The organism is Sorangium sp. So ce281 (genome assembly GCF_051527395.1).
Taxonomy (GTDB): Bacteria; Myxococcota_A; Polyangia; order Polyangiales; family Polyangiaceae; genus Sorangium; species Sorangium cellulosum_B.
In genome coordinates this window covers 4453255-4567605 of the sequence record NZ_CP150322.1, presented here as the reverse complement: position 1 = coordinate 4567605, position 114351 = coordinate 4453255, and the positions used below count along the sequence as shown (strand labels likewise).

Genomic DNA, 114351 nt, shown 5'->3' with positions numbered 1-114351 from the left:
GGCCGGCGCAAACCATGCAGCGCTCCACCGCGTGTTCTCCGACGCAGCGGAGCAGGGGAGGCTCGACGTTGTCATCGAGATCGTGCGCGAAGCGCTCGACGGCGTCGTCGATCTCCGTGTGCTGACGGTCGAGGACGCGCCCGTGGACCAGCCGATTCTTCATCTCGACTACGCCACGCACAGCGTCCCCGTCGCCGGCGCAGGCTCCGGCATCTATGCGTTGGTGCGCCTCGCCCTCGAGCTCGCTGCGCTGCCCGGCGGGCTCGTGCTCGTCGAGGAGCCGGAAATCCATCAGCACCCCGCGGGCATCCATCGAACGGCGAGGGTCTTGCACGCAGCGACGCGCCGGGACATCCAGGTCGTCGTCTCCACGCACAGCCTCGAGCTCATCGACTCGCTCGTCGCCACGGCGACCCAGGAAGATCTGGATCGTCTCTGTGTTATGCGCGTCGTGCTCGACCGAGGCATGCTGCGCAGCTCGCGCTTCCCGGGACCGATGATCGCCACGGCGCGGCGAGAGCTCGACGAGGACCTGCGATGAGCCTCCCCGCAGAGTCCGTCCTTATCTGTGAAGGATACCATGATCGCGCCTTCTTGCGTGGTTGGCTCACATGGCTCGGATGTGAAGGACTGCTCAACAAGCCCTATCGAGGCGAGAAGCCCTTGCGGGGAGCTGGCCAATATGGCTTCAAGACACCGAGCGGGGGGTGGCTACGGATCCTTCCCGTGGACGGCGATACGAAGGTGACCCTAGCGGCCGAGGAGTTGATCATCCAGAGCGCGACGAAGCCTATTGCGCGCATCGTGCTCGTCTACGATGCCGACGATCCGCATCCGACCCCGAGAGGAGGTGCACGGCAGAGCGACTTCGACGCGTGGGCGATCAAGCAGCAGGCGAGCCGGGTGCCCGACACCGAGGAGTTCGAGCTGACGGGAGGCATGGTCCCGACCCGTCTCTCGATCGTCGTATGGGGCGCGCCCGATGCCGCCTCCGCGCTCCTGCCCCCGCAGCAGACGCTCGAGCGGCTCGTCTGCGCCGCGCTCGCAGAGGCGTACCCGACGCGCGGCAAGGCTGTCTCTGTCTGGCTTGCGTCGCGACCCGAGCCCCCGGCGCAAGAGAAGCTCAACAAGACCCACGCTGCGTCGCACATGGCGGGGTGGTTCTCTGACCGCGGCTACGAAGGTCTCTTCGATGCCGTCTGGGAGGATGCTGCGGTTCGCGAAGCGCTGCTCGCGCGCCTCGGTGCGACCGGTTCCGCCCGCGTCATCAACGAGCTGGTCGGCGCCCCGGGATGAACGCTCGAGCGCTCGGCCCGCGTCGACGCAGTCAGCGCAGCGGTCGGAGGAGTCTTCCGGCGCCTGCGCTCCCGCTCTGCTCCGCGCTGCTCCTCGCGCTGCTCGCCGCCGGCTGCGGCGGCGCGGCCTCCCCGGGCGCCACCCCCCCGCAGGCCGCCCAGTGCGATCCTGCGCACCTCGACGCGTGTGAGCGCGCCCTCGCCGCGGCGCTCGCGGAGGGCCGGCCGCCGCGCGAGCTCGCCCTCGGCTACGTCGCGGCCCGCGCCGCCCGCGACGCTGACGACCCGTGGGTGCTCTTGCTCCGCGACCTCGAGCGCCGCGGCGGGCGCGGGCCGCGGGCCGCGGTCATCGTCGAGGCGGGCGCGGAGGCCACGGCCGCGGCGCGGGCGCCTGTGGCCGCGGCGGAGGCGAAATGGATCCGCGCCGCGCCGCTGCCGCCCCCCGGGGCCCTCGCCGCCGACGCGCTGCTCCTCGCGCTTGGCGAGGCCCTCGGGTACGAGCACCTCGTCCACGCGCGCGCCCGCCACGGCGCCGTCCAGCTCTTTCCGGCCGATCCGCTCGCGCCGTTCATGGCCGGCCTCGCGCCGATCGCGCGCGGCGGCGCGTCGCTCTCGCGGGTCGCGGACGACATCGCGCTCGCCGCGCTCGTCCGCCGCGCCTTCGGCGCCGCCGGCCGCTTCCGCTACGTCGAGGCCGCGGCCGCGGCCGACGCCCTCGCGGCCGCGGTGAAGGGGCGCGACCCGGACGACGAGCCGGTCCTGCGCGGCCGCTACGCGCTGCAGCTGCTCGCGACCGCCGGGGTCGCGCTCGAGGAGGCCGAGGACGACGCTCCCTTCGCGCCCTCGGCCCCCCGGCCAGGCCCGCCGCCCGCGCGGGGCGACACGCCTTACGGCGACCTCCTCCGCGTGCGCACGGCCCGGGACGGCCGCGCCGCGTGGCGCGCCCGCGGCGCGGCCGTGCTGCGGGCCGTCCCCGCGGACCGGCGCGGCGCGCTCGACGACCTGCTCGGCAAGGCCCCCGGCTGCGGCCAGGACGTCGCGCCCCTCATGGAAGGCCCGCGCGACCTCGTGTTCGCCGCGGCGCTCGCCGGCGCCCTCGCCCCGGGCGACCCTGCCGCCGCGCCCGCGAGCACCGCGGCGGCGACGGGACGGCGCCTCCCGCTCGACGCGTGGCTGCCGCGCTACGAGGCGCTCGTCCGCGCCGTCGAGCAAACGAGCACCGCGTGGGCCCACGCGCCCGCCCTGCTCCACGAGCGCGGCCCCACGCCCGCCGCGCGCCAGGCAGGCAGCGCGGGCAGCGCCGTCCACCGCCGCGCCACCGAGCTCGGCCTCGCGCACCTCGCCGCGCTGCGCGCCCTCGCGGAGGCCGAGCCGCGCCGCTACCGCGCGCTCGCGCTGATCCCCCTCGCCTACAGCCCCGGGGTGCTCGCCGACGAGCCCCTCCGCGACGCCATCGTCGACCTCACGCAGATCGCCGTGCAGCGCCGCATGGCCGAGGCGCACGACCCGGAGGCCGTCCTCGGCGCGGCGCTCGCCGGCGTCTTCGCGGGCATGGCGTACCCGCCCGAGGTGCAGCCCCCGCACTTCCTCGCCCTCCAGGGCGCGCTCACCGCCAAGCTCCGCGGCGAGCTCACCGAGCAGGCTGGATGGGGCGTCGCCGGCCTCTACGCCGCCGACGCGCTGTACCGGCTCGCCTCCGGTCAGGCGCCGGATCTCGCGTTCTCGTCCGCGCAGATCGAGCGCGCGCTCGCGCCCGCCCCGGCGCTGCCCTACCCCGGCCTCGCGGCGCTCGCCGCGAGCCTCTCCCGCTACGCCGCGCTCGGCGCCGCCGGCGCGCTGGATCCGCAGGCGACCGGCGCGGCCGGGCTCCCCCCGGAGCGCCGGCAGGCGCGCGACGCGCTCCGGCGCGCCGTCGCGGGGCTCGCGGCGCGCGATGCCGGCGCTGGCGCGGCCGACGCCGCGGAGGCGCCGCCGCCCGAGCTCGTCGAGGACGTCGCCGCGCTGGCCGACGGCGTCCTCGCCGTGCTCCTCACCGAGCGCTCGCGCAAGCCGCCGCCGGCCGGGGCCGCCTGCGCCGCCGGGCGCGGGCCGAGCCCCGAGGGACGCCGCGCCCTCGCGCGGCTCGGCGACGTCCGCCGGCGGATCCTGCTCGCGCCGCGGTACAGGCAGGGCGACGGCCCGTGGGCGCGCCGGGCGCGGCTCCTCGTGACGCTCCTCTCCGACGCCATCGATCTCCTCTCGGCGCCGCCGCGCGCCGCCGGCGCGCCGACGCGCGCCGCTCCGCCGCGCTTCACCCTCCCGGCCGCGGACGCCGAGGCCGCCGTCGCCGCGGGCCTCTCCGGCTGGGTCGACCATGACCTCGCCGACGCGCTCACCGGCGGCTACGCGCTCGCCCGCGCGCTCCTCGAGTCGTCCACCGCGGAGCGCTTCGCCGAGCGGAGCGGCGCCCCGCTCGGCCGGGTGCTCCGCGGGCTCTCCGCGGCGTTCCGCGACGATCCGGCGCGGAGCGGCGGCGTCGGACGAGGCCCCGCCGGCGGCGCGCTGCTCGACGCGCTCGCGTCGCTCCCCGCCGCGCGCGACGGCGGCGGCGATCTGCGGGGCCTGTTCGTCGGCTACGCCCGCGCGTTCTCCGCCCTCGGGCTGCGCGACCAGGCCGACCTCGCGCTGCTCGCCTCGCTCCTCGGCGCCGCCGTGCTGGGCGGGCCCCCGTCGCCGGACGCCATCGCGCTCGCGAACGACAGCGGCAGCCGGGTCGCCTGGGCGCTCTCGTACCTCGGCGAGATCGGGAAGGCCCGGGCCGGCATCGCCCCGGATCCGTCGGCGTACGCTGCCGCCATGAGCAAGGCGTCGGACGACGCCTGCCAGGCGGCCGACACCGGCGACGTGCTCGCCCTCGTCGGCGCCGTGCGCGACTTCGCCGGCGGCCGGCGCGCCGAGGCGCGCGACGCCCTCGACCGCGTCCTTGCCGCCGCCGACGCCCGCGGGCTGCGCGTGCCGCGCATGACCTACCGCTACGAGGAGAAGACCGCGACCCGCGTCTTCTCGCTCAGCTTCGACGTCTCGTACGGCGCCGGGCTCCTCGAAGGGGCGAACAGCTTCCAGCTCGGCCTCGGCCTCCGCACCCGCGGCGAGCCCGAGGGCTCCCTCGCCGCGGCGCTCGCGCCCGAGGGCTCGCCCCGGAGCGACGAGGACGCGGCGCGCGCCTACGTCAGCGCCGCGGCGCTCGCGGCCGCCTACCACTTCCTCGACGGCGACGCCGAGCGCGGCACCGCCGCGGCGCGCCGGGCGATCGCCGCGCTCTCGTTCGGCCTCCGGCTCGGGCGGCGGGCGCTGCGCCCGGACCAGCCGCTCGCCTGGGGCCGGGACGCCCGCGCGCTGCTGGCGATCGACGCCCAGCTCGCGGCCGAGGCGGGTCACCCCTTCCTCGCCGGCGACCTCTGGACGCTCGTCCGCGGCCTCCTGCCGCCGGACGCGGACGACGCCGCGGTCGCGGCGCTCCTCGCTCCGCTCCCGGCCGGCCTCGCCGCGGTCCAGGGGCTCGACCCGCTCGTCGCGAGGACCGCGCGCTCGCTCGCCGCGGTCGCCAGGCCGCTCGCGTGCACCGAGGCCAGGGTCGAGCTCGGCGGCTACGAGGAGCCCGCCTGCGACGCCTACCCGCTCGCGCTCTCGCTGCGCATCGCCGACGTCCTCGGCAAGCTGCCGCACCTCCAGCGACGGGCGCGCGCGGGCAGCGCGGCCGCGTGCCCTGCCCTGCGCAGCCTCGACGGCTTCCTCACGGCGGCGGAGCGGGGGACGTACGACCCCGACGCGTTCACGGCCGCCGTGGAGGCGCTGCGGCAGAGCGGCCGGCTCTACGACGCCGGCGTGATGCTGGCGCGGCAGCGGCGCGAGGGGCACTGCGGCCCCGTCGTGCTCGCGGCCGCGCGCGCGCTCGGCCGCGCTCCCTCGCTCGGCCCGGCCCTGCGCGCGGATCTGCTCAGCGTCGCGGTGCGCTGCGCGGCCGCGGCGCTCGACGCGAACGTCGTCGACGACCTGATGGCGCTCGACGGCGAGACGCGCGCCCTCCCCGACCTCGGCCGCAACCTGAAGGTCGTGCTCTTCGCGACGGAGCTCGCCGTGCGCGAGCAGCGCTGGGACGTCCTCTCACGGCTCTCGAAGCAGCCCGACTTCGTGGGTCGCTTCCGGGGCGAGGACGCCGGCGCGGCGGCGACCGCGCGCCTCATCGAGGCCGCGGCGGCCGTGCTCGCCGGCGAGCCTGCGCCGCGCGACGCCCCCGGAGACGGCGCGCGCGACGCGCCGTGCGGCGCGCCTCTCGCCGGCGATCGCGCCGCGCTGTGCGCCGAGATCCAGCGCCTGCGCCCGGGCGCGCTGCCCGAGCCGCAGCGCCGGCAGGCCGCGCGCGAGGCGCTCACGAGCCTCCTCGAGGCCGCGCGCGGGCAGGCTCGCTAGCCTGCCCGCGCGCGCGGCGCCGAGCGCCTACTTCACGCTGGCGGGCTTCGTCTCGGCCGGCTTCGTGTCCGCGGGCTTCGCCGCGGCCGGCTTCGTATCCCCGGGCTTCGCCGCGGCGGGGGCAGGCGCGGCGGCGGCGGGCTGCGCTGCAGCCGGCGGCGCGGCGGCGGGCGCCGGTGCGGCAGGCGCGGCGGCGGGCTTCGCATCCGCGGGCTTGGCGGCGGCCTTCGGGTCCACCGGCTTCGCGTCGGAGGCCTTCACGGCGCCCTTCGGCGCGGTCGCGGGCACGCCGGCCGGCTTGAGGCCCTTGGTGGCGACCGCGGCGCAGGCGAGCGCGACGCCGGTGTCCTTGCCGTCGAGCCGCATGATCTTGATCTCGACGCGGCGGTTCTTCTCCTTCGCCTCCTCGGTCTCGCCCGGATCGGTCGCGCAGTGCGCCCCGTAGCCGGCGGCCCGCACGCGGTTCTTCTCGACCCCGAGCGCGGTGAGCGCCTTCACCACCGCCTCGGCGCGCTTCTTCGTGAGCGTCACGGTGGCGGCGTCGTTGCCGACCTTCTCGGAGTAGGCCGCGACCTCGACGAACTGGATCTGCGGATGGTCCTTGAGGATCTGCGCGATGTTCGCGAGGAGCCCCTGCGAGGCGGGCTCGATATCGGGCTTGCCGGCGACAAAGGCGATCTTCTCGTTGAGCTTCACCTCGTTGCCTTCCAGGGCGACCGGCGGGACGTCGGGACAACCGTCGTCGTCCTTGTAGCCGTTCTTGACCTCGGCCTCGGTCGGGCACTTGTCGGCGTCGGCCACGAGGCCGTCGCCGTCCGGGTCGGTCGACTTGCAGCCGTCCTTGGCGTCGGGCGGCAGGCCGTCCTCTTTCTCGGCCACGCACTTGTCGGTGCCGTCGTCGAACACCCCGTCCGCGTCCGCGTCAGGGGGCGGCGCAGGCGGCGCAGGCGGCGGCGGCGCGGGCGGTGGTGCCGGCGCCTTCGCGGTCTGCTGCTGGGGCTCGACCGCGCAGCCGGCGCTCGCCGCGAGCAGCGATACTGCGAATGCCATTCCAAGCCATCTCGTCGTTCGCATCTCCTGGGCTCCTCTCCTTGGCGTCGTTGACGGCGCCGAGCGCCAGCGTGTTTAGACGACTACGCCGCAAACTGCGAGATGGATTCGTACGGCGGCGCGCGCCGCTCCCCCTCGGCAGCGCGTCGGCCCCCCCGCTCCGGAGGCGACGGCGAGCCGTCGAGTCCGGCTCGATCTCGGCGCGTCGTTCGCCTCTTGGCGCGAGCGACTAGAGTTTCTCCGACGGGAAATCCATCTCGTCGATCTTCGATTTCGGCGCTGCTTTCCTCGACTTGAGCATCTGTTCCTTGAGCATCTGCTCCGCGGGCACCGACGAGGTGGGCTTCTGTGCGGGCGGCGGCGCCACCTTCGGGCGAGGCTTCGGCGCGGGGCGAGCGTTGCTCTCGTCCTTCCTGTCGAGCTTCTCGTCGACGGGCCCCGGCGCCGGGGTCTTCTCCGTCGGCGCGCGGAGCGCCTCGAGCGCGCGCTCGCGGGCCGCGGCCACCTCCGGCGCGTCGCGGCCCGCCGGGTCGAGCCGATCCGCCTCGTCGAGCTGGTCCAGGCACCGGCGGAAGGCCGCCTCGTCGCACGCGCGCAGCGCCTCGGCCCGCAGCGACCGCGCGCGCTCCAGCGCGTCGAGCGGCGACGGCGGCGCGACGGGCGGCGAGGGCCCGTCCGGCGGCGCGCTCGGCTGCGGCTCGGGCAGGGGCGCGATCACGGGCGCGTCGCTCGTCGACCGCAGGAGCCGGGCGACGACGAACGCGAGGAGGGCCAGCGCCGCGACCGCGGCGAGCTCGGCCATCCAGCGCTCCCGCATCCATCGCCGCATCCGCGACACGCGCTGCCGCACCCGGGCGGCGGGCACCTGCTCCTCGGCGGCGATGCTCTCGAGCTTCTCGCCCTCCCCTTCGCGGGCCATCCACGACAGCGTCTGCCGGGCGTCGCGGCTCGCGGAGGCCTGCTCTTCGGCCCAGCGCGCCAGCTCGCGCGCCTCGACGGGCGGCGGTCCGACCGGCAGGTCGGGCAGCTCCGTCGCGGCCTCCCGCGCCGAGCGCCGGTGGTGGTCGGCCACCTTGTGGCGCGCGATCCCGAGGAGCCAGCGCCGGAGCTCCGTCGGGTCGGCCGGGCGCCCCGGCGACGCGAGCGCGTCGCAGAGGACGGTCTGCACCACGTCGTCGACCTCGCCGCTCGGGACGCGCCGCCGCACGAAATCCTCGAGGGCTCGGCGGAGCCCTGGCTCTGCCAGGGGGTTCGTCGCGGGGGTGCGGTCCTCGGTGGTCATCGGCGTGCTCATCGACCCTGCATCGCGCCGCGGCCGCGGAGCGTGACGCGCCCGATCGAGAATACTGCAGGCCCCGGCCGGGCGTCACACTCTCCGGCGCGGCGCCGACGGTCGGGCATGCTCCTCAGGCCCCCTCTCGTCCTCGCCGCGGCGTTGCTCGCCGCTTCTCTCACCCACACGTTCCCCTCCCTGACCGCCGCCCAGGGCGGTGGCTCGCCGGTCACCGAGATCCGGATCGACAAGAGCGAGCGCACGCTCGATCTCGTCGCGGGCGGCAAGATCGTCCGGTCCTACCGGGTCGCCCTCGGGCCGGGCGGGCCGGGGCCGAAGCGCTACGAGGGCGACAGGCGCACCCCCGTCGGCACGTACCGCGTCGCGGGCCGCATCAACGGCCTGTTCCATCGGTTCCTGATCGTCAGCTACCCGAACGAGGAAGACCGCGCGCGCTTCGCCGAGCTCAAGCGGCGCGGCGAGGTCCCGCCGGGCCGCGGCGTCGGGCACAGCATCGGCATCCACGGCGTAGGAAGCGCGCAGCTCGCGGGCGTGCACAAGGAGAGCGACTGGACGCTCGGCTGCATCGCCCTCGACGACGACGAGATTGACGAGATCGCGCGGCGAACGCCGGACGGCGCCAAGATCGTGATCACCGACTGAGCGGGCGGTGCTAGGGTAGCCGGTCAAATCGACGGGCTGTCCGTCGAGGATGAGAGCGCGACGGCGAGGCCGGCGCCGCCCTCGCGCCTGCCCTGGAGATCGTGCATGTCTCGCCGTTACTGGCTGATGAAGAGCGAGCCACAGAAATATTCGTTCGCGCAGCTCGTGCGCGACGGCCAGACGATCTGGGACGGCGTCCGGAACTTCGAGGCCCGCAACAACATGCGGTCCATGAAGCAGGGGGATCTCGTGCTCTTCTATCACTCGAGCGAGGGCAAGGCGGTCGCGGGCGTGGCGCGCGTCAAGCGCGAAGCGTACCCGGATCCGACGGCCGACGCCGACGAGGACTGGAGCGTGGTGGACATCGAGCCGGTCGCGCCGCTCAAGGCGCAGGTGAGCCTCGACACGATCCGCGGCGACGAGTCGCTGGCCGAGATCTCGCTCTTGAAGCGGTCGCGGCTCAGCGTGGTGCCCGTCTCGAAGGAGCACTTCGATCGGGTGCTGAAGCTGGGCAAGACCAAGATCGCTTGACGCGCGGACCCGGGGAAACGACTAATCCCGTCGTGAACCTCCGCCCCGGAGCCCGACCCCTCGCCGTCTTCTTCCTCGGCAGCATCCTCGCCAGCGCCGCGTGCGGCGGCCCGCCCGCGCCGTCCCCGATCGAGGGGGAGCCGATCTGCCCCGATTTCGAGATCGGCGCGACGCGCGCGCACATGCGCGGGAGCTTTCGCTTCCCGGTCACGCTGACGGTGCGCGAGGGCAAGGAGCCGATCACCCGGACGACGCTCACCGGGCGCCGGTCCAAGGACGACCCGCCGAGCCGGATCCTCCTCTCCGACGAGGACGCCGAGTACGAGATCGAGTGGGCCCAGTGCGAGAACCAGCGCGCGCCCCGGACGCGCGTGGTGGCGCGCGAGTCGAAGGACGCCGCGGAGTACGCGTGCGGCAACGCGACCGTGTACAAGACCGACAAGCTCGTCACCCGGAAGGGCGACGCCGCCTCGCGCACGGTCCACTTCGCGGCGCCCCCGAAGCCGGAGTGCTGGGAGAGCGAGGTCCCCCCGGCGCCCCCGCCGCCCGCGCCTCCTGCGGCGCCCGACCAGCCGCCGCCGGACGCGGGCGCCGAGGCCGACGCGGGCGCCGCGTCGGTGGACGCGGGCGCCAGGCCGGTGGACGCGGGCGCCAGGCCGGTGGACGCCGGCGCGCCTCGCGATGGGGGCGCAAGCGGCGTCGCGAAGCCTCGCGGCACGGGGGCCGCGGACGCCGGCACGACGCCGCCCGGCCCCTAGTTCCGCCCGCCGGAGGTCCGGCCCGGGATCCGGAGAGAGATTCAACGCAAAGGCGCAAAGACGCAAAGACGCAAAAAAAGAACAGATTTTTGTAGTTTGCGTCGTTGCGTCAGATCTCCCTTCGGTTGCGAGACAGATCTCTGGCGGGATTCGTGGCACGCGGAACCAGGGCCTGTTCGTATACCTCATGAGGCGATCGGTCGGCGCGCTTGGCCGCCGGCGACACCCTAGCTGCCCTGGCCCGTGCGCGACGCGAGCAAGGCTTCACAGGCTGCGCGAGGCCCCCCGGGAGAGGCGTCGTAGGGGAGCGGACTCGACACGGGAGGCACGCCGGCGCCCATCACGTCGAGAGCCGGCCACGAGCTCCCTGGAGTGCCGCTTTTTCGCGCCCGCGATGCGGGCGATCTCGTGACCGATCAGGCGGCGCACGAGATCGTCGTTGCGCATCCCGAACACCGCATCATGGTCAGCGGGGCCGTGGGAGCGCCCGCCGTCCCGGCGCGCCTCCGCGGCCGTCTGGACCTCGGCGGTGCGCCGTCGCCGCGCCGCACACGACCGCTGTTCACCGGGGATCCCGTTCCCTAGAACGTGGTCCACCGGCGCTTTCACCCCGGCGCTTCCAACGTCCTTCCAACGTCCCTTTCCGCCCCGGATCTACACACCGTCTCATGTCCGCTCCCCCCATGCCACCGCCTCCGGCGCCCCGCCCGTTTCCTTCCCCTGATTCCCCTGATTCCCCTGATTCCCCTGATTCCCCTGATTCACACGAAAGCTCCGGTGAAGCTCCCCGCGAGCCCTCTCCCCGCCGCGCGCCGCCCTCGTCGCGCGGCGGCGGGCTCGCGTCGCGCCTCGCCGAGCTCCAGGTGAAGCGGCCGGCGCTGCCGCTGCTCGTGACCGGGATCCTCACCGTCATCGCCCTCTTCCTGGCGACGCGGCTCCATGTGCTGACCGGGTTCGAGTCGCTGCTGCCGGCGTCGCGGCCCAGCGTGCAGGAGCTCGACCGGGTCGCGGCCAAGACGGCCGGCGTCTCCACGCTCTTCGTCGTGCTCCAGGGCGGCGAGGGCACGCCCACGGCCGCGCTCCAGCGGGCCGCGGACGCGCTCGTCCCGGAGATCGAGAAGATCGGCCCCCCGTGGGTCGGCAGCGTCGAGGACGGGGTGCACGAGGCCTACCGCTTCCTCGCGCCGCGCGCCGGGCTCTACGTCGACCGCGACAGGCTCACCAAGCTCAGGGACGACATCGAGGCGCGCCACGCCTACGAGGTCAACAAGGCGACGGGCGCGCTGCTCGACGACGACGAGCCGCCCCCCGAGGTGAGCGCCGGCTCGATCGAGCAGAGCCTCGGCCTCCAGGGGGTCGACACGGGGCGCTACCCCGACGGCTACTACCAGTCGAAGGACGGCAAGACCGTCGTCGTCGCCATCCGCTCGAAGGTGATGGCCAGCGATTTCGCCGCCGGCTCCGAGGCGATCCGGCGCGTGAGCGAGGTCGTCGAGCGCGTGCGCCCCGCCTCGTTCGATCCGGGGATCACCCACGGCCTCGCCGGCGATCTTCAGACCGGCATCGCCGAGTACGCGGCGATCAACGAGGACCTGACCGACGTCGGCGTCTCGGGCGCGGTCCTCATCGCCGCGGTCGTGTTCCTCTACTACCTGCGCCTGCGCACGCTCGTCGCCATGCTGATCACGATCGGCATCGGCGTCGCCTGGACGTTCGGCGCCACCCAGCTCGCGCTCGGCCACCTCAACATGGCGACCGGGTTCCTCTTCTCGATCGTCGCCGGCAACGGGATCAACTTCGGGATCATCTACATGGCGCGCTACCTCGAGGCGCGCCGCGGCGGCGCGAGCCTGCTCGAGGGCGTGCGCGTCGCCCACCGCGAGACCTGGCTGCCCACGCTCACGGCCGGCTGCGCGGCCGCGGCCGCCTACGGCTCGCTGCTCGTCACCGAGTTCCGCGGGTTCCACGACTTCGGCCTCATCGGCAGCGCCGGCATGGTGCTCTGCTGGGTCGCCACGTTCGTCGCGCTGCCGAGCATCCTCGCGGTGATGGACCGGATCGTCCCCCTCGAGCAGGAGTCGCCGGGCCTGCTCGGCAGGCTGCGGCGGCGCGCCCAGGGCGGCATCGCGTTCGGCGCGCCGTTCGCGCGGCTCGCGTCGCGGAGCCCGGTCACGCTCACGCTCGCGGGCCTCGCCCTGGCCGCGGCCGGCCTCGTCGCCACGGTGAGCTACGTGCGCGCCGATCCGATGGAGTACAACCTCCAGAACCTCCGCAACGACGAGGGGGCCCGCGCGGCGCAGATCCGCCTGAGCTCGCTCGCGGAGGAGATCACCGGCTACGTCGGCACCGACGGCATGGCGATCCTCGTGGACCGGCCCGAGCAGGTCGAGCCGCTCCGCGCCGCGCTCTACGCGAGGCGCGACGCGGCGCTCGAGGGCGAGAAGCCGTTCAAGGAGATCTACGCGCTCCAGGATCTGGTCCCGCGGGATCAGGCGGAGAAGCTCCCGCTGCTCCAGGAGATCAAGGATCGCGTCCTCAGGGCGCGGAAGCGCGGCCTCGTGGGCGACGAGGACTGGCGCCGCATCCAGGCGGTCATCCCGCCGGACGATCTCGCGCCGTTCGGGATCGACGATCTGCCGGCGGGCGTGGCGCGCGCCTTCACCGAGACCGACGGGACGCGCGGGCGCATCGTGTACATCAGCCCGACCACGCCCGAGAGCGTGCACGACGCGCACTACCTCTTCCGGTGGGCGGACGCGTACCGCGAGACGCGGCTCCCCGACGGCAGCGTCGTGCGCGGCTCGGGGCGCGCGGTCATCTACGCGGACATGTGGGCGGCGGTCATCGACGACGTGCCGCCGGCGGTGCTCTTCTCGCTGGCCGCGACGGTCCTCGTCGTGCTCGTCGCCTTCCGCGGCGGCCGCCCGGCGTTCGCGGTGCTCGGCGCGCTGCTCGTCGGCGCCTCGTGGATGGCGGGGTTGCTCGTGCTGATGGACGTGAAGCTCAACTTCCTGAACTTCATCGCCTTGCCGCTGACGTTCGGCATCGGCGTCGACTACGCCGTGAACATCGTGCAGCGGTACGCGCGGGAGGGCGCCGGCGGCGCGCTGACCGCGGTGCGCGAGACGGGCGGCGCCGTGATCCTGTGCAGCCTCACGACGACGCTGGGCTACCTCGCCCTGGTCCGCTCGCAGAACTACGCGGTGCGGAGCCTGGGCGTCGCCGCGGTCATCGGCGAGCTCGCGTGCCTCTTCGCGGCCGTGCTGGTGTTGCCCGCGGCGCTCGTCTGGCGCGACCGGCGGCGCCCGAAGGGCGAGGAGGCCTTCCTCGCGGTCGGCCGCCCCACGACCTGAGGGCGTCCCGACGGACTCGATCCGTTACGGACCCCCCGGCGGCGGGCCCCTCGCGCTCACTCGATCCGTTGGAGACCCCCGGCGGTAGGCCTCTCGCGCTCACTCGATCCGTTACGGACCCCCGGCGGCGGGCCCCTCGCGCTCACTCGATCCGTCGAAGACCCCCGGCGGCGGGCCCCTCGCGCTCACTCGATCCGTCGAAGACCCCCGGCGGCGGGCCCCTCGCGCTCACTCGATCCGTCGAAGACCCCCGGCGGCGGGCCCCTCGCGCTCACTCGATCCGTCGAAGACCCCCGGCGGCGGGCCCCTCGCGCTCACTCGATCCGTCGAAGACCCCCGGCGGCAGGCCCCTCGCGCTCACTCGATCCGTTGAGGCCCCCCGGCGGCAGGCCCCTCCCGACGGTTGCGATCCGTCGAGGCCCCCCGTCGCCAGCCCACCTCGACGGATGCGATCCGTTACGGCCCCCGTCGCCAGCCCCTCCTCAACGGTTTCGATCCGTTCCAGACCCCCGTCACCACGCTCGTTCGAGGACATGGGGCGCTCGCGCCTCGGCTCAACCTCTTCGCAGGCGACAACGGACTCGGAAAGACCTTCGTGCTGGATGTCAGCTGGTTCGCGCTGACAAGCACGTGGCCCGGCTATCCCGCGGCACCGCGACGCGGCCCGGCGGTCCGGCCAGAGATCGTCCGGGAGACGCGTGACGGGGAGTCCGTGCATCGGATCTCGTCATCGTTCGACTTCGAGCAGCAAAATTGGCACACCGTCTACCCACGCGGGGCCTCCAGGCGCTCCGGCCTCATCTTCTACGCCCGCGTCGACGGCAGCTTCTCCGTGTGGGATCCGCTTCGACCTGCGGCGCACCTGCAGTTCCCACTCGGCGCGAGATCATCGGGACCCGTGCCTGGGTTTCACTTCGCGCCCAGCCAGATCTGGAACGGGCTCACCGCCGATGACCACGACGGCTCGGTGCTCTGCAACGGCCTGATCCGCGACTGGACGACATGGCAGCTCCGGCGAGACAGCACGTTCGATCTGCTGACGCGCGTGCTGGAGGTCCTGTCGCCGAGGCCTGGAGAGACCCTCCGACCCGGAGCGATCACGACCCGTGTATCGCTGCACGACGTGCGCGACATCCCCACCCTCGACATGCCGTACGGCAACGTCCCGGTGGTGCTCGCGTCCGCCGGGATGAAGCGGATCCTCTCCTTCGCCTACGCGGTGGCTCGTCAGGGCTCGGCAAGCCGGGCTTACGCCGTGATCCACGTGCACCTCCAGCCCGAGCCGGCGCGCTTCGACGCGCTGGTCCGGCAGCCCGGCCTGCGCGCCCTCACCGCGAACCTGGAGCCCCTGCCCCCAACCTGGCGGGAGTGCCTGGACGATCTCCGGGACAGCTACCGCAGCATCTGCGCCTACCTGTGCGTGCTCGTTCCGCGGGGCACGGGGGCACGATCCGTCGATCACGTCGCGCCGAAGTCGAAGCGTCGCGAGCTCGCCTACGAGTGGAGCAACTACCGCTTCGTGTGCTCGCTCATGAACGCGCGCAAACGCGATTTCGACGACGTCCTCGACCCCATGGAGATCCCTGACGGGTGGTTCGTCCTGGAGATGTCCTTCCTCCAGGTGCTCGCCACTTCAGCTGCCCTCACGGCGCGCGCAGATCCGCGCAGCAGCGGACGCCGGTCGAGTAATCGAAGTAGGTGAAATCGTGCGACGCGACGCGCGCCATGCACCCCTCCCGGGTCGCGCGCGCGTAGAACCCGCCGACGAACGTCCCCTCCGGATCGTCGATCCACTCGTCCAGGTTGCCGACCATGTCGGCGATCGCGTCGTCCTCCCACGCGCTCGCGCACGTCGCGGTCTCGCCCGTCCGCCGCAAGAGCGGCGCCCCTGCGACGCGCACGAGGTTGAGCCGAGGGTCGCTGTGCCCGAGCGTCACGTCGCGGTGGAGCACGCCGGCCGGGTGGTGCTCGCGGAACACGTTGCACCGCCCGTCCGCGTAGGTCGGCCCGTACGGGAACCGCTCGTCCCGCTCGCCGCGGCACGCCGTCCGCCACTCGTCGAGCGAGCAGAGCCGCTTGCCCGCGTTCCGGCACGCGAGCTCCGCCTGCGCGCCGGTCGTGTAGCCCTGCGGGAGCACGCCTTTGCGCGACACCGCGCGCGGCTCGAACTCGCGCTGCTTCTGCCAGCCGGGCAGGAGCGGCAGCTCCATGCGGCGCGCCTCGTCGTCCCCGAGCTGCAGCCGCATCTTCGACCACACGCGCTCGACGGACGCGGCCGCCTGGCGCGACGGAGGATAGAACGCCGAGATCTCGAGCCCCGTCTCCCTGTCGAGCAGCACCGCCTCGTAGCGATCGACGCAGAACCGGCGCGCGACCCGCACCATCTCCGGCGGACAGCGCGGCTCCGCCGGCGGCGCGAGCGCCCTCGGCCCCGGAGGCGCCCCCACGAGCGGCGGCGCCACGTCCGGCGCCCCGGCCCCGGCGTCCGCCGCGCTGGTTCCCGCGTCCGCCGCGCTCGGCCCCGCGTCCGCCGCGCCGCGCTCTCGCTCCGAGCGGCAGCCCGCGAGCCCCGTCCACGCGAGCGCCGCGGCGCTGACGTAGGCGAGCGCCGCGGTCGCGAGGCGGCGACCGGCGCGGGGCCGCGCGGGGCGCTCGGCGGATCGCGCCGCCATCGGGTCAGCGGATCGCGCCGGCATACGGGTCGATGGACGCGGGCTCGCGACAGAAGAAGCGGCGGAGCACGAGGTAGTGATGGACCGGCAGCAGCCGCGTCTCCTCCTTCATCGACAGCCCCATCCGGCTGATCTCGGCGCCCGGGAACGGCGTCTTCGGATAGCAGCGGACGATCCCGGAGAGCGCCTCGTACTCGTCGAGCAGCCCGAGCACGTGCCCCACCTCGTGGGCGAGCACGGGCAGCGACCAGCCGGCCCGCATCGCGCTGAAGTACGGCGTCCTGCCGCACGTCGGCGAGAGCGGCACCGCGAGATCGACCCGGAGCGCCCGCGCGCGCGCCTCGTCCGCCAGCACGAAGTCGAAGTCGTAGCGCACCGGCAGCCCGAAGGCGCGCGCGTCGCGGTTCCAGTACCCCTCGGCCTCGTCCGACCAGCGCGCGAGCAGCGCGCGGATCGCGGCCGGCGTCGCCCTCGCCGTGAACACGCCGGACCCCGGGCAGGCGTCCGTCGATCCCGAGCGCGCGTACGGCGTCCCGCGGCACGCGATCGCGCCCCCGAGCCGGGCGGAGAGCCCGCAGTCGGGCAGCTCGAGCCAGCCCGCGCCCTCCGGCGGCTCGACCGCGATGCGCACGTCGACCTCCCAGGCGCCGCCGCGCCGCCGCACGAGGTAGCTCATCGGACCGAAGAAGAGGCCGTAGTGCGGCATCATCCCGGCGATCCGCCGCTCCCCCTCCGGCACGTCGCCGCGCGCCCCGGAGAAGACGCGGCGCGGCGCCGGCTGGCACAGGTACGCGTCCTTCGCGAGCGCGTCGGCCAGGATGTCCCGGAACGTCGCTCCCCGCCCTTCGAGCACCGCGCCGCTCATCTCCTCGAGCTCGGCGGCGATCGCCTCGACCGGGAGCTCGCGCCCGGAGGCCGCATCACCCGCCGCGCCGGCCCCCGCGCAGCCGGCCGCCCCCAGCGAGAGCGCCGCGAGCACGGGGAGCGCCCCGCGGCGCGGGTGGACAAGGACGCGCCACGGCGCCGGCGCGCCGCGCTGGACGCTTTGTCTTGCGCCTGCCGCCCGAAGCGAGTTACGTCGTGCATGGAACGCTGCACGCTGGCCGCGCGCCCCAGCCGCAGAGGCTACGCCGCCGGACGCCGTGCACGCAGGGGGGGCTCGCGTGGGCGTGGAGGTCAACCCCGCTCACTTACGGGGAGTTGAATGAAGAATCAACGCGTCCGAAGTGAAACCGTGGAACCGGCCGGGCGTAGTGACGCGTAGCCGATGGGCTCGGCGCGGTCGAGAGGCCGGCGAGCCCCGACGGGCTCCAGCGCGCGGGCGCGCCATGCTGGCGAGGCGCGCGGTGGGCTCGGTGATCGCGACGAAGACGAGCGTGGAGGATCAGATGACGATCGACATGGGCAAGACGTTGGCGTTGACGGCGGTGTCGGGCATGGTGGCGGGCCTCGCGGGCTGCGCCTCGTCGCCTCCGCCCGCGCCCGAGGCGGGCGCCGCCCCCGCGGCCGATGCGCCTCCGGCCGCGGCGCCGGAGAACGCCGCGAAGGCGTGCTGTGCCGGCAAGAACGAGTGCAAGGGCAAGGGCGGCTGCAAGAGCGACAGCCACGCGTGCGCCGGCCAGAACGAGTGCAAGGGCAAGGGCGGCTGCAAGCCGGCCGACTGCTCGTCGTAGGCCCGGCGCGCCCGGCCCGGCGGATCCACGCAGATCCGCTGGGCCGTCGGGCCATGCCACGCGGGTCCGCCGGCTCCGCTGGGCCGTGAGGCGCCGCGGCGCATCCCTCCACCCCTGAGCAAGGCTCGCGGTGAACCATGGTGAATCCCGAACGGATGCGGCTGGGACTCCCCGACCTCGGCGTCGGCGTCGGGCTGCGCATCCCGCACTACCGGCACATCTTCGAGCACCGGCCCCGGGTCGACTGGTTCGAGATCATCAGCGAGAACTTCATGGTGGACGGCGGCATGCCGATCGCCAACCTCGAGCGCTTCCTCTCGAGCTACCGCCTCGTCCAGCACGGCGTCTCGCTGTCGATCGGCAGCACGGATCCGCTCGATTTCGACTACCTGCGCCGGCTGAAGGCGCTGCTCGCCAGGGTGGGCTCGCCCTGGGTGAGCGATCACCTGTGCTGGACGGGCGCGCACGGGATCAACCTGCACGACCTGCTCCCCTTGCCGTACACCGACGAGGCCGTGCGGCACGTCGCGGCGCGCGCGCGGGTGGTGCAGGACGTCCTCGAGGTCCGGCTCGCGCTCGAGAACGTGTCGAGCTACCTGACCTTCACGGCCAGCCGGATGAGCGAGTGGGAGTTCCTCTCGGCGGTCGCTGAGGAGGCCGACTGCGGCATCCTGCTCGACGTCAACAACGTCTACGTCTCCTCGTACAACCACGGCTTCGATCCGGAGGCCTACATCGACGGCGTGCCGCACCACCGGATCGTGCAGTTTCACCTCGCCGGCCACACGCACCAGGGCGCCTACATCCTCGACACCCACAGCGATCACGTGGTCGACGCCGTGTGGGCGCTCTACCGGCGCGCGGTCGCCCGCGCCGGCGACGTCTCGACGCTGATCGAGTGGGACGACGACATCCCCTCGTTCGAGGTCCTCGCCGCCGAGGCGGAGAAGGCGCGGGCGATCCGGCAGGAGGTGGCGCGTGCGCGCGCCGCTTGACCCCGCGCCCCCGGCCGGCCTCGCCGCCCTGATGCGCCAGCTCACCCGCGTGTTCACGGCGGGCGCGCCGCTCCCGGACGACGCCGAGCTCGCCGGCCTGTGCCGCGAGCACGTCGCCGCGAGCGAGCGGCTCGCGCCCGCCGAGCAGGCCGACATCTACCGGCGGCAGTTCTGGCTGCGGCACAGGGACGCGCTCCGCGAGGACTACCCCGCGCTGGCGCACGTCCTCGGCGACGACGGCTTCGACGCGTTCGCGAGGGCCTACCTCGCGGCGCACCCGCCCGCGAGCTTCACGCTGCGCGACCTCGGGCGAGACGTCGCCGATTTCGCGGGCGCCCACGAGGGGTTCCCCCCTGCCCTGCGGGATCTCGCGCGCGACGTGGCGCGGTACGAGCACGCCCTCGTCGATCTGTTCGACGGCGCCTCGCCCCCTCCGCTCGATCCGGCGAAGGTGACGGGCATGCCGGCGGACGGCTGGTCCACCGCCAGGATCGTCCTTCACCCGCTGCTCGCGCTGGTGCGGCTCGGCCATCCGGCGCACGTCCTCCGGAGCGAGCTCAAGCAGGGCCGGTCGCCCGCGCTGCCCGCGCCCCGCCCCGTCCACCTCGCCGTGTTCCGCGGCGCGGATCTCACGATCCGCTTCGAGGAGCTCGAGCCGCCGGCGTTCGCCCTCCTCGAGGCGCTCGGGCGGGGCGTACCGCTCGTCCCGGCGTGCGAGGAGGTGGCGGCCGGAGCCCCCGGAGCCGGAGCGGAGGCCTCCGGCGAGGCGACGGGCGCCGGAGAGGGGGCGGGCGCGGCGCTGGCCGAGCGGGTCGGCGTGTGGTTCCAGCGATGGACGAGCTGGGGGCTCATCGTCGACGTCGTGCCGGGCGCCCGCGCCGAAGGCGGCTAAGATGGCGCGGTGACCACCATCGTCCAGCGCACGCTCGAGATCCGCACGAGCGGCCGGGGTTTCGTCGATATCACGCGCGAGGTCGCGCGCGTCGTCGCCGGCGCGGGCGTCGACGTCGGCCTCTGCGCCGTGTTCCTGCAGCACACGTCCGCGAGCCTCATCGTCCAGGAGAACGCCGATCCGGCCGTCCTCCGCGACCTGGAGCGCTGGATGTCGCGCCTCGCCCCGGAGGGCCGCGAGTACGAGCACGACGACGAGGGCCCCGACGACATGCCGGGCCACCTCAGGAGCGCCGTCACCCGCTCGAGCGAGGTGATCCCGATCTCCGGCGGCCGCCTCGCGCTCGGGACCTGGCAGGCCCTGTATGTCTGGGAGCACCGTAGTTCTCCTCACGCGCGCCGCGTGGTAGTGACCGTGACCGGCACCACAGCCGGGGGTTGAGTGGTATACTTTGCGGCGTTCGCGTACGGACGAGCCTTGGACGAGTGCTGCATGAGCACTGGATGAGCTCGGCGCCCCTCGGGGCTGCTTGCCCGCCGCGCGCGGCAGGGCCTGCTCGGTCGCCGGCGCGCCACCCGATCCCCCCACCTTATCAGCGGAACCAGCGGGAAGAGAGCGATGAGCCTTCAGACGACGTTCATGGGAATCTTCGACACTGCCCGGATCTGCTTTCCGACCGTGGTGGACGCGATGAGGGGGCGTGTGACCCTCGAGCGCTGCGATGAGCGGCTGGACTGGTGGGCGCGCAAGGTGCTCGAGGACGCGGACGTGGATCTGGTGGTGCGCGGGCGCGAGAACGCCTCGGGCACACGGCCGTTCGTCGTGATGTCGAACCACCAGAGCCTCTTCGACATCCCGGTGGTGTTCCGCGCGATCCCCGGGCGGCTCCGGATGATCGCCAAGAAGGAGCTGTTCAACGTGCCGATCTTCGGCCAGGCGATGAAGGCGGCGGGGTTCATCCGGATCAACCGGAGCAACCACGTCCAGGCCAGCGCGAGCCTGCAGGTGGGCGCGTCCATGCTGCAGGACGGGACCCGGGTCTGGATCGCGCCGGAGGGGACGAGGAGCAAGACCGGCGCGCTCCTCCCGTTCAAGAGCGGCGGCTTCCGGATGGCGATCGAGACCAACACGCCCATCCTCCCGGTGGCGATCGACGGCACGCGGCACGTGCTCCGGGCCAAGGATTTCGTGGTGCAGGAGCACCACCGGGTGGTGGTCACGATCATGCCGCCGATCGATCCTGCGCCCTACGGCGCCGGGGGCCGCAACCGGCTCATGCGGGACGTGAGGGCGGCGATCGCAGGGGCGCTCGGCCACGATCCTGGGCTGGTCCACCGCGGCGCGGGCGTGGCGACGTCGCCGGCGTAGGGCGCCGGCCGGTCAGCTCGGGATCACTCCGCCCGCCGCTCGGACGCCTGCTCGCCTCGCTGAACCGCGCGCTCCGGGGCCTCCGCCCGGGAGCGGTGCTCCTCCGGCGGAGACGGCCGGAGCGCCCAGGGGCTGCGCGCCGGCGCCGCCCCGCCGCCCTCCTCGCCGGCCGGAAGGTGCTCCGCCGTGAGCCAGCTCCAGAAGGCCTCGGCCCAGCGCGCGCCCCCCACCTCGTTCGGGTGGATCTTGTCCTTCTGGCGCGGAAGGGGGCCCGGCACCAGCGCGTCGGAGTCGAAGAAGCGGCACGGCGCCGAGTTCGTCCGGATCACGTCGATGATGCCGGTGTCCTTGCGCCAGAGCGGCGGCGACACCCACACGCACGGGCGACCGCCGATCGCCTTGACGATGCGGCGGATCGCGCCGGCGTGGGCCGGCGGGTTGACGTTCTCCACCTCGTTGGCGCCCAGGCTGATGATCACGAGGTCCGGCTGGTAGTTCGCGACGAGGAGCTCCATCCTGGAAGCCCACGTCACCGTGTACGAGCTGGTCTCGGCCTTCACCGCGTAGCGCACGCGGTGCTCCTGCATCCTGGGGCGGAGCGCCTGCGCGAAGCCCGCCACCGCGAACGAGTCGCCGACGTGGAGGACCGCCGTGTTGGGCGGAACCTCGAACGCGGGCGGCACGGCGGCCGTCGGCGCGGCGGCGGCCTCGGCCGGCGCGGAGGCCCCGGGCGGGCGGGCAGCGGCCGGCGCGGAGGCCTCGGCCGGCGCCGCGGGCGCCGGCGCGGCCTCGGGGGACGGCGGGGGCGCCGGTGCGGCGCCGCACGCCATGCCCGCCGCGGCAACCCCGGCGAGCGCCCATCTCCTGACCCGGATCTCCCTGCCCATGCTCGCTCCCGACGCCGCGCGCGGCCTGGAAGAAGGGGCGCGGCGCGCCCTCTGGCGCTCCGCGCTCCTGCCTGGCCGCGCGCAACGCCGCGCACTCTACGACCGGCCGCGTCCGCACAGCAATCATTGAGCGAAGGGCCCGCACGGCTTATTACATGCGCATGAGCTTCCGTCTGTTTGGAGTCTCGGTCGACGTCCAGCTCGGGTTCTGGCTCTCCGCCGCGCTGCTAGGGTACGGGATCCTGGCCAGTCAGCAGTACCAGCTGTTCCTGGTCTGGATCTTCGTGGTCTTCCTGTCGGTCCTGATGCACGAGTTCGGCCACGCGCTCGCCATCCAGCGGTACCGGATCGAGCCGGAGATCACGCTGCACTTCATGGGCGGGACCACGACCTGGCGCTCGCTCCTGCCCCTCGGGCGGCTCCAGCACGTGCTGATCAGCCTGGCAGGCCCCTTCGCCGGCTTCCTCGTCGCCGGGGTCCTTCACCTCGTGCTCAACTATGTCCCGGCGCTCTACGCCCTCCCGGCCCTGGTGCTGAGCGGGATGGAGATGCTCGTCACGGTCAACGTGTGGTGGGGCGTCCTCAACCTGATCCCCGTGCTCCCGTTCGACGGCGGCCATGTCCTCGAGCACGCGCTCGGCCCGAAGCGGGCCCGGCTGACGGCGGCCATCTCGGGCATCGCCGCCGTGCTCCTCGCCATCTTCTTCCTGAGGGCGGGGTTCTTCTTCTTCTCGTTCATCCTCGCCATGTCCGCGTTCCAGAGCCTGCAGCGGTTCCGCAGCGAGCCGGCGGCGCCGTCGCCCTCCATGAACCGCCGGCGAGCGGAGTTCCAGGAGGAGCCGATGCCGCCCGAGACGGCCGTCCTGCTCCAGCGGGCGCGCCGGGCCGTGGAGGACGAGCGGACGGGCGAGGCGATGGCGCTCTCGGCGGAGGTGCTCGCGCAGTCGCCGGCGCCGCCGAAGCGCGCGCTGCGGGAGGCGCACGAGCTCATCGGCTGGTCGCACCTGCTCCTCGGCGACGAGAAGCGTGCTGGGGAAGCGCTCGCGCAGGCGCGCAAGCAGGGCGAGCCGGACCCGGCGCTTGTCGGGGCGGTGCACCTCGCGCTCGGGGAGCTGAAGCAGGCGCGGAAGGCGCTCGAGGCGGCCCGGGAGGCCGGCGACGACCGGAAGGAGGTCGCGGGCCCGCTGATCCGGGTGCTCGTGGAGCAGGGCGAGGTGGCGCGGGCCGCGGCCGTGGCGCTGGACATCGTGGAGCAGCTCTCGGAGGACGACGCGCGGCGGATGGCGGAGATCGCGTTCGAGCGCGGCGCGTTCGACTGGTCGGCGCGGCTCTACGAGGCGATCTTCCGCCGCGTGGGCCTCGGCCAGGACGCGTACGACGCGGCGCGCGCGAGCGCCAAGGACGGGAACCTCGACGGGGCGCTCGATCTGCTCCGGCGCGCGGTGGAGGCCGGGTTCTCGGATCGGGCGCGGGTGTGGTCGGACTCGGCGCTCGAGGCGCTCCGGGGCTCGGCGCTCGAGGCGCTGCTGCCGCGCCCGTGACCGGCTAGGCTCCGCCGCGTGCGCATCCAGGTGCCTTTCCTCCGCGTGGGGCCGATCGAGGTCCCTCCCCCCGCCTACCAGTCCGAGGGAGCCGTCGGGCTCGATCTCTGCGCGGCCATCGAGGCGCCGGTGACGCTCGCGCCCGGGGAGCGGAAGCTCGTGCCCACGGGCTACGCGGTCGCCCTCCCCGACGGCCACGAGGGGCAGGTGCGGCCGCGCTCGGGGCTCGCGCTTCACCACGGCGTCACCGTGCTGAACAGCCCCGGGACGATCGATCCGGACTACCGCGGGGAGATCAAGGTCGTGCTGATCAACCTCGGCGCCGCGCCGTTCACGGTGCACCGCGGCGATCGGATCGCCCAGCTCGTGATCTGCCCGGTCGCCCTCGCGGACGTGGTCCTGGTCCCGGCGCTCGCGCCGACGGCGCGCGGCGCGGGCGGCTACGGATCGACGGGCGTGCGGCGCGAGGAGCCGTAGAGAGGCGTCCCACCGCGTGTCGCCCAGGTCCCGCGGCCTCGCGGGCATGGGCTGCGCTAGCGGTCCGACGAGAACAGCCGGAACACCGCGATCCCGATGCCCAGGACCACGAGGCCCACCGCGACGTGGAAGAGCCCGATGGGGCCCACGCCGCCGATGGGGCCCACGCCGACGCGCTGGCCGCCGAAGAGCAGCGAGGCGGCCGCGAGATCGAGGACGGTGATGACGACGCCCGCGCCGGCGAGCCGCACCGGCAAGGCGAACATCGCCATGAGCTCCCCGGTGCTCAGGCTGGGGCGCGCGGGCGCGCGCTCCGTCATCGGGGGCGGCATCCTCGACGGCGCGTAGGACGGCCGCGCGAAGGGCGCGGGCGCGGGAGGAGACCAGTCGAGCGCGAGCGGCACCACCGGCTCGGTGGGGAGGCTGTGCGGCGGCAAGCGGCCGCCGCCGCGCTCCGGCAGGTGGAGCTCCCGGGCCGTCGCCTCCGCGAACGCCGCCGGCGCCGCGAGGCTGGTGCCCTGGAGGAGATCCTGCGACCGCGTCGATCCCGGCGACGAGGGCGATGCGGGCAACACCGAGGAGCGGACGCGGGCGGCGGCCGGCGCGTGGCTCCGGCTGGGCACCGCGATCGGCGGAGCGCTCCGCGGCAGCCCGAGCGCCTGCTCGACGTCGTCCCAGAACGCCCCGATGTCCCGGAAGCGCTCGCGCGGATCGACGGCCAGCGCCCGCCGGAAGACGGCCTCCAGCGCGTCGGGCACGAAGATGCCCTCGCTCCTCGGCGTGGGGCGGCGCTTCTCGTCGAGCACCGTGCCCATCATCGCCACGTGATCCCCGCCGATGATCTCGCGGCCGGCGAGCGCCTCGACGACGGTCACGGCGAGCCCCCAGACGTCGGTCCAGGGGCCCGTCTTGCCGAAGCGCTTCGGCGCCCACTGCTCGGGCGCGCCGTAGGCGGGCGTGAACGCCGTCGAGAGGCCGCCCGACGTGGTGGCGGTCTGGCCGGCCATGACCGTCGCGGCGTCGCGGGCGCGGGCGATCCCGAAGTCGAGGATCTTGACGACCTCCGCGCCGTGGATCTGCGCGAGGAAGATGTTCGCCGGCTTGAGATCGCGGTGCACCACGCACGTGGGGCCGCTCGGCCCGGGGAAATGGTGCGCCGCCTCGAGCGCGCGCGCGACCGGCGCGAGCAGCCGGATCACCTCCCCCGGCGAGAGCTGCGGCGCGCCCACCGCCGCGCGGGTGGCGATGTGGCTCGCGAGCGTGCGGCCCTCGAGCCACTCCAGCGCGATGAACGGCACGAAGGCGCCGGTCGCGGCCGAGATCACGTCGTGGTGCAGCGGCCTGACGACGGCAGGGATCGCGGCCGACAGGCGGAACAGCAGCTCCGCTTCCTCGCGAAATTTTTCAAGAAACTGCACGCGCAGCGACTCGGGCAGCGTCGCCGGGACCTTGAGGCACTTCAGCGCGACCGGCGCTCGAAAAGCCTCGTGGTACGCCCGATAGACGACGCCGAACCCACCCTCGGCGACGACCCGCTCTACCTTGAACGCCCCCTGGGTCGTGCCGACGATCCCGAACACATCATCGGCCATCCGCCGGAGGGTACACGAGCCCGACGAGGCTTCGAAAGGGCGCGGATGACCGGGCGATGCACAGGCCGTGCTCGCACCGCCGCCCACCTCCCCCAGGCCCCGAGGCGCCGCCCCCCGCCCCGGCGCTGCCACACCCCGGCGCCACCGACCGTCCGCCCAGGCCACACTCGGTGGTCCGTTTTACGCCGCGTCGCGCTAGGCTGGCGCCCATGCCGCCGCGTCGCCGCGAGGTCGATCGACCTCTTCGCAAAGAAGTTCGCCTGCTTGGACGCCTGCTCGGGGAAGTGTTGATCGAGCAGGAGGGAGAAGAGCTCTTCGCCATCGAAGAGCACATCCGCACGCTCGCCATCCGCCGGCGGCGCGGCCCCAGCGACGGGCGCGCGCACGCGGCCGCGGAGCTCAGCAAGCTGCTCGCGGAGCTGCCCCACGATCGCCTCGAGCCCGTCATCCGCGCGTTCACCGTCTACTTCCGGCTCGTCAACCTCGCGGAGCAGCACCACCGCATCCGCCGCGCGCGCGCGTACGCGACGGATCCGGGCGCGCGGCCGCAGCGCGGCTCGATCGAGGCCGCGATGCACACGCTCAAGAAGGCCGGCGTGCCCGCGGAGCGCGTGCGCGCCGCGCTCAGGACGCTCGACGTGACGCTCACCCTCACCGCGCACCCGACCGAGGCCGCGCGGCGCACGGTGCTCGAGAAGCTCTACCGCATCGCGAAGAACCTCGAGGAGCGCGATCGCTGCCAGCTGACGCCCGACGAGTCGGCGCGCAAGCTGGCCGAGATCCGCGAGGAGATCACCGCGCTCTGGCAGACCGACGAGGTGCGCCGCGATCGCCCCACCGTCGGCGACGAGGTGAAGAACGTCGCCTGGTACATCGAGGAGATCCTCTGGGAGCTGCTCCCCGATCTGCCCACCGTGATCGGGCGCGCGTTCGAGGCCGCCTACGGCGAGCCGCTCGACGCGGAGATCGCGCCGCTCCGGATCCACTCGTGGGTCGGCGCCGACATGGACGGCAACCCGCTCGTCGTGCCCGCCGTGCTCGAGGACGCGCTGTTCGCCTACCGCATCCGCGGGCTGCGCCGGCTCGTCCGGGCGGTGCGCGACCTCGGCGGCGCGCTGTCGCAGTCGGTCCGGCACGTCACGCCGCCGCCCTGGCTGCTCGCCTCGATCGAGGAGGACGCCGCCGCGATGCCCGAGGTGGCCGCGCACTTCGGCCCGCGCACCGAGGGCGAGCCGTGGCGCCGCAAGCTGCACTTCATCGAGGCGCGCCTCACCGCCACGCTCGAGCACGCGGAGCACGGCCGCGCGGAGGCGCGCGCGCGCTCCGGGCAGGGCCCCGCGCGCGAGGGGCGCGCCTTCGTGCGGCCGGAGGAGCCGATGCTCGCGGTCCCCTACCGCGAGCCCGCGGAGCTCGAGCGCGACCTCGCGGTCGTCGCCGATAGCCTGCGCGCCGCGCGCTGCGCGAGCTCGGGCGAGCGGCGCGCCCGGGCGCTGCTCTCGCAGGTGCGCGCGCTCGGGTTCGCGCTCGCGGAGCTCGAGATGCGCGCGCCGGCCGAGGACGCGCGCGCCGCGGCGGCCAGCGTCGCGGCGGGCCGCGTCGAGCCGGCGCAGATGACGCCCGAGGCGCGCCGCGTGTTCGAGGCGCTCCAGCGCATCGCCGCGGCGCAGCGCGACGGCGGCGAGTCGTCCTGCCGCACCCTCGTGCTGTCGATGACCCACAGCGAGGACGACGTCCTCGCCGCGCTCGCGAGCGCGAAGGCCGCCGGGCTGTGGGACGAGGCGCGCTCGTGCGCGCGGATCGACGTCGTGCCGCTGTTCGAGTCGCTCGCCGCGCTGAACGACAGCGCGAGGATCCTGCGCGCGCTGCTCGCGCACCCCGAGTACCGGCCGCACGTCCTCGCCCGCGGCGTGCAGGAGGTGATGATCGGCTACAGCGACTCCGGCAAGGAGGTCGGCCTGCTCGCGGCGAGCGCGGCGCTCCGGCGCGTGCAGGAGACGCTGCCGAAGATCGCCGCGGAGGCGGAGCTGCCGCTCCGCGTCTTCCACGGCCGCGGCGAGTCGGTGGCGCGCGGCGGCGGACCGGCGCACCAGGCGCTGCTCGCCCTGCCGGCCGGCAGCGTCGGCGGCCGCTACAAGGCGACCGAGCAGGGAGAGGCGCTCGACCACAAGTACGCGCGCCCCGAGCTCGCGATGCGCACGCTGGAGATCATGCTGAGCGGCGTGCTCCTGCACACGCTGGGCGCGCAGCCGCGGCCGCCCACCGCGTCGGAGCTGCGCTACGCCGCGGCGTTCGACGAGCTCGCCGAGACCGGCCGGCGCGCCTACCGCGCGCTCGTCTGGGAGGAGCCCAAGTTCGTGGAGTTCTTCACGGCCGTGACCCCGATCGACGAGATCGCGCGCCTGCCGCTCGGCTCGCGCCCGAGCAAGCGGCGCGCGGGCGGCCTGGAGTCGCTGCGCGCGATCCCGTGGGTCTTCGCGTGGACGCAGAACCGGGCCATCCTCCCGGGGTGGTACGGCGTCGGCAGCGGCCTGGAGGCGATGGGCCAGCGCCCCGAGGGCGCGGAGCTGCTGAAGGAGATGATGGCGTCGTGGCCGTTCTTCCGGGCGGTCATCGACAACGTCGAGATGGTGCTCGCGAAGGCCGACATGACGATCTTCGCGGGCTACGCGGAGCTCGCGCCGGCCGCCGCGCGCAAGGCGGTCGCGCCGCGGATCATCGCGGAATACAGGCGGACGCGGTCGTGGCTCAAGCGGCTCACGGGCAACCGGCGGCTGCTCGAGGGCAACCCGACGCTCCAGCGGTCCATCTCGCTGCGCAATCCTTACGTCGACCCCCTTTCATTCCTGCAAGTCGAGCTCCTGCGGGCGAGCCGCGGCGGGGACTCGGGGCGCGATCGCTCGCTCCTGCTCACGCTGAACGGCATCGCCGCCGGCATGCGCAACACGGGGTGAAACACGGCGGAAACAGCGCGCCTTCGACGCCACGCGCTCGACGCCGCGCGGCGCTGTCGTCCAACGCCGGGCGTCGTCAAACAACGATCACGAACGTGTGACAATCGCTCAGCCAACCTCGTCGTCGCGTGGTAGAAGGCCGGCGCCATGACCAGCATCGTCGAGTTCGGACGTCCCGACACCCTCCCGGCATCGGACAAGCGCCTGCTGCTCGTCTTCGACGGCGGCAACGCCCCTGGCTACTCGTCGGTCGCCGTCGCGCTGACCGAGGAGGCGGCGCGGCGAGGCTACGAGGTGTGGGCCGCGACCGAGGGCTTCCGCTCCCTGACCGCGGACGCGCGCGCCCAGCCCCAGTTCGAGCGCCTCATCATGAGCCGCCGCCAGCGCTACGATCTGCTCGCGCAGGGCATCCCGGCGCGCTCGATGGGGCGGCGCGTGCTCGACGCGGGCAGCGACTTCCGCAGCGAGCGCTACTCCGGCTTCCTCGATCGCGAGAAGCGCAAGCAGGCCGCCGCGACCTTCAAGGCGCAGGGGTTCACGCACCTCATCTGCGTCGGCGGCAACGGCACGTTCGAGGGCATCAAGGCGTGGCTCGACGAGTTCGAGGTGCGCCCGCAGGCCGGCTTCGTGAACGTCTCCATCGACAACGATCTGGAGGGCGATCGCGCGATCGGCTTCCTGTCCGGCGTGGAGACGGGCGCGACCATCGCGCGCGGGCTCTACGAGGACGCCTATACGCACAAGCGCATCTACATCCTCGAGATGATGGGCAACCGCAGCGGGCGGCACGCGCTGCACTGCGCGGTGGCCGCCCGGGCGCACCTCATCGTGCTCCCCTTCTTCCGCTTCCCGCAGGACGTGCTGGGCGAGCTCGCCGACGGCCTCAAGGGCGCCGACTACGCGCTCGTGATCGTCGCCGAGGGCTACGAGGCCGAGCGCCGCCGCAAGGAGCACCCCGGCATGTCGGCGAGCGACTACCTGAAGATGCAGCTCGAGGGCGCGGGGCTCCGTGACTCGTCGGACAAGCGCGTGATCGCGGAGCCGTTCAGCCGGTACATCCGCGGGATCCGCCCCGCCTTCCTCGACGTCTCGGCCGCCTTCCTCAAGGGGTCGCTGCTGCTCGCGGCCTTCGACGAGGGGCGCACCGAGGTGATGCCGTACGTGCTCGCCGCGAACGACGTCGGCGTGCTCGACTTCGCCTCCATACGCCGCGAGGACGGCGTGGAGCGGGCGTTCCTGCCGCTGCTCGACCGGCTCGACCTGAAGCGCTTCAAGACCTGGATCCTCGACCACTTCATCAGCCTCGGGGCGGCCCGACCGAGCCGCGCTCCGTCGCAAATCGGATGAGCGCCGCGCCCGCGCGGGCCGGGTGAGCCCCGCGCGCCGGATCAGCGCGGCGCCCTCGCCGGCTCACGCGACCGCTCGGGTCAGCGCGCCCGCGAGGTGCTCGCGCGCCCAGTCCTCGAAGCGGTGCCACCCGACCTCCGGGTAGGCGGCGTGGAGCGCCCCGAGGTCCACGCCGTGACCTCCGCGCGCGAGCCAGCGGAACATGGCCGCGAGGTCCTCGCCGCGCGCGCGCACCTCGGCGAGCGGCACCTCGGCGTAGCGGATCTCCCGGCCGGCCACGCGGGAAAGCGCCGAGACGGCCTCGGCGCCGGTGAGCTCGTCGGACGCGAGCTCGATCCGGTGCCCGAGGAAGTCGCGCCGGCGCTCGAGCACGAGCGCCGCGAACCGCCCCACGTCGTCGGCCGCGATCTGCTGCAGCGGGCAGCCCGCCGGGAGCGGGGCGGCGTACACGCCGCGCCGGAGGCCGAGGAGCACCGCGGGCGTGAGCAGGTTCTCCATCAGGCACACCGGGGCGAGGATCGTGCAAGGTACGCCGAGCGCGGTGATGTGCCGCTCGACGGTCGCCTTGCTCTCGAAATGGGGGACGCCCGTGCCCCGGTCGGCGCTCGCGACCGAGGTGTAGACGAGGTGTGCGCCGCCCGCGGCCCTCGCGCCCTCGGCGGCGGCGAGGCCGAGCCGCAGCTCCGCCTCGACGGCGAGCCCGCCCTCGATCGGCGAGCCCATGGCGAAGACCGCGTCGACGCCGGCCGCCGCGCGCGCGATCGAGCGGGGCTCGTCGGCGCTGCCCTGGACGACCTCGACGCCGAGCTCGATGAGCCGCGCCGCGGCCGGATCGCCAGGCGTGGCGGAGAACGCCCGCACGCGGTGCCCGCGGGCGAGCAAGGCCCGCGCGACCGCCCCTCCCGGCGCCACCGCCGCCCCCGTCACGAGCGCCCGCATGGTCCGCGCTATGGAGATCGGCGGCGCGCTTCGTAAGTCCCAGGGTGGGCCGCGCGAGCGCCGCCGCCCGGCGCGCGAGCGAGCGAGGCGCCTGCTCGCCTGCGTGGCGTCACGCCGCGCGGCGCGCCGCCGCGCTCGCCTGCGCGGTCAGGGCTGGCCGCTGATGACGTTCGCGATGGTGTAGGCGATCGCGGCGAGGGCGGCCGAGGCGGGGATCGTGAAGATCCAGGCCCAGACGATGCGCCCGGCGACGCCCCAGCGGACCGCGGAGATGCGCCCGCTCGTGGCGCCGACCCCGACAATCGCGCCCGTGATCGTGTGGGTCGTGCTCACGGGGATGCCGAGCGCCGTGGCGCTGAACAGCGTCGCCGCGCCGGCCGTCTCGGCCGCGAAGCCGCCCACCGGCTTCAGCTTCGTGATCTTCATGCCCATGGTCTTCACGATGCGCCAGCCGCCGGAGAGCGTGCCGAGGCCCATCGCCGCGTGGCAGAGGAGCACGACCCAGAGCATCGGCTTCGGGTCCTTGCCGCCCTCCTGGAGGCCCGCGGAGATGAGGAGCGCCGTGATGATGCCCATCGTCTTCTGGGCGTCGTTGCCGCCGTGCCCGAGCGAGTAGGCGGCGGCGGAGAGCAGCTGCAGCCGCCGGAACCGGGAGCTCACCTTCCCGGTCGTCCAGCCCCGCGCGAGCCGCCGGATGGCGTGCATGAGCGAGAACCCGATGATCGCGCCGAGCAAGGGCGACACCAGGATGAACGCCGCCGTCTTGCCGAAGACCGTCGCGTCGAGCACCGACAGCCGCCCCGCGCTCTTCACCGCGGCCCCGGCGAACGCGCCCATGAGCGCGTGCGACGACGACGACGGCAGCCCCCACCACCACGTGAGCAGGTTCCAGATGATCGCGCCGAGCAGGCCGCCCAGGATGACGTTCGGCGTGATGAACCCCGGCTCGACGCCCTTCGCGATGTTCCGCGCCACCGTGGGCTCGAACAGCGCGAACGCGATGAAGTTGAAGGCGGCGGCCCAGAGCACCGCGGTGCGCGGCGACAGGACGCGCGTCGAGACGACCGTGGCGATCGAGTTCGCGGCGTCGTGAAAGCCGTTGATGTAATCAAACGCCAGCGCGATGACGAGGATGGCGAGGATGTAGGTCGTCATGCGTGCTCGAGCACGATGCCCTCGATGATGTTCGCGACGTCCTCGCAGCGGTCGGTCGCGTGCTCCAAGAGGTCATAGATGTCGCGCCACTTCATCACGAGGAGCGGGTCGTTCCCCTTCTTGAAGAGCGCCGCCAACCCGTTGCGGTAGTGCGCGTCCGCCGCGTTCTCGATCTTGTTGATCTCGACGCAGAGCTCGAGGAGGTGCGGCTGCTTCTTGAGGTCCCTGAGCGACTGGATGGCCGAGCTCATGACCGTGCACGCGTCGACGACGTCCTGCGCGAGCAGGCGCGCGTCCGGCAGGATGCTGCTGATCTCGAAGAGCACGATCCTCACGCTCGCCGCCTCGATGCAGTCGAGCACGTCGTCGAGGCGGGTGATGAGCGCGTGGATCTCCTCGCGATCGAGCGGGGTGATCCACGTCTGGTGGAGGGCGGCCAGGCACTCGTGGGTGATCCTGTCGGCCTCGTCCTCGAGGTCGGAGATCCGCTGCACCAGGGCCGGGGCTTCGTCGAGCCGGTCGAGCATCTCCAGGAGGAGCTCGCTCGCTGCGACGCTCTGCCGCGCATGGTTGGCCAGCGCGTCGAAGAAGACTGCGTCACGGGTCAATCCCATGGGGCCGGGCGTTTACCTGTCTCACCGCATCACGTCAACGAGTCGTCATGGAACGGACAAAACCAGGTAATATAAGGTCCTTCGCCCGCGTCGCGCGCGGCGTGGGCTCGGCACGCTGGTGACATGGGTATACGAAGCAAGCTCATCGCGTTCGCGGTGGGGATCGCGATCCTCGCGGCGTTGGTGTTCGACGGCTATGTCCTGAAGACGCTCGGGGCAGAGCTCTCGGCGTACACGGAGGACGACCTGGCGACGCGGACGGCGCTCGTCACCGAGGTCGCCACGAGATCAGGAGACCTCGCGGCCGAGGCGCCCGCCCTCGCGACGGCGCTGTCGAAGACCGCGGGAGCGCGCGTCACGCTCATCGATCCGCAGGGCGCGGTGCGGGGCGACTCGTCGGTCGCGCCGGAGGGGCTCGGCCAGCTCGACACGCACGCGACGCGCGACGAGGTCGCCGACGCGCGGCACCAGGGCACGGGGCGCAGCGAGCGCGTGAGCAAGACGACGCGGATGCGGATGCTCTACGCTGCGCAGCGGCTCGATCGCCCGGACGGGCCGTGGGTGGTCCGGGTCGCGTTCGAGCCGGTCGCGATCGACCGCAGCCTGTCCGCCGCCCGCACGCGCGTGGTGGAGGGCACCCTCCTGGCCCTCGCGCTCGCCGTCGCCGCGGCGCTCGCCGGGGCGCGCGCCCTCTCCGGGCGGCTCGTCTACCTGACGGGCGTCGCGCGGGAGATGCGGGCCGACCTGGGCCGGCGCGCGCGCATGCAGGGGCACGACGAGATCGCCACGCTGGGCGGCGCGCTGGACGACCTCGCCGAGAGCCTGGAGGTGTCGCGGCGCGAGCTCGGGGGCGAGGGAGAGCGCTTCGGCGCGGTGCTCGAGTCGATGCGCGAGGGCGTGCTCGTCACGGACGAGAAGGGCGACATCACGCTGGTCAACCCGGCGCTCTCGCAGCTGCTCGGCATCCGCAGGGACCCGGTCGGCCGCCCGCCGCTCGAGGTGCTGCGTTCGTCGAGCCTGCACGAGCTGATCGAGGAGGTCGCGCTCGCGCGCGCGGCGGCGACGCGCGAGATCGAGATCGCGCCCGCGTCGCCAGGCGTGGCCGGGCCTCCGGGGCGCCGGATCCTGCTCGTGAACGCCGCGCCGCTCGCGCTGCCGGCGCAGAGCCGCGGGGCGACGGGGGTCGTCGCCGTCTTCTTCGACGTGACGGAGCTCCGGCGCATCGAGGGCCTGCAGCGCAACTTCATCGCCAACGCGTCGCACGAGCTGCGCACGCCGGTCGCGTCGATCCGCGCGAGCAGCGAGACGCTGCTCGGCGGGGCGCTCGACGACCCGGAGGCGGCGCGCGATTTCGTCGAGGTGATCGACCGGAACGCGACCCGGCTGCACCGGCTCGTGGACGATCTGCTCGATCTGTCGCGCATCGAGGGCGGCGAGCGGCCGCTCTCGCCGGGCACGCTCGACCTCTCGGCGCAGGCCGAGGCGGCGGTGGCGCTCCTGCGCGGGCGCGCCATGGAGCGGGACACCGACGTGAAGATCGACGTGGCGCCGGGCACGCTCGTCGCGGCGGATCCGCGCGCGCTGGACCAGATCTTGACCAACCTCGTCGACAACGCGATCCATCACACGCCGAACGGCTCGCACGTGGTGGTGCGCGCGCGGGCCGCGAACGCGCGCGTCGTCCTGGAGGTCGAGGACGACGGTCCGGGCATCCCTGCGGTGCACCAGGCCCGCGTCTTCGATCGGTTCTACCGGGTGGATCCGGGCCGCTCTCGCGCGTCGGGCGGCACCGGGCTCGGCCTGTCCATCGCGAAGCACCTCGTCGAGGCGATGAGCGGCGACATCACGGTGACGACCGGCGCGGCCGGCGGCGCGCTCTTCCGGATCACGCTGCCGACCGGCGCCCAGAAGAAGTAGCAAGCAGGCTCGGCGGCGCTGGCCGGCCTCGCCGAGGGGGAGCGGGCGCTACGGCGCGCAGGCGGTGCGGCAGGAGTCGAACGAGCTCTGGCACGCCGCCGGATCGGCGAGCGCGGGCAGGCCGCCGTCCGCGGGGAACTTCGGCGTCAGGCAGGTCTGGAGGATCGACTGGCACTTCGCGGCGCACTCCGCGAGCTTGGTCGAGAGCGCCCCCGCGTCGGCCGTGGTGGTGGCGCCCCCGTCCTTCGGCGCGCCCGCGTCCACCGGCGCGCCCGCGTTCGGCTTCGGGGTCGCCGGGACGGCCGGGGTCGGGGCGGCCGTCGTGGTCGCTGGCGCGGCCGGGGTCGGCGTCGCCGCCGGCACCGTCCCGGTCGCTGCGGGCGGCGGCGCCGTCGCGGTCGGCGCTGTGGCTGTGACGGCGCCCGGCGCCGGGGCGACCTCCTCCGGCTCGTCGCTGGATTTGCATGCCGCGATCAGCAGCGCTGGCGAGGCGATCATCACGGCGAAGGCGGCGAGGAGCTTGTGAGCGCGCATCGGTGCTTCATGCTGCGCCTCCGCCGGGAACGCAACCCTTGCGCGCGCGGCCCGCGAGGCGCCGTGACGATGCGTGGCCCGCGAGGAGAGGCCGCGCGCGGGCAGGCGGAGAGGTCTCCGGCGGGAGGCTCGCTCTCCGCAGGAGGGCTATTCCGTCCTGAAGATCACGTGGAAGCCATAGCGGGTCTCCACGACGTCGCTGAGCTGCTGGATATCGAGCTCGAACGCCGCATCGGCGAAGGGCGGCAGGACGTCGGCGCGCTCCACGGTGCCGAGCGAGCCGCCGCGCGACGCCGCGCCGGCCTCCTCGCTGTACTGCGCCACCACCTCGCCGAAGTCGGCGCCGCCGCGGATCTCGTCGCGCGCCGCCATCGCGCGCAGGCACGCCGCCTCCCGTGTGCGCGTCGTGCCCTCGGCGCGATCGGCGCCGGCATAGCGGACGAGGATGTGCTTCACGCCGATCCGCGGCGGCTCGTCGGGGCGAGCCTGCCGCGGTGCGCTGGCGGCCGCGAGGCACGCCGCGGCGCTCGAGGCGCTCTCCTCGGCAGGGGCGGCGCTGTGCGGAGGGGCGTGCGCCGCCGCCTGAGGCGCGCTGCACGCGGCGGCGAGCGCCGCGCCGAAGACGGTGAGGAAGCCGAGAGGAGCGGATCGCTCGATCGGGCGCATCGACCGCGGAGCATATCCAGGCGTTCACGAGATCGGAACACTGGGTTTGCATCGCGCGTCGCATCGCTGGTAAGAAGGCAGCATGCAGCGCCTCCTCCTCTCGGCGGCCCTGGGTGCCGCGATGATCGCCGGTTGCAGCACTCAGTTCCGAGACAAACGCACGCCTTCCGGCGAGTTCTGCAGCGACATGCACGTCATTCCGGCGGGCCAGCTGCCCGATCGCGAGTACCATCGCCTTCAGCCGATCGCGAGCGATCCGACGGCCCGCACGGAGGCGGAGCGCCTCGAGTCGCTCCGCAAGGCCGCGTGCGGCGTCGGCGGCGACGCGGTCATCGAGGCGGTCAACGAGGAGATCCGCACCGAGGACGGCCGCTATGCCAGCGTCGCGAGCGGGACGGCGGTGATCTGGGTCCGCCGCACCGAGGGAGAGGCGAAGCCGTTGACGTTGCACCCGGCGGCGCCGCCCGCCGACTCGGCGGCGCCCGTCGAGCCGGAGGCGCCGCCGGCGGACCAGTCTGCTGCTCCTCCGGCTGCATCCGACGAGCCGTACGAGGACTCGCCCGCTCCTGCGACCTCGGCCAAGCCAGGCAAGCCGGGGGCGAAGCCCGCGTCGCCCACCCCGCTGGCGTCGGCCAAGCCGGCCTCCTCTGCCCCGCCGTCGTCGCTCCCCCCGTCGTCGTCGGCCAAGCCCGCCACGTCGTCGGCGCCCGTGAAGCCCGCGCCGAAGAAGTAAGCGCAACAGAAGACGTCGGCGTCGCGCGGTTCCTACCGCTGTGACGCTGACGTCCGGCTGTTCTCTCCTCCCCTGAAACGCCCGGAGCTCGGCCGCCTCGAGTTACGCCTGCGCTTCTCGGATGCGGGCTCGATCGCCATCGAGCCCCCTTCCGTCCATCTCCGCAGGCCCGAGGATCGACGCCCTCCTAGCGAGTCCCCCCGCCTCCGGGAGCAGGCGGCTGGCTCGACGAGGACGGCGCCGGTGCCGGCGGCGCGGGCGCGGGCGCAGGGGTACCGGATCGCGGCAGCACACCCGTGTTGCTCGGGAGGCCGCCCGCGTTGCCGCGGTTCGGCAGGGGTGCCGCGCCGCCGGGCGCCCCGCCCGCCGGCGGAAGCGAAGATCCGCCGCTCGGCAGCACGTTCGACTTGAGGACCCCCTGCCCCGGCAGCGTCCCCTGACTGGGCAGCGTGCCCTGGGTCTTCTGCGGCAGCACCCCGCCGGACGGCAGGAGCTGCTCGCCCCCCTCGGGCGCGCCGGTGAGCGGCTTCGCCCCCGCGGCGCCGTAGCGGAGGATGCGGAAGACGACGCGCCGGTTCTTCGACGTCATGAACTGGCAGTCGGGCGACAGCTGATCGTCGGGCCCCTGGCAGCCGGTGTCGTCGTAGATCGGCTGCGTGTGCCCGTAGCCGACCGCCTGCAGCCGCGCGGATTCGACGCCCTTCGCGATGAGGTACGCCATGACGCTCGCCACGCGGCGCTGGGACAGCGCCATGTTGTACAGGTCGGTCGCGCGCACGTCGGTGTGGCCCTCGATCCGCACCTCGCGGATGTCGGGGTTGTCGATCAGCACCTGCGCGACCGCTTCGAGCGTCGAGTTCGAGTCCTCGAGGATGATGTCCTTGTCGGTCGCGAAGTGGACCTGCTCGGTGATCACGATCTCGTCGCCACGGATGAAGGCGAGCGGACAGCCGTCCTTCCCGTGCGGGCCGGCGGGCTTGTCGGGGCACCTGTCGTCGCGATCGAAGATGCCGTCACCGTCGGTGTCCAGGTCCGGACAGCCGAAGTTCTCGGGGCTCCCGGGCACGTCGGGGCAGCGGTCCGCGGCGCCGATGAGGCCGTCGCGATCCGGATCGTCTTTGTCGCGCTGCTGCAGGCGGTTGATCTCCTCCTGCTCCTGCGAGGTCTTCGGCTGCCACGTGATGACGTTGAAGAAGCGGATCGAGGGCGCGCCGAAGCCGCACGCCGCGCCGAAGCTCCCGCCGAAGGTGATCGTGATGCCGTGCTTGGTCTGCCAGCGCAGCCCGAGGAGCGCCTCCGCGGGGATCTGCCCCGGGTCGTCGGGGTAGCTCGTGAGCGAGGGGTACCCGTACACCTCGCCGATGACCGACAGGCCCCAGCTCTGGACGACGTACTGCTCGGCCGCCACGCCGAACTGCGCCATATCGCCGACGCGCACGCCCGCGAACTGGTTGTCGGGCCGCAGCCAGATGCCAGCGTTCGCGGCGAGGAGCAGCCCGAAGTTGAACCGGTAGTCGCCGATGAGCGTCGCGCCGCCGCTCAGCGCGCCGTCGCTGGTGAACGCGTTCTGGTCGCCCGTGGGGAAGTTGAGGTTGCCCGCGATGGCCATCCCGAACCCCTCCTTGACCTGCTCCTTCCGGTTCAGGTACGGGAGCGAGATCTTCGTGGACAGGCGGAGATCGCCCACGGACGAGCTCTTGACCGACCCCTCGGTGCCGAAGCGGCGGAGGTTGCCGCCCTCCTGGAAGAGGACGAGCGGCATGGCCATCGTGACGTCGAACACGTCGAAGAAGCCGATGCCCGCGAGCAAGGCGAGCTCGAGCCGCCCGGAGATGGCGTCGACGGCCTGCCTCGTGTCGTCGCCCGCGACGAGCAGCACGAGCGGGTCGGCCGCGATGTCGCTGTAAAGGCCGACGGTCGGCGAGAGGTTCCCGATGACCTCGGACTTCTGGACCATCACGAGATCGCGCGGGGCCGCTGCCGGGCGGAAGACCTGGGCATCGAAGCGCCCCTCCTCGGCGAGCGCGGGGCGCCCGGCGAGGAGCGCGGACAGCGCGAGGAGCGGGGCGAGGAGTGGACGCGTTCTCACGAGGCACCTCCGCTGCGCCGGCGGCGCTTTCGCTCGAGCAGGGCCAGCGCCGCGAGGGCGACGAGCCCGGCGGCCCGCGGATCGGCGCCCTTCTGGCCGACGACCGAGACGCTGCAGATCTCGGCGAGGGTGCCGCCGCACGCGACGTTGTCGGGCATCGGGCCGAGCGCGCACTCCTTGGCGTCCGCCTCGTCGGTCCAGCGGCAGTGCTCGTTGCCGAGGCAGTCGAGGTTCGTCTTGCAGGAGATGTCGCAGGTGTTCGTCGCGAGGTCGCACGTGTTGCCGCACGGGCACTGCGTGTCGGCGTAGCACTCGACGCACCTCTCGCCGTCGCAGTACGGGGTGTCCTCGCCGCAGGTCGCCATGCACCCCGGCGGGTCGCACTCGTGGGTCTCGCGGTTGCAGGTCGTGCCGGCGCACTGCTCGTCCGACGTGCAGCGCACGCACGCCGCGAGCTGGGAGAACTGGCCGAAGCAGAACGGCGTGTCGCCGCCGCAGCTGTCGCAGCGCGGCCCGCAGCGCCGGTCCTTGACGCACTCCTTGCACTCACCGCTCAGGCAGTACTGCCCCGCGGCGCAATCCATGTCGTTGCGGCACGCGGCGCACGCCGTCCCGACGGGCCCGGGGAGGCAGAACGGCACAGGGGGCGACTGCGGGTCGCTCGGGTCCTCGGGGTGCATGCAGTCGACGCAGCCCTCGCCGCAGCAGTTGGGCAGCGCGTTCGTCGGGAGCGGCCTGTCCACGCAGTGGCCCGTGGGCACGTGGCACACCTTGCCGTCGGGGCACTGCTCGTCGGTGAGGCACTCGACGCACATCGGGCTGCCGCCCGGCTCGACGGCGGCGCAGTCCATCTGCGTGCCGTTGATGCCGTTCGGACAGCAGTTGCACGAGTTGCCGGCGCACCGGTCGGAGGTGTCACACAGGACGCACGTGTGATCGACGCAGATCTTGTCGCGCGGGCAGTCCGGGTCCTCCTCGCACTCGTACTCCTCCTTGCACTCGTGCGTCTCGGGGTCGCAGACGAAGCCGCCCTGGCAGTCGGCGCTGGTGCGGCACTCGGCGCACTGAGCCCTGCCCTCCAGGTTGATGCAGAACAGCGTGTCGCCCGTGCAGGCCGAGCACGATTCGCCGCAGAATCGTGCCGTGTCACACGGGGCGCACAGTGCCGCCTCGTTGCAGTAGTAGCTTCCAGGACAGCCGTTGGTCCCGGCCTGGCCGGCGAACTGGCGATTGCACTGCTGGCACTGGTCGAGATCGGGGAACGACGGCGACCCGCTCATCGTCTGGAAGAACTGCGCGGGTTGGAAGATGGAATAGCCAGCCGCCTTGAGGCTCTCGCTGCCCCCTACCCGCGCGCCGAGCTCGAAGTCCTCGAACTCGCCGACGAAGTAGGACATCTCGAGCGCCGCGTGCTCGGCGATTTCGACGTAGAGGATCTCGAGCGGGTACAGGCCTGCCTTCACGAAGATGACGGTGTTCGTGAGGCGCCATGTCGGAAGGCCGAGCCGCGCCGGACGGACCATGACGGGCTTCACGCCGTTGGACTTGTCCCAGAAGGTGAGGCTCACCGCATCGTCGGCGTAGAAACCGATATGAACGGGTCGACCCGCCATCTCCTCGGGGACGAGCAAGAACCCGCGGAGCCTGGAGCCGAACGGCTGGCTGGTGCCGTGGCTGTTCCAGGGGAAGTCGCACCCGCCCTCCTGGCACGTCGGCGACATCAGTCCGGTGAAGTCGCCGTAGCTCAGCGGGCCTTCTTCGATCGGGTCCTGGTCATCATCAAGGTCGCTGTTGTTGTTGCTGAGATCCAGGACGGTCCGAACGACGTATTCGCGATACTCTGCCTCGACATCGCCGATCTTGCTGGTGATGAACGCATTGACCTTGTCATTGTAGGCCAGGCGCTCGCCAGGGTCGTTAGGGTCGATGAGGGGCACGTAGAAATCCCTATCCACGTTGTCGGACAGGGCCGATGCGGCGCAGAGGCCGGTCCCCTCGACCTCCGGTAACGTGCCGATGGTGGGCTCATAGAGGGTGACCGGGCCGAATGGCTGCGATTGTGCGCGCGCCGGCGCCGGCAGCAGCCCGAGCAGGGCCGTGGCGACTAGAGCAGCTCGTCGAATGCGCATGGCTCGCTCGCGGGTCCTTTGCATCGCTCGCGGGTCCTCAGCACCCGAGCTCCGGAAGTACGAGCTCCAGGCTAGCCGCTCCGCGCCGTGATCTGCAAGAGGAAGGCTGCGAAAGCCCGCTCTGCATGTAGGCGACGGTCCTCTACTACCACCCCTACCGTCCCATGGTCCGATGCTGTCATGCGCACGGGACGGCTGGCAAACCGCGCGGGCGATCGGCCGCACACGCCTGGAGCGGATGGTCGGGTGACGGGAACGGCACGAGGTCGACACCTGCGCGCGACCTTCGGCTCCCCAGAGCCGATGACGCGCCCGAGGCCCTCGCGCGATCTTGCTGCGTTGCGGCAAGATCGCGCGGAAAGATTGCTGACCGGGGCCCCCGCAGATCAGGGCACGGCCCGCTCGCGATCCTGGACGAAGCAGCATAAAAGGCTCGCTCCATGACCACGACCTCGGGCCTCGGTATCGTCACAGGCGCCTCGTCCGGCATCGGCGCGGAGATCGCCCGGCAGCTCTCGGCGCGCGGGCAGCCGGTGCTCGCCATCGGCAGGCGGGCGCACCGTCTGGAGGAGCTCTCCGCAAGGGCGAGCGCCGCCGGGCACGCGCCCATCCACCCTCTGGAGCTCGATATCACCGGCGAGGGCGCTGCCCTCCGCGTGCGGGATCGGGCGCGCGAGCTGGGCGGCGCGGCCTGGCTCGTCAACAACGCGGGAACGACGCGGTTCGGGCCATTTCTGGACGGCGATCCCGCGGCGCTGGCGATGCTGGTGCGGCTCAACTGCGAGAGCGTCGTGGCGCTCTGCGCGGCGGTCGTCCCCGACCTGGTGGCCCGCGGCGGAGGGCGCGTGCTCAACGTCGCGTCGCTCGCCGCGTTCCAGCCGACCCCGGGACATGCGGTGTATGGAGCGACCAAGGCGTTCGTGCTCTCGCTGTCCGAGAGCCTGGCCGTCGAGCTCGACGGGACCGGCGTCACGGTGACGGCCCTGTGCCCGGGGCCGGTGACCACCGAGATCTTCGACGCGGGCGCGCCCGGCGTGCCGCGCAGGAAGATGCCGTTCGAGCTCACCGCCGAGGACTGCGCGGCCTACGGCATCGCGGCGGCGGATCGGGGCGACGTGGTCGCCGTCCCGACCGCGCTGAGCAAGGCGACGGCCCAGCTCTCCCGCTTCCTCCCTCGCGCGGCGATTCGCCGGCTCTCATCGCGGATCGGGCTCTCGGTCCTCGGCTACGGCGCCCCGACGCGAGGCGTCCGAGGCTAGCGAGCGAGCGAGCGCGCGCCCCGCCCCGTGGCGCTCGATCCGGTGACGGGGCGCCGGCGGCTCTGTCGCTGTGATAGCCTCTGTTCCGGCGCCCGCGTGGCCGCTTCCGCAGGAGCGCTCGAGCGAGAAGAACGTCTCATGCAAGCACAAGCTTATGTCCTTGGTTCCGTCGTCGGCCTGACCGTGTGCGCCAGCGGGTGCGCGGCGCTGCTCGGCCTCGATACGTTCGTCGATCAGTCGGCGGACAGCGCGGGCGCTGGAGGCGCTGGAGGCGCGGGAGGCGCCGGCAGTGCTGGGGGCGCTGGGGACGAGGGTGAGCCCACGGCCTGCACACCGGACACGTCGGAAGCGTGCTACATGGGGCCGCCGATCACCCGGAACAAGGGGGTATGCCGGGGAGGGATGCGCACATGTGACACCGACGGGACCTGGGGCGTATGCGAGGGAGAGATCGTGCCCGCGGTGGAGCGCTGCGACGCGGCGGACGACGAGAACTGTGACGGCCTGGAGTGCGTCGTCTGGACGACCGCGTACAAGCAGACGGGCGACATCTACTTGATGGACACCGCAGGTGATGCCGAAGGGAACGTGTTCGCCAGCGGCGCGTTCATGAACACCATCACGATCGGCGACGATACACTCTCTTCCTCCAGCACCACCGATGTGCTGCTCCTCAAGCTGAACCCGGCAGGAGAGCCCCTGTGGGCCAAGAATTTCGGCGACTACTTGACGGACGAGCCGAGCGTGCTCGTCGTCGACTCCAAGGGCAACCCGATCCTGGTCGGCACCAGCAGCGGCGGCATCGATTTCGGCAATGGCCAGCTTCCGGCGGGAACATTTATCGCGAAGCTCGATGCATCGGGCAAACCAGTCTGGAGCAAGGGCCTTCCAGGCGGTGGAATCCACGCCATCGCGATCGACGCAAACGATCGCATCATCGTCGCGGGAACGTTCAGTCGGCCGATCGAGCTGGGCGGCGGGCCGATCCAGCCCGGCGACGACTCGGACGTCTTCGTGGCCAAGCTCGACGGTGCCACAGGGCTCGTGACCGCGCCGGGCTGCTGGGCGCGCACGTTCGTTGGCGATAACGCGACCATGCGCATCATCGACATTGCGGTCGACCGCTCGAACAACATCTTCATCGCCGGCTCGACGCTCGAAACCGCTGAGCTCGATCGGTTCACGATTGACAAAGGCAGCTTCGTCATGAAGACGACGCCGTCCGGAGCACCGGCCTGGATCAGGACGATGTACGCGCTCGATCCGCTCCCGGCAAGCGTAGATGTCATGGGCATCACCGTGGATCCCTTGGGAAGGCCCGTGTTGGGCGGGTATCACAGCGGCGATGTGAAGATAGGTTCATTCACGATAACGTCGGTCGGCCAAGACGTCTTCGTGGTGCAGTTCGAGGCCAACGGTGCGGCGGGATGGGTACGTACCTTCGGCGGTGCAAAGGACCAGTGGGCCAGCGACATAGCGATGGATCCCTTCGGCAACGCCGTCATCGTCGGGAACGCCACGGGCCAGATCGACTTCGGCAACGGCCCGATCGCGCTGGAGGATCGCTCCGGCTTTGTCGCCAAGATCGGCCCCGACGCGGAGCTCGTATGGAAACGCCTCTTGGGCAAGGACACCGTCGGTTACGCCGTCGCCGTCACGCCGGACGGCGAGACGCTCGTTGCGGGCTGGACGAGAGCAAACGCCGCGGATTGGGGCGCGGGTCCTATCCCCGGCCTTGGAGACAACGACCGCCAACACCTCATCGTCGGCAAGCTCGGCCGATAGGGCCGCCGTCGCCCCGGCTGCCTGGCCTCAGCGCAGCGCCGGCGGCCCCGAGCCTCCAGCGTAGCGAAATGCCCCACTGTGACGCGAGCGTTGCCGTTCCCCGACGCCGAGCGAGCGAGGTCCTCGCCCTCCAGCCCGAGAATCCGCCCCCTCGAGGTGGCACCCACGTTGCTTTGCTCACCGAGCACCCCGACACGGGGCCGGAGGTCATTCGATGAGCAAGATTCTGCGTGGGATCGCGGCGGGCTACGGCGCGAAGAAGCTCGGCGGCGGGTGCTTCAGCACCCTCCTCATCTTCGTCCTGCTCTGGTGGGCGCTCGGCCACTTCGGCATCTTCCGCTGAGCGCCGCCCTCGCGCCGCTCAGCGCGATCGGCCCTTCTTCCGCTGCGCCTTGCGGGCGAAGAACGCCCTCCGCGCATCCGAGGACGTCGCGCTCTGCCGCTTCTTCACCTTCGGCGGGAGCTTCGCGAGCGGCACATCGCCCACGACGTCGCTCGCGCCGCGCGGCCCGCCGAGGAGGCCGCGTGACGTGAGCGAGGCGCGCTGGTACGTGATGAGCTCGCCCGCCTTCTCGAACGAGTCCTCGCGGACGCAGACGAGGCCCGCCCGCACGAGCCCGCCGAGGAGGTGCTCGAAGTCGCGCCGCTCCAGCGATCCGTCGGCGAACGCCTCGCGGTAGAGCCGGCCCGTCGGCTGCTCGCTCTCGCGAAGCGCCGCCAGGATCTTCGCGATCGCCTGCGCCTCGTCGCGGCTCGGCGCCCGGAACTCCCGCGCGGCGCAGGCGGCCGGCGCGCAGACGTCGCAGAGGCCGCAGGGCTCGCCCGTGTCCTCCTGGTCGCCGAAATGGCGGACCAGGTGGAGCATGCGGCAGCCGTGGCCCTCGGTGAACCGCGCCATCTGCACGAGCTCGGCGAGCTTGTGGCGCCGCTGCGCCTCGTAGGGCCCGCGCCACCCCGGCTCGCCCAGGGCGACACCCCCGTCCGGATCCACGCGCGCGCCGCCGTGGATCCAGAGCTTCTCGAGGGCCTTGTCCGCCACATCGGGATCGATGCCGAGATCGCCCAGGATCGCCTCCTTCGGGCGGGGCTCTTCCGACAGGACCTCTTCGATCCGCTGGAGCATCGCCGGATCAGGGTAGTCGCGCTCGTGGAAGAACTCGTGCATTCGCCGGTCGACATACGAGTGCATCAGCACGGCCCGCGACGGGAGCCCGTCGCGGCCGGCGCGGCCGATCTCCTGGTAATACCCCTCGACGCTCCCGGGCAGCCCGGCGTGGACGACCGTGCGGACATCGGGCTTGTCGATGCCCATGCCGAAGGCGATCGTGGCGACGATGATCTCGGTGCTGCCGTCCAGAAAGGCCGCCTGGATCCGGTCGCGCACCGGGGCGGCGAGGCCCGCGTGGTACGCCTCGGCCGGGAGGTCCTCCGAGAGGCCCGCGGCGAGCGCCTCGGCGTCCTTCCGCGTCCCGGCGTAGACGATGGCCGGCGTCCGGCCCTCCTTCCCGAGCAGCGCGCGCACCCGGGCGAGGCGCTCTCCCGGGCTGACCTCGAGGATCTCGATACCCAGGTTGCTCCGCCTGAAGCCGTGAATGAACCGCGCCGCGGACGCGAGGCCGAGCTGCTCGACGATATCGTCCTGCACGACCGGCGTGGCGGTGGCGGTCAGCGCGATGACCGGCGCGGGCCGGAGCGCCGGGAGCCGCTGCCCGAGCATCCGGTAATCAGGGCGGAAGTCGTGGCCCCATTTCGAGATGCAATGGGCCTCGTCGACGGCGACGAGCACGGGCTTCCGGCGGGCGAGCATCTCGGGGAACCCGGGCACGCGGAGCCGCTCGGGGGCGATGAAGAGGAAGTCGAGCGCGCCTTCGAGATAATCGATGCAGGCCTTCCGCGACTCGGCCCGGCTCCGGCCGGAGTGGATCCGCTCGGCGGCGAAGCCGCGCGCCCGGAGCTTCGAGGCCTGATCCTCCATGAGCGCGATGAGCGGGCTCACGACGAGCGTCGTGCCGCCTCGGGCGATGCCGGGGAGCTGGTAACAGAGCGATTTGCCGGCGCCGGTGGGCATGACGAGCAGCACGTCGCTCCCCGCGGCCGCCGTCCGGCAGACGGCCTCCTGGTAGCGACGGAAGGCGCTGAAGCCGAAGCCTTGGTGGAGCAGCTCGACGAGATCCTCTGGCCGGCGCGCTGGAGACGGGGCCACTGCCGGCGAGGACGCCGTGCCCGCGCCACGCGCCGCGGAGGGCCCGATGGCCGCCGCACGCGCGGGCGACGGCGCTGCCGCCGCGGGTCGCGCCGGCGCCGCCGCCGCCGCCGCCGTACGCGACCTCGCCTGCGCCCGAGCCGGCGGCGATGCCGCAGCCGCCGCCGCGACCGCCTGCAGCGTCCCAGCCGATGCAACCGGCCCGGCGCCTGCGCTGCTGCCCGGAGCGCGGCGAGGCGTCGCCTCGCGGCCTCGACCGGTCCCCGGCGCAGCGGCCGCGGCGCGGCCCCCCTTCGCGCGCGACCGCGCCTCGCCGCGCTCCTGAAACGGCGACGCCCCGGCCTCCGGGGAAGGCGCGCCGTCCCCGGCCGCGCGCCGCCCCGCGCTCACCTCCGCCACCACCTGGCGCACGTACGACTCGATGCCCGCCATGAACGACGGCAGATCGCCCCCGCCCCGGGCCATGCGGGCGAGCTTCGCCTCCCAGGCGCCCGTCATCGCGGGGCTCTTCACGTCCGCGTGGACGACCTCGATCAGCCCGACGCCCTTGTCGGTCGCGTGCAGCAGCTTGCCCTTGCGCACGATGTACTCGCGCCGGAGGAGCGTCTCGATGATCGCGGCCCGCGTGGCCGGCGTGCCGAGGCCCGAGTCCTTCATCGCCTCGGAGAGCTCCTTCTCTTCGAGGCTGCGGCCCGCGGTCTCCATGGCGGTGAGCAGCGTGGCCTCGGTGAAGCGCGGCGGCGGACGCGTCTTCTTGGCCTGCGCCTCCGCGTCGAGCACGAGCTGCACCTGCCCCCTCGCGAGGCCCGGCGGGAGCCGCTGATCCGCGGTCTCGCGCTCGCCCTCCCCGCCCTCCCCGTCGCGCGCATCGCGCGCATCGGGCCCGTCGCCGTCCGATTCGCCCTTCCTGCGCGGCCTCGCAGGCGCCTTGCCGAAGCCGATGTCGAGCACCTTCCACCCGACCTTCTCCACGACGCTGCCCGCGCTGTGGTAGCGGTCCACGATCGGCTCGCCGCCCCGCGCGCCCGCGCCGCCGCGCGTGGTGATCGCGGTGATGACGGTGGTGATCGAGGTGACGTGATCCTCGTGCCACGCCGAGAGGAGGCGCCGGCAGATGAGGTCGAAGATCTTCTGCTCGTCGGTCGAGAGCTCCGCGCGCGAGGACCGAGCCCCCGTGGGGATGATGGCGTGGTGATCCCCGACCTTGCCGTCGTCGACGAAGCGCTTGCCGAGCGGCCGAGCCCCCGTCCCCGGGGCGAGCATCCCCCGATACGAGCCCTCGATCGCCTGCACCGCGGCGCCGAGCGTGGCCGCGACCTCCGTCGAGAGGTGCCGGCTGTCGGTGCGCGGATAGCTGATGAGCTTCCTGCGCTCGTACAGCGCCTGGGCCACCTCCAGGGTCTTCTGCGCAGAGAAGCCGTAAAGGCGGTTGGCGTGCCGCTGGAGCTCGGTCAGGTCGTAGAGCAGCGGCGGCGGGAGGCGGCGAGACTCCGACCGGACCGCCTCGATGCGCGCCTCGCCGCGCCGGGCCCGCTCGACGATGCGCCGCGCCTCCTCGCCGTCCGGCGGCAGGCGCCTCCGCGACGGCGCGGTCTCGGGCCGCTCGCCGGCGTTCGGCGGCCCGCCGGCGGCCGGCGGCTCGCCAGGGAGCGGTTTGTCGTTGAAATACGTGCCCTTGTAGGATTCGTCGGCCGCGCCCGAGCCGTCCTCCCGGAGCGGGCAGAAGGTCGCGACGACCTCGAGGTACGGCTCGGGGACGAACCGCCGGATCGCGAGCTCGCGCTCGACGACCATGGACAGCGTCGGCGTCTGCACGCGGCCGACCGAGAGATCCTGGTCGAAGACCAGGCTGTAGGCGCGCGAGAGGTTCATGCCGACGAGCCAGTCCGCCCGGCTGCGCCCGCGCGCCGCGTCGGCGAGGCCGTCGTAGCCGCGCGCGTCCCGCAGCCGCCGGAGCCCGTCGCGGATGGCGTCGGGCGTGAGGGACGAGATCCAGAGCCGCTCGACCGGCTTCTTGCACGCGGCCGCCTCGTAGATGTACCGGAAGATGAGCTCGCCCTCGCGGCCGGCATCGGTGGCGCAGACGACGCGCTCGACGTCGCGCCGGCCCAGGACCTTCCGGACGATCTCGAACTGGGCCCGCGTCCCGGGGAGGACGACGAGCGGAAACTGCCCGGGCAGCATCGGGAGGAGGTCGAGGCGCCAGCGCTTCCAGGCGGGGTCGATCTGGTGCGGCTCGGCGATGGCGACGAGGTGCCCGATCGCCCACGTGACGACGTAGCCGCCGCCCTCGAGGGAGCCCTCGGCGCGCTTCGAGGCCCCGAGCACCGCGGCGATGTCACGGGCGACGGCGGGCTTCTCTGCGACCACGGCGATCATGCGGCGACCATGCAAAACATGCGAAAGGCGCGAAACGAGCGAGAGGCGCGAACACCGACGGCGGCGGGCGTCGCCCGCGCCTCACGCAGGTGCGTTGATAGCGCGAGCCGCGGGCGGGCGGTATGGGGAAGCGAGCGGGCAGAGAAGCCCGCGCCCGACCGGCGCCTCGACACGCCGGCGCCGAGCGGGTTCACGTCGTGCCTGGACGCTCGCCGCCGCGCGAGGGCGCGCGACGGCTCCGGGAGAGGGGCATCGAGATGCGGGAGCGGAAGAGGATCGTCGAGGCGGAGCTGCCGGGATCGCCGCCCCTCAAAGCACGCTCTCCCCCCGGAGCTCCGCGGCGCGGAGCAGCTGCGCGTCAACCCGCTCGTCAACCGGTGTCGACCCCGCGTTGACACGCCGGCCCCAGCACGCCTCCGCGCGATGCTCGACGTCCCGGCGCGCATCCTGGATCGCCGCTTGCATTCACCTCGACGAGCTCGGCGCAGGAGCCACCTGAACGGCGCGAAGCGCGAGTTCGTGGTTGCCCTCTCCACGGGTTGCGTCGAGGAGTCGACAGCGCCGTACGAGCGCTTCCGGGCCGCGGGTCGTCCATCATGATGCCGGAACGAGAGGTAATGAGATGAGATCTGGAATGAAGTCAGCTTTCACTTTGCTGTTCGTGATCGGCGCCGTCGGAGCCATGCAGATCGGCTGTTCGGACGACGCGGCGACGCCGGACGACGGCCAGGGAGGCAGCAGCTCGAGCAGCAGCGCCGCGGCGACCGGCGGGAGCACCAGCACCACGGGCGGCGCCGGCGGCGGCAACGCCGCGAGCACGACGAGCGGCGCGACCACGAGCAGCGCCAGCACCACGGCCGCGAGCACCACGAGCAGCGCCAGCACCACGGCCGCGAGCACCACGAGCAGCGCCAGCACCACGGCCGCGAGCACCACGAGCAGCGGCACGGGCGGAGAGGAGCCGCTCGGCGACGAGCTCCCGATGGTGATCCCGACGCCCACGAACGGCAACGGCGAGATCAGGACCCAGACGACGGTGCTCAAGAACGCCGCCCACGGCGGGCAGGACGTCTACGACTTCAACAACCAGAAGATCGGCGTGAACAACACGGCGGACTGCGACGACGGCGAGGGCCAGAAGACCGTGTTCGAGGTCGAGGACGGCGTCACCGTGAAGAACCTCATCATCGCCGGCGGCCTCCCCGGCGGCAACGGCATCGTCTGCAAGGGCGACTGCACGCTCGATCACGTCTACTGGGAGGACGTCTGCGAGGACGCGGCGACCAACAGCGCCGACGGGGCGACGATGCGCATCAACAGCTCCATCGCCCTGCACTCGGCCGACAAGATCTTCCAGCACAACGCCAAGGGCGGCTCCACCACCATCGTCACGAACTCGTACATCGCCGACTTCGGGAAGCTCTGGCGCTCGTGCGGCGACTGCACCGCGAACGGCGGGCCGCGGCACCTGATCATCGACAACGTCAGGGTGGACCGCGTGAAGACGACGGTCGCCGGCGCGAACCAGAACTACGGGGACACGGTCACGATCACGAACCTCTACGTCAAGGGGGGCTACGACGCGGGCGGCGACAAGCCGAAGATCTGCCAGGAGTACAGGGCCGTCACCGATCACATGGGCGAGTCCGAGAAGCTCCACGGGGGCGCGAGCCAGTGGGACACCGCCACGTGCCGCGTGAGCAAGAGCGACGTGAAGAGCTGGTGAGCGCGCGAGGGGCCGCGCGCGCCGGCGTCGCTGCCCCCTGCACCCCGCGCAGCGCCGCTACGCGCCCGCGTCGAGCTTCCGGCGCAGGTTGTCGCGCGCGCTCGCCTCGAGGCGGGCGTGGAAGTACGGCGAGAGGAAGATCTGCTCCGCCGCGAGCAGCTTCTCGAAGAAGCGCCGCCGGCCTATAGCGTAGAGCTCGGGCGGCACGGCGCTGTACTCCGCGGCGATCGCCCGGTCGTACGCGTCGAACGCCGCCGCGTCGCTGCCCAGGATGGCCATGTCGCAATCGAGGAAGAGGGCCTCCTCCTCGCCGACGTCCGCCGGCCCGAGGGCCCCGTGCCGCGCCGTGAGCAGGATGAGCCGCTCGATGAGGCCCTCGTCGAGCCCCTCGCCGGGCAGCCAGCGCGCCACCGCCTCGCGCGCGAGCGCCGCGCTGCGCGCCTCGTTGTCGTGGCGGCCGGGCACGTACACGGCGTCGTGGAAGAGCGCGGCCAGGAACACCTCCCGCGGCCTCCGCCAGCCGACGTCGCGGGCGACCTCGCCCACCCAGCGGAGCACCTCGCGCACGTGCGCCAGATCGTGGTACGCGCGCCCGGGCTCGCCGTAGGCCGCGCGCAGCGCGCCCCACAGCGGCTCGGGCAGGGCCAGGCCGTCCGGGGCCTCCGGCGGCGCGTCGCCGTCGGCGCGCGCGTCGCCCGCCGCGATCCCGCCGTCCGGCCTCACGCGAGCACCAGATCCTCGGGGCGGAACAGCTCCCCGTCGTACGTGGCGACGCTGCCCTTCTCCGTGGCCTTCGCGTGGTTCTTCGCGAGGTTGGCGCGCCCCTGGATCTCGCGATCCGTCAGGAAGCAGTCGACGTCGGCGACGCACAGCCCGGCCGAGATCGTCGGCGACCGCTCGACGCGGCGGTAGCGTCGGCGGGCGAGCCGCTCCTGGAGCGCGCGCAGGAAGTCCACCGCCCACGCGCGCGTCGCGTTGGGCAGCGTGATCATGTACTCGTCGCCGCCGAACCGGTACGCGTGCCCGTGCGCGAAGACGTGCGCCTCGATGCTCTCCATGAGCGGCGGGAGCACGTGGAGATCGACAGCGGTCTCGGTGTGCTGGACGTTGAACGCCTTGAAGTCGTCGATGTCGACGAACGCCACGGCGATCGAGGCGCCGCGCAGCGCGCAGCGCGCCCGGTAGTGCGCCAGATCGGGCAGGAAGAGCCCGGGCGCCTCGAGGATGTGGAACTTCTCGTCGTACTCGCGCGGGCGGAGCGGCGGCGCCTCCGGCATCACGGCCTCGGCGTGCCGGATCGACATGTAGTCGGTGAGCTGCGGGACCTTGAGCGCGCGCGTGGCCGCGAACCAGGGCGCGGCCATCAGCTGCTCCAGCCCGTGGACCTCGCGCCGGAGGTGCCGGATCGTCTCGGCGTTCACGGCCTTCTGCAGCGGCTCCTCGATCGCCGTGGCGCTGTCGCGCCGGAGGTCGATCAGGATGCGCTTGAGCAGCGGGCCCTGCGTGTCGTGGATCTGCGCGTGCGGCGGGCGCAGCTCGAGCTGCCGCCCGAGGAGGCTCAGCTGTCCGATGAGCTCCGTCACCTCCGGCGGCTCGTAGCCGCGGAACTCCTGCCGGATCACGTCCGCCACGTCGCGGCGGAACGCATCCGTGAAGCGGGAGACGCACTGGGACAGGACCTTGGCCTCGGACTGCGAGAACTCGAGCACCTCACGAGGATAACCTGGCGGCGGTGCGCCCAGCGCCCGGGACGCACCGCGCGCTGGAAATCCGCCGGAAATTCGGAGATGCTGCCCCGTCCCCCTCCCGCGCGATCCATGCACGACCCCACCCGGACGATCACGACCCTCCGAAGCGACGCGGTCGAGCTCCCGGACCTGCGCATCCTCGTCACCCCGCAGAAGAGCCCGCCGATCGAGGCCGCCCTCGGCGTCGCGCCGCTCGTGCTCGGAACGAGCGGCGAGTGCGACGTCATCATCCCCGACTCGCGCGTCTCGCGCCGCCACTGCCAGCTCCGGTTCTCGCCGCGCGGGGTCGTCCTCACCGACCTCGGCAGCAAGAACGGCACGTTCATCAACGACGTCCTGATCGTCGAGGGCTTCCTCACCCCGGGCGCCATCGCCTCCCTGGGCGGCGTGCCCCTCACCGTGCGCGTCGGCGGCGCCCCGGTCGTCGTCCCGCTCTCCACCTCGGCCAGCTTCGGCGAGGCCCTCGGCAGCAGCGTCCCCATGCGCGCGCTCTTCGCGCGCCTCGAGCGCGCCGCGGCCACCTCGGAGACGATCCTCCTGCTCGGCGAGTCCGGCACCGGCAAGGAGGTCCTCGCCCGCGCCATCCACGCGGCGAGCCCGCGCAGCGGCGGCCCCTTCGTCGTGTTCGACTGCAGCGCCGTCGCCCCGAGCCTCATCGAGGCCGAGCTCTTCGGCTACACGAAGGGCGCGTTCACGGGCGCCCAGGGCGCGCGCGCCGGCCTGCTCGAGGAGGCGAGCGGCGGCACGCTCTTCCTCGACGAGATCGGCGAGCTCCCGCTCGATCTCCAGCCGAAGCTCCTGCGCGCGCTCGAGGCCCGCCAGGCGCGGCGCATCGGCGCCGCCGCGTACACGTCCTTCGACGCCCGCGTCATCGCCGCCACGCACCGCGATCTCCAGGGCCGCGTCGCGTCGGGGGCGTTCCGCGAGGATCTTTACTACCGGCTCGCCGTCGTCGAGACCGTCGTGCCGCCGCTGCGCGAGCGCAAGGAGGACATCCCGCTGCTCGTCGAGCGCTTCCTCGCGGCGCAGGTGCCGCCGCGCTCGCTCGCCGACCTGCCGCCGAACGCGCTGGAGCTGCTCCGCGGGCACCACTGGCCGGGCAACGTGCGCGAGCTCCGCAACACCGTCGCGCGGCTCATGCTGTTCCCGCACCTCGCCGAGGAGGCGATCGTCAAGGTTGTGCCGCGGCCCGCCGATCTGGGCGTCGGCCAGTTCGCCGCGCTGCCGCTCCGCGAGGCGCGCGACATGGTCGTCGAGCAGTTCGAGCGCACGTACATCGCGATGAAGCTCCGGGAGAGCGGCGGCAACGTGGCGCGGGCCGCCGCGTCGATGGGGGTCTCCCGGCAGCTCGTCCACCGGCTGATGGAGCGCTACGGCATCCGCAGCAAGGGCTGACAGGGCGCGCGGCGCTCAGGGTGCGCGGCGCGGCGCTCGCGGCATCGGGAACCGAGAGCGACAAACGCGTTGAAACCCCAGAAAAGAGCAGGAATTTGAACCGCCAAGGACGCCAAGTACGCCAAGATTGTGGTTTGTTCTTGGCGTACTTGGCGCCTTGGCGGCTCATTTCTCGCTCGAACAACGTGATTGGTGTCCTAGAGCGGAGTCTACGACTTGGTTGATGTTCTTGGGCTCACCACCAGGGCGAGCCCTTTCCTGTCGAGCAGCAAGCCGTCGCTCGTCGGGAAAGGCTTGCGCTTCCGCTCCCGCCAGGCGCGGAGCGCCGCAGAGCGCTGGTGCTGCGCCCAGGTCACGGAGACGGACGCCATGCAGCGCAGAAATCGGTCGCGCCCGTCGTCGCCCATGGCGTCACGCAACATGTAACGCCGGATGGGCTGCGACACGAGCAGGTAAGGCCCAAGGTGATACAGCGCCAGGAGGAGCAGGCAGGCCTCGGCGAGGCGCCGGAGGGCGGCGTCGAGGTCCCGGGCACGCTCCGCGTCGAGGTCGATCGAACGGATGTCCCGGTAGAGGCTCCGGTAACGCGCGGTGGAGCCGTGCACGAAACGGCTCGACTGCTGGTAGGCGTGCACGATCTCGGAGAACAGAGAGGACGTTCCGGCGGCGTCGCCGAGCGCGGGCTGGAAGTGTGGAAGGCGCTGGATCTCCTTGAGCAGGTCGGCCCAGACGTCTCTCACGTCCTCCTCGGGGAGGAGGCAACGCGCCACGAACAGGGAGGGTCGCGAGTCGAAGTAGCAGTGCCGGACGAGGTTCTCCAGGAGGCTCCGGGCGTGGACATGGGCGGTGCGCTCCACCCCGAGCGCGCCTGCATGCAAGATGGCGAGGATGTCGGCTCGTGCAGCGTTCAGGAACGCCGGGACCGTCGCAAAGCCGCTGCAGTGCCACGCGAGCCAGTTCAGGTAGGCGAGGGTCTGCTGGGAGGCGGCGAGCTCCGATCCGGAGCCTCCGCGCCGGCGCTTGGCCTGCCGGCCGACCTCCGCGAGCAGCCTCTCGCGCGGTGACTCGCGGCGCTGTCGCTTACTCGCCATGGGCCTTCTTTGTGTTGATACGACGTGTCTCCGCGATCGCTCGGTCGGCAGGGCTGCGCAGCCCCTCGGCCAGCAAGTGCGTCGTGATGCCCCCGCTCTTCGCGGGCGCGAGGCGCTCCGCGTCCTTGAAGAGCCTCTCTGCGAGGTGCCGGCGCGATTCCTGGGCCTTGTAGGGCAGTGGAACCGGCGCCCACGTGGTCCGGAGCTGCGCGATGGAGTGCAACGTCGGCAGCACGATCACGTTCTCTTCAATTGCTGCGATCGCGAGGTTGCGGAGAATCGATTCAATCCTTTTTTCCTGCTCTGCCCCCGCAGCCTCTGACGTGTTCCTTAGCAGCTCCGCGATTGTGAACGCTCGCGCGGAAGGCGCGAGGCGTAGGTTATCTATGTTGCGGAGCGCTTGCTCGATGACGTCGTTGATCGGGGAATCCGGCCGCACGTTCGCAGATTTGCCGAGGAGTCCACGGAGCTTCTTTTCGACATCGGCACTGTCGTGGGCCAACTTGAGCAGCTCGTCTTTGACAATTTCGAGCAACCGCTCGATCGAGACCGGCCCGTGGTCCTCGTCCGTGGGGCTCTGCTGCCGCTTGAAGTCGCGGAGCAGCTGGAGGACCTGCGCCAGCTCCTTCTGCCCGCCGAGGATCGCCTCGGCGGCCTGGAAGTCGTCCGCGGAGTGCTCCTCGACCAGGCTCAGCAGCGCTCGCGCTGCCCGTATCCCATCAGTGCCTGCACGCTCAGGGCTCGTCACGGCGCACCTCCGAGAAGGCCCACATCGAGCGCGACCGCCTCAAGCTCGTCGACGAGCCCCGCGTGGTCTGGATCGCCGGAGAACGGCAGCGGCTCGTTCCGCTCGAACGAGTCACGGTAAGCTTCATTCCTGGAGATCACCTTCGAGAGGCAGCGAACCGCAGGCTTCTGCGCCGCGCACAGATCGCTGATCGCCTTCACGTACCGCTCTGCCTTGGCGCGCTGATCGGCGTCGCTCGCCGGCGGGAACATGCTCAGCACGACCCCGGCGATGGTGCCTCTCGGCGAGAAGCGCGGCCAGGTTGACGGCGATCGTCGTCTTGCCGACCCCTCCCTTGATGTTCTGCACCGCGAGGACGCTCTGTTTCGGCCGATCCGGCATGCCGGTGGGAGCATACGCCACAGCCGTACCGCTCGGAAGTTCCGGCGGAAATCAGGAGTATGTCCGAGAGCAGGGCGGCCGAGACCGCACGCCTCTCACGCAGAGCTCACCCGTGCGGGCCCACGTTGAGCAACACCACGGCATCCGCAGCAGGGGCTGACGGCGGCGCGGCGAGCGGCCTTCGGCTGCTCAGGTCGCGACCGGTCATGCTCGAAGCGAGCCCGATGCCGTCGTGCTTCCCGCGTGAGAGCCGTCGCTTGATGCACAGATGGGCGCGCAGGAGGGTGGTGCGGTCATTTGCCCCGAGAGGGTCCACATGAAGGCGGGAAGGCGGGAAGATCATTCAGGTTTTCTTCCCGCCTTCCCGCCTTCATGTTCAAATGACTGCACTACCCGCAGGAGGGCGCCGAGGCGGCTCAGGAGGGCCGCTGGCGCTGCACGGGAGGGCGCCGAGGCGGCTCAGGAGGACCGCTGGCGCTGCGCAGGAGGGTCGCCGGCGCTGCGCAGGAGGGTCGCCGGCGCTGCGCAGGAGGAGGCCGTGGTTGCGCAGGAGGGTCGCCGGCGCTGCGCAGGAGGGTCGCCGGCGCCGCGCAGGAGGAGGCCGAGGCTGCGCAGGAGGGTCGCCGGCGCTGCGCAGGAGAAGGCCGAGGCCGCGCACGAGGGTCGCCGGCGCCGCGCAGGAGGAGGCCGCAAGCAGCAGGTGACAGGCCTCGTGCGTGCGCTCAGAACACGCTGCGGAGCGAGAGCCCGGGGCCGCCCGGCGAGAACGAGAAGCTCGCGACCGGCGCGGCGGGCGCGACGGGATCGAGCTGGAAATAGAGCACCGCGCCCAGGCCGGCCGCGAGGAACCCCACGCCCGCGGAGATCGCGCCTGCCTTCCACGTGAGATCGATCGCCTCGACGTCCTCCGCCGGGCAGCCGGGCGCGCACCGCCTGCGGAGCTCGCTCCGGTCGAGGTGCCCCTTGACGCCGAGGAACGCGCCCACGCCCAGCCCCGCCGCGCCGGCGCCGACGAGCACGAGCGGCCAGCGCTGCCGCACGGGCGGCGCGTCGGTGCCGGCCGCGGGGCGCGACGGCGCCGGCGCAGGGAAGCGCACCGCGATCGGCAGCGCCTTGTCGCCCGGCGGCACCGTGACCACCGTGACGACCCGCGTCCCCGCCGCGTCCTCGAACGTCAGCGTATGGCGCCCGGGATCGAGCTCGATCGGGTCCTTCGGGAGCGCGTCGACCAGCGGCGCGCCGTCGAGGAGCACCCGGACCCGGCCCGGAGCGTGGCCGTCCGCGGACGTGGCCGACAGCGCGACGCTGGGCATGTCGCGCTCGACCTGCTCGCTCCAGCTCTGGCAATCGCGGGCGAGCGTCGCCGGGCACGAGCTCACGCAGACGCGGAGCTCGGCGCGGGCGCGCAGCAGCGCCTTGTCGCGGAGGAGCTGCTGCGCCTGCTCGTACGAGGCCGCGCACGTCTCTCCCACGCCCTGCGCGCGGGCGCGTGAGCCCGAAAGGAGCGTGACGGCCGCGGCGAAGGCGGCGAGGAGGCGCCCGTTCATCGCAGCGCAGGCTACACGCTTCCGTCGTTCACAGGCACTCTCGCTTGATCCGCCGGATGCCGTTGGCGTCCAGATAGTAGGGAGGCACGCAGCGCGACCGCGGCCGCGCGCTGCGCGCGGGGGAAGCGGCGCGCACGCCCGCGGCGCGATCCGGCGCGGCAGCGCGCGCGGCCGGCTCCGGCGCCGCGGCGGCGCTCGCGGACGCCATCGGCGCGGCCGACTCCGGCGAGGCCGGCTCCGGCGAGGCCGCCGATGCCTCAGGCGAGGCCGACAAGGCCGCTGGCGGCTCCGGCGCCCCCACGCTCGCGGCGGGCGCCGCCACGGCCTGTGGCGAGGCGACCGACCGCGAGGACTCGCCGGCGCCGGCGCGCTCGTCCTGCGACGCATCGGGCTCCGGACGCACGCTGCAGCTCCTGCCGAGGGCCACGACGAGCACCAGCGCGCTGGCCCCGAGCGCGAGCGTGGAGGTGCGGACGAGCTGCGCGCTCGCCAGCCGCGGCGGCGCCGCCGCGGCGACGGGCGTCGCCAGCGCCGACGCCACGGGCCGCGCCATGTCCTCGACCGTCCTCGTCATCGTCGGGACCGTCACCGAGGTCCGCAGCGCGCGCCCGCGGCTGCCAGACGGCTGCGCGAGGCGCGCCTCGACGTCCCGCGGCGGCGCGTCGTCCACGGCGGCGGGCCTCGGCGGCGGCGGCGCCGGGGCCGCGCTCCGCTGCGACGTCTCGATCGCGGCGAGGCTCTTCGCCCGCGCCTCGAGGAGCGCCCCCGCCGTCGCCTCGACCCACGCCCCGACAGCGCGCGGGCCCGCCGGCGGCAGCGCCTCCTCCAGCGCGGCCGCCATCTCCAGCGCGGTCGCGTAACGCCGGGAGGGATCCCTGTCGAGACCGCGGAGCACCACCTCGTCGAGCGCCTTCGGCACGTCGCCGTACACGCTCGGCGGCTGGACGACGCCCTCGAGGATCCGCCCGAAGATCTCCGCGTCGCACTCCCCCGTGAACAGCCGCCGTCCGGTGAGCACCTCCCAGAGGACCACGGCCGCGGCGTAGATGTCGGCGCGGCGGTTCAGCGGGGCTCCGCGCAGCTGCTCCGGCGCCATGTAGCTGAGCTTGCCCTTGAGCTGCCCGACGCGGCTCACCTGGCTCCTCACCGCCGCCCGCGCGATCCCGAAATCGAGAACGCGCGCGATGCCGTCCTCGCCGACGAGGAGGTTCTGCGGCGACACGTCGCGGTGGACGATCTGGAGCGCGGCGCCCTCCTCGTCGGTCGCCTCGTGCGCCGCGTGCAGGCCCGCGAGGGCGCCGGCGATGATGGCCGAGCCGATCGGCTGCGGCACCCGGGCCCCTCGCCGGCCGGCCTCGCGCAGCAGGCTCGAGAGCGATTCCCCCGCGATGTACTCCATGACCACGAAGAGCTCGTCGTCGGCCTGCACGCTGTCGAGCGTTGTGACGACGTTCGGGTGGCGGATGCGCACCGCGAGCCGCGCCTCGTCGAGGAGCATCGACGAGAACTCGGGATCCCTGGCGAACTGCGGGTGCAGGCGCTTGATCGCGACCGTGCGCGCAAAGCCATGGGCGCCCACGAGCCGCCCGAAATGGACGGAGGCCATCCCCCCGGCGGCGATCACGCCATGGAGCGTGTACCGATCGAGGGTCCGCCGCTCGCGCTCCTGAGCAGGTGCCATGCTGGCCCTGTTCTACAACATCTCGGCAGCGTTGCCGGACGGTACCTGCGCGCCGCGCTCGCGTCGGTCGGCCAATGGCGCCGGGCAGCGCGAGGGCGCTCGACCCGGCGGGTGGGTGACTGACCGCCCTTGCCGAGGTGGACCGGTGGAGAAGCAACTGCGTGTGTCCACAGTGTCAACTCACCGTTGACATGGGTCGGGCTGGCGGCGCGCGCCGTCGGATCGAGCGCCCCGTAGGCGCGGCGCGGCAGAGGCGCGGCGGCCTGTGGCTACAGGGGAACCTCGATCACGCTCTCGCAGGTGAAATCGACGCTCAGCTTCGCCACCATGTCCGCCTGGACCGTGGTGCACGCGTCGACACACAGCACGATCTGCGTCGGACTCGCGGGCTCGTCGTAGCGCCAGGCGCCCTCGGTCGCGCAGCTCGGGTCGTACACGAGCTCCGTGGTCGCGCTCGATCCGCTCGTGTAGAGCACGCGGACCTTCTCCTTGTCGAAGGTGCTCCCGTCCGGCGGGAGCGGGATCGCCATCGTGCACGAGACCGAGGCGCCGCGGATCCGGTCGACCGCCGCCCTGAAAGCGGCCGTGGTCTGCGAGGGATCGCCGGTGTCGATGAGCACGGCGCCCTCGGTGCCGCCGGCCGCGGCGATCTCGTGCAGGTCGTCGAGGGTGTCCGGCGCGCCCTCGATCGGCGGGTTCTCGACCCCGATGACGTAGGTCGGGACGCCCTCCGCCAGCGCCGCCTGGGCGTCGGCCACGACGGCATCGATCGTGTCGGAGGCCTCGTCGCAGCCCTGCGGGTAGCCGTCCGTCACGAGCACGATCGCGTATTTCCCGGGGTTCTGCCGCCGCTGCGCCTCGATGAACCCGCTCGTGCCCCGCATCACCCACGCGGTCGGCGTGCCGCCGCGCCAGTCGTCCGAGCTCGCCGGCTCGATCGCGTCGATCGCCTCGGTGAAGGCCGCCGAGGGGAGCGGCGTCAGCGGCACGTCCGGCGTCGCGTAGATCTCGGCCGAACACCTGTCGTCGTCGGCGGGAAAGAACGCGAGCGAGGCCGTCAGCCCTTCGGACCCGGGATCCGAGAAGAACTGCTTGGTCGCGGCGACCACGGGATCCCACTTGAGGGCCTTGTCGTGCCAGTCCTTGTCGCCCTTGCCCATGCTGCCCGACACGTCGAACGCGAACGCCAGGTACACGGGCTGGAGGGATGCCGCCGCCGTCTGGGTGGCGCACGCTCCGCCTCCGCCCGTGGGGCTGGCGCCGCTCGAGCCGGGCCCGATCCCGCCGCCGATGTCCAGCGAGCCCCCCTCGCCCGAGCCGGCGCCGGAGCTGCCGCCGGAGCTCGCCCCTTCACCTTCTCCCCCGGCGCTCGGGCTGCTGCCGCACCCGAGCCCGACCGCAGCCACGGTCAGCACCGCCATGGCAACTCCAAGCAATTTCATGCATCGACTCCTTGCACCACCGCGCGCCGGCGCTGCGCCGCCGGCATCGAGTCACCTGGATTGCGCGTGGTCCCAGGCCTCCGGTCTCCAAGCACACGGGGTGCCAGGGCGCGGGGGCGCTCGCTGCACGGGCGCGCTCGTGCTCAGCGTCGCAAGAACGATGGATGACGGGATTCGAGGTGCGCCGATCGCGTGGTGTGTTGGAGCGGCAGCCGCGCGACCGGCCGGGTTGTCGTCAGGGCGGAGGGGGCCCGACGAGCATGCTTGGCATGTCTTGCGCATCGATTGGAATGCTCGCAGCGCTCGCGCTCACCCGCGCTCATCGAAGCTCACAACCGTGGTTGCGCGACCGCCGCGCGGCGCGGGGCTTCGCGATGGTGGCAGCTCCTGGATCGGGGCACGCCCGCCGCGGTCGTGGTCGTCGAGCCTCCGGATCACGCGTGCGGGTCGCGCGCTGGCTGGCGCGAGCACCTGGGGGGCGGCGCGGGAGGCCAACGTCTTGCGTTGCCATGGCCTTCGCGGTAAGGGGGCGGCAATGAGTGGTCCCGAACTCGGCCGCCTCATCGACGAGGTCGATCGCACGGTGGACGTCCAGTTCACCGCAGCCGGCGATCTCGATGAGCTGAACCGCCTGTATGCCAGCCTGCTCGGGCGCCGTGGGTCGCTCAATGCGCTGATGAAGCAGCTGCCCGGCGCGGCGCCCGAGGAGCGCAAGGCGCTCGGCCAGCGCCTCAACGCCGTCAAGGGCCGCGTGGAGCGCGCCCGCGAGGAGGCGACGGCGAGGATCAAGCGCGCTGCGCGCGATCGCGAGCTCTCCGCGCCGCCCCTCGATATCACCCTGCCCGGCCGCTGGCGCGCGCCCGGGCGGCCGCACCCGATCATGCGGACCCTCGACGAGATCGTCGATATCTTCGTCGGGCTCGGGTTCGACGTGGCCGAAGGGCCGCAGATCGAGCTCGCGCGCTACAACTTCGATCTCCTCGGGTTCCCGGCGGATCACCCGGCCATGGACATGCACGACACGTTCTACATGGCCGGCGATCCTGGCCAGAACGTGCTCCTCCGGACGCACACGAGCCCGGTCCAGGTGCGCGAGATGCTCTCCCACCCTCCCCCGGTGATGATCGTCGCGCCCGGCGTCGTATATCGCCGCGACGACGACGCGAGCCACAGCCCCATGTTCGTGCAGATCGAGGGGCTCGTCGTCGACCGCGACGTGTCGCTCGCCGATCTGAAGGGCCTGCTCGAGGTCTACAGCCGCCGGATGTTCGGCGAGGCCACGAGGACGCGCTTCCGGCCGAGCTACTTCCCCTTCACCGAGCCCAGCGCGGAGCTCGACGTGTCCTGCCTCGTCTGTTTCGGCGAGAACCGCGCCTGCCCGCAGTGCAAGGGGACGGGCTGGCTGGAGGTGCTCGGGTGCGGCATGGTCCACCCGACGGTGCTCCGGAACGTCGGGATCGACCCGGAGGAATACACGGGGCTGGCGTTCGGCATCGGCGTGGATCGCACGGCCAACATGAAGTTCGCCGTCGACGATATCCGCGCCTTCTACGAGAACGACGTCCGCTTCCTCGGAAGCCTCTAGGCCACTGCCCCTCGCCCGCAGCCCCGATTCCCCATGTTGATATCCTACAAGTGGCTTCAAGAGATCCTCGGCGCCGATCCCGGCGTCGACGCGGTGACCTCGGCGCTCGGCCGCGGCGGGCTCGAGGTCGACCGCGTGACGCACGTCGGCGCCGCGCTGCGCTCCGTGGTCCTCGCGAGCGTCGTCGCGACGCGGCCGCACCCGGCGGGCAAGAAGGGCCTGACGGTGGTCCGCGTGGACGCGGGCGGGCGGGAGGTCGAGGTCGCGTGCGGCGCGCCGGTCATCCCGGCGGCTCCGGCGCTCGTCTGTTATGCGCCCGTGGGGGCGCAGGTGCTCGACCGCACCGGCGCGCTCGTGACGCTGACCGAGAAGGCGGTCGCCGGCTTCGCGTCGCCCGGCATGCTCTGCGCCGAGGACGAGCTCGGGCTCGGGTCGAGCCACGAGGGGCTCCTGACCGTGGAGGGCGGGCGTCCGGGGCAATCGCTGCTCGACTGGGAGCCTCGCCTCGAGGACTGGATCATCGAGCTGAGCGTCACCCCGAACCGGCCCGACGCGCTGGGGCACCTGGGCGTGGCGCGGGACGTGGCCGCGGTGCTCGGCCTACCGTTCCGCCCGCCCGCCGTCGCCGCGGCGCGAGCGAACGGCGCGAGCGGCGCCGGAGCGCCCGCGGCCGTGCAGACACGCGCCGCCGTGGAGGTGCGCGACGGGGACCGCTGCCCCCGGTACGACGGGCAGGTGATCGAGGGCGTCGGCGTGGGCCCCTCGCCGCTCTGGGCGCGGGTGCGGCTCGGCCGCCTCGGCGTCCGGCCGATCACCAACATCGTCGACGCGACCAACCTGGTGATGCTCGAGCGGGGGCAGCCGCTCCACGCCTTCGATCTCGACACGCTGCGGCTCCCGATCGAGATCCGGAGGGCCAAGCCCGGCGAGGCGTTCGTCGCGCTCGACGGGCAGAAGCTGTCCCTGGACGAGGACGACCTGGTCATCGCCGACGCGGACCGCGTGGTGGCCCTGGCGGGCGTCATCGGCGGCGCGGACAGCGGCGTCACCGCGACGACGCGGCGGGTGTTCCTCGAGTCGGCGTACTTCGAGCCGCGCGGGATCCGCAGGTCGGCGCGCAGGTATGGCTTCCACACCGAGGCGTCGCACCGCTTCGAGCGGGAAGTGGACCTCTCGGGGGTCCCCCTGTCGCGCGACCGCGGGAGCGCGCTCATCTGCGAGCTCGCGGGCGGCGAGGCGGTGGGCGAGCCGATCGACGTGTACGTGGCGCCGCGCGCGCCGCGCCGCCTGACGCTGCGGCTCCCGCGGTACCAGCGGATCATCGGGGCCGAGGCGCCGGCGCAGGCGCGCGAGATCCTGGAGACGCTGGGGCTCTCGGTGCTGGAGCAGAAGGCCGATCGGCTCCTCGTCGAGGTGCCGGAGCACCGGCCCGACATCGCGGAGGAGATCGACCTCATCGAGGAGGTCGCGCGCATCGCCGGCTACGACCAGATCCCGAGCCGGCTCCCGCGCGTGGGGGCTGCGCCGGCGGGCGCCCGCGGCGATTACCGGCTGCGGCGCAGGGTGCGGCAGATCTGCACGGGGATCGGGCTGCACGAGGCGGTGACGTACTCGTTCCTGTCGCCCCAGGAGCTGAAGGCGGCGCGCTACGACGACGGGTCGCTCCTTCGGCTGCTCAACCCGCTCTCCGAGGAGAAGTCGGTGATGCGGCCGTCGCTGGTCCCTGGGCTGCTCACGGTGGTGCAGCGCTCGCAGCGGTACAACGTGCCGCGGGTGCGGCTGTTCGAGGTGAGCCAGGTGTTCCTGCCGTGGCAGGGCGAGGCGGGCGGCGCGGGCCAGCTGGCGCGGGTCGAGCGGCCGCCGGTGAACGAGCCGACGCGGCTCACGATCTTCCTCGCGGGGCCGCGCGACAGCTACCTGACGCGGCCCGAGGACGTCGATTTCTACGACGGCAAGGGCGCGGTCGAGGCGGTGATTGCGGAGCTCGCGGGCAGCGTGACGCCGGCGTTCGACCTCGCGGGCGAGGCGCCGCCGTGGGCGCACCCGAAGAAGGGCGCCCGCGTCCTGCTCGACGGCCGCGAGGTCGGGTACGTGGCGGAGCTGCACCCGGACGTGCGCGAGGCGCTGGAGATCACGAGCGGGGCCGTCGTGGCGGAGCTGGACCTCGCGGCGGTGGCGGCGGCGTACAAGGCGCCGGTGGCCGCGAAGCCGAGCCGGTTCCCGGCGATGCGGCACGACGTGGCGCTGCTCTTGCCGCTCGACGTGCCGGCGGGGGATGTGCTCGAGGTGCTGCGGACCACCGCGGGGGAGCGCTGCGAGAAGGTCGAGATGTTCGACCGGTACCGCGGCGAGGAGCTCCCCGCGGGGACGCACTCGCTGGGGTTCGCGCTGTGGTTCCGGTCGGCCGAGCGGACCTTGACGGACGAGGAAGTCGACAAGTGGACGAAGGCCGCGGTGGACGCGGCGAAGGCGCGGTTCGGGGCGCAGCAGCGCTGAGGGCCGGCGGCGGGCCTGAGAAGGGGTTTGCTGGAGGCACGTCCACCGCGAGACGAGTGCCACTCGTCTCCTGCGTGGGTAGTGCGGTCATTTGAACATGAAGGCGGGAAGGCGGGAAGAAAGCCTGAATGATCTTCCCGCCTTCCCGCCTTCATGTGGACCCTCTCGGGGCAAATGACCGCACCACCCGGGCTCGGGCGCCGCATGGCGCCGTGGCCCGCGGGGCGACGGCTACGCGCGCCCTGTTGCCGCGACCGCGACCCGCCGCTCGATCCCCAGAAACAGCAGCGGCAGCGCCACAGTGAACGCGATCGACAGCCCCGCGACGACCGGCATGCCATCGAGACGGTGGTCCGGCAGCTCGTGGAGCATCCTGGCCGCCGCGAACGCCGCGATCGCGGACGACATGTGCTGCACGGCCGACTGCATCGAGGTGAAGCGCGCCCGCTCGGCGGGGCGCGGCACCTTCGACGTCAGCGTGCTGTGCGAGACGTTGCGGAACGTCATGCCCAGCATGAAGACGATGAAGATGGCGAGCACCGGCAGCCCCGGCGTATACGAGACGAACCCAGCGTAGAGGACGCTCACGAGCACAACCGCCCCCACCGAGCCCGTCTGAAACGCGCCGAAGCGGTCCACCAGGGGTCCCACGGCCCGCATCGCGGCGAAGCTCACCAGGCCTCCCACGAAGTAGAGCAGCCCGAGCCGCTCGCGCGGATACCCGAGGTTGTACTGCACGTAAGCCGAGATGTTGGGGATCACCAGGAACGACGCCATCGTCAGGATCGCCGACGTCGCGTACGAGAGCAGCACGATGGGCCGGCCGAGGAGCGCGCCGAGCTCGCCGAGCGCGCCGCCCGACGGCGACGCGCCCGTCAGGTGATCTCGCATCGACGGCAGGAGGAAGATCGCGAGCCCGGCGACGAGCAGCCCGAGCGCCGCGACCGCGAAGAACGGCAGCGGAAAGCCGCCGCGGCGCGCGAGCTCCAGCCCGGCGGGGACGCCGAGCACCGAGGCGACCGAGAACGAGCCCATCACGACGCCCATCGCCTTGCCGCGCCGCTCGGGCGGGATGACGTCGGCGACGATCGAGAACGAGACGGACGTCGCGGGCCCACCGAACGCCCCGGCGAGCACGCGCGCCGCCATGAGGCTCGGGAGCCCCGTGGCGAAGCCCCCGGCCGCCGTGCCGGCGACGAGGCCGAGCATCGCCACGGCGAGCGCGCTGCGCCGGTCGAAGCGATCGAGGAAGAACGCGCCGGCGAGGCCGGAGACCGCGGCCGCCGCCGTGTAGCTGCCGCCGATCAAGCCGACGCTGGACATCGGGATGCCGAGCGCGACCGCGAAGTCGGGCCCGAGCGGCATCACCATCACGAAGTCGAGGATGTTGATGAACTGGACCGCAGCGACAAGGAAGATGATGCTCGATTCGGAGCGCCGTTTGGACACGAGGGTCAACTCTAGTCGACTCCAGGCGCGCCGGCCCCGCCTCCGCACGAAAATGCGCTGCGCTCAGGCCCAGACGCGCCCCCTCACAGCTCCCCTGCTCTACCCGGCCCGCGCGGCGGCTCGCACGTCGCGCGCATGGCTCCCGGCGCAACGCCACGTTGCGCGCTCGCGACCGTTGTCGCTCCATGAGGTCCACCTTACGATGAGGCGATGAGCCCCATGGATCGCCGCACCGCCCTCGGCGCCCTCGCCGCAACGCCCGTCGTCGCCGCGTGCGACCCCTCCGCGCCCCCGCCCGGTCGCGCCGACGAGGCAGCGCTCGCCGCGGCGGACGTCGTCCGCGACGTCGCGCCGCTCGGGTTCCCCTGGGAGACGCTCGATCCCTTCCTGTTCTGCGTCCACCACGACGACGCGTACCCGGCCGGCGACGAGCGGATGGGGCCGGCCGCCTCGCTCGCGGGCCGCGCCATCGGGCGCGACTTCGCGGGCAAGGACGGCTGGCGCATGTACCACGGCGACGTGGTCCCCGGCTTCCCGCAGCACCCGCACCGCGGCTTCGAGACGGTGACCGTCGTGCGGCGCGGGCTCGTCGATCACGCGGACTCGCTCGGCGCGGCCGCGCGCTACGGCCGCGGCGACGTCCAGTGGCTCACGGCGGGGGGCGGCATCGTCCACGCGGAGATGTTCCCGCTCGTCGAGAAGGACGGGCCCAACCCGCTCGAGCTCTTCCAGATCTGGCTCAACCTGCCGCGCGCCGACAAGCTCGCCGATCCGCGCTTCGTGATGATGTGGGGCGACACGATCCCCAGGCAGATCGCGCGCGACGCCGCGGGCAGGACGACCGAGATCACGATCGTCGCCGGCCGCCTCGGCGAGCTCCGCCCGCCGGCCCCGCCGCCGAGATCGTGGGCGGCGCGCGCGGCGTCCGACGTCGCGATCTGGACGCTCAAGATGGCCCCGGGCGCGCGGTTCACGCTGCCGGCCGCCTCCCCCGGCGCGAACCGCGCGCTCTACTTCTTCCGCGGCGCCGAGCTGCGCGTCGGCGCCCGACGCGTCCCCGCGGCCCACAGGATCACGCTCCGCGACGGCGCCGCCGCGCTGCTCGAGAACGGCCCCGACGAGGGCGAGATCCTGCTCCTCCAGGGCAAGCCCATCGGCGAGCCCGTCGCGCAGCAAGGCCCCTTCGTGATGACCTCGATGGCGGAGGTCCAGCAGGCCTTCCTCGACTACCGGCGGACCGGCTTCGGCGGATGGCCGTGGCCGAGCGACGGCCCCGTCCACGGGCGCGAGGAAGGCCGCTTCGCGCGCTACCCCGACGGCCGCATCGACAAGGCGGGCTGAGCCCCTCGCCTCCGCCTCCCGGCGCGCCGATCCCTCACCTCGCGTCGAGCTCGGGCTCCTCGCTCCAGCAGTCGTTCGCGCTCGCGCGGTGCCGCGCGCGGTACTCCGAGGGGCTGACGCCCTCGGAGCGCCGGAACTGCTCGGCGAAGCGCGACGCCGAGTCGTAGCCGCAGGCCGTCGCGACCTCCAGCACGCCGTGGCGCCCGGAGCGCAGGAGCGCCTTGGCGAGGTCGAGGCGCTCCTTCCACAGGAGGGCCCTGAACGAGACCCCCTTCGCGCCGAGCCGGCGGCGCAGCGTCGCGTCGCTCACCCCGAGCGCGCGCGCGACCTCCGGGGCCGCCCACGCGCGCGCCGGATCGCGCCGCACCAGCGCCCGCACCGCGAGCGTCGGATCGAGCGCCAGCGTCGAGGAGGCGGCGCGCGCCTCGTCGAGCTGCTCCCGGTGCTGCAGGAGCAGGGTCAGGATGAGATCCTCCAGCCGGTGCTCGATGAGCAGCGCGTGCGCGCCGGGCAAGAGGAGCGTGTTCACGAGGTGGATCAGCGCCTGGATCGACGGCATCGCGGAGCGCAGGAGGTGCGGCCGATCCGCCTCGAAGCCGCCGAGCCCCCGCTGGACGCAGAGCGTGGGATACCGGCGCTGGAGCCGCTCGTCGACCTCGCTCAGGAGCTCGATCGTGAACGAGCGGTAGGCGCCGCGCTCGGGATCGGGCTCATTCACGAGCTCGAGGGGGATGCCCTGCGGCACGAGCAGGATCTGCCCCTCCCGGGCGACGAGGCGCGTGTTGCCGTCCGGGCCGTCGAGGAAGATCCGCTTCGCGCCGTCGAGGATGAGCACGACGAGCGGCCGGGAGAGCCGCTGTATCGTTATCCGCTCGCGCGTGCGGGTGAAGACGCCGATCCACCGGGCCAGGCCGGCGCCGCTCGCCGAGGACGTGCGCTCCAGGCGGGAGATGGCCTCCCTGAGCGCGCCCCAGGCCTGGGCTTGATCGGTGGGCTCGAGCAGTCGGGTGAGCTGGGTCTTCATCGTCGCTCCCGATGGAAAGGGTGCGTCTCTCGCCGCGCAGACACAGCGCAGGGCCGGCTTGGGCGGCGCAGCGTAACCGCGCCGCCCGTGGACCCAAAGCGCTGTTTCGCCGGCTCACTTCACGTCGAGCAGGACGAGCTCGCCGTCGTTGAAGAGCGGGACGAGCAGGCGATTCCTCGCGCGGTCCCAGCCGAGATCGGCGGGGCTCGGGAGTTCCGCTGCGAGCGTGGAGATGCGCGGCGCCGCGTCCCCGGCGGGCTCGATCTCGAAGACGGCGCCCGCGTCCCAGCTCGACACGAGGAGCCGGCCGTCGTCGAGGCGCACGAGGCCGTCCAGCGTGCCAGCGGGCAGGGCGATCTCGCGCCGGAGCTGCGCCGAAGCGTCGAGCGCGTCGACCCGCGCTGCGCCGAGGTAAGCCACCCAGATCTCGCCTTCCGCGCACGCCACGCCGTTCGGGTGCGGCAGCGCGGGATCCGCGATCAGCCGGGAGACCTCCCCGCCCGGATCGACCGCGACGAGCGCGTCGGTGCCGATCGACGTGAACGCGCCGCCCTCGATGGCCACGCCGGAGTCCGAGACCACGATCGACCCGTCGGGCATGGCGGCGACGTCGTTGAGCAGGCCGGCGCCGGCCACCTCGATGTCGTCGATGGGCGTGCCGTCGCTCGCGTCGAAGACGCGGATCGTGTCGATATCGGCCACATAGAGCCTGCCGCCCGCGATGGCCATGCCCTTCGGGGCGTTCAGCGTCACGCCCTCCGACGCGCCGTCGATCCATGTCAGGTCGAGGATCTCGCCGTCCGGCGAGACGCGCGAGATGAACGCGCGGTCGTCCTTCTCGACGGGTGAGCCGACGATGTTCGAGACGAGGTAAACGTCGCGCTCCTCGTCGTGGAGCACCGACTCGGGTGTGCTGAAGCCGCCGACGCGGCGGAGCTCCCGCGCGGCCGGGGCCTCGCTCTCGGCGCACGCCGGGAGGACGGCGGCGAGGCAGGCGAGGACCGCGGCGAGGCGTTTCGGTTGCGTTTTCATGGTGCGCTCTCTCGTGTGAACGGGCCGGCGACGCGCCGGCTGGTGCGCCTACCCTGCGCCCGCTCGCCGCGCGGCGCGCGCCCGCGGCGCTCATTGGTACGCCCGAAACGCTCACGCGCCGCGGTTTGCGCCGCTGCCGGCCAAGACACAAGGCCTCGCGCAGGCGGCGGGGCCACCCCCGGCCAGGGCGCGTCTCGACCAGGGAAGAGCCGATCGTTCAAGGCGCCTCCGTCGTTCCACCCGACCGGGAATCGAGAACCGCGAGACAACGAATCTCACGTCCACGCCGCTTCATCGGCCACGCGCAACGCACAACCATCGTCCGCGTTGTACGAGGCAGATTCCCGCCCTCCGCAGATCCGGTCCTGACAAATGAGCACGGGCCCAGCTTGAACGGCGCGTAAATGGCGCGTAAATGGCGCGTAACCGGCGCGTAACGGCACGTAATGGCACGCAACGGCGCGCGTTCGCGCTCCGCATGGGCGAGGAACGTCTTGGTCGACATCCACGGGACCTGCCGGCCCACACCGGCGACACGCCGTGAGTCGACAACGGACATCGATCTCTTGACAAGTGTTGCGCCCCCGACAATCATGCGGTCACCGTAGCCCGGCCGACACGTGGTACCCTGTAATGCAGTGTCTTTCAGACCCAGATAACGAGACGTCGCTGCACGAGCAGGTCGCGGCGCTCCGCAGGCGCGTCGCGGAGCTCGAGCAGGCGCTGGCCGAGGCGCAGCGGCCAGGCTCAGCCGCGCGCGAGGCGCGGCCCGCCGCGCAGGAGCATGAGCTCCTGGCCAGCTTCTTCGCGGCGGAGGCCTCGGGGTACGCCACGATGCTCGACGCGATCCCGGCGATGGTGTTCTTCAAGGCTCGGGACCACCGGTACCTCGCCGTCAACAAGGCCTATTCGGAGCACTATCGCCTCTCGATCGACAGGATCGTCGGGAAGCGCGACGAGGAGATATTCGTCGACGAGGTCGCGCGCAGCTACCGCGAGAACGACGAGATCATCATGTCCGAGGGGATCCCGCGGATCAACGTGGAGCTCCGGTGGAAGCTCGAGGACGGGAGCGACGGCTGGACGCTGGAGAACAACGTCCCGTTCCGCGACGCGAGCGGGCGTGTGATCGGGATGGTCGGGGTCGTGGTCGACATGACCGCACGGAAGAGGACGGAAGAGGCGCTGCGGAGCACCGAGTCCGATCTCCTCGCCATCCAGTCGCGCCTCCTCGAGACGATAGCCGCGCTCTCGACGCCGGTCCTGCCCATCGACCGCGGGGTCATCGTCGTGCCGCTCATCGGCCATCTCGACACGATGCGGGGCACCCAGCTCATGGCGGCGCTCCTGCAAGGCGTGGAGCGCCACGACGCCGAGCTCGTGATCGTCGATCTCACCGGCGTCCCGATGATCGACAGCGCGGTCGCGCTCCACCTCCTGCGCGCGGTGCAGGCCGTGGGCCTGCTCGGCGCCGAGAGCGTCCTGGTGGGGATGTCGGCCAGCACCGCCGCGGCGCTCGCGAGCCTCGGTGAGATGCTGGAGGGGATCGTCCTCCGGAGAGATCTCCGGGCCGGCGTGCGTTACGCGATGGCGCGGCGGAAGGAATTGACCGGCGCGCAGCCGATGGCGCGACGGTAGACGTCAGGCGACGCCGAGCGGCGCCGACAGACATCTCCCCTCCCACTCGCACCCTGTTCCACGCAGCGGGCGACCTCACGCCCTCTCGAAGTGCTCACGCACCCAGGTCTCGCTTGACCCTCCGGCGAGGCGCCGGCTAAGTTCCGTTCAGGCTTTTAGCGCTGCATTCCCGGCTGATGTAGAGACGGTCGGTTCACCACTTCACCACACCTCAGCGAGCTCGTCGCGCCCGGTGTCCCCTGCGCGTCGAAGTCCAGACCAGCGATGACGCCGCGTATCCGCCCGTTGCCCCTCGACCAGATCCGCCCCGCCACCACCGCCCTCCTCGTCATCGACATGCAGCGGGACTTCGTCGAGGAGGGCGCGCCCTGCGAGGCGCGCGGGGCCCTCGATATCGTACAGCGCGTCGACGCGCTCGCCGCGTGGGCGAGAGGGCACGGCCTGCCGGTCGTCTTCACCCAGGAGATGCACAGGGCCGATCGGTGCGACTTCGGCATCGAGCTGGAGTTCGAGCCGCTGCACTGCCTCGAGGGGTCCCGCGGCGCCGAGATGGTCGATGGGGTGCGGATCGAGCCGCAGGATCATCGGATCTTCACCAAGCGGCGCTACGACTGTTTTCTGGGCACCGACCTCGACCTGCTGCTCCGGTGCAAGCGGGTGGAGAACCTCATCTGCTGCGGCGTGTGCACGAACATCTGCGTGCTCAGCACCGTGCTCACCGCGAGGAACCTGGATTACCGCGTGCTGCTCCCGGTCGACGCCGTGGCCGGGACCTCACCGGAGCTCCACGACGCCGCGATCCTCTGCATGAGCAACGCCTTCGCCTACGTCACCGAGAGCGCCGCGGTGATGCAGCTCTTCGGCTGACGGATGCCCGGCGACCGAGCGCCGCGAGCCCCGTCGCGCCAGTGCGAGCGACCACCGCCGCGCTGGCTCGCGCTCGGCCGCCCCGTTCCCGCCCCGGCCCGTCTCGCGCTCGGCGCGGCGAGCTTCCTCGCCACCCTCGCGGCGTACGCCTGGCTCGCGGGCCGCGACGGGGTGAACACCGCCCTCGCCCCCACGCTCGCGAGCATCGGGCGGGCGACGGCCGACGCGCTCGGCTCGGCGGAGCTCTGGCTCGACGTCCGCTACAGCTTCCTCCGGGTCACTGCCGGGTTCGCGGCCGCCGCGCTCCTCGCGGTCCCGCTCGGCGTGCTCGCCGGCGCGTTCCGATCGATCGCCGCGCTGATCGAGCCGCCGACCGAGTTCCTCCGCTACGTCCCCGTGCCGGCGCTGATCCCGCTCGTCATGATCGCGGCGGGCATCGGCGAGGGCGCGAAGGTCCTCCTCGTCTTCCTGGGGACCTTCTTCCAGCTGCTGCTCATGACCGCGGACGAGGTGCGGCGGGTCCCGGCGCCGCTGCTCCAGGTCAGCCAGAGCCTCGGAGCCACCCGGCGGGAGATCGTCTGGCGCGTGCTGGCCCCGGCCGCCCTCCCCGGCATCTGGAGCGCGCTGCGCATGTGCAACGGCTGGGCGTGGAGCTACGTCGTCGTCGCGGAGCTCGTGGCCGCGACCGAGGGCCTCGGCTTCCGCGTCCTCAGGTTCTATCGCTTCATCCAGACGCCCAGCATCTACGCGTACCTGGCGGTGCTGGGCGCGATCGGCCTGGGGCTCGACTGGGCGTTCGGCGCGGCACACCGCCGGCTCTTCCGCTGGGCCAGGGGGCGCGACGCGTGACGCTCTCCGTGCGCGGCGTCAGCAAGGCGTACGCCGGCCGCCGCGGCGAGACCAGCGCCCTCTGCCCGCTCGACCTCGACGTCGGTGAGGGCGAGTTCGTGAGCCTCGTGGGCCCCTCCGGGTGCGGGAAATCGACGCTGCTGCACGTCGTCGCGGGGCTCGAGCCGGCGACCACCGGGACCGTCACGCTCGGCGGCGAACGCGTCCTCGGCCCCGGCGCCGAGCTCGGCGTCGTGTTCCAGCAACAGACGCTCTTCCCGTGGCTCAGCGTGCGGGAGAACGTCCGCTTCCCGCTGACGCTGGCCCGCCACCGCGGCCGGGCGCGGCAGGCCGGCGCCGAGCGAGAGGCGGACCGCGTCGAGCGCCTGCTGCGCCTCGTCGATCTGTGGGACTTCCGCGACAGCGCGCCCGCGGAGCTGAGCGGCGGCATGCAGCAGCGCGCCGCGCTGGCGCGGGCGCTCGCCGCGCAACCGGAGGTGCTGCTGATGGATGAGCCGTTCGGCGCCCTCGACGCCCAGACACGTGAGGAGATGCAGGGGCTCCTGCTCCATGTGATCCAACATCACCGGATCACGACGCTCTTCGTCACCCACGACGTGGATGAGGCCCTGATCCTGTCCGATCGCGTGGTGGTCTTCTCCGAGCGCCCCGGCCGCGTCGTGGCCACCTTCGACGTGCCGGTACCCCGGGCGGATCGCTCGCCCGACCTCAAGCTCGACGAGGCGTTGCTGCGCCTCAAACGGGATATTCTGTCGCTCCTGCGGGGGAAGGCCCGCCCCGAGGAGCAGCGCCGCCGCTTGCTTCTCGGGCTCACGAAGACGCCGAGGGGAGAGGATCCATGAACCGAAGAACCGTCGTGCTAGAGCTCGGGGCAGCGCTCGCCTGCCTCCTCCTGTCGCCAGGCTGCTCGAAGAAGGACGAGCCAGCGCGCGAGACGCCCGCCGCCGCCGCGCCGGGCGAGAAGCCCGGGGCCGCGGCGAACGCGCCGGTGAAGCTGACCGTGGGACACGACCTGTGGATCGGCTATGCGGGCGTGTTCATCGCGAACGAGCTCGGGCTGTTCAAGCAGGCTGGCCTCGACGTCGAGCTCAAGCCGTTCTCGAACCCCGGGGACACGCTGCCGGCGCTGGCCGCGGGGAAGCTCGATATCGGCCTGACGACCCTGCAGAACCTGGCCGTGCTGAGCGGCAACGGCGACACGGACGTCGTGGCCATCGCGCTCATCGACAGCTCGAACGGCGCGGACGCGGTGGTGGCGAAGGAGGGGGTCGCGTCCATGGCCGATCTCAAGGGCAAGACGGTCGCGCTCACCCTCGGCGAGGTCAATCACATGCTGTTCCTCGCCGGCCTGAAGAAGTCCGGGCTCTCCGCGGACGACGTGAAGGTCACGAGCATGAGCGCGGACGACGCCGGGGCCGCGTTCGTGGCGGGGAAGGTCGACGCCGCGGTCACCTGGGAGCCGTGGATCACCAAGGCGACCAAGGGCGGCGGTCGCGTGATCTTCTCGAGCGCCAGCGTCCCCGACACCATCATGGACGCGGTGGCCGTGCGCCGATCGCGGCTCGCCGAGTCCGGCGACGCCTGCTCGAGGTTCATCGGCGCCATCGATCAGGGGGTGCGCGTCCTGCGCGGCGAGCCCGACAAGGCGATTCCCATCGTCGGCAAGTACTTGAGCGCTCCGCCCGAGGACGTGAAGGGCATGCTGGCCGGCGACAAGATCTACGACCTGGCCGACAACAAGCAGCTCTTCGGCACGGCGGAGAAGGCCGGCCCCGTGTACGCCTCGATGAAGGCGGTGGTCGACTTCGCGGTCGAGTCCAAGCTCGTCAAGAAGGCGCCGGCGCCGGAGTCGCTGCTCGACCCGAGGCTCGTCCGATGAGCCGCGACGAGGCGCTCATGGGGCGCGCGCTGGAGCTCGCGCGCGGCGCGCAGCGCGCGGGCGAGCCGCCGTTCGGCGCCCTTCTGGCCGCCCCCGACGGCACCGTCGTGGCCGAGGCGATCGACGAGGTGAACGCCCGGCGCGACTTCACGTGGCACGCCGAGGTCGGCGCCGTCCGCCGCGCGTGCGCGGCCGCCGGGCCGGACCTCACGGGCTACACGCTGTACACGACCGTGGAGCCCTGCCCGATGTGCTTCACCGCGGCCTGGCTCGCCCGGGTGAGCCGCGTCGTCTTCGGCTGCACGATGCGGGAGGTCACGGAGGCGACCGGCGGCGCGCAGCGCGAGCTGGCCGTCCCGGCGAAGTGGATGAACGAGAGCTCCGGCGCGCCCGTCGATCTCGTCGGCGGCGTGCTCACCGATCGGTGCCTCGCGCTCTTCAGCCCGTCGTGACACGCTCGCCGGCGTAGCGCCGGATGCGCTCCGGGCGCTCGCAGCCCGCGGTCCGTGTTGCTCCGGCAGCAGCCGCGCTGAATCGGTGCTCGATTCCGAGCAACGCGCGGGCAGAGCGCGCCGGAGATACGCCGAGATCCGCGGTCGAGGAGCGACATCCGGGCAGCGGCGCCAGGGCACGCAGGTTGCAGAGTGCCGCGCGCCAGCACGGCCATCGATCTCACACCGGCGACATCGCCGCGCCCAACCCCTTTCCGGAGTCTTTCATGACTGACCGTATCGCTCGTCTCAAGGCCTCGCCCTCCGTGGCTGTCAAGGAGAAGCTCGATTACCCCGTCATCGACACGGACATCCACACCAACGATTACTCGCCGGCGCTGGAGGATTTCGTCGCCACGTACGGCGGCGCCAAGCTCGTCGACGACCTGCGCAAGGCGCTGAGCTCCCGCCGCCGCAACGCCGAGAACAGCAGCGGCAAGGACTGGTACAGCCAGACGCCCGAGGAGCGGCAGCGCTTCCGCACCGTCAGGTCGCCGTGGTGGGCGCGGGTGACGCGCAACACGCTGGACGTGGCCACCTACCACCTGCCGGAGCTGCTCGCCGAGCGCCTCGAGGAGCAAGGGTCCGACTACTCGGTCCTGTTCCCGAACAACACCCTCGCGCCGCTCGCCGTGAAGGACCCGGGCGCGCGGCAGGCGCTCCAGCGCGCGATCAACCATTATCACGCGGAGCTGTTTCGCAAGTACAGCGACCGCCTCACCCCGGTCGCCGGCATCCCCCTGAACACGCCCGAGGAGGGGATCGAAGAGCTCGAGTTCGCCGTCAAGAAGCTGGGGCTCAAGGCGATCAACATCGCCGGCGGCGTGCGCCGCCCCATCAAGGCGATCGCGGAGAAGTACCCGCCGGAGCACCACCCGGAGATCGCGAGGTACGCGACGTACATCGACTTCTACGGCATCGACAGCGAGTACAACTACGATCCTTTCTGGGCGAAGGTGGTCGAGCTCGGCGTGCCTGTCCTCACCCACTATGGGAGCCAGGGCTGGACGGGGCGCTCGTCGATCAGCAATTACATGAACAACCACGTCGGCCACTTCGCCGACGGCTCGGAGGCGTTCGCCAAGGCGCTGTTCTTCGGCGGCGTCACCCGCCGCTTCCCCGGGCTGCGCATCGGCATGCTCGAGGGCGGGGCGGACTGGGGCGCGCGGGTCTACATCCACCTGGTCGACCGGTTCCAGAAGCGCGGCCCCGAGGGCCTCAAGCACTACGACCCCGCGGCGACCGATCGCGCGCTCTTCACCGAGCTCTTCCGGCGGTACGGCGCGGATCTCGCAAAGCTCGCAAACGGGCGCTCCATCGAGGGTGAGCAGCTGATCGCCGACACGCTGGGCGCCGGGTACACGAGCGACGCCCGCCAGCCTGCGCCGGAGTACCGCAACGACTTCGAGGCCGCGGGCATCGAGAAGATCGAGGACATCCGCGATCGCTGGGTGAACAACTTCTTCTTCGGATCCGAGTCGGACGACCGCACCATCGCGGTCGCGTTCAACCACAAGGCGAACCCGCTCGGCGTGAAGATCAACGCCATCTACTCCTCCGACGTCGGCCACTGGGACGTCCCCGACCTGACCGAGGCGCTCGCGGAGAGCTATCGCCTCGTGGAGGAGGGGGTCCTCAGCGCCGAGGACTTCAAGGCGTACGTGTTCGAGAACCCGTACAAGCTCTACACCGAGGCCAACGCGAGCTTCTTCAAGGGCACGCGGGTCGAGGAGAAGCTGAAGCGAAAGGCGGGCGCCGGCGACGAGCGGCGCGGCCCGCAGCCGGGCGCGAAGAGCGAGGGTCTACCCGGCAAGCCGGTCGAAATACGCGCGTAGCGCCGCCCCGTCGAGCCCCGCCCCGAGCGCGAACATCAGCGCGAGCCTCGCCTTGGGCCCCGAGAGCGCGCCGGCGGCGATCACCCCGAGATCCCGGAGCCGCCGCCCGCCGCCGGGCGCGCCGTACGTCGGCGTGACCCGCCCGCCGGGGCAGCGCGAGCTCAGCACCACCGGCGTGCCCGCCTGCACCAGCGCGCCGATCGCCCCCTCCCAGCTCCCGCAGACGTTCCCCGCGCCCGAGCCCTCGATCACCACCCCGCGCGCCCCGGCCTCCAGGATCGCGCGCAGCAGGAGATCGTCCATCCCGGACGCCATCTTGACGAGGTAGACCCGCGGCTCGGGCGGCGCGAGCGGCAGCGTCGGCGTCCTCGCGGGGCGCGCGTGGACGCGGACGCCCTCGCCGTCGACCCAGCCGAGCGGCCCCACGCCCGGCGAGGCGAACGTGCCGAGGGCGGTCGTGTGGGTCTTCATCACGCACCGGGCGGCGTGGAGCTCATCGTTCAGCGCGACGAGCACGCCGAGCCCCCGCGCCGAGGGCTCCACCGCGATCCGCGCGGCCGAGACGAGGTTGCGCGGGCCGTCGGTCCCCGCGGTGCTCGCGTCCCGCATCGCGCCGGTGAGCACCACCGGGGTGTCCCCGTCGAGCAGCAGATCCAGCGCGAACGCCGTCTCCTCGAGGGTGTCCGTGCCGTGGGTGACGACGACGCCGGTCACGTCGGGATCGGCCTGGAGATCGCGCACGGCGCGCGCGAGCGCCGCGATCCTGTCCGGGCCGAGGTTCCAGCTGCTCTCGAGGCAGAACTCGGTGATCGCGATCTCGGCGACGCGGCCGAGCGCGGGCACGTCGGCGACGAGCTCCTCCGCGCGGACGGCGGGCACGGCGGCGCCCGTCTTCGGGTCGACGCGGCTCGCGATGGTGCCGCCGGTGGTGACGAGGTGAACGCGAGGCATGGATAGTTCCTGGCGTGAAGCCGATCACCGCATGTGCGAGAGCGGGAGCCCCGCGACGGGCGCGCGGAACGTGAGGAGGTGGGGCATCGCCAGCGACCCCATGTAACACGTGCGGAGATCGGGGCCGCCGAACGCGATGCTCGTGGGCAGCTGAAGCGTGTTTCCCGCGCAGGCGCCGAGATCGGCCGGCTCGATGGTGCCGTTCCTCTGCTTCAGGGTCATCGTCTCGAGGACGGCAGGGCGCGGATCCTCGAAGACGGTCTGGTAGCTGCCGTCGGGGAAGACCACCCCGAGGCCGTTGCGACAGACGGCCACCACCCAGAGGTTGCCCTCGGCGTCGAAGGCGAAGCCATCCATGTACCCGCCGATGCCGAGGCTGTCGGGCCCGAACTGCTCGGGATCGCCGAGGCTGCCGTCGTCGCGCACCGGGAACCGGAGGAGGCGGCCGGGGACGGTCTCGACGGCGTACAGGAACCGCTCGGCGGCGTCGAGGCGCACCTCGTTCGTCAAGCTGAGGCCGTCGGCCACGATCCGGGCGCCCTTCTCGTCGACGAGCACGATGTACCCGTCGCGGAGGCTGCCCACGACCGCGGACCACCACGGGAGCTGCCGTGTCGTGACCGAGATCCAGAGGCGATCCCGCGAGTCGATGAAGCAGAAGTTCACGGCGCCGAGCGGCTTGCCGTCGATGGAGTCGAGGAGGACCTCGGACCGGCCGTCGCGGTGGAGCTTGTGGATCTTGCCGCCCGACATGCTGGCGACGATGAGGTTGCCCTGCCGATCCATCGCCATGCCGTTCGGCTCGGGCACCTCCGGGCCGAGGGTCGCCTGCCTGCCATCGGGCTCGATGCGCGTCGCGATGCCGCGAGCATCCGAGGTCCAGAGGGTGCCGCCGGGCTCGGCGATCACGCACTCCGGCCGGACAAGGCCTTGCCCGACGTACTCGATCCGAGACAGCTCGAGGGTGAAACCCCTGACAGATGACATCCAACGACCTCCCGGCACGGCGCCGCGCCGCGCCCGCTCGACGCGCGCGAGCATAACACCCCCCTCGACGATGGGGACATCTCGAGCAGACGCGCCGCCCCGGGCCGACAGGCTCGGGAACGAGACGCTCAGGAGCTCGCCTTGAGCGCGGTGAACTCGCCAGGATCGTGGATGGTGGGGGGATTGACCCCGCCGCCGATGAAGTCCTCCGTCCGGTCGTACATGCCGAAGTGGGTCACCGGCCCCGAACCGCCCCGCGCCGGGAAACCATCCGCGCCCGCCTTGACGCCGAGGGCGTTCATCAAGCTGCAGAAGTACTTGTTGATGGGCGCGTTGGCGAGCGACGGATCGGTCCCCGTCTCCTGGGAGATCGCGTCGACCTGGTTCGAGGTGCCTTCAGTACACGTGATCTCGCTGTTGCCGGTCGTGAGATCGGGCGAGCCGTCGTCGACGTTCACGGCCCAGCCGGTCTTGAAATAGCCGCCGGCGCTGCCGGCCTGGACGATCGGCAGGTTGTTGAGGTTGCGGGCGCAGCCGTCCGACACGTCCTGGAACCAGACGGCCGCGCAGCTGTCGAGGAGCGTCCCGTCGCCCTCCTCGATGCGGCTCAGCTGGTCGACGAGGTGGGCGAATTTCCTCGCATAGTAGTCGTCGATCGTGAGGAGCATGTCGATCGCGCCGGGGACGCAGGTGCCCGTCATGCCCGCGTTGTCCAGGCGATGCGAGAGGCTGGCGCTCTCGAGCGTCACGCCGAGCCCTTTGAAGGCGTAGTTCCCGGGGTATTTCAGGAAGATGACGGGGTTCGCGTTGCACGCCGCCGCGAGCACGGCGAGGTTCGAACAGAGGTCCGCTGCGTCCAGGGTGTCCGAGATGCGCTGCGTCAGTATGTCGTCGACGCTCGGGCGCGTGATCGCCAGGTTGACGTTTTCTTGCGTCGCACCGAGCGCCGTGGCGAGGGACGTGTCGCACTGCGCGGAAGCCACCACGTTCCCTGTCGAGTGGATGAGCTCCTTCCAGGCTGCGAGCTTCTGCTTGTCGGCACGGCTCATGTCGAACCGCTCGAGCCTCTGCAGATCGTCCTTCACGATGTCGAGGACGCTCTTGCCGCGCATCGCCGCGTAGGTGTCCGGAGACGGCGGCTTCCCCGCCTCGAAGATGCCCGTGAGGCTGCTGAAGACCTGCGACGCGTTGAGGCCCCTGAAGGGCGTCACGGCGGCGGAGTAAGAGATCGCCGACTGAGCGTTGTCATTCTGACCGGCCGTGTTCAAGAGCAACGGAGTCCCTTGCGGGCTGAGCTGTCGTGCGATGACGTGGTCCAGCGAGGGACCGGTCGGCTTGGCGTTGAACTTCGTCTCCGCGTCGAAGCTGAACGGGTCGTCGCTGTTGGGCGTGACCGGGTGGCAAGTGAAGTACGACCCGACCACCTGCGTGTGGGGATCGTTCCCCTGCCCCCGCTCCAGCGTCGCCGTCCACTCGTTCATCGCGCGGATGCCTCGGGGCATGAGGAGCTTGTCGACGTGAGGCGCCAGGTGCTTGAGCGTCGTCGACTGGAGGTCCGCGGCGGTGAGCGGGCCGTGCGACTTCTTCGGGAACCACCTCGTCGTGATGCAGCCATAGAGCGTGAACATCACGATCAGCCGCTTCGGCGGCGTGACCGGCTGCGCCATCACGGAACGGTCGAGGATCGAGCCGAGGAACGGCGCCGCGACGCAAGCTCCGCCCAGCCCCCGGAGGAAAATTCTTCGGTTCATGCGCTTTGACATGGTCGTATTTTTCCTGCCTCAATGAAGACAACCGCCCGGCTGCCACTCGGAACGCCCTCGGATGCCCGCGTTTGCCACGGCTCCCTCGTCCCCATAATCCCCGCGGGTCCGTGAACGTATTTGGAATTCGCTCGGCCGGGCGCGATCGTCGAGCGGAGAGATGCCCCCCCGATCACCGGTCTCTCGCGCGGCGTGCGCGGCGCCCGGGCACCCCTGCGCGCGCTCGGCGTCAACCGGCCGCTCGAGCGCGTCACGCTCCCAGCACAGCACGCCGCGAGGCCCATTGCCTCGAGCCACGATCTTTTTCCATGAGATGTTCTCCGACCCTCCCGATCAGAGGTTTCAAACAAATTCTGACAATTCGCAGCCATGACCCGCAATGGGCCACACCCGTGCTTCAGCGGGAGCGCTCCCGTCCGGCCCATCGCTTTTCTGGCTCACGACGCGTGAAGCCCCCTTTTCGCCGTCGTCAGGTGTGCAATGGATCTGCGCGTCGATGCCGCTCGTCTTTCTGCCCGGCGATCTCCGCTTCTTCCTCTGGGACGACACGGCCGTGGATCGGCTCGCGGCCCGGTCGCTCGGCGCGACGACCCCGGCGGAGGCGGTCGTGGTCTCCGAGGCGGGTCGGGCCGTGAGGAAGACCGGAGAGGCCGCGGCGCTCCTGGACGGCCTGTCCGCGCTCGCCAGCATGGCCCAGGACGACCTCGGGCGAGCGCCTCCGTCCGTCGCCGCGTGGAGCCTGGCGAGCAAGCTCGCCCTCGATCTCGTGGTGCGCGAGCGGGTCGTGCCCCGCGTGGTGCCGGCCGGCGCCGCAGGGGGGCGCACGGAGGCCCGCTGGGCGGTGTCGCTCGCCGCCCCGGAGGACGCCGCGCGCGTCGCGGCGCTCGCCCGCGCCATGCCGCCGGCCGCGCACGCGGTGCCGGCGGGCGCGCAGCAAGCCAGCGGCGACGGCGGGCGCCCCCGCGGGCCCCGCGCCGCGGAGGTCTGGTCCGCGGAGGCCCTGCTGCGCGCCTTCCTGGACGCCGCGGCCGACGCGCTCGCCCGCGACGGCGCCACGGATCGCCCGGCGCGCGCGCCGCGCTCCTCGCACACCCCCTGGGAGCGCCGGCTGGTGCTCGCCCTGACGGGGCCGCGGCGCACCTTCGCCGCGGAAGGCCTCGCCGAGCGCGCGCTCGTGGCCGATCTCGACGCGTGGGTCCGGCCCGCGCTCGGCGCGTGCGACGCGCTGCGCGCCTGCTTCCGGCTGGAGCTGCCCCAGGGCGACCGCGGCTTCGTGCTCCGCTTCCTGCTGCAGGCGACCGACGATCCGAGCCTGCTCGTGCCCGCCGCCGACGTGTGGAAGACCCAGGGGCGCACGCTGAAGGCGCTCGGGCGCGCGTTCTCCGGCGCCGAGGAGGTCCTCCTCGGCGCGCTCGGCGCCGCCGCGCGGCGCTTCGCGCCGATCGCCCGGGCCCTCGGCGAGGCGCGGCCGGAGCGCGTGGACCTCGATCCCGCGGAGGCGTGGGACTTCCTCGCGCAGGCCGCGCCGGCGCTGGGCGAGGCCGGGTTCGGCGTGGTCGTGCCGGGCGAGCTCCTGGCCTCGGGGCAGCGCCGCCTGCGCCTCCGCATGCGCGTCGGCGCGGCGCGCCGCACCGCGGGCGTCGTCGCGGGCAGCGCCGGGCTCGGCCTCGACGAGGCGCTCGATTTCGCCTGGGAGGCGGCGCTCGGCGACGAGGCGCTCTCCGCGCGCGAGCTCGCCGCCCTCGCGCGGCAGAAATCGCCGCTCGTCCGGCACCGCGGGGCCTGGGTGGTCGTGGTCCCCGAGGAGCTCGCCGAGATAGCGCGGCGCCTCGAGGCCGGCGGCGGCCGCATCTCGGCGCGCGAGGCGCTGGAGGGCGCGCTCGCGGGCGAGACCCGCGTCGACGGCCTGGCCGTCCCCGTGGTCGCCGAGGGCGCGCTCGCGCGCACGATGGAGCGGCTCCGCTCGGGGGCCGAGCGCGCCGCCGCCCCGCCCGCGGGGTTCGTGGGGACGCTGCGCCCGTACCAGGCGCGCGGCGTCGCCTGGCTGCAGACGATGGCGAGCCTCGGCCTGGGCGCCTGCCTGGCCGACGACATGGGCCTCGGCAAGACCGTCCAGCTGCTGGCGTTCCTCGTCGGCCGGCGGGCGGCGGCGCCCGAGGACGCGCGCCCGACGCTGCTCGTCGCCCCGACGTCCGTCGTCGGCAACTGGGAGCGGGAAGCGGCGCGCTTCGCCCCTGCCCTGCCCGTCGTGCGGCACTACGGCGAGGGGCGCGCCCGCTCGGCCGAGGAGCTCGCGTCGCGGGCGTCCGGCGCGAGCGAGCGGCCCGCCGAGGGCGGCGACGGCGGCGCGCGCCGCGCGGGCGGCGGGCTCGTCCTGACCACGTACGGCCTGCTCCGCCGCGACGCCGCGGCGCTCGCCGGCGTGGACTGGGCCGCGGTCGTGCTGGACGAGGCGCAGAACATCAAGAACGCCTCGTCGCGCACCGCCCGCGCCGCGCGCGCGCTCCGCGCCCCGCACCGCGTCGCGCTGACCGGAACGCCCGTCGAGAACCGACTCGCCGAGCTCTGGTCGATCCTCGAGTTCGCGAACCCCGGACTGCTCGGCCCGCTCGAGGCGTTCCGGCGCGCCTACGCGGTGCCCATCGAGCGCTACGGCGACCGGAAGGCCGCAGAGCGGCTCCGGCGCGTCGCCGGGCCGTTCTTGCTGCGACGCCTCAAGAGCGATCCCGCCGTGCTTCAGGACCTTCCGCCGAAGGACGAGGCCAGGGTGTTCTGCACGCTCACGCGCGAGCAGGTGACGCTCTACCAGGCGGCGCTCGACGAGGCGATGCGCCGCATCGAGGAGGCCGAGGGCATCGAGCGGCGCGGGCTCGTGCTCTCGCTGCTGACGGTGCTCAAGCAGATCTGCAACCACCCGGCGCAGTGCCTCGGGGAGGCGGGGCCGCTCGCGGGCCGGTCCGGCAAGCTCGCGCGGCTCACCGAGATGCTCGAGGAGGCGCTCGCGGCGGGGGATCGCGCGCTCGTGTTCACGCAGTTCCGCGAGATGGGCGACCGGCTGGTCCGGCACCTCGCGCCTTCGCTCGACACGGAGGTCCTCTTCCTGCACGGCGGCACGCCGAGGCTCGCGCGCGACGAGATGGTGCGGCGGTTCCAGGACGATCCGCGGGGGCCGCGCGTGTTCGTGCTCTCGCTGAAGGCCGGCGGCGCGGGGCTCAACCTGACGGCGGCGAGCCACGTGTTCCACTTCGATCGCTGGTGGAACCCCGCGGTCGAGGACCAGGCGACGGACCGCGCGCACCGGATCGGGCAGCGGCGCGCGGTGCAGGTCCACAAGCTCGTCTGCGCGGGCACCATGGAGGAGAAGGTCGACCGGATGCTGGAGCAGAAGCGCGACCTGGCGGCGCAGGTGGTGGGCCAGGGCGAGGCGTGGATCACCGAGCTCGACGACGCGGCGCTGCGCGAGCTGTTCGCGCTGTCGAGGGACGCCGTGACCGGCGCGGGCGAGCTGGACGATCGCGAGGAGCCGGAATGAGCCCGCCGGCGCGATGGACGCCGTTCCCCCGGGAGGCCGGGCCGAAGCCGCCGCCGCCGGCGCGAGGCATCCGGATGAAGCGGGCCGGCACGACCTGGTGGGGCAAGCGCTGGGTGGAGGCGCTGGAGCGGATGGCGCCCGACGACGCGGGCCGCCTCGCGCGCGGGCGCACGTACGCGCGCACGGGGCGGACGCACGATCTCACGGTGAAGCCCGGCCTCGTGACCGCGCGCGTGACCGGCTCACAGCCGAGGCCGTACAAGGTGATCCTCACGATCGCGCGGCTCGATGACGCCACCTGGGCGAAGGCGATCGCCGCCATGGCGAAGCGGGCGAGCTTCGCGGCGGAGCTCCTCGCGGGCCAGATGCCGGAGGACATCGAGACCGCGTTCCAGAGCGCCGGGACGAGCTTGTTCCCGGAGCGGCCGGAGGACCTCACCACGGCCTGCTCGTGCCCCGACATGGCGAACCCCTGCAAGCACGTCGCCGCGACGCACTACGTGCTCGGGGAGGCGTTCGACAAGGACCCCTTCCTGCTGTTCGAGCTGCGCGGGCGCACGCGCGAGCAGGTGATCGAGGCGATCCGCGCAGCGCGGGGCGCTCCGGCGCGCGCCAGGCGGGCGGGCGCCGGGAAAGGCGCCCCCTGCGCCGGAGACGCGCCGGCGATCGCGACGGTGACGCCCGGCAAGATGGCGGCGAAGGACTACGACGCCTGGCGCGCGGCGCCGCCGGCGCTCGACGTGGCGCTGGCGCCGCCCGCGGCCCACGCGGCGCTCCTGTCGCAGCTCGGCGCGCCGCCGGGCTGGAGCGAGGAGCGCTCTCCGGCGGATCTCTTCGGGCCGCTCCTCCGGGCGGCGTCGGAACGGGCGCGGGAGATCGCGATGGCGGAGGGCGCGCCGCGGGGGCGAGGGCGCGGCTGAGCCGGCGCGTCAGCAGTTCCGCGCGGCGGGGGCCCCCGCCCGGGACGCGGCGGCGCGCACGGCCGCCCGCTCCGACTCGGAGAGCACGACGTTCAGCTCGAGCACGTCGCAATCGCCGCTCCGCTCCACGTTCACGCTCACCTGGTCCAGGTCGATCCGCTCGTACTTCGAGATCACCTGGAGCAGCTCCTGCTTGAGCCGCGGCAGGTAGTCCGGCTCGCCCGTCGGGCGCACGCGCTCGCGCGCCACGATGATCTGCAGCCGCTCCTTCGCCACGGTCGCCGACTTCGGCTGCGACTTACGGAAATAGTCCATGATCGACATGGCAGAACTCCCTCAGACGGTCGCCGCCTGGCCACCGAAGATTCGGCTGAAGAACCCCTTCTTGGCCGGCTCCAGGAAGCGGTGGGGGCGCTCCGCGCCAAGGAAGCGCTGGACCACGTCGAGGTAGGCCTGCGCCGCGTCGCTCGTCGGGTCGAGCACCACGGGCGTCCCGGCGTTCGACGCCTGGAGCACCGCCGGCGACTCCGGGATCACGCCGAGCAGCGGGATGCCGAGGAGCTCCAGCACGTCCTGGTGCGCCAGCATCTCGCCCTTGGCGACGCGCGCCGGCGCGTACCGCGTGAGCAGGAGGTGCGTCTTCACCGCCTCCTCGCCGACCTCCGCCCTGCGGGTCTTCGCGTCCAGGAGGCCGAGCACGCGATCCGAGTCCCGCACCGAGGAGACCTCGGGGTTCGTCACCACGATCGCCTCGTCCGCGAAATACATCGCCATCTGGGCGCCCCACTCGATCCCCGCCGGCGAGTCGCAGAAGATGTACTCGAAGCCCGCGCCCCGCAGCTCGTCGAGGATGCGCCCGACGCCGTCGAGCGTGAGGGCGTCCTTGTCCCGCGTCTGCGACGCGGGGAGCACGTAGAGCGAATCGAGCCTCTTGTCGCGGATCACCGCCTGACGGAGCGTCGCCTCTCCGCGGATCACGTTGACGAAATCGTAGACCACGCGCCGCTCGCACCCCATCACGAGATCGAGGTTGCGGAGCCCCACGTCGAAATCGATGGCGATCGTCTTGCAACCGACGGCCGCGAGGCCGGACGCGAGGTTTGCGGTCGTGGTGGTCTTGCCGACTCCGCCTTTGCCCGAGGTGACGACGACTACCTTTGACACCAGAAACCTCCTTAAGATGGTTCGAGAGACGTGGCCTGTCCTACGGCCGAGCCCGCGCGGATGCCCGCCTCCCGGCGTTGAGGGGGCGGCGTCGACGTGATGAGAGCTCGGCGCCCACCCGATTCCATTGAGGCCGGGGACGCGCTCGACTGGGTACGTCATCGCGAACCGAACGAACAACTTTTTCGCGACGAAACTTGCAGCGTAACCCGGCCGGCGATCTGGATCCAAGTTACCTACATGTAGGTGCACCCTCCGGTCGTGCGTTGCGCCGCCTCATCAGCCGCTGGGCGCGCTCCAGACGAAAGCCCGGGGGGCGGGCCGGCGGCGCTCGGGGGAGCCGCTCGCCGAGGTGGATCGCCCAGGCGTCCGGCGTCGAGATCGAGCCGTTCGGCTCCCAGCCCGACCCGGCGCTCACCACGGGCGCGCTCAGCGAGCTCACGTAAGCCCGTCACCTCGCCTTCGCGCCACTCCTCATCGGCGATTTTCCGTGCCTATTGACAGTCGCTTCGTCGACGTCGTATCTCAAAATTGCACACATGGGTTTCAGGACGCCCAAGACGCTGCAATGCGCCCGTCGAACCGACATGGTGCTGGTTTATCGCAGATGTCGGCCGCACTGTAGGGAGACCAGGATGCTTGTGGGATTCGCGTCCCAGATCGTGGCATCGTGCTCGCCGACCGCCGAGGAGGGAATGTCATGAAGATGACAGGACGACGCTGGATGACGGCCCTCGGGCTCATGCTGATGACGGCGGCGTGCGCAGCAGAGGACGCCCCCCAGTCGGACAAGCCAACCGAGGAGATCGCGCTGATCAAGCGAGACCGGACTCCGGTCACCGAGTTCACGCCAGAGGACATCGAGGAGACGGTCGACAAGCTCGCCAACGCGATCAACCGGAGTGGGCTCGAGCCGATTCAGATGGTGGTCCTGCTGAAGCACCTCTCCACCTTCTTCGAGCCGATCGCCACCGGCGCGAACCGAGCCATGGGGGAGCTCGAGGCCGTGGGGAACGTGCTCGGCCCCACCACGCAGATGGTGATGGACGACGGGACGACGTCGCAGAGCCTCCAGAATCAACAGATCGCGAACGCGATAGAGGATGGCGCCCAGGGCATCGGCATATCGCCCTACGATTCCCTCAACGAGGTCTCCATCAGGAAAGCCGTGGAGAGCAAGCTCCACGTGGTGACGTTCGACACCGACCTGAAGGACTCGGGGCGCACGCTCTACGTCGGGGCCATCCAGAAGGAAGCCGGCGCCAAGGCGGCGCAGGCCCTCCTCGATAGCAAGATCGGAGGCTTGCCCCCCCCGCCAGGGACAGTGGTGCTCCACGGCGACACGTCAGCGCAGTGGTACGACGGGTCCCAGCGAACGTTCGGCGCCATGGATGCGCTCGGGAAGACCGGTTACACGGTGCAGGTGGTCCAGGCCGCCTTCGTCAACGGCCAGGAAGACTTCGACGTCGGTCAGCTGAAGAGCCTGATCATGAGCGCGGACCCGCCTGTCGTGGGCATGATCGGCATGTTCAACATCTCGTATCGGTGCGTGATGGCCGCAGAAGCCGCCGGCAGGCCGGACATGCCCATCGTCACGTTCGACTTCGATCCGAAGACCGTCGAATACATGCAGAAGGAGCGCATCAAGGCGACGATCGTCCAGCGGCAGTACTACGAGGGGTACCTCGTGCCCTACATTCTCTACGGCATCGAGCACATCGGCCTCGAAGCGACGAAGGAGATCCTCCGTCCGCTGATGGTCGACGAGAACAAGATGCCCGACGAGCACCGGGTCAACATCGGCGTCGACGTGGTCCCGCAGGACAAGTTCGACGAATACAACGATTTCCTCGACCAGATCGGCTCGATCCAGTAGCGGCGCCGTGGACGGCGGCGGGCTCGCGGCGAGGTTCCACCCCGGCGCCGCGGGGCCGTGGGGTAGACTGGGCTCATGACCGTCATCCGCTTCTATCGCTCCGGCGACGCTCACGGGTTCTTCTCCAACTTCTCGCGCCACCCGGTCACGCTCAAAGGCAAGGTGTGGCCCACGAGCGAGCACTACTTCCAGGCCCAGAAGTTCCCCGGCACCGAGCACGAGGAGGCGATCCGCAACGCCTCCGGCCCCGGCGAGGCGGCGCGCATGGGCCGGCAGCGGAGCCGCCCGCTGCGCCCCGACTGGGAGCAGGTCAAAGACGATGTCATGCGCGAGGTGGTGCTGGCGAAGTTCACCCAGCACGAGGATCTCCGGCGCGCCCTGCTCGACACCGGGGACGCGGAGCTGGTCGAGCACACGGCGAACGACGCCTACTGGGCCGACGGCGGCGACGGGAGCGGGCGGAACATGCTGGGCGTCATCCTGATGGAAGTCCGCGCGCAGCTGCGCCGCTGACGCGTCAGGGCTGTCGCGCGACCGCGGCTCCGCGCTCAGAACTGCGCCACGCCGAACGGCTGCGCGGAGACCAACGCGTCCGGCCCGCTCCCGGTCGGGTGGCTCTCGGCGACCCCGCTGATCGTGCCGGAGACCGCGCCGCTGCTCAGCGCGCCGCTCAGGTACACGGTGACCGCCTTGAACTCCGCGGGATCGACCTCGGTGACCTCGTACGAGCCCTGGAGCGCGGAGAGGTCGATCTTGTAAAAGAAGCTGGCAGCGTCGACCCGCGGAACCCTGAGCGTGACCGCGAACGACTCGTCGAAGGCGCCGTCCTCGGTCGAGAAGGCCAGCGGGACGTCGATCTGCAGGTGATCCGAGCAATCCACGGCGAGCGCCGGCTCGGCGCCGCTCGAATCGCCCTCTGCCACCGTCGATCGCACGAAGCGCGCGGCGACGAGCTCGCCCACGGAGACGGTCGCCGTCGTGCTGCCGCCCTTCGCCCACGTGAGCGGGACGGAGCGCTCTCCGGAGATCGCCGTGAGCGCCTCTCGCGCCGAGAAGCCCAGCGGGGAGACGTCGTCTGCGCCGATGTCCTCCTTCTCCTCGTCACACCCGCCCTCGGATCCGTGGACTCCGCCGATCTGGCCGCCCTGCGGCCCGCTGCCCGCGCCGTCGACGCACCCGAAGAGCCCGACGCTCGTCGCCGCCACGATCACCCAAGAAAGCCAACGCCGCTCGCGCATGTTCACGACCTCCTGCGGCGTACCTTGCGTTCGCGGTCGACGCGACGCCAGGTCAGCTTCGCACATTCCATAGGGCAAAAAGGCCTCCCCATGTGCGAAGCTGCGATACGTGGACCATGAATTCCTTGCAAGAGAGCTGATCCGCGCCCTGCGCGGCCGGCGCTCGCAGCTGGCCTTCAGCCGCCGGCTCGGCTTCCGCACCAACGTCGTTTACACGTGGGAGTCCGGCAGGCGCTGGCCGACCGCGGCCACCTTCCTCGTCGCCGCGCGGCGCGCGGGGGTCGACGTCGCGGGGGCGCTGAGGCGCTTCTTCCCCTCGCTGCCCGCGTGGCTCGCGCGCGCCGATCCGGCGTCGGCCGAGGGCGTCGCGGCGCTCCTCTCGGAGATGCGCTCCATGTCGCCCATCGTCGATGTGGCGCGGCGCGCGGGCAGGAGCCGCTACGCGGTCGCGCGCTGGCTCTCGGGCGAGGCCGAGCCGCGGCTGCCCGACTTCCTGCGGATGGTCGAGGCCTGCTCGCTGCGCCTGCTCGATTTCGTGGCGCTCTTCGCCGACCCGGCGGCGCTCCCGGCGGCGAGCGCGGCGTGGCGCACGCTCGAGGCCCAGCGCCGCGCCGTCTACGAGGAGCCGCTGCTCCCCGCCGTCCTGCTCGCGCTGGAGCTGCCGGCCTACCGGGCGCTGCCGCGCCACGAGCCGGGGTGGATCGCGCGGCGGCTCGGGTTTCCCGTCGAGGACGAGGCGCGCTGCCTGGATCGGCTCGCGGAGGCCGGCCAGATCCGGAGGAGCCGCGGGCGGTGGAGCGTCGCGCCAGTCCGAACGGTGGACACGCGCCCGGATCCGGACGCGGAGCACCGGCTCAAGTGCTTCTGGGCCGGCGTCGGGCTGGCGCGGCTCACACGCAAGGCCGAGGGGCGCTTCTCGTTCAACGTCTTCACGGTCTCCGCGGCCGATCTCGAGAAGCTCTCCGAGCTCCACGTGAGCTATTTCCAGAACATGCGCGCGGTGATCGCAGAATCACGGCCGCCCGAGCGCGTCGTCGCCGTGAACCTGCAGCTCTTCCCGCTCGACGGGGGTTGAGCCGGCTGCGGGCGTTGCGACGCCGCGACGCCGCGCCCGGGAAGCCCGCGCCTCACCGAGCTTCCACCGAGCGGCCTGCGCGGCTCACACGATGGCGAACGCCCGGACCGGGAACGTGCCGAAGGCGCGGACCTTCACCGGGACGGCGAAGAGGCGGGCTCCGGCGGCGGGGAGCTGATCGAGCCCGGTCATGTGCTCGCAGATCGGGATGTCCGCTCCGAGCAGGAGGGAGTGGACCGGCCGCGCGGGATCGGCCGTGTCGTCGATATTGTAGGTGTCGACGCCCACGAACACGGCGCCTGCGCCGGCCAGGAGTTGCGCCGCGTCCCGCGTGAGGTACGGGTGTCCTTCGAAATAGCGGTCTGTGCGCCAGTGAGCGCTCCAGCCCGTGCGCACGAGGACGGCTTTCCCGGCGAGATCGAGCCCGTCGAAGGCGTCGGCGTCGATGGCCCTCCCGGACCGGCCCCGGGCCTCGACCACCACGCTCTCCAGATCGGCCAGCGATTCGAGCGGCAAGCCGGCGAGATCCTTGCCGTTCGCATAGCGATGAAACGGGCTGTCCACGTAGGTGCCCGTGTTGGCGACCATGTCGATTCGGCCGATGTGGAATTCGACGCCTTCCGCGTAAACGCCGCGGGACTGCTCGCGCGAGAGGAAATCGCAGACGACGGGCGCCGGCACGCCCTTGTACGTCGTCATGCCGTGCTCGACGGTGTGGCTCAGATCGACGAAGGTTCGTGAGACGGGGGTGGTCACGGTCGGCTCCTTGGAAGGGGCTCCGCGCGGCGGAGCCTCCTGTGCGCCCGGTCGGGGCCCCGAGCCGCCGCCAGTTTCGCGAGTGGGCGCGAGGAGATCCAGAAATCGGGCGCGAGCCGGTCGAGTTGACATACGCTCACATGCGCCGATACAGTGCGAGCGCGGCGAACCCTGGCCCGATGGTTCACGGGGGCGCGCGTCGTGCATGGGTGCCTCGGCGGGGGCCGGGCGTCGTCGCTGGAGTGGTCACGGGAACGGAGCGTCGCGGGGGGGTCGAGATCGCCCGCGTGGAGAGGTGGATGTCTGGGATGAGTCGAACCATGCCGCGCCGCGCGTTCGTCCTGTCGGCGCTGCTGCTGTCCACGTGCGCCGCGGCGGGCTGTCGTTCGAAGAATGGCAGCGAGAACCCGTCCGCCGCTCCGGAGCGGGCGGCGACGCCGGGGGGGTCGGCGCAGGCGGCGGCCGCCTCCGCGCAGCAGTCCCCGCCGAAGCGGGCCGCGGTGGTCACGATCGCGAGGGAGCAGCAGGCCACCTGGGTGCGCAACTTCAACCCCCTGCTCCCCGAGGGGAGCGCGCGCTTCCCGACGGTCGCCGGCATCTACGAGCCGCTGCTCGTCTACAACACGATGCGGAGCGATTACACGCCGTGGCTCGCGACGGGCTACGCGTGGAGCGACGCGAACAAGAAGCTCACCTTCACGACGCGCTCCGGCGTCAAGTGGTCGGACGGACAGGCGTTCACGGCGAGGGACGTCGCGTTCACGTTCGCGCTCCTCAAGAAGCACGCGGCGCTCGATCTCGCCGGGGTGTGGCGGTTCCTCGGCGCCGTGACGGCGATCGACGACACCACCGTCGAGTTCACGCTGCGGCGGCCCTATGTCCCCGGCCTCAGCTACATCGGCCACCAGCCGATCGTGCCGGAGCACGTGTGGAAGGACGTCGTCGATCCGGTCACGTTCGCGAACGAGAACCCCGTGGCGACAGGGCCCTTCACCGAGGTGAAGGTCTTCCAGAACCAGGTGTACGAGCTCGGCAAGAACCCGCGCTACTGGCAGGAGGGCAAGCCGGCGGTCGACGGGCTGCGCTTCCCGGCGTATCCGAGCAACGACCAGGTCACCCTGGCGCTCGTCAACGGCGAGATCGACTGGGCGGGCGCGTTCGTGCCGGACATCGAGCGGGTCTTCGTCGCCAAGGATCCGGCCCATCATCATTACTGGTTCCCGCTCGTCGGGGGCACCGCCACGCTGTACCCGAACGCCACGAAGAAGCCGTTCGACGACGTGCGCGTGCGCAAGGCCATCAGCATGGCGATCGACCGCGACCAGATCGTCAAGCTCGCCGCGGACAACTACACCCATGGCGCGGACGCGACGGGGCTGGACGACTCCTACGAGCGGTTTCGCAGCGAGAAGGCGGTGCAGGCGGGCGACTGGGTGAAGTTCGATCCGCAGCGGGCGAACCAGATCCTCGACGAGGCGGGCTATCCGAGGGGCGCGGACGGGATCCGGACGAGGCTCGGCAAGCCGATGCACTTCGAGATCAACGTCGTCAGCGGCTGGTCCGACTGGGTCCGCGCGGTCCAGATCATCACGCAGAACCTGGAGAGCGTGGGCATCGCCGCGTCGATGAAGACCTACGACTTCAGCGCGTTTTACGCGGCGCTGCAGAAGGGCCTGTTCGATCTGTCGATGGGCTGGACGAGCGTCGAGCCCACGCCGTACAATTTCTACCGCGATCTGATGAGCGCAGATCTCGTGAAGCCGCTCGGCGAGGTGGCGCCGCGCAACTGGCACCGTTTCGGCGCCAGGGAGGCCGACGTGCTGTTCCACGCGTTCGAGTCCGCGACGTCCCCTGCCGATCAGAAGCGCATCCTGGACGGGCTGCAGATGATCTTCGTGCAGGCCGCGCCGGTGATCCCGCTCTTCAACAACCCGTCGTGGGGCGAATACAGCACGAAGCGGTTCACCGGCTTCCCGACGATGGAGAACCCGTACGCGAAGCTGACGCCGAACAACCCGCCGGAGTACCTGCTCGTCCTGACCGAGCTCCGGCCGAGGTGACGCGCCCTAGAGCCGCGTGACGACGAGCCCGTCGTTCTGCACCGAGATGCGGGCAGGCTTGCCGCGGTGCTCGTCGGGGATCTCGTCGGCCATGAGGTAGCGGCCGGCGATGGAGACGAACTCCGCCTCGAGGCTCATGCAGAAGATGCTCGCGTCCGCGTTGTTGTGGGCGCCGGCCATGGCGCGGCCGCGGAGCGGCGCATAGACATGGATGTTGTCGTTCGCGATGAGCTCCGCGCCCGAGCTGACCGGCGAGAGGACCACGAGGTCGCCGTGCGGCACGTAGATGACCTGCCCGCTGCGCACCGGCTGCCGCACGGTGAGCCCCGCCGGCGGCGGCTCCCCGGCCGCGTCCGGCGGCGGCGCGGCCTCCCTCGGGCGGCGGGCGGGCGCCGCCGCGCCGCGCTCCGCCGCGGCGGCCCCTGGCGCGCCGCGGTCCGGCGCGGGCCCTACCGCCACAGGGCCCGGCGTGGGGGTGCTCCCCTCGGCCGGCGCGGCCTGGCGAGACGAGCGCGTGAGCGGCGTCCGCAGCACGCCGAGGCCGGCGGCGACGGCCCGCTCGCGCTGGGCGTCCGTCGGGTTGCGCACGGCGATGGGCACGAGGTTGTGCTTCCTCAGCAGCCCGGCGAGGGCGCCGAGATCGACGGGCTCGTCGCCGAGCTCCGCCAGGTCGAGCAGGATCGGCAGGTGCAGGAAGAAGTGCGGCATCTGCGAGATGTGGTCGGCGAGCTGACGCTCGACGGCCGAGACATCCGCCGTCTTGAGACAGAGCATCGTGATGGCGGGCATCGTGCCCTTGAGCGCAAACGCCTGCTGCTCCTGCCGCTTCTCCCCTCGCCTGCCCGACACCATCGCTGTCCTCGCTCGCAAAAAGGTGCTCCCGCCGCGGCACTGTAACCCGGATCCGGCGCCTCGCGCGGGAAAAACCGGTAGGCGTTCCGGGCCTCGCCGCGCGGCCGGCGCGTCGCTGCCTGCGGCCGGCGCGCCGCTGCTTGGCTGGCCGCCTCGCGCGGTGCTAACGGTGGTTTGGCCATGCCGACCGCGCGCCGCGCCTCCGTACTGCGGCTCGATCCCCCGCCCGCCTCGTCCTCCGCCGCTTTCTCTTCCTTTCCCGCGTCCCCGCGCGCGACGCCCCGGCCGGTCGACGCGCTCGATCGCCACTTCGCGCTGGAGGTCCCGCGCGTGTTCTCCGAGGCGGAGCGCGCCGCGCTCGTCGCGGGTGTCCGCGCGGCCCGCGCCGAGTGGACTGCCGACTTCGGAGGCGAGCAGTTCTCGCTCGGGCGCGCCTTCTACACGCACCTGGAAGAGGGACGCTCCCGGGTCTATTTCGCCGACGCGGCGGCCTCGGATGCGCGTGTCGAGCGCCACCTCCCCGGGCTCCAGCGGAGGATGCGCGAACTCGTCGCGGCGCTCACCGGCGGGCTCGCGCAGCCCCGGCGCGGCTTCTGCGGGCCAGGCGTCCACATCTTCCCTGCGGGGGAGAAGGTCGCGCGCGAGGGCGGCGTCATCCACTTCGATACGGAGGGGCTCTCCGACTACCACCTTGCCCGCCGGCTCCGCGCGATCACCGTCGTCGTGATGCTGGAGCTCCCGGACGCGGACGGGGGGCTCAAGCTGTGGGATGTCCTCTACGACGGGCGAGACGACCCGGGCGACGAGGCGCTCGCCGCGCGGAGCCTCGTCGCCGGCTACAGCCCTGGCGGCGCGCTGGTCATCGACAGCTACCGCCTGCACCAGATACAGCCGTTCCCGGGCGACCGCGACCGCATCTCCGCGACGGTGCACGCGGCCGAGATCGACAGCGGCCGCTGGGAGACGTGGTTCTAGCACCGCTGTGTCACAGCCGGAACCTCCCGGTCGCCGCGGCCGACGTGGCGCTGCTCCGTGGCGGCATCGCCTCCCTGCCCACGGCGGCGTGCTCGCGCCAGCGCACCGGCTGCGGACAGTGACAGCCTGGTCGCTCGGATAGCTCAAAGTGACCGTGCAGGTCACATCGATCCCATCGCCCACCCTCGAATCCCATCCACCCCGATCTGTTCCAAGCATCGCCCTGTGTCACGGGTGACGCGCAGATGAAGGCCTGCGCCGACGAATGCCGCCGCTGCGCCGCCGCGTGTCGTCGGGTCGCGCAGATGCGCCCGGGCGGGGCGGCCGGCGCGGGACACCAGAGCGTGCCCTGAGACCGGCCGGGGCGCCGCGCGGGGCGGCGCTGGTCGTTCGGCGGCTTCCTCGGCGCGGTCATGGGCGCGGCGCTCTTCCCGCCCGGCTCGGTGGCCGTGCGTGGCGCTACGTGGACGCCATCGCCTTGGTCCTCTTGTTCCGCTGGACCGCGGGTCGCCTCGGCGGTTTCGTGGCCTTCGATCATCCCGGCAAGGTCACGACCTTCTTCCTCGGCCAGCAGTACACGGACGGGCTCATCCGGCACAACCCCGGCCTCGAGGAGGCGCTGTACATGATCCCCGTCACGGCCGTGGTCGTCGCGCTGGGGCAGAGGTGACCCCTGGGTCACCGCGCCGCGACCACACCGGTCACAACTCAGGAGCACCGAGCCGCGCCTCGATGGACGAGAACTGATGCCACATGAGGAGATCGTCTGTGGCCCTGGAACGCACAACGAGGCGGCCGCTTCGCACCTCCACCGGGGCGATCGAACCTGGCACGGGAACTTCCATCCTCCCGGCGGCCTTGAAGCCCTGGCATGGCGCTTGCGCAGTCATGGGGTGTTGGCCCGGATCGGCCCGAGTAAGGAGCTCACCATGTTCATCCCTCCATCCATTCACGGTTCTCTCCTCCTTTTGTTCGCCTCCTCCGTAATCGCGTCGGGCTGCGTCGTCGACGCGTCGTCCGATGCGGGCGAGCCCGTCGGTGATACGTACCAGAGCTTCGATGAATGGAAGGCCAGCCTCCCGCGCGATCCGAACGACGGCGCTTATCTCGTCGACGGCGACATCGGCGTCCACGACGACGTGACCCTGAAGGGGCTCTCCGCCGCGTACCAGCAGCCGGGGGCGCTCATCGTCAACACGCGCAGCGACGGGAGCGATGACCGCTGGAGCGACGAGCAGAAGATGAACCTGACGTATTGCGTCTCTCCGCGCTTCGGCGACGATCATGACGCGGTGGTCGCCGCGACGCTGTCGGCCGGGTCCGCCTGGGCGAGCGCCGCCGCCGTCCGCTTCGTCTACGAGCCCGACCACGACGAGGCCTGCGAGTACGACGAGGAGCATCCCGTGCTGTTCGAGGTCGTCCCCGCCAGCGGCACCACGTACAACGGGCGAGCTTTCCTTCCGAGCATGGTCGCGCGGGGGTATCACCAGGTCTTCGTCGATCTAGAGAACATCGCGCGGGCCACCTCGAGGACGCTGACCGGGGTCCTCCGGCACGAGCTCGGGCACGTCCTCGGCTTCCGGCACGAGCACGCCCGGCCGGAGGGCAACGGCGCCTGCAGGGAACGTCCCGGTTGGCGGGCGCTCACGCCGTATGATCCGGGGTCGGTGATGCACTACAACGCGGAGAGCCGGTGCGAGGGCACCAACGGGGGAGACTACGTGCTGACCTGGCTCGACAAGGCAGGGGCGGCGGAGCTGTATGGCGAGCCTTGATGAGCTCCTCCGCGACGGGTGACCGCTGGCGGCCGGTCTCCACGTCGCGCCGCCCGCGGCGCGAAGGATGTGACCGACAGGTTTACAATTCATAGGACCCATGCGGTTACCCGCAAAGGCCGAGGACCGAAACTCGCGGGCAGATTCGCTGAAACGACGTGGCGTGCACGTCGTCGCACTGTGATCGGGCGGGACGTGGGCTGCGACCCGTAACATCCATGAAGTGAGCGGGGCGCGCTCAGGCTTGAAGGATTGATTGCTCACTCGGCGGATCGCCGCGAGGGCTGTTTGAATCAGCCTCCACGCCTACGCCGGTGGCCAGCCGTCCCCAGCAAACGCCGGGGCGATGGCAGCGGCCCCGAGCCACTCCCGCGCGAGCTCCAAGATCGGCCGAGGGCGAAGCCGAGGTTGTGCCGGCCCGTGATGAACGGCCCTCCAGGCGGTAGCGCTCCGCGAAGACCGTCGCTGGTTGCACGGGGCGAGTATCGGCTATCGGCGCGCCGGGTCGGGGTGTAAAGGTCGGGGCGGCCGGCGGGTGGGCGTCTCGCCCTTCAACGCCTCGTGGACCTTCTCAGTACGGTATCCCCCGGTTCACGCGATTACACGATCTTCCGCAGGTAGTGGAACTTGGGATCCGTCAGATCGTCGGCCGTCAGCGCCCAGCCCTCGTCCCGCGGGATCAGGTAGATGACGTCCGACTTCACGCTGGCGAAGCTCACGTGACCGAGGTTCTGGAGGATGTGGCCGAACACGTCGCGGCGCCACAGGCGATCCTTGGGGATGTCGCAGACCGTGCGGAGCATCCGATCCGTGGGTGAGCCCTGGATCAGCAGGAACGCCATCGTGAAGGTCAGGTAGCGGGGCTGGCCGCGGTACGGGTCCGGCGTCCCCGACGGCCCCTTGCGCGCGCCCTCCTCCGTGATCATGCCGCGGGACCACATGCCGTAATCGTTGAGCGCCCGGGAGTCGTCGTCGAAGTAGTCCCAGCACCCCTTCTCGATGGCGTGCAGGTTGGACAGCAGCGCCATCTGCGCGCGGCGGTACTGGTACCACTTGTATTGCAGGCTCATCTTCTCGAACTGGACCTGGACGGCCTCGTGCAGCGCGCGCTGCAGCGTGCTCCCGGGGTCCATGCGCGCGCACACCTCCATCGCGAAGATCGAGTGCTCCACGGTCAGCCTCCGTATCCGCCCGAAGCCCGGTTCCACGAGCCGCTCCGGCTGAGCGCCGCGCCGAGGATCACGCCGGTGCCGAGCGCCACGACGACTGGCACCGTCCCGAAGGCGTCCGGGATCGGCGACACCCCGCTCGACGCGGCGCTGCTCGAGAACGGCGTCGCGCGCTGCTTCGGCACGTACAATTTGCCGGGCCTCGGCGCGCTCGGCTCGACCGGCGCCGGGCGAGGGGGCGGCCCCCACGGATAGTCGATCCAGAACCAGCCGTGCGACGCGGCGCGGCCGCCATAGTAATAGGGAGGCCAGTCCTCGGTCTCGTTCGCGGGCTTCGGCTCCGCCGGGTCGGCGGCGAAGACGTTCGCGGCCATCAACCCGACATCGAGCCGGCGCGACCGGAACGCAACGAGGTCGTCGTTGAGGTCGTCGGACTCGGTCGTGTCCCTCTCCGTGGGCACCACATAGAGCACATGGCGAACCCCTCTGTCCCAGAGCGCATCGGCGGACGGCAGCCTCGCGACATGCCGGTTGTCGAACTGCGTGGCGTCGTCCGAATAGGGCGAGAGCCGCTGTCGATCGAGGACGAACATCGTCGCGCGGGGGCCGGGAACGGAGCGGGCGAAGAGCGGCTGGTAGTACGCCGCCGCGGCGAGCGTCAGGTGCGCCTTGACGACGCCCCGCGGGTGCGGCCAATTGTCGAACGTGAACACCGGGTCGAACGCCTCCGCCGCGCCCGCGGCGAAGGCCACCGACTCGGGGCCGTCGAGATCCACGATGACCGCGATGTCGCGGCGGAGGCCGCTGTCCGTCCGGGCGGCGAGGAGCAGCGACGCGAGCGCCTTGCCGCTCCGGTAGGCGCGGTCCATCGCCGGCGTGAAGATCGGCCGGAGCACGTCCCTGAGCGGCGTGATGGGCGCCGGATCCCCCTCGGCGACGAGCGTGGGCACGGCCGACGGCGACTCGAACAGCGCGGGCACGTAGTAGGCGCGCGCGCCCTCGTCCGCCGGCCTGAGGTCGGTGGACATCCTCGCGAGCGCGGCCCGGTCGAACGGCTTCTTCGACTCGCCGTCGAACGTCACGCTCTCCTGCGCGGCGCCGAAGCTCCAGCCGAACGTCCGCTGCATGTCGAGCGCCCGCTTCCGCTGCACCGCTGTCTCATCGCCCGAGCACCCGTCCGCGGCGACGGCGATCGCGGCCGCCACGCCGACGAGCCCGACCGCGCCGAGCGCGGCCAGGATCGCGTTCCGCCGCGACGCGTCCTTCGGCGCGTCGGCCAGGCCCTTGTGCCACCACCGCGCCCCGACGATCCCTGGCTTGTCGAGCACCTCGTCGCGCTCGAACGGCTCGTCCATCTTGCTCACGCGGCGGCCTCCCCGGCGCCCTGCGGCGCGCGCTCGGCCGGCGCCGGCGGCGCGACACCGACCGCCCTGGCGTGGTCGCGCCGGAGCGCCTCGATGAACTCCGGCGTGAAGGTGCCGTCGATGCGCACCGAGTACCTGAAGTACGGGTCCGCCTCGACGCCGTGGTAATCGTGATCGTTGAACCAGTAGGCCCGACCGGCGACCGCCGTCTTCCGCCGCGCCCGCTCGTCCCACAGGAAAAGGCGCTTGTTGCCCGCGGGGCAGAGCGTGATGAAGTGGTCGGGCTCGCTGTCCGGCGCTCTCCCCTCCCCCGGCGCGCTCTCCTCCCCTGGCGTCCCCTCCCCGTCGTGGTGCACCGTGCCGTGATCGTTGGCCTCGAGACCCATGATGTTGCAGCGCCCTATCGACGAGAACGGCAGGCGCTTCACGTAGGCGATCGTCCTCGGGAAGAACGACTTCGCCAGGCGGGTGAAGTCCTTGCCTTCACTCCGGCTCTTGTCGCTCCAGGTGCGGTTCGGGATGAGCTCGACATAGACCTTCCAGGGGAAGTACACCCCATGGCGGAACTTGAGCCACAGCATCTGTCGCCGGGAGAGCGGGATCTCGCGCTCCTCGCCGAACTCGAGCGCGGCGCGCGCGGAGCTCTCGATCGACGAGGGGTCGTCCGAGAGGCGCTGGAACGTGGCGAACTCCTCGTCGCCGAGGCCGCGGATCACCTCGCCGTAGTCGGCGAACGCCTCGCCGCGGCGCGACGGCGGCATGATGCCCATCGCGCGGTGGCTGCCGCCGGTGTAATCGATCGGCACCTGCGTGAGCCCGAGGCAGATCTCCTCGTGGATCTCGCCGAGCGGGGCGAGATCGAGGTACGGCTCGAGATCGATATAGGGTCGCGCGAAGATGCCGTGGATGCCGGAGTCACAAGGAGGTTCGACCATGGGTCCGCCGCGGGAGCCAGGGCGTCACAGCCCGGCAGGCCTACCCATATCACAAAGCGCGGGGCGCCCCGCAAACCCCGAAGCCCGCCTGCGCCTCGCGGCGGCGTGACGCGAGGCTTGGGCTTGTGAGGGCGCGGCGCGTTCTGTAGCGTGCGTCCCATGGACCTGTCCTACGTCATGGGGTTCGGGCTGGGCACCACGCTCGCTCTGCTCGCCCTGCTGCGCATCGGGCAGAGGGTCTTCTCGCCGGCGCACACGGTCGCCCGCGATCTCACGGAGAGCAACGCCGCCCGCCGGCTGCTCACGGTGGGCCAGGTCCTCGCGGTGTTCCTCGTCGCCGCGAACGCCGTGAAGAACTGCCTCGAGGGGGAGGGCTTCGCGCGCGACCTCCTCTGGGTGAGCGCGTTCGCCGTCGTGGGCCTGCTCCTCGTGCTGGCGACCGGCCAGCTCGGGATCCGCCTTCTGCTCAGGGCGCGGCTCCCGGCCGAGATCGAGCGCGGCAACGCGGCCGCGGGGCTCGCGGCGGGCGCGCACTACGTGGCGACCGGGCTCATCACCTCGCGCGCGATCGCGGGCAAGGATCTCGGCGATCTCGCGATCTCGCTCGGCTTCTTCGTCCTCGCGCAGATCACGCTGCACGTGTTCATCTCGCTCTTCCGGGCGCTCACCACGTACGATGACGCCGAGCAGATCCAGGGAGAGAACCTCGCCGCCGCGCTGAGCTACGCCGGCGCCTCGATCGCGGTGGCCATCATCATCGCGCGGGCGCTGGAGGGCGACTTCGAGGGGCTCTTCATCTCGCTGAAGGGTTATGGCGGGGTGCTGCTCTATCTGTTCGCCCTCTACCCTGTGCGGCAGCTCCTCGTGCAGAGCGTGCTGCTCGGCGCGCCGCTCGCGCTGCGCGGCGGCCGCCTCGACGCCGGCATCGCGGCCGACCGCAACGAGGGGCTCGGCGCGCTCGAGGCGACGACCTACCTCGCGACCGCGATCGCCATCGCGCGCCTCCTATGACCTCCGCTGACCGCGCCTACGACGCCTTCGCCGCCAAGATCGTCGATACGGGCCTCATCACCGACCCCTGGTGCGACGGGGCCCCGCGCTTCCGCGAGGAGCCGGTGTTCGTCACCGCCGCCGAGCAGCGCGCCCTGTACCGCGCCGCCGAGGAGGTCGCGGCGGTCTACAACGAGCTTTGCCTGATCGTCGCGGACGAGCCGTCGCTGCTCGACGACTTCTTCTGTCTGACACCCTGTCAGAAGGCGATGTGGCTCTCGTCACAGCCGCTGTGGCACGGCATCGCGCGCGCCGACGTCTTCCTGACGGACGAGGGCCCGGCGATCGCCGAGCTGAACTGCGACACGCCGACGGGCGAGGCGGAGGCGGTCGTGCTGAGCGCGCTCGCGGCGCCGGATCACCCGGGCGCGCGCGACCCCAACGGCGAGCTCGGCGCCCGGTTCTGCGCGATGGTGGACGAGGTCGCCCGCGCGCTCCTCGGCGAGGCCGCGACGCGGCGCCTCGGCTTCGTCTATCCGACGGAGTTCACCGAGGACCTCTCGGTCGTCCGCCTCTACCGGCGCTGGCTCACGGAGCGCGGGTATTCCGTGCTCCTCGGCTCGCCGTACAACCTCGGCCACGACGACCGCGGCCTGTCGCTCTTCGACGTCCCCTTCTCGGTCCTCTTGCGCCATTACAAGACAGACTGGTGGGGAGAGCGCTCGAGCGTGTGGACCGACGAGCAGATCCCCGACGCCGAGCCGCTCGCCGGCCCGCTCGGCGCCGTGCTGTCCGCCGCCGCCGACGGGCGCGCCGCCATCCTGAACCCGCTCGGGGCCGTGCTGCCGCAGAACAAGCGCTCGATGGCGTTCATGTGGGAGCACCTCCATCGCTTCTCGCCGCACGCGCAGTCGGTGATCCAGCGTCACGTCCCGGTGACATCGCGGCTGGAGACGGTGCACCCCGAGCTGCTCCTCGCGCAGCGCGAGGAGTGGGTCCTGAAGAGCGATTACGGCGCCGAGGGAGAAGAGGTGATCCTCGGGCGCCACACCCCCGACGAGGTCTGGCGCGCGTCCCTGGCCAAGGCCCGGGAGGGGCGGTGGATCGCGCAGCGGTACTTCTCCGCCCTGGAGAACGCGCGGCGCGAGTCGGTCAATTACGGCATCTACCTGATCGCCGGCGAGGCCTGCGGCATCTACGCGCGCGTCCAGGCCGGGATGACGGACGCGGCGGCGCTGAGCGCGCCGGCGCTGGTGCGGTAGGCGCGTTCGCAGGGCGAGCGCGCCCGCGGGCGGCTACTGGGCGGGGCGGGCCGGGGCATCCATGGCGCGCACCGCGCGGAACGCGTCGGCGGTGGCCTGCGTGTTCTGCGTCGTCACGATCTGGAGCCGGTCCCCCGCGCGCCGCGCCGTGTGCACCAGGATGCCCTGCATGTCGGGCACGGGCTGGCCATCCGGGGTGACGACGCCCGTCAGCTCCCATGCCCAGCGGACGACCGCGATGTCCGGCGCGACGAAGCGTGTCTCGACACGCACGCTGGCGAGGCGGCTCTTTGCAAAGACGCTCTTGTGAATGCCGACGTGATTCGCCCGGATCTCGTCCCGCCCATGCCACCACATCCCGAAGATGTTCACGAAATCGGCGTCCTCCGCTTGAAGCGCGGCGAACGCATCCATGTCGTGCCGGTTCCAGGCGTCGTTGAAGGCGGCGACGAGCTGCTCCCCCAGCGCCCGCTGCTCGCGGGCGTCGGGCGCCGCCGCCGCGATGGCCGGCGCTGGCGCCGCCGGCGCGACAGGCTGGGGCGTCGCGGGGGCGCACGCGAGGACCAGGAGCGGCAGCGCGGTGATGGCGAGGGCTCTATGCATGGGACGCCACTTACTGCGAACCGGCGCGGAACGTCAACCGGCGCGCTCGATCCTGGCTGCGGGTCAACCCGCTGTCCTCGCGGGCGATAGAGCTGCCTCGATCCCGCGGAACAGGCGTTGACCCGCTCGCACCGTCATCGAGGATCAGCGCTCGACCGGATCGCAGGTTGCCAGGGCGGCCGCGGACAGGTACGCTTGGGTGTCCGCCGGGCCCGCTCCGCGCAGTGCCCGGCGGTGCCGTTGAGGCGATGAGCAGCGCTTGCGATCAAAGTATCCAGAAGGACCTCGTGTTCACCGCGCAGCGCGATGCCGGCCTGACCTCATGACCACGACCGGGGCGCGACGACCCGGCGACACGACCCAGGTTGACGGATGAGAAGAGAGATGCATCGATTTGTCTTCAGGACGTGCGGAACCCTGGCCACGATGTGCCTGCTCACGCTCGTGGCATGCGGTGACGACGAGGCCTCCGACGAGACGTCGACGTCGGGGAGCGGGGGCGCAGGCGCTTCAGGCTCGTCGGCCTCGACAGGCTCGGGCGGCGCGGGCGGGTCAGGCGAGGGAGGCGGGGGCGGCGGCGCGACGGGCTGTCCAGAGCTCGCTGGCCGCATCCCCATGCCGGAGCTCGGTCCGTGGATGTATGGGCCGCATCCCGGACCGTGCTCCCAGACGGACATGGAGACGGACACGGGACAGGAGACGTCGTTCGTCTACGAATATGACGGCCAGCGTCTCGTCGGAGCGGTCGAGACGCTGGGCAGCGAAACCCACACACACACCTTCGACTACGAGGGCGAGCGCATGGTCCGCATGACCCGGACTGGCGCGGCCGACACCCGTGTCCTCGAAATCGACTACAACGACGACGCGCGGGCGATCACCTATGGTAACGACGACTACTTCGTCCGATACGATCGCGATGACCAGGAGCGCCTCACGCAGCTGACGTTCGACCGCTTCACGGATGCTCTGCCGACCATCACGACGGAGATCGTCTACGAGGGTTGTCGTCTCCTCCGCCGGGAGCAGGGGGTGAACCCGCTCGACGGCACGCCTAGCCTGTCCTTGCCGGGCTTCACCTACGTCTTCGACGGCGATCTGCTGGTCGAGCGCCTCGGGGAGACGTTGCACACGGTTTACGACTACAGCTGCTGGTGATCAACCCGGCGGGGTCGCCGGCGCGTGGCCGCCGAGCGCGCGCACGTCGGCGGCGGCGCCTGTCTCGGTCCATCCTCGGCGGCCGGAGGACACGCGATGAGCCTTGGCCTTGACGCCCCTGCCGACGAGGCGGGCGTCAGTCGACGCTGACGCTGGTCACGGCGGTCCAGTCGTTGCGGCCGTCGGCCGAGACGAAGTGGAAGCGGAGCGTGTCCTCATGGCGAGCGGTCGAGACGACGGCCGCGCACGCGCCGATGAAGTCGTCCTCACGGCAGGTGTCGCGGAGATCGCCGCCGTCGTCGAGCACGCCGACGCGGACCGGGGCCGCGTGCTCCCGCAGGTACGGGGCAGCGATCAGCTCGGCCGGGGCCAGCGGTGATGGGACGGGCGCGTCGAGGTCCCAGAGGCGAAGGTGCTTTGCGTCCGTGAGATGGGCGTAGAGCCGCTCGACTTCCTTGCCAGCGTCCTCCTCGACGGCGAGGGCGAGGAGCAGGACGCGGTCGTCCTCGCGGGCGCGAGCGCGGGCCTTGAACGAGAGGGGCGCGCGCAGCGTGACGACGGCGGGGAAGCGGCCCTCCGGCGGGCGGAAGCGGACCAGGGTGCGGCCCAGCGGACGAGGAGGCGTGAGCCCCGCCGGGCCGCTCGGGTCATGGGGAAAGAGGAGGTACGCGGCGAGGAGGAGGACTGGCTCGGGCGCGCCGCGGAGGAGGCCGTCGTGACCGGAGGCGAGCTCGAGGGCGGTGACGTCGAGGCGGAGGCGGAACGAGCGCACGCGCTTCGCGGGCGGCGCGGCGGCCGCAGGCGACGCGGAGGCTGCAGGAGACGCGGGAGACGCCGGGCGAGGAGCGGAGGACGCGCCGCCCTTGCGGGACCTGCCTTTGCGCTTTCGGGCCATCGGGGGAGCCCGGAGATACCATGGACCGGCGGCGCTCGGGCGATCGGCCGCGCGCGGGGGCGGCGACGACGGCGGGCGGCGCCGCTACCGGCCGGCAGGGTCCTGGCAGTAGAACGCCTTCAGCTGCTCGTAGAGCTCCGGGTGCTTCGCCCTGAGCTTCCGCGGCTTCTCGAAGAAGGCCTCGGTGACGACGGCGAAGAACTCGGCCGGGTTCGTCGCGCCGTACGGGTCGATGACCGTGCGCATGAGGCTCGCCTCGTCGCGGAGGAGGCGCTCGTACTCGCGGCCGAGGATGCGCGCCCACGCCGCGTACATCGAGCGCTCGGGCAGCTCGGGCGCGCCGTCGGCCGGGCCTTCCTCCTGGTCGAGCTGGTGCGCGAACTCGTGGAGCACGAGGTTGTGACCGTCGCTCATGTCCGCCGCGCCCGCGAGCACGCCGTCCCACGCGAGCACGACCGACCCCCGCGACCACGACTCTCCGAGCCGCGCGTGATCGCCCTCGACGACGACGCCCCCCTCCCGCACCTCCCGGCCGCGGGCCACGTAGGTGCTCGGGTAAACGAGGACGACCTCGAGCTCGGGGTAGTAGTCGGTCTCGCGGTGCAAGAGGAGGAGGCACGCCTGCGCCGCCACCGTGACCCGGATCTCGTCGGTGATCTCCAGGCCGCCGCACCCCTCGAACGGCTTCTCGTCCAGGAAGACCTGGATATGCCCGAGGAGCTCCTGCTGGTCCTCGGCCGGAAGGCGGCCGAAGCAGGGCACGTTCCGGTCGAGGATCTCGCGCCATGCAGGCGGAAAGGGCTCACGGCGGACGGCGTCGCGCCGCCGCTTCCTGAGAAAGGCCAGCATCGACGACCACCTTACCCGCTCGCGTGGCGCTGTCGGAAGAGCGGTGAGCGGTGCTCGAGGAGTGCCCGTACCGCAGCAACGGATCAGCAGCGGCTGCTTCCATGGCAGCAACGAGGGTCCACGGCGCCGCCCTGAGCAGGCGTGCCGCCTGCGGCGGTTCGTCAGAGCCGGCTCTGCGCCTACGCCTGCGCCGTCGCCTGCGCCGCGCCGGCCGCGCGTACGCTCGACGCGGGCACCGCCTCCGGCGCCGATCCCGCCTGGCTCAAGCGCCGCTTCGCCTCGGCGACGACCTCGCTCGGCAGGGGGCCCTTCCTCGCGAACTCCAGGTTGTCGCGCAGGTGCTTCGGGTCCCGGGTCCCGACGATCGTGGTGCTGAGCCCCGGGTGCGACAGCGTGAAGCGCAGGGTGAACTCGATCCGGGTCAGGCCATCGAGCAGCTCGTCGAGCCTGGCCCGCTCCCACCGGTCCTGCATCGTGGTGCCCGGCAGCATGTAATTCGTGCGCTGCCAGTCGGTGGGCGCGCCGCGCGCCACGCCGCCGCGGATGATGGTCCCGGCGCCAGCCTGGGCGGCCTTGCCGATCACCTCTTCGTGCTCGCGCTGCAGCGCGGAGTACGGGATCTGGAAGGCGTCGAAGACGCCGAGCTCGATCTGCTCGACCAGGTTGGGCAGCGTGCCCGAGACACCGAGGAAGCGCACCTTCCCCTCGCTCTTGAGCTTCAGCGCCTCTTCCAGGGCGCCGTCTTGCTCGAACTCCTGCCGGGTGAGGCTCCGGTGAAACTGCACCAGATCGAGGTGATCCGTCTTCAGCAGGCGCAAGCTGTTCTCCACGCCGTGCCGGATGTTCTGCGCCGTATGCACGTGCTCGCCCTGGGCACCGCCGACGACGCACCCGCATTTCGAGGCCAGGAAGTACTCGCGCCTGCGGTGCGAGAGGAAGCGTCCGATTCGCTCCTCGCTGCGACCGTAGTCGATGGACGTGTCGATGAAGTTGATCCCGGCGTCCAGCACGCCGTTCAGAATGCGCTCCGCCTCCTGATCCGAGAGCTCAGGGCCCCGCGGGGCGCCTCGCAGCTCCATGGCGCCGAAGCCGAGGGTGGTGACACGGACGCCGGTGCGTCCGAGCAGGCGAGTGGGCAAATCGGTCATGATCTTCCTCCGAGAGCGAACACGAGCTGGCCGCAGCGGCTGGCTGCGCCCCTGAGGGATGTTTGTATTCCGCGCCACACACAGGACGCGTGATTCGCGGCAGCGCTGGGCGCACCCGCAATCTGCATCTGCAGAGTCTGCAAACCGTGAGCCAAGGGCGGGCCAGGCGGAACGCCTCTTGACGCCGCCGCCCCTCGCAGAAACCCTGGCTCCGCTTCCGTGACCCCGCGCCCCGCGACCCAGCCGGCCACGGTCTTCGCGCAGGCGCTCGGCATCGCGGTCGCTACCGCCTCGCAGCGTGACGGCATCGCGCCGGCCGAGGTGTGCGCGCGGGCCGGCGTCGACCCCGCGGTGCTCGGCCGCCCCGACGCGCGGGTGACGCACGACGAGCTCTGCCGCGCGTGGACCGCGCTCTCGGCTGCGGACGAGTCGTTCGGCCTGCGCGCCGCGGTGCTCGTCGACGCCGCGCCTCAGTCGCTCGTCGAGTACACGTTCGCGAGCGCGGGCGACGTGCGCGGCGCGGTGCGGGCGTTCCTGCGCTTCCAGCGGCTCATCCACGACGCGGCCGCGCACACGTTCGAGGAGGGGCCGGCCCAGGTGACGTTCCGCTTCGCGCTCGCGCCCGGCCACACGGCTCCGAGCGCGGTGTGGGACTACCTCGCGGCGACCACCGTCCTGCGCTTCCGGCGCGCCGCCACGCCGCCCCGCGAGCCCACGGTCGTCCGCCTCGTGCGCCCGCCGCCCGCGGACGACGCGCTCGCGCGCAGCGTCTTCCGCGCGCCCATCCGCTACGGCGAGCCGCGCGCAGCCTCCAGCGCCGCCTGTCCGAGCGCGGGACGAGCTTCCAGGCGATCGTCGACGACGCGCGGCGCGCGATGGCCGAGGAGCTCCTCGCGGCGCACCGCGCGACCGTCACCGAGGCGGCGTTCGCGGTCGGGTTCACCGACGTCGCCGCGTTCACCCGCGCGTTCAAGCGCTGGAACGGGGTGCCGCCCGGCGCGTGGTCCCGCCGCCGCTGAGTCGCTCCGGCGTGGGCGCGGCGTCGAGCGACCCCCGGCGGCGCAGGCCCCGAACCACCGAGACCGCCGCCGTTCCCCCTCGCGACGCCCGCGACGCCCGCGACGCCTGCGACGCCTGCGACGCCTGCGACGCCTGCGACGCCTGCGACCACGGACACGAGCGAATTTTTTCCTACCCCTCTACACAACGCTTGGATAAGACCTTACACAGCGGCGGCGGGAGCTGCCCGTCGCGAAGCGCCCCATCGAGCGCCGCGTGCTCGTGCTAGGATGCGCCCGCCCGCCAAGAAAGGTGCATGATGTGGCTCGATCGGGTCATCAAATCGCTCTTACCTCGTGAAGAGCACTTCTTCGACTTGCTCGAGCGGGGCGCCGACTGCGCGCTGCAGAGCGCCAACGTCCTCTCGGAGTGCTGCACCGCCCGGAGCGCCAGCGAGAGGCAAGCCCTGGTCTCGCGGATCACCGACATCGAGCACGCCGCCGACGAGGTGATCCGCGACGTCTACGACGCTCTCAACAAGACGTTTGTCACGCCGCTCGATCGCTCCGACATCTACGCCCTGGCGACGGACCTCGAGAACGTCTCCGATCGCGTCCACTCCACGATGATGCGGGTCGTGGTCCACGCCATGGAGGATCTCCCGCCGGCGAGCCAGGTGCTCGCCGCCAAGATCCTGGAAGGATGCTCCGAGATTCACAGCGCCGTCAAGCTGCTCCGGGGGATGAAGCGGGTGACGGAGATCAACCGACATTGCAAGGCCATCGCCAAGCTCGAGCACGACGGCGATCAGATATTCCGCTCGGCGATCGTCGAGCTCTTCAACACCGAGAACGACGCCATCCACCTCATCAAGCACAAGGAGTTCCTCGAGGGGCTCGAGAACACGCTCGACGCCTGCGATGACGTCGCCAATGCGCTGGAGGCGCTGGTGATCAAAAACGCCTGAGGGGCGCGCCATGAACACTCTCCTCGTCACGCTGACCCTCGTGATCGTGGTCGCGCTCGTCTTCGACTACATCAACGGCTTCCATGACACGGCCAACGCCATCGCCACGGTGGTGAGCACCGGAGTCCTCCCCATCCGCACCGCCGTGCTGCTCGCGGCGCTGTTCAATTTCGGGGGTGCGCTCACCGGCACGGCGGTGGCGAGCACCATCGGGAAAGGGCTCATCGTCCCTTCGGCGGTGACCCAGGTGGTGGTGCTCAGCGCCCTCGTCGGCGCGATCTTCTGGAACCTCTTCACCTGGTATTTCGGTATCCCGTCGTCGTCGTCCCACGCCCTCGTGGGCGGGCTCGTGGGCGCGGGCGCCGGGCGGGCGGGCACCGCGGCCGTGCAGGGGGCGGGGCTCTTGAAGGTGGTCAAGAGCCTGATCATCAGCCCCGTCGTGGGCTTCGTGCTCTCCTTCCTCGGGATGATCGCCATCTTCTGGCTCGTCCGGCACACCCGGCCGGCGGTGGTCAATCGGCGCTTCCGGATCCTGCAGATGGTCTCCGCGGGCTTCATGGCGCTCTCGCACGGGAGCAACGACGCCCAGAAGACCATGGGCATCATCACCATGGCGCTCGTCGCGTACGGCGTCATCCCCGCGAGCCACGGCGACTTCCATGTGCCGCTCTGGGTCGTCTTCGCCTGCGCGACGGCCATGGCCCTCGGCACGGCGGCGGGCGGGGTGCGGATCATCAAGACCATGGGCACCAAGATCATCGACCTCAAGCCGATCCATGGCTTCGCTGCCGAGACCAGCGCGGCGGCGACCATCTTGACCTCGTCGTTCCTGGGGATGCCGGTGTCGACGACGCACGTGATCACCGGCTGCATCATGGGCGCGGGCGCGAGCCAGCGGGTGAGCGCGGTGCGCTGGGGCGTGACCACGCGCATCCTCTGGGCGTGGGTGCTCACGATCCCGGTGAGCGCCGTCGTGGCCTGGGCCTGCTATCTCGGGCTCTCGTCGATCCTCGGCGGTTGAGCGTCGACGCGCCGCGCCGCGCCGGCACGCTGACCGCTGATCGCTGACCGCTTCCCAAGGAGGCCCTCCGTGCACCGTCGCCATGCGCTCTGGATCCTGATGCTCTGCCTGGCTCCCCTGCTCGCCGCGTGCGGGCACCCCTGGAAGACCATGCGTGAGGCCGTGCCGAACCCGTTTTACGGCCAGGGGCGCTTCGGGGTCGTCCCGATCGTCTTCTACGGCCTCCAGGTCGGCGACGGCTCCGAGGCCGAATGGATGGCGGAGAAGGACGCCGAGCAGCAGCAGAGCTGGCAGGAGGACAAGGCGGCGATGAACGAGGAGTTCACGGAGGCGCTGATCGCGACCGCGGCGTCGGAGGGCGTCGCCATCGTCAGGGCGAGGAGCGCAGCCGACGCGCCGTTCTTCCTCCGCGCGAACGTGACGTTCTACGAGCCCGGCATCTTCGCGGTCGTGCTCAACAAGAACACGCGCCTGAAGGCGATGGTGCAGCTCACCGATCCGGCCGGGGGCGTGTTCGACGAGTTCTTGATCGACACCACGGTGCCAGCCTCGTTGACCAACCCGTCGAGCGGAGGGCGCGCGCGGACCGCGGCGAGCCAGCTCGGGAAGCTCGCCGCGAGGTACATCATCCATCGCGTCCAGGGCGAGGACTGAGCGCTGCGGGGCGCCGCGGCTCGCCCGCGCGCGCCGCGACGAGCGCGTCGTCGAAGCGGCCGAGACGCCGAGCCGCGAGCCCCTGACGCACAGCGCTCGGAGCACGAAGGCGGGCGCCGCGCTCGCGAGGCGCGGTCAGCGCGCGATCTGCGCGAGCGTCGCCTCGGCCGACGGCGCGGCGAGCCCCAGCTCCGTCGCTCCGTAGCGCGCGAGCGCCCGGCGGTCTGCCGGCGAGAGCGGCCGCGCGCGGAGCGCCTTCGCCTCCGCGGCGGCGCCCTCACCGCAGGACGCCGGCACGCTCGATCCGTAGCGCAGCGCCCGGTGCGTCCGGATCATCGCGAGCACGTCGAGCGACGCGCCCGCGTAGTGCGCCACCTGATCGAGCAGGAACGCCGCCAGGGGCCGCGGCACGAGCACGCTGTCGAGCGCGTCGGTCAGGCGGAGCTCGTAGACGACACGCTGCTTCGACGGCAGGAACGTGGTCCGGTCGAACGTCGCGTCGCACGAGAGGAAGATCTGCGACGTCGGGACCAGCACGCGGACGGACGGGGCCACGTCCCACGCGGCGATCGTGTGGTTCCACGTCGGCCAGAAGAGGCCGACCCCGCGGACGTCGAGCCGGCGCGCGAGCCCGGCGAAGAGCGCCGAGAGCTCGTCGCACTCCGCCGTCGCCGAGGGCCCGGCCGACGACGCGAGCGGAGGGCTCTGCCTCCACGCGGCCCAGATGTGCCAGGCGGTCGGGTTGCGATCGGTGATGCCCCAGCGCAGCCGGAACGGACCGCCGTCGCGCGTCATCTCGAAGAGCGTCCGGACGCGCACGTAGTCGCGGACCCGCCCGGCGCCGCACGCGATCCCGTGCTCCGCGCAGAAGCGCTCGGCGTCGGGGCGCCGCGCGGCGGCGGCGCACGCGTCGATGCGCTCGCCGAGGCGTGCGGCGAAGTCGCGCATCGACAGCGCGTCCGGGAGCGCCTCGCTCTCCGTGGTGGCGCAGGTCTCGGCGAGCGCGGGGGCAGCGGGCGCGGTCAGCGCCGCGGCCAGCGCGAGCGCGAGCAGGGGATGCGGTCCGGGGGGCGAGCGGCGGTTCGGCATACCCCTTCATCGCGCGGCGGCGGCAGAGTGTGACCGGCCGCGCTCACTCGATGGTCGACGCCGTGACCATGATCGGCGTGTCGTCGTGGTTCGAGATCTGCGGATAGGTCGGGTACCACGACCCGCCGATGTTGTTGGTGATCACCGACCGGTCGATGACGATGTTTCCGGTGTGATCGTTGCTCACGAAGAAGATCGCGCTCCCGTGGGCGTTCACCTCATTTCGCTCGATCCGGGTCCCGCAGAGCATGAGCGTCATCGTGGTGCCGTCGTTGTAGATGGCCCCGCCGCTGCCGCCGCCCGGTGTCCCGGCCATCGCGGGGTTGCCGCCGTTGCCGAGCGCGCGGTTGTGGGAGAACAGGCTGTTGATGACCGTCCAGGAGACGCCGATGCTGCTGATGCCACCGCCGTTCGCGCACTCGTTCCCGTAGCCTTCGGCGCCGCCGAAGGTGCTGTTCACCACGTGGAGCGGCAGGCCGTTGTACTGCATGAACGCCCGGATCCCGGCGCCGCCGATGTCGGGGCCGGTCGGATCACACGTGTTGTTGAAGAAGCGTGAGTTGACGACCTTCAGGCGCCCGCCTTGCGCGAAGATGGCTCCGCCGCCCTCGTCGTCATCGTTCGTCGAGTTGCCCCCGAGGAAGGTGAGGTTCTGGACCGTCAGGCGCGGGTGGTCCTGGTTGTCGCAGTTCGGCGTCGTCCAGACCTGCGCCTCGTCGCAGGTGTTCATGTAGAGGATCCGCCGCTGCCCGCCGCCGCTCAAGGTCACGAGCCCGCCGCCGTCGATCACGATCTCGGGGCCGGTATCGTTGAAGATCTTCGCCGTCTCCTCGAGCGTGATGGTGATCGGCTCCGGCCCGCAGTCGAACGTGATGATGCCGCCGGCCGCGACGGCGCTGACGACCGCCTCCGAGGTGCAGCTCTCCGGCGTCCCGTCGCCGATCACCGTCGTCGGTGACGACGTGTCGGCGGCCTGAGCCTCGGCCGGAACAGCGCAGCTCCCCTCCGGGTTGCCTGCCGCGGGGCCGCCGCCTTCGTGCACCGGAGGCTCCGGAAGCGCGCCGCCCGAGCCCGCGCCGGCCCCCGAGGAGCCCACGCCGGCCCCCGAGGCGCTCGTCGCTCCGGCGCCCCCCGCGCCCGTCCCCCCCTCACCCCCAGGCTGGTCGTCCCCGCAAGCCGCAACCACGGTCGCCATCGACAAGCACAAGATCAGTCCCAGCGATCGCCGCATCACGCCCTCCTCGATATGAAAGGTTCTGCTCAGCGGCGTGGACACCTCTCGGGCCGCTCGCTCCTCGCGTGGCCAGTCGCCAGCATCATCGCAGAGTACCTCCGTCGTGCGGCGGTCCGCTCATCGATCCCACAGCGACCGAAGAGCCCATGGCGCACCCGCGACACGGATGTCCCCCGAGATCAGCCGCTGCGCCCTGTGAGGCTGGGGCACACACCAGGCACACACGTTGCAGTGAGAGCTCACCGGAGGGACGAGATGCACAACACGGCGTGGATGGCCGCGGCGCTCCTGGTGGTCGGCTGCGGCGGGGCGGACTTGCCCGAGGACTGGGAGGATGCAGAGGCGATCGAGGGCCTCACCCAGAGCGAGTGCAGGGCGGGCGCGTACGACGACACGGTGCAGGAGGCGCTCGTGGCGACGCCCGAGCGCGGCGCTGTTCACCTCGAGTACCGCGCCGCGCAGTTCCGATGCGATCAGGAGGTGGAAGGGTTCGTCCGGATCGCCGACAGCAGGGTGGATGTGCTCGTGCAGCCCGTGGACATGGACCCCGGGTCCGTGGCCGGGTGCGACTGCCGCTATGACATCGACATGACCATCAAGGGCCTGAGCAAGGGGGCCTTTGCCGTCGCGCTGTACCGCCGCTGGGACAACATCAACGATCCGAACGATCCGAAGAAGATCGGCTCCACCGAGGTGGAGATCCCCTGAGGACGGCCGCAAACCGAGGTGAAAACCGTGGAGCTCCGCCGCGCGGTAAGCGATGTGCGGCCCGAGCCCCTGCCGTTGATCCAGGCGCCGAGGCCGCCTGTGCGCGGCCCACGACGCCGGGCGAGCCCGACGTGGCCCGCTTGCACCCGCGGGAGCGGCCATGCAGACTGGTCCGCGCGCCATGGTCGAGCTGAGCCATCAACAGATCGAGCGCTTCATCGCCGATGGATTCGTCCGGATCGACGCGGCGTTCCCGCGGGTCCTCGCCGACGAGGGCCGCGCCATCCTGTGGCGTGACACCGGGATGGATCCGCAGGATCCGAAGACCTGGACGAAGCCGGTCGTTCGACTCGGGATGTACGGCCAGCGACCGTTCGCTGACGCCGCGAACACGCCGGTGCTGCGGGCCGCGTTCGATCGGCTGGTCGGCCGCGGGCGCTGGCAACCGCAGAAAGCGCTCGGCACCTTCCCCGTTCGCTTTCCGTCTCCCGACGATCCAGGGGATGCCGGCTGGCACGTCGACGTGAGCTTCGGCACCGAGAACCCCGACTTCATGTCATGGCGCGTGAACGTCGCGTCGCGCGGCCGCGCGCTGCTCATGCTGTTCCTCTTCTCGGATGTCGGCGAATCCGACGCGCCGACGCGCATCCGGGCCGGGTCCCACCTGGACATTGCGAGGCAGCTCGCGCCGGCAGGCGAGCCGGGGCTGACGCTGCGAGAGCTGGCCGCGAACGGCTTCGCCGAGACGGCCCACCGACCGCAGGTGCTCGCGACCGGCGAGGCGGGGACGGTCTACCTGTGCCACCCGTTCCTGGTCCACGCAGCGCAGCCGCACCGCGGCACGTGCCCGCGCTTCATGGCTCAGCCGCCCCTGCTCCCGACCGAACCGCTGCGGCTCGATCGCGAAGACGGCGAGAGCTCACCGGTCGAGCAAGCCATCCGCGCGGCGCTGCGCGGTGATCGGTGAG

The 114351-nt window shown here is 72.1% G+C and carries 97 protein-coding genes and 2 pseudogenes (1 of these 99 only partly in view); 55 read left to right on the top strand and 44 right to left on the bottom strand.

Going from position 1 to position 114351, the window contains the following annotated elements:
- The 3 genes from WMF27_RS17250 to WMF27_RS17240 all read left to right on the top strand — a co-directional run.
- Window positions 1–541, top strand: partial view of an ATP-binding protein gene (locus tag WMF27_RS17250; RefSeq protein WP_437767785.1) — the 3' portion only. Its footprint begins 515 nt before the window's first position; the window shows 541 of its 1056 coding nt (coding positions 516–1056); the start codon falls outside the window, past its left edge; the stop codon is at window positions 539–541.
- Between the two features lie 185 nt (window positions 542–726).
- Window positions 727–1296, top strand: coding sequence for a hypothetical protein (locus WMF27_RS17245; protein ID WP_437767786.1), 570 nt, complete (start codon window positions 727–729; stop codon window positions 1294–1296).
- Window positions 1293–5744: a hypothetical protein gene (locus tag WMF27_RS17240; RefSeq protein ID WP_437767787.1), complete on the top strand. Its 4452-nt coding sequence runs from the start codon at window positions 1293–1295 to the stop codon at window positions 5742–5744. Before WMF27_RS17245 ends, WMF27_RS17240 begins: the two co-directional genes overlap by 4 nt.
- Before the next feature lie 27 nt (window positions 5745–5771).
- Here WMF27_RS17240 and WMF27_RS17235 read toward each other — a convergent pair whose 3' ends face one another.
- The gene (locus WMF27_RS17235) at window positions 5772–6794 is read right to left on the bottom strand and encodes an OmpA family protein (RefSeq protein WP_437767788.1); all 1023 of its coding nucleotides are present in this window, start codon (window positions 6792–6794) and stop codon (window positions 5772–5774) included.
- Between the two features lie 229 nt (window positions 6795–7023).
- The gene (locus tag WMF27_RS17230; RefSeq protein ID WP_437944296.1) at window positions 7024–8076 is read right to left on the bottom strand and encodes an RNA polymerase sigma factor; all 1053 of its coding nucleotides are present in this window, start codon (window positions 8074–8076) and stop codon (window positions 7024–7026) included.
- Window positions 8077–8193: 117 nt separating this feature from the next.
- On the opposite strand from WMF27_RS17230, the gene WMF27_RS17225 reads away from it, so the two are divergent.
- The 6 genes from WMF27_RS17225 to WMF27_RS17200 all read left to right on the top strand — a co-directional run bounded on the left by WMF27_RS17225 (window position 8194) and on the right by WMF27_RS17200 (window position 15074).
- On the top strand, window positions 8194–8730 hold the full coding sequence (locus WMF27_RS17225) for a L,D-transpeptidase family protein (RefSeq protein ID WP_437767790.1): 537 nt from the start codon (window positions 8194–8196) through the stop codon (window positions 8728–8730).
- Between the two features lie 105 nt (window positions 8731–8835).
- Window positions 8836–9261 (top strand): EVE domain-containing protein, encoded by a 426-nt coding sequence (locus WMF27_RS17220; RefSeq protein WP_437767791.1) that lies wholly within the window; start codon window positions 8836–8838, stop codon window positions 9259–9261.
- A 32-nt stretch (window positions 9262–9293) separates the two neighbouring features.
- Window positions 9294–10019 carry a hypothetical protein gene (locus WMF27_RS17215; protein WP_437767792.1) on the top strand — a complete coding sequence of 242 codons (726 nt, stop codon included), beginning with the start codon at window positions 9294–9296 and terminating at the stop codon, window positions 10017–10019.
- A 372-nt stretch (window positions 10020–10391) separates the two neighbouring features.
- The gene (locus WMF27_RS17210; protein WP_437767793.1) at window positions 10392–10604 is read left to right on the top strand and encodes a hypothetical protein; all 213 of its coding nucleotides are present in this window, start codon (window positions 10392–10394) and stop codon (window positions 10602–10604) included.
- 278 nt (window positions 10605–10882) lie between these two features.
- Complete coding sequence (locus WMF27_RS17205) at window positions 10883–13372, top strand: efflux RND transporter permease subunit (RefSeq protein ID WP_437767794.1); 2490 nt, start codon at window positions 10883–10885, stop codon at window positions 13370–13372.
- Between the two features lie 712 nt (window positions 13373–14084).
- Window positions 14085–15074, top strand: a complete 990-nt coding sequence (locus WMF27_RS17200) for a hypothetical protein (RefSeq protein ID WP_437767795.1) — start codon at window positions 14085–14087, stop codon at window positions 15072–15074.
- On the opposite strand, the gene WMF27_RS17195 is transcribed toward WMF27_RS17200, so the two are convergent.
- Together WMF27_RS17195 and WMF27_RS17190 are read right to left on the bottom strand one after the other, a co-directional pair.
- The gene (locus WMF27_RS17195; protein WP_437767796.1) at window positions 15016–16044 is read right to left on the bottom strand and encodes a hypothetical protein; all 1029 of its coding nucleotides are present in this window, start codon (window positions 16042–16044) and stop codon (window positions 15016–15018) included. The two genes, WMF27_RS17200 and WMF27_RS17195, sit on opposite strands and share 59 nt — an antisense overlap.
- 4 nt (window positions 16045–16048) lie before the next feature.
- Complete coding sequence (locus tag WMF27_RS17190; RefSeq protein ID WP_437767797.1) at window positions 16049–17023, bottom strand: hypothetical protein; 975 nt, start codon at window positions 17021–17023, stop codon at window positions 16049–16051.
- A 349-nt stretch (window positions 17024–17372) separates the two neighbouring features.
- Between WMF27_RS17190 and WMF27_RS17185 the strand changes: the two genes are divergently transcribed.
- The 5 genes from WMF27_RS17185 (at window position 17373) to WMF27_RS17165 (ending at window position 20972) form a co-directional block, all read left to right on the top strand.
- Window positions 17373–17717, top strand: coding sequence for a hypothetical protein (locus tag WMF27_RS17185; protein ID WP_437944295.1), 345 nt, complete (start codon window positions 17373–17375; stop codon window positions 17715–17717).
- A gap of 137 nt (window positions 17718–17854) precedes the next feature.
- The gene (gene bufB, locus WMF27_RS17180) at window positions 17855–18712 is read left to right on the top strand and encodes an MNIO family bufferin maturase (protein WP_437767799.1); all 858 of its coding nucleotides are present in this window, start codon (window positions 17855–17857) and stop codon (window positions 18710–18712) included.
- Window positions 18696–19604: an HvfC/BufC family peptide modification chaperone gene (locus WMF27_RS17175; RefSeq protein ID WP_437767800.1), complete on the top strand. Its 909-nt coding sequence runs from the start codon at window positions 18696–18698 to the stop codon at window positions 19602–19604. The genes bufB and WMF27_RS17175 overlap by 17 nt, the downstream gene beginning before the upstream one ends.
- Window positions 19605–19613: 9 nt before the next feature.
- Entirely contained in the window at window positions 19614–20045 is a 432-nt protein-coding gene (locus WMF27_RS17170; RefSeq protein ID WP_437767801.1) for a secondary thiamine-phosphate synthase enzyme YjbQ, read from the top strand.
- A gap of 177 nt (window positions 20046–20222) precedes the next feature.
- The gene (locus WMF27_RS17165) at window positions 20223–20972 is read left to right on the top strand and encodes a lysophospholipid acyltransferase family protein (RefSeq protein ID WP_437767802.1); all 750 of its coding nucleotides are present in this window, start codon (window positions 20223–20225) and stop codon (window positions 20970–20972) included.
- A 23-nt stretch (window positions 20973–20995) separates the two neighbouring features.
- Here the strand turns inward: WMF27_RS17165 and WMF27_RS17160 are convergent, their stop codons facing one another.
- Window positions 20996–21859 (bottom strand): SGNH/GDSL hydrolase family protein, encoded by an 864-nt coding sequence (locus WMF27_RS17160; RefSeq protein ID WP_437767803.1) that lies wholly within the window; start codon window positions 21857–21859, stop codon window positions 20996–20998.
- A 161-nt stretch (window positions 21860–22020) separates the two neighbouring features.
- On the opposite strand from WMF27_RS17160, the gene WMF27_RS17155 reads away from it, so the two are divergent.
- Both WMF27_RS17155 and dut read left to right on the top strand, forming a co-directional pair.
- Window positions 22021–23400, top strand: coding sequence for a M50 family metallopeptidase (locus WMF27_RS17155; RefSeq protein WP_437767804.1), 1380 nt, complete (start codon window positions 22021–22023; stop codon window positions 23398–23400).
- An 18-nt stretch (window positions 23401–23418) separates the two neighbouring features.
- Entirely contained in the window at window positions 23419–23877 is a 459-nt protein-coding gene (gene dut, locus WMF27_RS17150) for a dUTP diphosphatase (RefSeq protein ID WP_437767805.1), read from the top strand.
- A gap of 56 nt (window positions 23878–23933) precedes the next feature.
- Here dut and WMF27_RS17145 read toward each other — a convergent pair whose 3' ends face one another.
- Complete coding sequence (locus WMF27_RS17145) at window positions 23934–25469, bottom strand: serine/threonine-protein kinase (RefSeq protein ID WP_437767806.1); 1536 nt, start codon at window positions 25467–25469, stop codon at window positions 23934–23936.
- Between the two features lie 209 nt (window positions 25470–25678).
- Between WMF27_RS17145 and WMF27_RS17140 the strand changes: the two genes are divergently transcribed.
- On the top strand, window positions 25679–28420 hold the full coding sequence (locus WMF27_RS17140; RefSeq protein WP_437767807.1) for a phosphoenolpyruvate carboxylase: 2742 nt from the start codon (window positions 25679–25681) through the stop codon (window positions 28418–28420).
- Window positions 28421–28567: 147 nt separating this feature from the next.
- Window positions 28568–29767 (top strand): 6-phosphofructokinase, encoded by a 1200-nt coding sequence (locus tag WMF27_RS17135; protein ID WP_437767808.1) that lies wholly within the window; start codon window positions 28568–28570, stop codon window positions 29765–29767.
- A gap of 63 nt (window positions 29768–29830) precedes the next feature.
- Here WMF27_RS17135 and WMF27_RS17130 read toward each other — a convergent pair whose 3' ends face one another.
- From WMF27_RS17130 to WMF27_RS17120, 3 genes are all read right to left on the bottom strand, one after another.
- On the bottom strand, window positions 29831–30706 hold the full coding sequence (locus tag WMF27_RS17130; protein ID WP_437767809.1) for an NmrA family NAD(P)-binding protein: 876 nt from the start codon (window positions 30704–30706) through the stop codon (window positions 29831–29833).
- Window positions 30707–30853: 147 nt separating this feature from the next.
- Entirely contained in the window at window positions 30854–31861 is a 1008-nt protein-coding gene (locus WMF27_RS17125) for an anion permease (protein WP_437767810.1), read from the bottom strand.
- The gene (locus WMF27_RS17120) at window positions 31858–32475 is read right to left on the bottom strand and encodes a DUF47 domain-containing protein (RefSeq protein WP_437767811.1); all 618 of its coding nucleotides are present in this window, start codon (window positions 32473–32475) and stop codon (window positions 31858–31860) included. Before WMF27_RS17120 ends, WMF27_RS17125 begins: the two co-directional genes overlap by 4 nt.
- 123 nt (window positions 32476–32598) lie before the next feature.
- On the opposite strand from WMF27_RS17120, the gene WMF27_RS17115 reads away from it, so the two are divergent.
- Window positions 32599–34392 (top strand): ATP-binding protein, encoded by a 1794-nt coding sequence (locus tag WMF27_RS17115; RefSeq protein ID WP_437767812.1) that lies wholly within the window; start codon window positions 32599–32601, stop codon window positions 34390–34392.
- 48 nt (window positions 34393–34440) lie between these two features.
- Here the strand turns inward: WMF27_RS17115 and WMF27_RS17110 are convergent, their stop codons facing one another.
- A complete protein-coding gene (locus WMF27_RS17110; RefSeq protein ID WP_437767813.1) occupies window positions 34441–34926 on the bottom strand; it encodes a hypothetical protein in 486 nt (161 codons plus the stop codon).
- Between the two features lie 147 nt (window positions 34927–35073).
- Complete coding sequence (locus tag WMF27_RS17105; RefSeq protein ID WP_437767814.1) at window positions 35074–35592, bottom strand: peptidylprolyl isomerase; 519 nt, start codon at window positions 35590–35592, stop codon at window positions 35074–35076.
- A gap of 82 nt (window positions 35593–35674) precedes the next feature.
- Here WMF27_RS17105 and WMF27_RS17100 point away from each other — a divergent pair, with 82 nt between their 5' ends.
- Entirely contained in the window at window positions 35675–36325 is a 651-nt protein-coding gene (locus WMF27_RS17100; RefSeq protein WP_437767815.1) for a hypothetical protein, read from the top strand.
- Between the two features lie 187 nt (window positions 36326–36512).
- On the opposite strand, the gene WMF27_RS17095 is transcribed toward WMF27_RS17100, so the two are convergent.
- A complete protein-coding gene (locus tag WMF27_RS17095) occupies window positions 36513–38414 on the bottom strand; it encodes an OmpA family protein (RefSeq protein WP_437767816.1) in 1902 nt (633 codons plus the stop codon).
- Window positions 38411–40543 carry an outer membrane exchange protein TraA family protein gene (gene traA, locus WMF27_RS17090; RefSeq protein WP_437767817.1) on the bottom strand — a complete coding sequence of 711 codons (2133 nt, stop codon included), beginning with the start codon at window positions 40541–40543 and terminating at the stop codon, window positions 38411–38413. The genes WMF27_RS17095 and traA overlap by 4 nt, the downstream gene beginning before the upstream one ends.
- A gap of 440 nt (window positions 40544–40983) precedes the next feature.
- Between traA and WMF27_RS17085 the strand changes: the two genes are divergently transcribed.
- The 3 genes from WMF27_RS17085 (at window position 40984) to WMF27_RS17075 (ending at window position 43930) form a co-directional block, all read left to right on the top strand.
- Window positions 40984–41802 carry an SDR family NAD(P)-dependent oxidoreductase gene (locus WMF27_RS17085; RefSeq protein ID WP_437767818.1) on the top strand — a complete coding sequence of 273 codons (819 nt, stop codon included), beginning with the start codon at window positions 40984–40986 and terminating at the stop codon, window positions 41800–41802.
- Between the two features lie 138 nt (window positions 41803–41940).
- Entirely contained in the window at window positions 41941–43587 is a 1647-nt protein-coding gene (locus WMF27_RS17080) for an SBBP repeat-containing protein (RefSeq protein WP_437944294.1), read from the top strand.
- A gap of 214 nt (window positions 43588–43801) precedes the next feature.
- On the top strand, window positions 43802–43930 hold the full coding sequence (locus WMF27_RS17075) for a hypothetical protein (protein ID WP_044965146.1): 129 nt from the start codon (window positions 43802–43804) through the stop codon (window positions 43928–43930).
- Between the two features lie 18 nt (window positions 43931–43948).
- Here WMF27_RS17075 and WMF27_RS17070 read toward each other — a convergent pair whose 3' ends face one another.
- Window positions 43949–48169, bottom strand: a complete 4221-nt coding sequence (locus WMF27_RS17070) for a DNA topoisomerase 3 (protein WP_437767820.1) — start codon at window positions 48167–48169, stop codon at window positions 43949–43951.
- A gap of 594 nt (window positions 48170–48763) precedes the next feature.
- Entirely contained in the window at window positions 48764–49117 is a 354-nt protein-coding gene (locus WMF27_RS17065; protein ID WP_437767821.1) for a hypothetical protein, read from the bottom strand.
- Between the two features lie 34 nt (window positions 49118–49151).
- Here WMF27_RS17065 and WMF27_RS17060 point away from each other — a divergent pair, with 34 nt between their 5' ends.
- The gene (locus tag WMF27_RS17060) at window positions 49152–49895 is read left to right on the top strand and encodes a pectate lyase (protein WP_437767822.1); all 744 of its coding nucleotides are present in this window, start codon (window positions 49152–49154) and stop codon (window positions 49893–49895) included.
- Window positions 49896–49952: 57 nt separating this feature from the next.
- Here WMF27_RS17060 and WMF27_RS17055 read toward each other — a convergent pair whose 3' ends face one another.
- Together WMF27_RS17055 and WMF27_RS17050 are read right to left on the bottom strand one after the other, a co-directional pair.
- Window positions 49953–50600: an HD domain-containing protein gene (locus WMF27_RS17055; RefSeq protein ID WP_437769838.1), complete on the bottom strand. Its 648-nt coding sequence runs from the start codon at window positions 50598–50600 to the stop codon at window positions 49953–49955.
- A gap of 14 nt (window positions 50601–50614) precedes the next feature.
- Window positions 50615–51604 (bottom strand): diguanylate cyclase, encoded by a 990-nt coding sequence (locus tag WMF27_RS17050; RefSeq protein ID WP_437767823.1) that lies wholly within the window; start codon window positions 51602–51604, stop codon window positions 50615–50617.
- 108 nt (window positions 51605–51712) lie between these two features.
- Here WMF27_RS17050 and WMF27_RS17045 point away from each other — a divergent pair, with 108 nt between their 5' ends.
- A complete protein-coding gene (locus tag WMF27_RS17045) occupies window positions 51713–53038 on the top strand; it encodes a sigma 54-interacting transcriptional regulator (RefSeq protein ID WP_437767824.1) in 1326 nt (441 codons plus the stop codon).
- A gap of 209 nt (window positions 53039–53247) precedes the next feature.
- Here the strand turns inward: WMF27_RS17045 and WMF27_RS17040 are convergent, their stop codons facing one another.
- The 7 genes and pseudogenes from WMF27_RS17040 to WMF27_RS17010 form a co-directional block, all read right to left on the bottom strand.
- On the bottom strand, window positions 53248–54129 hold the full coding sequence (locus WMF27_RS17040) for a hypothetical protein (protein ID WP_437767825.1): 882 nt from the start codon (window positions 54127–54129) through the stop codon (window positions 53248–53250).
- The gene (locus tag WMF27_RS17035; protein WP_437767826.1) at window positions 54119–54877 is read right to left on the bottom strand and encodes a hypothetical protein; all 759 of its coding nucleotides are present in this window, start codon (window positions 54875–54877) and stop codon (window positions 54119–54121) included. The genes WMF27_RS17040 and WMF27_RS17035 overlap by 11 nt, the downstream gene beginning before the upstream one ends.
- The gene (locus tag WMF27_RS17030; RefSeq protein WP_437770009.1) at window positions 54874–55137 is read right to left on the bottom strand and encodes a hypothetical protein; all 264 of its coding nucleotides are present in this window, start codon (window positions 55135–55137) and stop codon (window positions 54874–54876) included. The genes WMF27_RS17035 and WMF27_RS17030 overlap by 4 nt, the downstream gene beginning before the upstream one ends.
- Window positions 55138–55156: 19 nt before the next feature.
- Window positions 55157–55258 (bottom strand): annotated as a pseudogene (locus tag WMF27_RS17025) (ParA family protein); the annotation flags it as partial.
- 722 nt (window positions 55259–55980) lie between these two features.
- Complete coding sequence (locus tag WMF27_RS17020; protein ID WP_437767827.1) at window positions 55981–56805, bottom strand: hypothetical protein; 825 nt, start codon at window positions 56803–56805, stop codon at window positions 55981–55983.
- Window positions 56806–56833: 28 nt separating this feature from the next.
- Window positions 56834–58486 carry a serine/threonine-protein kinase gene (locus tag WMF27_RS17015; protein WP_437767828.1) on the bottom strand — a complete coding sequence of 551 codons (1653 nt, stop codon included), beginning with the start codon at window positions 58484–58486 and terminating at the stop codon, window positions 56834–56836.
- 269 nt (window positions 58487–58755) lie between these two features.
- Window positions 58756–59928 (bottom strand): vWA domain-containing protein, encoded by a 1173-nt coding sequence (locus WMF27_RS17010; protein ID WP_437767829.1) that lies wholly within the window; start codon window positions 59926–59928, stop codon window positions 58756–58758.
- A gap of 535 nt (window positions 59929–60463) precedes the next feature.
- Between WMF27_RS17010 and pheS the strand changes: the two genes are divergently transcribed.
- A complete protein-coding gene (pheS, locus tag WMF27_RS17005) occupies window positions 60464–61513 on the top strand; it encodes a phenylalanine--tRNA ligase subunit alpha (protein ID WP_437767830.1) in 1050 nt (349 codons plus the stop codon).
- A gap of 33 nt (window positions 61514–61546) precedes the next feature.
- A complete protein-coding gene (gene pheT / locus WMF27_RS17000) occupies window positions 61547–64009 on the top strand; it encodes a phenylalanine--tRNA ligase subunit beta (RefSeq protein ID WP_437767831.1) in 2463 nt (820 codons plus the stop codon).
- A 231-nt stretch (window positions 64010–64240) separates the two neighbouring features.
- Here the strand turns inward: pheT and WMF27_RS16995 are convergent, their stop codons facing one another.
- Window positions 64241–65458: an MFS transporter gene (locus tag WMF27_RS16995; protein ID WP_437767832.1), complete on the bottom strand. Its 1218-nt coding sequence runs from the start codon at window positions 65456–65458 to the stop codon at window positions 64241–64243.
- Between the two features lie 210 nt (window positions 65459–65668).
- Between WMF27_RS16995 and WMF27_RS16990 the strand changes: the two genes are divergently transcribed.
- On the top strand, window positions 65669–66799 hold the full coding sequence (locus tag WMF27_RS16990) for a pirin family protein (RefSeq protein ID WP_437767833.1): 1131 nt from the start codon (window positions 65669–65671) through the stop codon (window positions 66797–66799).
- Between the two features lie 34 nt (window positions 66800–66833).
- On the opposite strand, the gene WMF27_RS16985 is transcribed toward WMF27_RS16990, so the two are convergent.
- Entirely contained in the window at window positions 66834–67823 is a 990-nt protein-coding gene (locus WMF27_RS16985; protein WP_437767834.1) for a helix-turn-helix transcriptional regulator, read from the bottom strand.
- A 114-nt stretch (window positions 67824–67937) separates the two neighbouring features.
- Complete coding sequence (locus WMF27_RS16980) at window positions 67938–68855, bottom strand: SMP-30/gluconolactonase/LRE family protein (RefSeq protein WP_437767835.1); 918 nt, start codon at window positions 68853–68855, stop codon at window positions 67938–67940.
- 633 nt (window positions 68856–69488) lie between these two features.
- Here WMF27_RS16980 and WMF27_RS16975 point away from each other — a divergent pair.
- From WMF27_RS16975 to WMF27_RS16945, 7 genes are all read left to right on the top strand, one after another.
- Complete coding sequence (locus WMF27_RS16975) at window positions 69489–70493, top strand: PAS domain-containing protein (protein WP_437767836.1); 1005 nt, start codon at window positions 69489–69491, stop codon at window positions 70491–70493.
- Window positions 70494–70757: 264 nt separating this feature from the next.
- Window positions 70758–71360, top strand: a complete 603-nt coding sequence (locus WMF27_RS16970) for a cysteine hydrolase family protein (RefSeq protein WP_437767837.1) — start codon at window positions 70758–70760, stop codon at window positions 71358–71360.
- 3 nt (window positions 71361–71363) lie between these two features.
- The gene (locus tag WMF27_RS16965) at window positions 71364–72209 is read left to right on the top strand and encodes an ABC transporter permease (protein ID WP_437767838.1); all 846 of its coding nucleotides are present in this window, start codon (window positions 71364–71366) and stop codon (window positions 72207–72209) included.
- Window positions 72206–73051 (top strand): ABC transporter ATP-binding protein, encoded by an 846-nt coding sequence (locus WMF27_RS16960; protein ID WP_437767839.1) that lies wholly within the window; start codon window positions 72206–72208, stop codon window positions 73049–73051. The genes WMF27_RS16965 and WMF27_RS16960 overlap by 4 nt, the downstream gene beginning before the upstream one ends.
- A complete protein-coding gene (locus tag WMF27_RS16955) occupies window positions 73048–74088 on the top strand; it encodes an aliphatic sulfonate ABC transporter substrate-binding protein (RefSeq protein WP_437767840.1) in 1041 nt (346 codons plus the stop codon). The genes WMF27_RS16960 and WMF27_RS16955 overlap by 4 nt, the downstream gene beginning before the upstream one ends.
- Window positions 74085–74540, top strand: a complete 456-nt coding sequence (locus WMF27_RS16950; protein ID WP_437944292.1) for a nucleoside deaminase — start codon at window positions 74085–74087, stop codon at window positions 74538–74540. The genes WMF27_RS16955 and WMF27_RS16950 overlap by 4 nt, the downstream gene beginning before the upstream one ends.
- A gap of 266 nt (window positions 74541–74806) precedes the next feature.
- Window positions 74807–76414: an amidohydrolase family protein gene (locus WMF27_RS16945; protein WP_437944291.1), complete on the top strand. Its 1608-nt coding sequence runs from the start codon at window positions 74807–74809 to the stop codon at window positions 76412–76414.
- Here the strand turns inward: WMF27_RS16945 and WMF27_RS16940 are convergent.
- The 3 genes from WMF27_RS16940 to WMF27_RS16930 all read right to left on the bottom strand — a co-directional run bounded on the left by WMF27_RS16940 (window position 76382) and on the right by WMF27_RS16930 (window position 80103).
- A complete protein-coding gene (locus WMF27_RS16940; protein ID WP_437944290.1) occupies window positions 76382–77365 on the bottom strand; it encodes an asparaginase in 984 nt (327 codons plus the stop codon). The two genes, WMF27_RS16945 and WMF27_RS16940, sit on opposite strands and share 33 nt — an antisense overlap.
- Window positions 77366–77389: 24 nt before the next feature.
- Entirely contained in the window at window positions 77390–78352 is a 963-nt protein-coding gene (locus tag WMF27_RS16935) for an SMP-30/gluconolactonase/LRE family protein (protein WP_437944289.1), read from the bottom strand.
- Window positions 78353–78480: 128 nt separating this feature from the next.
- Complete coding sequence (locus WMF27_RS16930; protein ID WP_437767847.1) at window positions 78481–80103, bottom strand: DUF1552 domain-containing protein; 1623 nt, start codon at window positions 80101–80103, stop codon at window positions 78481–78483.
- Between the two features lie 508 nt (window positions 80104–80611).
- On the opposite strand from WMF27_RS16930, the gene WMF27_RS16925 reads away from it, so the two are divergent.
- Together WMF27_RS16925 and WMF27_RS16920 are read left to right on the top strand one after the other, a co-directional pair.
- Entirely contained in the window at window positions 80612–83647 is a 3036-nt protein-coding gene (locus WMF27_RS16925; protein ID WP_437767848.1) for an SNF2-related protein, read from the top strand.
- Window positions 83644–84567 (top strand): SWIM zinc finger family protein, encoded by a 924-nt coding sequence (locus WMF27_RS16920; RefSeq protein WP_437767849.1) that lies wholly within the window; start codon window positions 83644–83646, stop codon window positions 84565–84567. The genes WMF27_RS16925 and WMF27_RS16920 overlap by 4 nt, the downstream gene beginning before the upstream one ends.
- 9 nt (window positions 84568–84576) lie before the next feature.
- On the opposite strand, the gene minE is transcribed toward WMF27_RS16920, so the two are convergent.
- Window positions 84577–84891 carry a cell division topological specificity factor MinE gene (gene minE, locus WMF27_RS16915; RefSeq protein WP_437767850.1) on the bottom strand — a complete coding sequence of 105 codons (315 nt, stop codon included), beginning with the start codon at window positions 84889–84891 and terminating at the stop codon, window positions 84577–84579.
- A 12-nt stretch (window positions 84892–84903) separates the two neighbouring features.
- On the bottom strand, window positions 84904–85731 hold the full coding sequence (minD, locus tag WMF27_RS16910; protein ID WP_437767851.1) for a septum site-determining protein MinD: 828 nt from the start codon (window positions 85729–85731) through the stop codon (window positions 84904–84906).
- A gap of 266 nt (window positions 85732–85997) precedes the next feature.
- Between minD and WMF27_RS16905 the strand changes: the two genes are divergently transcribed.
- The 3 genes from WMF27_RS16905 (at window position 85998) to WMF27_RS16895 (ending at window position 88120) form a co-directional block, all read left to right on the top strand.
- On the top strand, window positions 85998–86177 hold the full coding sequence (locus tag WMF27_RS16905) for a hypothetical protein (protein WP_437767852.1): 180 nt from the start codon (window positions 85998–86000) through the stop codon (window positions 86175–86177).
- Window positions 86178–86431: 254 nt separating this feature from the next.
- The gene (locus tag WMF27_RS16900; protein ID WP_437944288.1) at window positions 86432–87607 is read left to right on the top strand and encodes a sugar ABC transporter substrate-binding protein; all 1176 of its coding nucleotides are present in this window, start codon (window positions 86432–86434) and stop codon (window positions 87605–87607) included.
- A gap of 75 nt (window positions 87608–87682) precedes the next feature.
- The gene (locus tag WMF27_RS16895) at window positions 87683–88120 is read left to right on the top strand and encodes an NADAR family protein (RefSeq protein ID WP_437944287.1); all 438 of its coding nucleotides are present in this window, start codon (window positions 87683–87685) and stop codon (window positions 88118–88120) included.
- A 35-nt stretch (window positions 88121–88155) separates the two neighbouring features.
- Here WMF27_RS16895 and WMF27_RS16890 read toward each other — a convergent pair whose 3' ends face one another.
- Complete coding sequence (locus tag WMF27_RS16890; protein WP_437944286.1) at window positions 88156–88845, bottom strand: hypothetical protein; 690 nt, start codon at window positions 88843–88845, stop codon at window positions 88156–88158.
- Between the two features lie 109 nt (window positions 88846–88954).
- On the opposite strand from WMF27_RS16890, the gene WMF27_RS16885 reads away from it, so the two are divergent.
- On the top strand, window positions 88955–89920 hold the full coding sequence (locus tag WMF27_RS16885; protein WP_437944285.1) for a DUF4423 domain-containing protein: 966 nt from the start codon (window positions 88955–88957) through the stop codon (window positions 89918–89920).
- Between the two features lie 84 nt (window positions 89921–90004).
- On the opposite strand, the gene WMF27_RS16880 is transcribed toward WMF27_RS16885, so the two are convergent.
- Complete coding sequence (locus WMF27_RS16880; protein WP_437767857.1) at window positions 90005–90676, bottom strand: cyclase family protein; 672 nt, start codon at window positions 90674–90676, stop codon at window positions 90005–90007.
- Between the two features lie 320 nt (window positions 90677–90996).
- On the opposite strand from WMF27_RS16880, the gene WMF27_RS16875 reads away from it, so the two are divergent.
- Window positions 90997–92736, top strand: coding sequence for an ABC transporter substrate-binding protein (locus WMF27_RS16875; protein ID WP_437944535.1), 1740 nt, complete (start codon window positions 90997–90999; stop codon window positions 92734–92736).
- A gap of 6 nt (window positions 92737–92742) precedes the next feature.
- Here WMF27_RS16875 and minC read toward each other — a convergent pair whose 3' ends face one another.
- On the bottom strand, window positions 92743–93588 hold the full coding sequence (minC, locus tag WMF27_RS16870) for a septum site-determining protein MinC (protein WP_437767858.1): 846 nt from the start codon (window positions 93586–93588) through the stop codon (window positions 92743–92745).
- Window positions 93589–93768: 180 nt separating this feature from the next.
- On the opposite strand from minC, the gene WMF27_RS16865 reads away from it, so the two are divergent.
- The 3 genes from WMF27_RS16865 (at window position 93769) to WMF27_RS16855 (ending at window position 96338) form a co-directional block, all read left to right on the top strand.
- Window positions 93769–94563: a hypothetical protein gene (locus WMF27_RS16865; RefSeq protein ID WP_437767859.1), complete on the top strand. Its 795-nt coding sequence runs from the start codon at window positions 93769–93771 to the stop codon at window positions 94561–94563.
- A gap of 478 nt (window positions 94564–95041) precedes the next feature.
- Complete coding sequence (locus WMF27_RS16860; RefSeq protein WP_437767860.1) at window positions 95042–95233, top strand: hypothetical protein; 192 nt, start codon at window positions 95042–95044, stop codon at window positions 95231–95233.
- A 259-nt stretch (window positions 95234–95492) separates the two neighbouring features.
- Complete coding sequence (locus WMF27_RS16855; RefSeq protein ID WP_437944283.1) at window positions 95493–96338, top strand: hypothetical protein; 846 nt, start codon at window positions 95493–95495, stop codon at window positions 96336–96338.
- A 599-nt stretch (window positions 96339–96937) separates the two neighbouring features.
- Here WMF27_RS16855 and WMF27_RS16850 read toward each other — a convergent pair.
- Genes WMF27_RS16850 through WMF27_RS16840 form a run of 3 tightly spaced genes read right to left on the bottom strand, consistent with a single transcriptional unit; the run spans window position 96938 to window position 99806 of the window.
- The gene (locus WMF27_RS16850; RefSeq protein WP_437767862.1) at window positions 96938–97510 is read right to left on the bottom strand and encodes a hypothetical protein; all 573 of its coding nucleotides are present in this window, start codon (window positions 97508–97510) and stop codon (window positions 96938–96940) included.
- A 2-nt stretch (window positions 97511–97512) separates the two neighbouring features.
- Entirely contained in the window at window positions 97513–98862 is a 1350-nt protein-coding gene (locus WMF27_RS16845) for a hypothetical protein (RefSeq protein WP_437944534.1), read from the bottom strand.
- A 5-nt stretch (window positions 98863–98867) separates the two neighbouring features.
- Entirely contained in the window at window positions 98868–99806 is a 939-nt protein-coding gene (locus tag WMF27_RS16840; protein WP_437944282.1) for a hypothetical protein, read from the bottom strand.
- A 159-nt stretch (window positions 99807–99965) separates the two neighbouring features.
- Between WMF27_RS16840 and WMF27_RS16835 the strand changes: the two genes are divergently transcribed.
- Complete coding sequence (locus WMF27_RS16835; protein WP_437553418.1) at window positions 99966–100817, top strand: DUF350 domain-containing protein; 852 nt, start codon at window positions 99966–99968, stop codon at window positions 100815–100817.
- The gene (locus tag WMF27_RS16830) at window positions 100814–102058 is read left to right on the top strand and encodes a glutathionylspermidine synthase family protein (RefSeq protein ID WP_437767864.1); all 1245 of its coding nucleotides are present in this window, start codon (window positions 100814–100816) and stop codon (window positions 102056–102058) included. Before WMF27_RS16835 ends, WMF27_RS16830 begins: the two co-directional genes overlap by 4 nt.
- 33 nt (window positions 102059–102091) lie before the next feature.
- On the opposite strand, the gene WMF27_RS16825 is transcribed toward WMF27_RS16830, so the two are convergent.
- Window positions 102092–102661, bottom strand: a complete 570-nt coding sequence (locus WMF27_RS16825) for an SgcJ/EcaC family oxidoreductase (protein WP_437944281.1) — start codon at window positions 102659–102661, stop codon at window positions 102092–102094.
- Window positions 102662–103045: 384 nt separating this feature from the next.
- On the opposite strand from WMF27_RS16825, the gene WMF27_RS16820 reads away from it, so the two are divergent.
- On the top strand, window positions 103046–103819 hold the full coding sequence (locus tag WMF27_RS16820; protein ID WP_437944280.1) for a hypothetical protein: 774 nt from the start codon (window positions 103046–103048) through the stop codon (window positions 103817–103819).
- A 136-nt stretch (window positions 103820–103955) separates the two neighbouring features.
- Here WMF27_RS16820 and WMF27_RS16815 read toward each other — a convergent pair whose 3' ends face one another.
- From WMF27_RS16815 to WMF27_RS16805, 3 genes are all read right to left on the bottom strand, one after another.
- On the bottom strand, window positions 103956–104591 hold the full coding sequence (locus WMF27_RS16815) for a hypothetical protein (RefSeq protein WP_437767867.1): 636 nt from the start codon (window positions 104589–104591) through the stop codon (window positions 103956–103958).
- A gap of 207 nt (window positions 104592–104798) precedes the next feature.
- A complete protein-coding gene (locus WMF27_RS16810) occupies window positions 104799–105563 on the bottom strand; it encodes a zinc-dependent peptidase (RefSeq protein ID WP_437944279.1) in 765 nt (254 codons plus the stop codon).
- 179 nt (window positions 105564–105742) lie between these two features.
- The gene (locus WMF27_RS16805) at window positions 105743–106711 is read right to left on the bottom strand and encodes an aldo/keto reductase (RefSeq protein WP_437767868.1); all 969 of its coding nucleotides are present in this window, start codon (window positions 106709–106711) and stop codon (window positions 105743–105745) included.
- Window positions 106712–106930: 219 nt separating this feature from the next.
- Between WMF27_RS16805 and WMF27_RS16800 the strand changes: the two are divergent.
- The 5 genes and pseudogenes from WMF27_RS16800 to WMF27_RS16780 all read left to right on the top strand — a co-directional run.
- A pseudogene (locus WMF27_RS16800) lies at window positions 106931–107461 on the top strand (AraC family transcriptional regulator ligand-binding domain-containing protein); the annotation flags it as partial.
- Complete coding sequence (locus WMF27_RS16795; protein WP_437769841.1) at window positions 107359–107730, top strand: helix-turn-helix domain-containing protein; 372 nt, start codon at window positions 107359–107361, stop codon at window positions 107728–107730. The pseudogene WMF27_RS16800 and the gene WMF27_RS16795, both read left to right, overlap by 103 nt.
- A 296-nt stretch (window positions 107731–108026) precedes the next feature.
- Complete coding sequence (locus WMF27_RS16790) at window positions 108027–108677, top strand: DUF47 domain-containing protein (RefSeq protein ID WP_437767869.1); 651 nt, start codon at window positions 108027–108029, stop codon at window positions 108675–108677.
- Window positions 108678–108687: 10 nt separating this feature from the next.
- Entirely contained in the window at window positions 108688–109698 is a 1011-nt protein-coding gene (locus WMF27_RS16785; RefSeq protein WP_437767870.1) for an anion permease, read from the top strand.
- A 69-nt stretch (window positions 109699–109767) separates the two neighbouring features.
- Complete coding sequence (locus WMF27_RS16780) at window positions 109768–110352, top strand: hypothetical protein (protein ID WP_437767871.1); 585 nt, start codon at window positions 109768–109770, stop codon at window positions 110350–110352.
- Window positions 110353–110487: 135 nt separating this feature from the next.
- On the opposite strand, the gene WMF27_RS16775 is transcribed toward WMF27_RS16780, so the two are convergent.
- Both WMF27_RS16775 and WMF27_RS16770 read right to left on the bottom strand, forming a co-directional pair.
- Entirely contained in the window at window positions 110488–111441 is a 954-nt protein-coding gene (locus WMF27_RS16775; RefSeq protein ID WP_437767872.1) for a hypothetical protein, read from the bottom strand.
- A gap of 43 nt (window positions 111442–111484) precedes the next feature.
- Window positions 111485–112636 carry a hypothetical protein gene (locus WMF27_RS16770; RefSeq protein WP_437944278.1) on the bottom strand — a complete coding sequence of 384 codons (1152 nt, stop codon included), beginning with the start codon at window positions 112634–112636 and terminating at the stop codon, window positions 111485–111487.
- 294 nt (window positions 112637–112930) lie between these two features.
- Between WMF27_RS16770 and WMF27_RS16765 the strand changes: the two genes are divergently transcribed.
- Complete coding sequence (locus tag WMF27_RS16765; protein ID WP_437767874.1) at window positions 112931–113383, top strand: hypothetical protein; 453 nt, start codon at window positions 112931–112933, stop codon at window positions 113381–113383.
- 160 nt (window positions 113384–113543) lie between these two features.
- Window positions 113544–114350, top strand: a complete 807-nt coding sequence (locus WMF27_RS16760; protein WP_437767875.1) for a phytanoyl-CoA dioxygenase family protein — start codon at window positions 113544–113546, stop codon at window positions 114348–114350.
- Window position 114351: the final 1 nt, after the last annotated feature.

What these genes read in the sequence shown, in the direction of transcription:
- WMF27_RS17240 (WP_437767787.1), top strand. Translation starts at nt 1,293, where the DNA reads ATGAACGCTCGAGCGCTCGGCCCGCGTCGACGCAGTCAGCGCAGCGGT.
- WMF27_RS17235 (WP_437767788.1), bottom strand. Translation starts at nt 6,794, where the DNA reads ATGGCATTCGCAGTATCGCTGCTCGCGGCGAGCGCCGGCTGCGCGGTC.
- WMF27_RS17230 (WP_437944296.1), bottom strand. Translation starts at nt 8,076, where the DNA reads ATGACCACCGAGGACCGCACCCCCGCGACGAACCCCCTGGCAGAGCCA.
- WMF27_RS17225 (WP_437767790.1), top strand. Translation starts at nt 8,194, where the DNA reads ATGCTCCTCAGGCCCCCTCTCGTCCTCGCCGCGGCGTTGCTCGCCGCT.
- WMF27_RS17220 (WP_437767791.1), top strand. Translation starts at nt 8,836, where the DNA reads ATGTCTCGCCGTTACTGGCTGATGAAGAGCGAGCCACAGAAATATTCG.
- WMF27_RS17195 (WP_437767796.1), bottom strand. Translation starts at nt 16,044, where the DNA reads ATGGCGGCGCGATCCGCCGAGCGCCCCGCGCGGCCCCGCGCCGGTCGC.
- WMF27_RS17185 (WP_437944295.1), top strand. Translation starts at nt 17,373, where the DNA reads ATGCTGGCGAGGCGCGCGGTGGGCTCGGTGATCGCGACGAAGACGAGC.
- bufB (WP_437767799.1), top strand. Translation starts at nt 17,855, where the DNA reads ATGGTGAATCCCGAACGGATGCGGCTGGGACTCCCCGACCTCGGCGTC.
- WMF27_RS17165 (WP_437767802.1), top strand. Translation starts at nt 20,223, where the DNA reads ATGAGCCTTCAGACGACGTTCATGGGAATCTTCGACACTGCCCGGATC.
- WMF27_RS17160 (WP_437767803.1), bottom strand. Translation starts at nt 21,859, where the DNA reads ATGGGCAGGGAGATCCGGGTCAGGAGATGGGCGCTCGCCGGGGTTGCC.
- WMF27_RS17155 (WP_437767804.1), top strand. Translation starts at nt 22,021, where the DNA reads ATGAGCTTCCGTCTGTTTGGAGTCTCGGTCGACGTCCAGCTCGGGTTC.
- WMF27_RS17145 (WP_437767806.1), bottom strand. Translation starts at nt 25,469, where the DNA reads ATGGCCGATGATGTGTTCGGGATCGTCGGCACGACCCAGGGGGCGTTC.
- WMF27_RS17140 (WP_437767807.1), top strand. Translation starts at nt 25,679, where the DNA reads ATGCCGCCGCGTCGCCGCGAGGTCGATCGACCTCTTCGCAAAGAAGTT.
- WMF27_RS17135 (WP_437767808.1), top strand. Translation starts at nt 28,568, where the DNA reads ATGACCAGCATCGTCGAGTTCGGACGTCCCGACACCCTCCCGGCATCG.
- WMF27_RS17130 (WP_437767809.1), bottom strand. Translation starts at nt 30,706, where the DNA reads ATGCGGGCGCTCGTGACGGGGGCGGCGGTGGCGCCGGGAGGGGCGGTC.
- WMF27_RS17125 (WP_437767810.1), bottom strand. Translation starts at nt 31,861, where the DNA reads ATGACGACCTACATCCTCGCCATCCTCGTCATCGCGCTGGCGTTTGAT.
- WMF27_RS17120 (WP_437767811.1), bottom strand. Translation starts at nt 32,475, where the DNA reads ATGGGATTGACCCGTGACGCAGTCTTCTTCGACGCGCTGGCCAACCAT.
- WMF27_RS17115 (WP_437767812.1), top strand. Translation starts at nt 32,599, where the DNA reads ATGGGTATACGAAGCAAGCTCATCGCGTTCGCGGTGGGGATCGCGATC.
- WMF27_RS17110 (WP_437767813.1), bottom strand. Translation starts at nt 34,926, where the DNA reads ATGCGCGCTCACAAGCTCCTCGCCGCCTTCGCCGTGATGATCGCCTCG.
- WMF27_RS17105 (WP_437767814.1), bottom strand. Translation starts at nt 35,592, where the DNA reads ATGCGCCCGATCGAGCGATCCGCTCCTCTCGGCTTCCTCACCGTCTTC.
- WMF27_RS17100 (WP_437767815.1), top strand. Translation starts at nt 35,675, where the DNA reads ATGCAGCGCCTCCTCCTCTCGGCGGCCCTGGGTGCCGCGATGATCGCC.
- traA (WP_437767817.1), bottom strand. Translation starts at nt 40,543, where the DNA reads ATGCGCATTCGACGAGCTGCTCTAGTCGCCACGGCCCTGCTCGGGCTG.
- WMF27_RS17085 (WP_437767818.1), top strand. Translation starts at nt 40,984, where the DNA reads ATGACCACGACCTCGGGCCTCGGTATCGTCACAGGCGCCTCGTCCGGC.
- WMF27_RS17080 (WP_437944294.1), top strand. Translation starts at nt 41,941, where the DNA reads ATGCAAGCACAAGCTTATGTCCTTGGTTCCGTCGTCGGCCTGACCGTG.
- WMF27_RS17075 (WP_044965146.1), top strand. Translation starts at nt 43,802, where the DNA reads ATGAGCAAGATTCTGCGTGGGATCGCGGCGGGCTACGGCGCGAAGAAG.
- WMF27_RS17070 (WP_437767820.1), bottom strand. Translation starts at nt 48,169, where the DNA reads ATGATCGCCGTGGTCGCAGAGAAGCCCGCCGTCGCCCGTGACATCGCC.
- WMF27_RS17060 (WP_437767822.1), top strand. Translation starts at nt 49,152, where the DNA reads ATGGTGATCCCGACGCCCACGAACGGCAACGGCGAGATCAGGACCCAG.
- WMF27_RS17045 (WP_437767824.1), top strand. Translation starts at nt 51,713, where the DNA reads ATGCACGACCCCACCCGGACGATCACGACCCTCCGAAGCGACGCGGTC.
- WMF27_RS17040 (WP_437767825.1), bottom strand. Translation starts at nt 54,129, where the DNA reads ATGGCGAGTAAGCGACAGCGCCGCGAGTCACCGCGCGAGAGGCTGCTC.
- WMF27_RS17020 (WP_437767827.1), bottom strand. Translation starts at nt 56,805, where the DNA reads ATGAACGGGCGCCTCCTCGCCGCCTTCGCCGCGGCCGTCACGCTCCTT.
- WMF27_RS17015 (WP_437767828.1), bottom strand. Translation starts at nt 58,486, where the DNA reads ATGGCACCTGCTCAGGAGCGCGAGCGGCGGACCCTCGATCGGTACACG.
- WMF27_RS17010 (WP_437767829.1), bottom strand. Translation starts at nt 59,928, where the DNA reads ATGAAATTGCTTGGAGTTGCCATGGCGGTGCTGACCGTGGCTGCGGTC.
- pheS (WP_437767830.1), top strand. Translation starts at nt 60,464, where the DNA reads ATGAGTGGTCCCGAACTCGGCCGCCTCATCGACGAGGTCGATCGCACG.
- pheT (WP_437767831.1), top strand. Translation starts at nt 61,547, where the DNA reads ATGTTGATATCCTACAAGTGGCTTCAAGAGATCCTCGGCGCCGATCCC.
- WMF27_RS16990 (WP_437767833.1), top strand. Translation starts at nt 65,669, where the DNA reads ATGAGCCCCATGGATCGCCGCACCGCCCTCGGCGCCCTCGCCGCAACG.
- WMF27_RS16985 (WP_437767834.1), bottom strand. Translation starts at nt 67,823, where the DNA reads ATGAAGACCCAGCTCACCCGACTGCTCGAGCCCACCGATCAAGCCCAG.
- WMF27_RS16980 (WP_437767835.1), bottom strand. Translation starts at nt 68,855, where the DNA reads ATGAAAACGCAACCGAAACGCCTCGCCGCGGTCCTCGCCTGCCTCGCC.
- WMF27_RS16975 (WP_437767836.1), top strand. Translation starts at nt 69,489, where the DNA reads ATGCAGTGTCTTTCAGACCCAGATAACGAGACGTCGCTGCACGAGCAG.
- WMF27_RS16970 (WP_437767837.1), top strand. Translation starts at nt 70,758, where the DNA reads ATGACGCCGCGTATCCGCCCGTTGCCCCTCGACCAGATCCGCCCCGCC.
- WMF27_RS16965 (WP_437767838.1), top strand. Translation starts at nt 71,364, where the DNA reads ATGCCCGGCGACCGAGCGCCGCGAGCCCCGTCGCGCCAGTGCGAGCGA.
- WMF27_RS16955 (WP_437767840.1), top strand. Translation starts at nt 73,048, where the DNA reads ATGAACCGAAGAACCGTCGTGCTAGAGCTCGGGGCAGCGCTCGCCTGC.
- WMF27_RS16950 (WP_437944292.1), top strand. Translation starts at nt 74,085, where the DNA reads ATGAGCCGCGACGAGGCGCTCATGGGGCGCGCGCTGGAGCTCGCGCGC.
- WMF27_RS16945 (WP_437944291.1), top strand. Translation starts at nt 74,807, where the DNA reads ATGACTGACCGTATCGCTCGTCTCAAGGCCTCGCCCTCCGTGGCTGTC.
- WMF27_RS16940 (WP_437944290.1), bottom strand. Translation starts at nt 77,365, where the DNA reads ATGCCTCGCGTTCACCTCGTCACCACCGGCGGCACCATCGCGAGCCGC.
- WMF27_RS16935 (WP_437944289.1), bottom strand. Translation starts at nt 78,352, where the DNA reads ATGTCATCTGTCAGGGGTTTCACCCTCGAGCTGTCTCGGATCGAGTAC.
- WMF27_RS16930 (WP_437767847.1), bottom strand. Translation starts at nt 80,103, where the DNA reads ATGAACCGAAGAATTTTCCTCCGGGGGCTGGGCGGAGCTTGCGTCGCG.
- WMF27_RS16925 (WP_437767848.1), top strand. Translation starts at nt 80,612, where the DNA reads ATGCCGCTCGTCTTTCTGCCCGGCGATCTCCGCTTCTTCCTCTGGGAC.
- WMF27_RS16920 (WP_437767849.1), top strand. Translation starts at nt 83,644, where the DNA reads ATGAGCCCGCCGGCGCGATGGACGCCGTTCCCCCGGGAGGCCGGGCCG.
- minE (WP_437767850.1), bottom strand. Translation starts at nt 84,891, where the DNA reads ATGTCGATCATGGACTATTTCCGTAAGTCGCAGCCGAAGTCGGCGACC.
- WMF27_RS16900 (WP_437944288.1), top strand. Translation starts at nt 86,432, where the DNA reads ATGAAGATGACAGGACGACGCTGGATGACGGCCCTCGGGCTCATGCTG.
- WMF27_RS16895 (WP_437944287.1), top strand. Translation starts at nt 87,683, where the DNA reads ATGACCGTCATCCGCTTCTATCGCTCCGGCGACGCTCACGGGTTCTTC.
- WMF27_RS16890 (WP_437944286.1), bottom strand. Translation starts at nt 88,845, where the DNA reads ATGCGCGAGCGGCGTTGGCTTTCTTGGGTGATCGTGGCGGCGACGAGC.
- WMF27_RS16875 (WP_437944535.1), top strand. Translation starts at nt 90,997, where the DNA reads ATGCCGCGCCGCGCGTTCGTCCTGTCGGCGCTGCTGCTGTCCACGTGC.
- minC (WP_437767858.1), bottom strand. Translation starts at nt 93,588, where the DNA reads ATGGTGTCGGGCAGGCGAGGGGAGAAGCGGCAGGAGCAGCAGGCGTTT.
- WMF27_RS16865 (WP_437767859.1), top strand. Translation starts at nt 93,769, where the DNA reads ATGCCGACCGCGCGCCGCGCCTCCGTACTGCGGCTCGATCCCCCGCCC.
- WMF27_RS16855 (WP_437944283.1), top strand. Translation starts at nt 95,493, where the DNA reads ATGTTCATCCCTCCATCCATTCACGGTTCTCTCCTCCTTTTGTTCGCC.
- WMF27_RS16845 (WP_437944534.1), bottom strand. Translation starts at nt 98,862, where the DNA reads ATGGACGAGCCGTTCGAGCGCGACGAGGTGCTCGACAAGCCAGGGATC.
- WMF27_RS16840 (WP_437944282.1), bottom strand. Translation starts at nt 99,806, where the DNA reads ATGGTCGAACCTCCTTGTGACTCCGGCATCCACGGCATCTTCGCGCGA.
- WMF27_RS16835 (WP_437553418.1), top strand. Translation starts at nt 99,966, where the DNA reads ATGGACCTGTCCTACGTCATGGGGTTCGGGCTGGGCACCACGCTCGCT.
- WMF27_RS16830 (WP_437767864.1), top strand. Translation starts at nt 100,814, where the DNA reads ATGACCTCCGCTGACCGCGCCTACGACGCCTTCGCCGCCAAGATCGTC.
- WMF27_RS16825 (WP_437944281.1), bottom strand. Translation starts at nt 102,661, where the DNA reads ATGCATAGAGCCCTCGCCATCACCGCGCTGCCGCTCCTGGTCCTCGCG.
- WMF27_RS16820 (WP_437944280.1), top strand. Translation starts at nt 103,046, where the DNA reads ATGCATCGATTTGTCTTCAGGACGTGCGGAACCCTGGCCACGATGTGC.
- WMF27_RS16810 (WP_437944279.1), bottom strand. Translation starts at nt 105,563, where the DNA reads ATGCTGGCCTTTCTCAGGAAGCGGCGGCGCGACGCCGTCCGCCGTGAG.
- WMF27_RS16805 (WP_437767868.1), bottom strand. Translation starts at nt 106,711, where the DNA reads ATGACCGATTTGCCCACTCGCCTGCTCGGACGCACCGGCGTCCGTGTC.
- WMF27_RS16790 (WP_437767869.1), top strand. Translation starts at nt 108,027, where the DNA reads ATGATGTGGCTCGATCGGGTCATCAAATCGCTCTTACCTCGTGAAGAG.
- WMF27_RS16785 (WP_437767870.1), top strand. Translation starts at nt 108,688, where the DNA reads ATGAACACTCTCCTCGTCACGCTGACCCTCGTGATCGTGGTCGCGCTC.
- WMF27_RS16775 (WP_437767872.1), bottom strand. Translation starts at nt 111,441, where the DNA reads ATGCCGAACCGCCGCTCGCCCCCCGGACCGCATCCCCTGCTCGCGCTC.
- WMF27_RS16770 (WP_437944278.1), bottom strand. Translation starts at nt 112,636, where the DNA reads ATGGCGACCGTGGTTGCGGCTTGCGGGGACGACCAGCCTGGGGGTGAG.
- WMF27_RS16765 (WP_437767874.1), top strand. Translation starts at nt 112,931, where the DNA reads ATGCACAACACGGCGTGGATGGCCGCGGCGCTCCTGGTGGTCGGCTGC.
- WMF27_RS16760 (WP_437767875.1), top strand. Translation starts at nt 113,544, where the DNA reads ATGCAGACTGGTCCGCGCGCCATGGTCGAGCTGAGCCATCAACAGATC.